Source organism: Sulfitobacter sp. (genome assembly GCF_036961165.1).
GTDB lineage: Bacteria > Pseudomonadota > Alphaproteobacteria > Rhodobacterales > Rhodobacteraceae > Sulfitobacter.
Map to the genome: position 1 here is coordinate 1 of NZ_JBALVJ010000002.1, position 110,839 is coordinate 110,839.

The following is a 110,839-nucleotide window of genomic DNA, read 5'->3' on the forward strand; positions in this document are numbered from 1 at the left end:
ATTCTCAGTGACAATTTATGGGGCTACCGGGTCAGCTCTCAGTGACATTCAACAACCTCGGTGCATTCCGCAGCGAATGACAGCTCTCCGCCCTTTTTGGCACTTTGAAGATTAAAACCAGAGAACCGCAGGTCTCACTTCGAAATCGCCTTTGGTGAACGCTTTTGTAAGATATGGTGTTGAATCCAAAAGCCTATTTACGACGGAGGGGGTTATAAACCACGTCTGCGCTTTCATAGGCAATGGCCACAGACTGACCAAAGGTTGGTTTGAAGGTTCACTCGGGTTTGAAAGGGATTCGCGAAATTGGCGCAGACCCCTAAGTTGGGTATCTTGGGGGGAACCACGTAAGCTATTTTATAAATACGGTTTCAGCTTCCAAAACACTATCGGCGACGCGCAATATTATACGCGCCGCGCAATTTTATGTGCTTCCCTACAAAACCTTAGAAGTCGAGATTTTCGACGTTCAGCGCGTTCTGCTGGATGAATTCGCGACGTGGCTCAACCACATCGCCCATAAGCTTCGTGAACAGGTCGTCTGCTTCGGCCATGTCTTCTACCCGCACTTGCAGCAACGTCCGTGCATCCGGATCGAGAGTGGTTTCCCACAGCTGGTCAGGGTTCATCTCTCCCAAACCTTTGTAGCGCTGAAGGGACAGGCCCTTTTCTCCTTCGGCAAATATCGCGTTGAGTAGGTCCATGGGGCCATGGATCAACTGGTTGCGGTCTTTACGAACTAAAGTCGCCGGCAGGTTATAGACGTCCTGCAAGTGCTCGGTGAAGGTGCCTGATTTGCGGGCTTCACCGCCGCGCAGCATTTTGCCATCCAGCGTGCGTACTTCTTCAACGCCGCGCAGCATACGGGCCAGTTTGATACCGTGGTCCTGCGTAATTCGACCTTGCCAACCACGCTCGTATTCTAGGGCGATCAAGTTCAGGCGCGTAGCGACTTTATCCGCGACGCCTTGCAAATCCTGCTCTACCGCGCCGGGGACGAACGCGCCGGCAATGGCGGCCTGTTCAAGGATGTGACGGGGATAATGTGTCGGGAAAGCTTCCAAGACGCGGCGCATCTGGCGGGCATAATCCACCACGCGCGCCAGATCCTGACCGCCGATTTCCTCGCCATTGCCTTGCCGCAACATCGCACCGTCGATGCCTTGCTGGATCAGGTATTCTTCCATCGCGGCCTGATCCTTTAGGTAGACCTCTGATTTTCCGCGCGACACTTTGTAAAGCGGCGGTTGCGCGATGTAGAGGTGACCGTTTTCGATCAACTGTGGCATCTGACGGTAGAAGAACGTGAGCAAAAGCGTCCGGATGTGCGCACCGTCCACGTCCGCATCCGTCATGATAACGATCTTGTGGTACCGCAGCTTTGCGATGTTGAACTCATCCCGGCCAATGCCAGTGCCAAGCGCCATCACAAGGTTCCCGATCTCCTGAGAACCGAGCATGCGATCAAATCGCGCGCGCTCAACGTTGAGGATCTTACCCTTAAGCGGCAGAATGGCCTGTGTCTGACGATCACGACCCGTTTGGGCGGATCCACCGGCAGAGTCACCCTCCACGAGGAAGACTTCGGTTTTGGACGGGTCTTTTTCTGAGCAATCCTTGAGCTTGCCAGCAAGGAAGTTCACATCCATCGCTGTCTTGCGCCGCGTCAGGTCACGCGCCTTACGCGCCGCTTCACGGGCGTGGGCAGCTTCGATGATTTTACCCACAACGATCTTGGCGATCTGAGGATTCTCTTCAAACCATTCGGCCAGCTTTTCGCTTACCAGGCCTTCTACAGCCGGGCGCACTTCGGAGCTTACCAGCTTGTCCTTGGTCTGGGAGGAGAACTTGGGATCAGGTACTTTGACGGAAAGCACACATGTCAGGCCTTCACGCGCGTCATCGCCAGTGAAGGAGACCTTCTCCCTCTTTGCGATGCCAGAGCTTTGTGCGTAGTTGTTGATCGTCCGTGTTAGCGCGCCACGAAAACCTGCCATATGCGTGCCGCCATCGCGCTGTGGGATGTTGTTGGTGAACGGCAGGACGTTCTCGTGGTAGCTGTCGTTCCACCACATCGCGACCTCAACGCCGATGTCGTCCTTTTCGCCTGTGATAAAGATCGGTTCTGGCAGGATCGAGGATTTGTGGCGGTCGAGGTATTTTACGAACTCCTTAACGCCACCATCGTAACACAGCAGGGATTCCAACGCTTCGGTCGGACGCTCGTCGCGCAGGATGATCTTCACGCCAGAGTTCAGGAATGCCAGTTCACGCAGACGCTTTTCCAGCGTTTCGAAAGAATACTCAAGGTTCGAGAATGTATCAGTGGAAGCAAGGAAGCGAACTTCGGTGCCTGTCCGGTCTGTATCGCCCAAAGTCTCAAGGTGCTTGGTGGTAAAGCCGCCCTCAAACCGTGCGATGTGTTCTTTGCCTTCACGCCAGACCCGCAACTCCAGCCAGTCGCTCAAAGCGTTTACAACGGATACGCCAACGCCGTGTAGGCCACCGGATACCTTGTAGGAGTTGCTGTCGAACTTACCACCCGCGTGCAGCTGGGTCATGATGACCTCGGCTGCTGAAACGCCTTCTCCTTCATGGATGCCTACAGGAATGCCGCGACCGTTATCAGAGACGGAAACCGAGCTGTCCTCGTGGATGGTGACGGCTACGTGGTCCGCATGACCGGCAAGTGCTTCGTCGATACCGTTGTCCACAACTTCATAGACCATATGGTGCAGGCCAGAGCCGTCATCGGTATCACCGATATACATACCCGGACGCTTTCGAACGGCCTCCAAGCCTTTGAGAACCTTGATGGAATTTGCACCGTATTCTTCTGGTTTCTGCTCTGTCTCGGACATGTCGTTGATCCTGTTTTTCAATTCGCTAAATATACGGTTTTCGGGCCGGATTGTCACGCGAATGACACAAGATTTTATGGTGACCTGAGGCGATGATCAGGCGGGCGCTGAAACGGCTGAAATCCCGTCGGTTTCGCTGACCAAAAGGGTCTGCGCGCGGCCGCCCATCGCCTCAAAAAGTCCGTCCTCGGTGCCGGTCATCCACGCCTGCGCGCCAAGCGCTATAATCTCGTCATAAAGGGCTGCGCGACGCCCCGCATCCAAATGTGCTGCGACTTCATCCAACAGCAACAGCGGTGGCGCGCCAAAATCAGCGGCGAGCGCGCGGGCATTGGCGAGAATCAACGAGACAAGCAGTGCCTTCTGCTCACCGGTTGAGCAGTCGCGCGCAGGAACACTTTTTGCTGCGAACACGCCATGCAGATCCGCACGGTGTGGACCGATCAACGTGCGCCCCGCCGACAGGTCCCGCATCCGGTTGCCTGCCAAGGCCGCGCGCATCGCCTCCACATCGTCCGGCATCTCACATTCCAGTGTGAGTGTTGCTGTGGGAAAGGCGGTCTCTGCCGCTTCTTGCGCCTTCTCAAGCGCAGCAAGCGCGTGAAGACGGTTGTGGTGGATCGCCACGGCTGTTTCCGCCATCCGCGCCTCTAGCGCGGCGTACCACGATGGCTCTCGTACCATATCCTTTAGCAATCGGTTGCGTTCACGCATAGATTTCTCAAACCCAAGCGATATTTCAGCGTGGTCTGGCAGAAAGCTGAGCGTCATGCGGTCAAGAAACCGCCGCCGCCCTTCGGCCCCTTCGATCCAAAGCCGGTCCATTGAGGGGATCAGCCAAAGCACACGCGCGATACGACCAAGAGCGGTCTGCGCGGTGGGTTTGCCATCAATGCGCACTTGCCGCGCGGCGCCTTTTTCAGAAATGACCTCAATCTCGCTCACGCCCAATGGGCCGTGCAGTAAAGCGGTGATCTTCCAGCCCAACGCTTCGGGGCGGCGAATCATATCTTCGGCACTTGCACGGCGCAGTCCGCGACCGGGTGAGAGCAGTGAGATTGCTTCAAGTATATTGGTCTTGCCCGCACCATTGTCGCCATGAATGGCCACAGGTCGCGCATCTACTTCGATCACCGCCCTCTTGTGAGAGCGGAAATGCGAAAGCGTCAAATTGGAAAGATAGAGACCAGCCATTTATAAGTGCCGGAATTTTTGGAAATTCCGGAGCGCCTTACACACGCATTGGCATGACAACATAAATCGCCGAGGTGTCATTCCCCTCACGCATCAGGGTTGGGTCACCCGAAGAGTTGAAAAGGAACACGGCGTTCTCGCGATCAACTTGAGATGCAATCTCAAGGAGGTACTTCGCGTTAAAACCAATCTCCAATCGCTCATCGCTATAGGCTACGGCCAGCTCTTCTTCGGCGGCGCCACTGTCAGGCGCGTTGACGGAAAGGATCAGGCGATCCTCGTCTAATTGCAGCTTCACGGCGCGAGAACGCTCTGAGCTTACGGTTGCCACACGGTCAACAGCACGGGCGAAGTCTGCGGCGTCCACCTCAAGCTTGCGGGTGTTCCCTTGCGGGATGACACGTGTGTAGTCGGGGAAGGTGCCGTCAATAACTTTGGATGTAAGCGTGATCTGTGGTGTGGCAAAGCGGACCTTTGTCTCTGATACAGATACGGCGATTTTCATATCGTCGTCTTCTAACAGCTTGCGCAGCTCACCTACGGTTTTACGCGGAACAATTACGCCGGGCATATCAGCGGCACCCTCGGGCATATCCGCATCGATGCGGGCCAGACGGTGACCATCAGTTGCCACGCAGCGCAGCATTTTGCCGCCATCACCGTCAGCGATGTGCATATATACACCGTTTAGGTAATACCGTGTTTCTTCGGTCGAAATTGCGAATTTGGACTTGTCGAATAGGCGCCGCAGCACCGCCGCGTTTGCCGAGAAATTTGAGGCATACTCCGACGACGCCATCACTGGAAAATCTTCCTTGGGCAATGTCGCGAGCGAGAAGTTGGAGCGGCCTGCTTCTACTGTCAGGCGGCCGGCAGCGGTGTCGGCTGTCAGGGACACCATCGCGCCATCAGGCAGCTTGCGGACAATCTCATGCAGCGTTGTCGCGGCTACCGTGGTCGCACCGGAGCGCTCTACAAGAGCGTTGGCTTTGTCGACCACTTCGATGTCCAGATCGGTTGCGCGGAAAGACACTTCGTTGCCTTCGGCCTCGATCAGAACGTTCGCAAGGATCGGTATTGTATTACGCCGCTCAACCACGGATTGCGCCTGCGAGACGGCCTTAAGCAACGCGGCGCGTTCGATGCTGAATTTCATTTGACTATCTCCACTTCACAGGGTCGGGAGGGGCAAACTACCCGCTTCCCGCTCAATCACAAGACTTAACGAACCACAGACCTAAAACGCAGCCCCGTCAAGGGCTACGCTGTGGCATCGCTGCATCTTTAAGGGCTTAACCTTCGAGCGCGCGGCGCAAAAGCTCCAGATCTTCGGCGATTTGACCATCGGAGACTTTGAGCTCTTCAATGCGTTTGACGCCGTGCATGACGGTCGTGTGGTCACGCCCGCCAAACCGGCGACCGATTTCTGGCAGGGACCGGCTGGTCATGTGTTTGCACAGATACATCGCGACCTGACGAGGGCGGGCATAGCTGCGCAAGCGCTTTGGCCCGATCATATCCGACAAACGGATGTTGTAGTGATCCGAAACCTTGCGCTGAATTTCTTCAACGGTGATTTTACGCTCGGAGGCGCGCAGCACATCGGCAAGACAGTCTTGCGTCAATTCCATATCAATGCGCCGACCCACGAGAGATGCAAATGCAAACAGTCGCGTCAATGCGCCTTCAAGTACCCGCACGTTGGTAGAGATGCGATGGGCGAGGAATTCCAAGATGCCGTCTTCCATTTCCAGCTCGGGATAGGAGGCGCGGTGGGTGTCGACCTTGGTTTGCAAGATTCCGAGGCGGAGCTCGTAATCAGTAGGGTGCAAGTCCACGACCAGACCGCATTGCAGGCGCGACTTCACACGATCTTCAAGGTCCTTGATGTCCTGAGGCGCACGGTCGGCAGAGATGATGATCTGTTTATGCTGGTCTACAAGCGCGTTGAAGGTGTGAAAGAACTCTTCTTGCGTGCTGTCTTTGCCGGCGATGAACTGGACATCATCCACCATCAGTACGTCAACTGTGCGGAAAATCTCTTTGAAGTCCATCATCTTGCGGTCACGGAGCGCTTGCACAAAGCGGTACATAAACTGCTCGGCGGACAGGTAAAGAACGTTCAGCTCTGGTTTACGGGCCTGAAGCTCTTGCGCGATCGCGTGCATCAGGTGGGTTTTACCAAGCCCTACGCCGCCATACAAAAACAGCGGATTAAACGTAACCGGACCACCTTCGGCCACGCGGCGCGCGGCAGCGTGGGCCAGTTCGTTCGGTTTCCCGACGACAAAGGTATCAAACGAAAAACGCCTTTCCAGCGGCGCGGTATAGGGAGATGTCGTGCTGGCCGCTTTGGGCGTAGCAGCACGTGGAGCGGTGATGGCATCGGTTTGGCGCGTCGCGGGTTTGGCCGCTATGCCAGCCACTTCGAAATTCAAACGAGACAGCGAACTGTCAAAGGCTTTCATCTCATGCAGAATCAGGTCGGCGAAATTCTGGCTTACGTAGTTACCAAAGAACGTCGTTGGTACATTTACGGTCGCGATGCCAGCCTGCGAAGAGCCAAGCAGCAAGGGATCAATCCAGGTCGTATAGTTGTTCTGCCCAACTGTCTTTAGAAGTCGTTGCTTAACGTTGCCCCATTCGTCGCGTGTCATTCTTTACCCACCGTCATCATTTACGCCGCCGACTGCGACAATACCCCGACCTGATCAACCGAATAGACAAAGCAGGCCTTCCGGTCCCTCGGAAGCCGGCCCAGTCCATCGGACAATAACTAAAGTGCACGCGACACCTAGGCGCGAAAACGCACCAAAATAATCGAACGACACCGTTTTAAATCGTGACAGGCAAATGTGCTGGCAGCAGCATCTGCAACTCTTTCCAATGCCCCGATCGGGTATGGAAAGAGACCTTCTTATCGTTTGGCTACCTCTAGCAAAATAGCTTCAGATGATCGGGTCTGTCCCCCCGCGATGTGACTCGCTCACCCTAACTACCAAGGCCGCGCCTGACGGTTCAACATAACTTATTTGTTGACTCGGACTTTGCTGAAAAAGAATCTCGTGGGCCTGTGAATGGGGGCCCAAAAACAACACAGGCGCCACCAATGGTGACGCCTGAATAAAATAGCTTTGTCGGGGTATTAAACGATTGCTTTGACCCGCGAGGCAAGGCGCGACATTTTGCGCGATGCTGTGTTCTTGTGATAGACGCCTTTGGTCACGCCGCGCATCAGTTCTGGCTGTGCTACGCGAAGTGCCGTAACGGCATCTTCCTTTACGCCCGATGCGATTGCTTCTTCAACTTTGCGCAGGAACGTGCGGATGCGCGAACGACGTGCTTTGTTGACTGTGAAACGCTTTTCATTCTGGCGGGCGCGTTTTTTCGCTTGTGGGGTATTTGCCATGAGGATCATCCTATCAATTAATATCGTGTCAAAGCGTGCAACCGCTCCCGCATGGGAGGACACCGATAGGTGATTCTAGCCTGAGCGGGCTGCACGCGCATGTATGAGGGGGCCTATAGCGGGATTTGGGCGGGTTTGTAAAGGCGACTGTGTTGCATCGCTGCGAACGTGCGGTTCGGGCCGACTTCATGAGAAGTCTGGAATGCAACTCGTGACTGCTTTCTGAGCGTTTGGGTTTCGCGGAAGATGGGCCTGAACCTACCCAGCCGGAAGCATACTGTGACATGTCTCAGAGACGAAGTTGGATAGCCGTGATTGCAACAATGCCTTGAAAAAGTGACCTGATAAAGCTGTGACAGGAATCGCAAAACTTGGTGCCTAGGCCTCAATCCACACGTACCAAGATGGTTCGGATTTCTTTTTCGGCCTTCGCATCATGTATCCGTCTAAATACCAGATCCAGCCCTTCATCCACCAAGGTGCGGTGAAATTCCTGCATCTCATAATCTCCTATATCGTTGATAAACAGAGAAAATACAGAAAGGGTGTCGCCCTCGAATCGAGCCCAGACAAACGGTTCGCCCCGTAGCGGATCAAGCGGAGTCGCCTTCCCGAACAGGTTGTTCTTCATCGCAGACTTATAGATATTATCCCGAGAGCTAGGCACGAACTCAATTGTGTAGGTCTTGGATTTAATGCGGTCATTGCTTTTGTAGCTCACGGACGTCCAGCTCAAGATAAAGCCGTTCTTGGTTGCCGTAATCGTTGTGCTCATGTCCCGGCGTTCAGTCTTGCCCTCAAAAACGAACTCGGCCTCACCTTCGTACGTCCCTTCAAATTGCTCGATCGCTTCTGCCACAGCTATGCTCGGGCACAGAAGGATAAGTATGAGAATTAGTTTGCGGAGTTTGAGCATGAGGTTTTCCATTCCGTAAGCTTACTGCTCATATGACATATTACCAACACCGTTCTCAAACGACTTCGGTAATATCTATAGCTACTGGTGGTTCAGGTTTCTACTTTTGCATATGACGGCTTGACGCATTCAGCAAGAATCCAAAGCTATCTGACTGATGCCTGTGCTTGGAAGCGTTTATCACAGGTCAATTTAGCCAAGTCCCGAAAAGATCGGCCGGTCGCCCTGCGGTTTTTTCGGATTACACTGCTGAAGCCGCTGACCGGGCGGACGAAAAGCACATGTTCGTGCGGGAGAAATAAGCGGCGCTTTTGCCCCTGAAAAATTCCTTGCAGGGCGCGGCCGCCTTCAGCGATCTCTGAACTGCGCTTCGCGCTTCTCAAGAAACGCGCCCATGCCTTCTTCCTGATCTTCGGTGGCAAACAGCGCGTGGAACATGCGGCGTTCAAACAGCAGGCCTTCGCGCAGTGGCACTTCGTAGGCGCGGTTCACGGACTCTTTCACAACCATGACGGAGATCATCGATTTCTCGGCGATCTTCTGCGCGGCGGCCTGTGCTTCATCAATCAGCTTCTTCACGGGCACAACGCGCGAGACAAGGCCGGATCGCTCTGCCTCATCCGCATCCATAAAGCGGCCCGTCAGGTTCATGTCCATCGCCTTGGACTTGCCCACGATCCGCGTCAGACGCTGGGTGCCGCCAATGCCCGCAACAACACCAAGGTTGATTTCAGGCTGGCCGAATTTCGCGGTCTCGGAGCAGATAATAAAGTCACACATCATCGCCAGCTCACAGCCGCCGCCCAGCGCATAACCGGATACTGCCGCGATGATAGGCTTTCGGATCCGCATGATCTGGTCTGTCTCTGCGGTGAAAAGATCGCCAGAGAACGCGTCAACAAAGGATTTTTCCTTCATCATCGCAATGTCGGCACCGGCGGCAAATGCCTTTTCAGAACCGGTAATGATGATGCAGCGCACCTTGTCGTTGTCCTGGCAAGCCTTGAGGCTATCTGCCAGCTCGGTCATCAACTGATCATTCAGCGCGTTCAACGCATCGGGCCGGTTAAGCGTTACCGTTGCCACATGGTTTTCGACGTCGAGGATGATCGTTTCATAAGCCATTTGATGCGGCCCTTTGCTGTTGCTCTGACGTGCTTGCATAACATGCGCGCGATACGGTTCAAGCTATCTTTGACATACTGGACAGTAGAAAGAGGAGCGCCCCGATTGCACGATGCGCGCAATGGTACCTTCACACCCGTCCCGCCGACAGGGAGCGCCTTCCCTTCCGTAAACGTCAAAGGAGTGTTGGAAATATCCAAGCTCTCCATCGGCTTGGCGAAAATCGCGCAAAGACGACCCGCCTGCCTCTATAGCCTCTTTCAGCACGGTGCGAATGATCGGAACCAACGCCGCGACCCGTGGTGTGGCAATATGTCCCGCCTTGCGCTTGGGGCTGATTCCCGCCCTGAAAAGAGTCTCGCAGACATAGATATTGCCCAATCCGGCAACAATATGCTGGTCCAGCAGCGCCGATTTGACGGGTGTATTGCGCCCTTCGAACGCGTTGCAGAGAATCGCCTCGTGAAAATCATTGCCCAAAGGCTCCGGTCCCAGCACGGCCAGCAGCTTATGTTCATGTGCAGTTGCGGTCGTCATCAAATCCATCGCACCAAAGCGGCGCGGGTCGTTGAAGGTGATCCGCGCGCCGTTCTCCATATGAAAGACGACATGGTCGTGCTTTTCCGCCGCTGGGTGTTCGTGAACGAAGTTACCCACGGGATCGCCAGACACCAGCATCCGCCCTGACATCCCCAGATGGACCAATAGCGTTTCACCAGAGCTAAGATCGGCAAGGATGTACTTGGACCGCCGCCGCAGCCGCTCCACCCGTTGACCGGTTAGCCGCTCTGCCATCCGCTCTGGAAAAGGCCAGCGCAAGTCGGGCCGGTTCACATCGGCACGGCTAATCACCACGCCCTCCATCACGGGGGCCAGCCCGCGGCGGACGGTTTCGACTTCGGGTAACTCCGGCATGATGGCTCCTGCGGCAAATGGCGGTTTGTATCTGCTGTTCTGAGGCTATATCCCGTCATAGACAAGATCAGGACCAAGCCCATGACCGACAAGACCACCCATTTTGGTGCTCAAACCATCCGCGAGGACGAGAAAGCGGGCAAGGTCCGCAGCCTCTTCACGGATGTCGCCAACAAATACGACATCATGAATGATGTCATGAGCATGGGCATCCACCGCGTTTGGAAAGAGGCGATGATGGACTGGCTCGCGCCGCGACCCGGTCAAAAGCTGCTCGATGTGGCTGGTGGTACAGGTGATGTGTCCTTTAAGTTTCTTAAGCGCGCAGGCCGTGGTCACGCGACGGTATGTGACCTGACCGAAGGCATGCTGATCGAAGGCCGCAAGCGCGCCGAAGCCGAAGCGATGCAAGACAGCCTTGATTGGGTTGTGGGCGATGCGATGGACCTGCCTTTCGAAGACAACACATTCGACGTCTACACTATTTCATTCGGTATCCGGAACGTGACGCGGCCGCAAGTTGCCCTGAACGAGGCTTACCGCGTTCTTAAGCCGGGCGGTCGCTTGATGGTGTTGGAGTTCTCTCAACTGCCGAATCCGATGATGCAAAAGGCATATGACCTGTACAGCTTCAACGTCATCCCGAGCATGGGGCAGATGATTGCAAATGACCGCGACAGTTATCAGTACCTCGTCGAATCCATCCGTAACTTTCCTGAACAGGATACATTCCTTGGCATGGTGCGCGAAGCTGGATTCGAGAATGCAAAGTACCGGAACCTGACCATGGGTATTGCCGCTCTTCATTCAGGCTGGAAAATCTAAATGCGTGGTCCCCACAATATCTGGCGTCTGATCCGTACTGGCGCCACGCTGGAGCGTACCGGCGCGATGAATTTTGTTCTGGATGCGTTTGAAGCACCCAAGGCTGTCCGATTTGTCGCCCGTGCTCTTGCGGTTCCATTTAAACCTTTAGGCTATAAAGGTGACCCCACTCTACAGCCTGCGACCCGCGCGCTTACGGCCCTAGGCCCTGCCTATATCAAATTTGGCCAGATCCTTTCGACCCGTCCTGACGTGGTTGGGGACGAAATGGCGCTGCAATTGCGTGTTCTTCAGGACCAACTGCCCGCCTTCCCCGTCGAGGTTGCCAAGGCCGAAGTCGAGAAAGAGCTTGGTCAGCCCGTAGACGTCATATTTTCCGAATTTAGCGAACCTGTCGCCGCCGCCTCCATCGCGCAAGTGCACAAAGCTCGTCTGCACAGCACCGGCGAAGAGGTAGCCGTCAAAGTCCTGCGGCCCGGTATCGAAAAAGCCTTCCGCAAGGATGTCGATGCCTTCTATCTCGCCGCTCGTATGGTTGAGATCTTCTCACCCGGCTCCCGCCGTTTGCGCCCGATGGATGTCATTGAGCACTTTGATGGCGTGGTCCGCGGTGAACTGGACTTGCGGCTGGAATCCTCCGCTGCGTCCGAATACGCCGCCAATACCAAAGACGATCCCGGGTTCGAGCTGCCGAAGATCAAATGGGATTACTCGGCGCGCCGCGTGATGACGCTGGGCTGGGCCGAAGGTGTCCCTATGGGTGACAACGCGGCCATTGATGCTGCGGGCCACGACCGCGTTGAACTGTCAGAACGTATTCTAGCCCTCTTTCTCCAGCACGCGTTGCGAGATGGCTATTTCCATGGCGACATGCATCAAGGCAACCTCAAGGTCGCCGCAAACGGCAACATCATCGCATTCGATTTCGGCATCATGGGCCACATCGATGAATACACCCGCCGCGTCTACGCAGAAATTCTCTATGGCTTCATCCGCAAGGATTATAAGCGCGTGGCCGAAGTTCACTTCGAAGCGGGCTATGTGCCGGCGGATAAAGATGTCGACGAATTCGCCCGTGCCTTGCGTGCTGTAGGGGAGCCTATCTTCGGCATGGACGCCGACCGCATTTCCATGGCCCGCCTGCTGGCGTACCTGTTCGAGGTAACGGAACGATTTGGTATGGAAACCCGGACCGAGTTGATCCTATTGCAGCGTACTATGGTTGTGGTCGAAGGCGTTGCCCGCTCGCTCAATCCGCATATGAACATCTGGCAAGTCGCGGCGCCGATCGTAACGGATTACATCACCAAATCCATCGGCCCCAAGGCGGTGATCAATGATCTGACCAAGACTGCGCGCGTGCTTTCACGCTTTGGTCCACGCCTGCCAGCGCTTGTCGAAGCGGCCCTGATCCGTCAGGCGGACGCTTTGCCGCCTGCGCGCAAGCCGTTCAAACGTTATCTTGCCCTTGCTGCCGTTATTGGTGCAGGCGCGGCAACAGGTGTCATTGCTCTGATTGATGCGCTGACCTGATCCATATTTAGGCTGAAAATAGTCTGTGGCAGGGCGATAGGGTTCGATGCCCTGCCACCCTGACGAAATGGTTCGCGCTATCAGATAAGCTCAATCGCCAGCGCAATGCCCTGACCGCCACCAATACACATGGTGATCAATCCGCGCTTGCCGCCTGTACGTTGCAATTCATAAAGCGCTTTGATTGTGATGATCGCGCCCGTTGCGCCCACTGGGTGTCCCAAAGCGATTGCACCACCATTCGGATTGACCCGCGCCGGATCAAAGCCCAGCGCCTTGCTCACTGCCAATGCCTGTGAGGCAAAAGCTTCGTTGCTTTCAATGACGTCGAAATCATCTGCCGTCAGACCAGTTTTTTCAAACAGCTTGGTCACGGCAGGAATGGGGCCAATCCCCATGACCTCAGGCCGAACACCTGCGTGCGCATAGCCGATGATGCGCGCCAAAGGACGAAGTCCGCTGGCAGCGGCCGATGAGGCACGCGCGAGGACAAGTGCAGCCGCGCCGTCATTAATACCGGACGCATTTCCCGCCGTGACAGAGCCGTCTTTCTTGAATACTGGACGCAGACCGCCAAGCTTTTCGAGCGTGGTGGATTTGGGATGCTCGTCCACCGCGAAAGCAACGGTGTCGCGTCCTATGCGCACGTCTACCGGCACGATCTGTTCGGCGAAATGGCCCGCTTCGATAGCCGCCGCTGCGCGCTCTTGCGACAGCATGGCAAAGGCGTCCTGCTCCTCACGGCTCACGTCATGTTCGCCCGCGACGTTTTCAGCGGTGACGCCCATGTGTCCAGTCCCGAACGGGCAGTTCAACGTGCCCAGCAACATATCGAGCGTGGCCACATCGCCCATCTTCTGACCCCAGCGCGCTGCGGGCATGATGTAGGGTGCGCGGCTCATGCTTTCGGCGCCACCAGCCAGCGCAAAATCTGCATCGCCCAGCATAAGCGACTGGACGGCTGACACGATGGCCTGCACACCAGATCCGCACAGACGGTTTACGTTCATGGCAGGAACCGCGTCTGGCACACCCGCTTCCATCGCGGCCACACGGCTAAGGTACATGTCACGCGGCTCGGTGTTGATCACATTACCAAAGACCACATGACCGATCTGTGCTGCGTCTACGCCCGAACGTTTGAGCGCCTCTCGGGCCACTTTCGCGCCCAATGTAGTTGCAGGCGTACCAGCAAGCGCACCACCAAAGGTACCAATGGCAGTGCGTGCACCGCCCAGAATTACGATATCGTCCGACATGATTTCTCTCCCAAGATATTCCGCGCAGATTAGAAAGCCGTCGCGTCCTTGTCAGCTACGACGTTCCGTCATTGACAAGCATGCCCTCACGCGCACAAGTATCCGCTATGACGGATACTGATGACACCATTCTTACCCAGTTACCCGCCCGCCTGAAAGAGACGCGGCGTGTACAGGGATTATCATTGGACGCGGTTGCTAAACTGTCTGGTGTGAGCCGTTCGATGGTTAGCCAGATTGAGCGGGGTGAAAGCAGCCCCACCATCGCGACACTGTGGAATCTCACCCGCGCCTTGCAGGTGGATTTTGCTGGCCTGCTGGACGCCGCCGCTGAACCTGCACGCATCGAAACCCTGCGCAGCGCGGCAGTCCCCACCATCAGCAACCTCGGCACTGGATGCCGTATTCGCATCCTTTCGCCGCCCGAGGAGGCAGGCCGTCATGAGGTTTACGAGCTTTTGATCGCCGAAGGTGGCAAGCTTGATAGTAAACCGCATACCCGCGGCGCACGTGAACACCTAAGCGTGTTTGAAGGAACAGTGGATGTCACAAGCGCGGATGCCGTCAGCCGTTTGCACGCTGGAGATACAGCACGCTACTCCGCCGATGTAGCGCACGCGATCGCTGCCGTGGATGGGCCTGTGCGGGCTTTTCTGGTGGTTCAGGACGCCTGAGGCAAAAATCCGCGATACCGGAAATCCTCTATTTCGGAAGAGCATCCGTTATGATAGATATATCTCCAACATAGGAGATTCTCATGACCAATGCCTACCTTGCCCAAGTGATAGACACCCTTGCGCAAATCGAAGCGGACGGGATGATGAAGCGCGAGCGGATGATCACGTCTCCTCAGGGCGGGGAGGTTCAAGTGGGCGGTCGCACGGTCATTAACCTGTGTGCGAATAACTACCTCGGCCTTGCCGACCATCCTGATCTGATCGCTGCTGCTCAGGGTGCGATGGGGCCAAAGGGCTTTGGCATGGCGTCTGTACGCTTCATCTGCGGCACGCAAGACATTCACCGCGAGCTAGAGCGAAAGCTGGCAGCGTTCTTAGGTAAGGACGATTCGATTCTCTTCGCGGCTTGCTTTGACGCCAACGGCGGCTTGTTTGAGCCCCTGTTCGGGCCAGAGGATGCAATCATCTCGGACTCCCTTAATCATGCGTCGATCATCGATGGCATCCGCTTGTGCAAGGCAAGGCGCTACCGCTACGCAAATAACGACATGACCGACCTTGAAGGTCAGCTAAAGCTTGCGCGGGATGAAGGTGCGCGGTTTGTTCTGATCGCCACTGACGGTGTGTTCAGCATGGATGGCACACTTGCCAATCTGACGGACATCACAGCGCTGGCCAAGAAATATGACGCCATGGTCATGGTGGATGATTGCCACGCGACTGGGTTCATGGGGCCGCAAGGGGCCGGCACGCCCGCCCATGCAGGCGTTGAGGTGGACATTCTGACAGGCACGCTGGGCAAGGCGCTGGGCGGGGCGATTGGTGGCTACATCGCCGGACCGCAGCCCGTGATTGATCTGCTACGCCAGCGCGCGCGGCCCTATCTGTTCAGCAACTCGCTGCCCCCGTCGATCGTGGCGGCTGGGATCAAGGCGCTGGATTTGGTCGTGCAAGGCGACGCTCTGCGCGAACAGCTTTTTGAAAACACCCGCTACTGGCGCGCGGGATTGGAGCGGCTCGGATTCGACTTTCTCCCCGGTGAACACCCGATTGTCCCTGTCATGCTGGGCGAGGCGCAGCTGGCGCAGGATATGGCCGCACGCTTGTTCGAGGAAGGTGTCTACGTCAGCGGCTTCTTCTTTCCGGTCGTCCCCCGCGGTCAGGCGCGAATTCGCACACAGATGAACGCTGCCCTGACCCGCGAAGAGCTGGACCGCGCGTTGGCCGCATTTGAGGTGGCTGGCAAAGCTTGTGGAGTGCTAAAATGACCAACCAGATGAAAGCGCTGTCCAAACTGCACGCCCGCGAAGGGCTGTGGGCCATCACGGCGCCTGTGCCTGAAATCGGGCCAGACGATGTGCTGATCAAGATCAACAAGACCGGCATTTGCGGAACCGACGTGCATATCTGGAACTGGGACGAATGGGCGGCAAGCACCATCCCAGTTCCCATGATTACAGGACATGAATTCGCAGGCGAGATTGTCGAGCTGGGCCGCAATGTCGAAGGCCTGTCGCTGGGGCAGCGCTGCTCCGGCGAGGGCCACTTGATTGGAAAGATCTCGCGGCAAAGCCGTGCTGGCAAGTTCCACCTTGATCCCGCCACACGGGGCATCGGCGTGAACGAACAGGGGGCTTTTGCTCAATACCTGCGGCTGCCTGCTTTCAATGTTGTGCCGCTGCCTGATGAGGTCAGCGATGATATCGGCGCTATCCTTGATCCGTTGGGCAACGCAGTCCACACCGCGCTGAGCTTTGATTTGATAGGCGAGGATGTGTTGATCACCGGTGCCGGACCCATTGGCATCATGGCCGCCGCAGTTGCGCGCCATGTGGGTGCCCGCCACGTGGTGATCACAGATATCAATCCGGATCGTTTGGCGCTTGCGCAGAAGGTGGCGGATGTGGTGCCGGTCGACGTGCGCACAGAAGATTTGCGTGATGTGATCGCGCGGCTCAAGATGAAGCAAGGCTTTGACGTGGGGCTTGAGATGTCGGGCAACCAGCGCGCGCTTGACCAAATGGTCGAGGCGATGACTATGGGTGGACGCATCGCGATGCTGGGTATTCCCCCGGGCAAGAGCCCCGTGGATTGGAGCCGCATCGTCTTTAAGGCCATCACCCTGAAAGGCGTCTATGGCCGCGAAATATTCGAGACGTGGTACAAGATGATCGCCATGCTTGAGAATGGTCTGGATGTTTCTGCCGTCATTACGCACCGCTTTAGTGCAGATGATTTCGAGGCAGGTTTCGCCGCGATGCGGGGCGGTTCATCAGGTAAGGTCGTGCTGGATTGGACGGGCTGTTTAGCGTTGTGATGAACCAAAGCAGCGTTGGGCGCGTTCTGGTCCCATGATCAAAGAGATTTTTCATGGCGCCGCTTGGCGCGTCGAAGCGCTGTTGGATCGTCTGCGCGGACAGCGCGAACCCCGCCGCATTATTGAGCCCTACATCGGCTACGCTGAACCGGATGCGCTGGTGGTGCGTGGCCGCGTTCTCGCGTCCCTGCGCCGCAATAGTGCTGCCCCGCTACAGTCGAAGTGGCTGAACTTCAGGCAGATGCTGTCACTCTTCATGACGGATGAAGTCGCAGGTGTCAACGTTGAGGTAATGGGCGTGAAGGGAGTGACAGATGAGGAGGGGTATTTCACCCTGCGCATTCCTCGGAACCACGGGTCAGGCTGGCCAGAGGTGGCTGTAACGCTCAGCGATCAACAGGTAGAGGCGGATTGCCCTGTCTTGGTGCCGCAGGTCGACGCTAGGTTCGGCGTCATCAGCGATATCGACGACACGATGCTTCATACGGGGGCCTATGCGCTGTGGCGCAACCTGCGGACTTCCCTGACTGGCAACGCCCTGACGCGGCGGGTCTTTCCAGATGCTGTGCATTTTATGAGTGCGCTGGGTGAGGCGGGACGTAATCCGATTTACTAAGTTAGCTCCAGTCCGTGGAATCTACACCATTTCCTGACGCTCGTGTTTGCGCGTGCTGGTTTGCTTCTCGGTCCGATGTTTCTGCGCGATCTGGGCCTCAGCCCATCTCAATTCGTGACTGGTACGCATGGTGATCACGAGGGCGGCGCAATTGATCTGTTGATGTAAGCCAACCCCGCGCTGGAATTCGTGTTGGTTGGTGATACCGGCCAGCACGACGCGTTTGTTTATCGCGATGCGGTGCGTCGCCATCCGGGGCGTGTCGTTGCGGTTGTTCTGCGTGAACCAGGCCACGGACCCGACAGCGAGAGCTGCGCCGCGATGGAGGAGATCCGCAGTTCAGGTGTTAACGTCTACAACGCGCGGGATTGCGTCGCAAATTCTAGAGCAGATCGCGCAGGCTCGCACTTAAGGTAGCAGCGGGACTCGCCCTGCATCTGTCAGCGTCCAACACGACCGGCCTTCGAACACAACTGGCACCAGCGGATTGCCATAGCCTGCACCGCCATCGAGGTTCAACCGATTGCCGTAGTTCGTGACTGACTCAACCGGAGTGTGGCCATGCACCACCACTTTGCCGTGGTCACGAGTGTCGACGTGAAACTCTTTGCGTATCCAGAGCAGATCATGCTCGGTCTGTTCGTCCAGCGGCACGCCGGTTTTGATGCCGGCGTGGGCAAAGAACAGATGCTCTGTCTGATAGCTCAGGGCGAGATTATTCAGAAAGTCTATATGCGCCTGCGGAACGGCAGCCTTGGCCAGCGCATGGACTTCAATCTGACGGTTGGTCTCTTTCATCTCGACGCCGTAAGATGCCATCGTTGTGTCGCCACCCAGACGCGGGTGCAGCCAATAGAGATGGATCGGCAGATACGCGTCATGCTGCGGATAATCGCGCATGAACCAGCTGAACATGCGGTCATGATTGCCTTTGAGGCAGTGCCAATTCTTGCCGGCAGCGATACCCTCAATCAGCAGGTCCAGCACGGCAGCGGAGGCCGGACCACGATCCGTATAGTCGCCGATAAAGACGATCTCCGCATCTGTCCCACCGACTTGTTCAATCAGCTCTAGGGCACCAACAAGTGCGTCAAGTTGGCCGTGGATATCACCGATAGCATAGATGGGTCTGGTCATACTCGCTCCAAATAAAAACGGCGCGACCCTGTCAGAGCCGCGCCTTTGTGGTCATCTATCGATAGCGTTAAGCAACATCGAATTCCAGCAGCTTGATCTGGTTAAACATGCCGGTGTCGTGCAGCTTCTTCACAACTGACGCCGGAACAGGCTCATCCACATACAGGAGCGCGATCGCCTCACCTTTCACGGCGGCGCGGCCAAGAGTAAAGTTGGCGATGTTCACGCCGTTCTCACCCATTGTTTGGCCCAGCGTACCGATGATGCCGGGCACGTCTTCGTTGGTGGTATAGACCATGTGACGCCCCACTTCGGCGTCGATCTGGATGCCCTTGATCTGGATGAACCGTGGCTTGCCATCAGAGAATACGGTGCCCGCGATAGAACGCTCACGCTTTTCGGTCACGACAGTCACTTTGATGTAGCCATCAAAGACGCCGGATTTGTCCTGATTTGTCGTGGAAATCTGGATGCCTTTTTCCTTTGCGACAACAGGGGCAGAAACCATGTTCACGTCTGGATTGGCCCGCTTCATGATGCCCGCAACCACGCCGCAGTTCAGCGCATCAAGGTTCATTTCAGAAACAGCACCGTCATAGAGAATGTTGATCGCCTTGATCGGCTCGTCTGTCAGCTGACCGATGAAAGCACCCAGATGGCCTGACAGCTTCAGCCATGGACCCATGACTTGTGCTTCTTCAGCAGTGACGGACGGCATGTTGAGCGCGTTGCTCACTGCGCCGGTCAGCAGATAATCCGACATCTGTTCGGCCACTTGCAGCGCAACGTTTTCCTGCGCTTCGGTTGTCGCGGCACCAAGGTGCGGTGTGCAGACTACGTTGGGCAGGTTAAACAGCGGGTTCTCTGTCGCTGGCTCAACCTTGAACACGTCGAACGCCGCGCCGGCAACGTGGCCGGATTTAAGCAGATCGGCCAGCGCTTCTTCGTCAACCAGACCACCACGGGCACAATTGATGATGCGCACGCCCTTCTTGGTCTTCTCTAGGTTTTCACGGCTCAGGATGTTTGCAGTCTGCTCGGTGAAGGGGACGTGAAGTGTGATGAAGTCGGCACGCTTGAGCAGTTCGTCCAGCTCAACCTTTTCCACGCCCATCTTGGTGGCCTTCTCTTCACCGAGGAAGGGGTCATAGGCCACGACTTTCATCTTCAGTCCACGTGCACGGTCGCACACGATGCCGCCGATGTTACCCGCGCCGATCACGCCCAGTGTTTTGCCGGTCAGCTCAACACCCATGAATTTGGATTTCTCCCACTTGCCTGCGTGGGTGGACGCAGATGCTTCGGGGATCTGGCGCGCGACAGCGAACATCATCGCGATGGCGTGCTCGGCGGTTGTGATCATGTTGCCGAAAGGCGTGTTCATGACAATCACACCCTGCTTGGAGGCGGCGTCTTTGTCGATGTTGTCTGTACCGATACCGGCGCGGCCGATGACCTTGAGGTTCGGCGCAGCGGCAAGGATTTTCTCGGTTACTTTGGTGGCAGAGCGGATGGCAAGGCCATCGTAGTTGCCAATGATCGTCATCAGCGCGTCTTTGTCTTTGCCAAGGTTGGGCTGGAAGTCCACGTCGATGCCGCGGTCTTTAAAAATTTGAACAGCAGCGTCGCTGAGGCTGTCGGAGATGAGTACTTTGGGAGCCATGTGATCGGTCCTTCGAAGAATTTGAAAATGGGGAACTTCAACCTGCCCCTCGGGCTGTCTTCGCTGTTTGAGGCGAGGACCGTCCTGAAGCGCAGGAGACGTATTATGCGTTGAGTTCAGCGTTGAAGGCGTAGTCGAGCCACGGCAACATCGCTTCGATGTCGCTTGTCTCGACCGTTCCGCCACACCAGATGCGCAGGCCTGCAGGCGCATCGCGGTAGGCGCCGATGTCCAGTGCGATGTTTTCATCCGCCAGACGTTTTGCAACAGCTTTGGCGAATGCGGCACCATCGGTGATCCGCGGGTCGGCGAACTTCAGGCAAACGGACGTGTTCGACCGGGTTGCCGGATCGACTGCAAGAAAATGAATCCAGTCGTGTGCTTCGACGAAAGCGGTAATCGCGGCTGTGTTAGCGTCTGCACGTGCGATCAGACCTTTAAGCCCGCCTACGGACTGCGCCCACTCCAGTGCAAAAAGGTAATCTTCGACACACAGCATGGATGGCGTGTTGATCGTCTCACCTTTGAAGATGCCATCGATCAGCTTGCCGCCTTTGGTCAGGCGGAAAATCTTGGGCAGGGGCCATGCAGGTGTATAGTTTTCCAGCCGCTCAACCGCGCGCGGGCTGAGGATAATCATGCCGTGGGCCGCTTCGCCGCCAAGCACTTTCTGCCAGCTGAAGGTTGTTACATCCAGACGGTCCCAAGGAAGGTCCATTGCAAACGCGGCAGAAGTCGCATCACACAGCGTCAGGCCAGCGCGATCTGCGGGGATGTCGAAAGATGCAGGTACGCGCACACCGGAAGTGGTGCCGTTGTAGGTAAAGCAAACATCGTTGTCGAAGTTCACGCCAGCTAGATCAACGATCTCGCCATAAGGGGCGGTCTTTTCAGTCGCTTCGATCTTGAGTTGCTTAAGCGCATCGGTAACCCAGCCAGAGCCGAAGCTTTCCCATGCGAGCATCTCTACATGGCGTTCACCCAGCAGGTTCCACATCGCCATCTCGTAAGCGCCGGTATCAGAGGCGGGCACGATGCCTATCTTGTAATCGTCTGGCACGCCGAGAATCTCGCGCGTGGTTTCGATCGCTTCCAGCAGTTTTGCCTTGCCAGGAGCAGCACGGTGGCTGCGAGCCAGAGGCGCGCCTGCGAGCTTTGCTAGATCAAATGTAGGGGGTTTGGCACAGGGGCCAGAAGAAAAACGCGGATTAGTCGGCCGCGTTGCCGGTGCAGTAATAGCCATTGATGCTATCCTCTCAGATAATCGCCCTTCGTTGGGGAAGGGTGTCCCAAGGATGGGTTTACGGCCCGTTCAGCTCTGGCACAAGCGGAGATTTGGGGGTAAACCGCCACCCTGTCGGCTTTTTGCGACACCAATGACGCTGATCGGAAACTTACACATGTTCACTGCCGTTCTTCTTGCCGCGCCAACGCGGTGCAATCTTGACCCCGCTTTGGTTGAATCGCTGCGCAATGCGTGGGGTGGCGGTGACGCGATCTGGCTCAGCCCCGACGAGGCGGCGGAGTTCACTTTGACAGTGATGCCAGAGAACTTTTGGGAGGTTTGGGAGACTTGTCAGTCGATGGGCGTTGACCTGGTTATTGTCCCCAGCGAGGGCCGCCGCAAGAAGATACTGCTGGCGGATATGGACAGCACAATGATCCAGCAGGAGTGCATCAATGAGCTGGCCGATGAAGCAGGCGTAGGTGCGCGGGTGAAAGACATCACTGCCCGAGCCATGAACGGAGAACTGGATTTTGACGGCGCACTGCGCGAACGTGTCGGGCTGCTCAAAGGCCTGCCTGAAAGCGTGATTGGCAAAGTTCTGGCCGAGCGGATCACCATGATGCCCGGTGGGAAGACTTTGCTGGCCACGATGAAGGCGCACGGCGCTTATGCGGCGCTGGTGTCAGGCGGGTTCACCGCTTTCACCGCACGAGTCGCGATAGAGCTGGGCTTTGATGAGAATCGTGCAAATACGCTGTTGGTTGTGGATGGTGAGCTTACTGGCGAAGTTGGTTTGCCGATTTTGGGCAAGCAGGCCAAGGTTGACGCGCTGGAAGAGATCACGGCGCGGCTGAATCTCGGTGAGGCAGACGTGATCGCGGTTGGTGATGGCGCTAATGATCTGGGCATGCTGACACGGGCCGGCATGGGCGTTGCCCTCCATGCTAAGACAAGCGTGGCTGCGCAGTGCAATGTGCGGATTAATTTTGGCGATCTCACAGCCCTGCTTTTCGTGCAGGGCTATGCGAAAGCTGATTTCGTTTTCTGATCTTAGGCCAGCAGTCCTGCTGCTGGTTTCAGCACGCCCGTTGTCAGGCCGTCCCAGTTCCTTATCGGGGCATTGATCCGTTTGAGCGTCGCCGGATGGTTCGCATCCAGCACGCCCAAGCGTACCAGAAGCGCGGCAAGTGCGGCCTCTGCGGCGCGGGTGGTGCCACAGGCGGCTTTCAGCGCGATGCCGATCCCGCGCTCTGGAATGATCGCGATAAAGAAGCCCTCAGCGCCGGTTTTTAGGGCTACCTTGCCGTCACACGCACGCATCAACTCGGTGCAGGCGCGGCCTTCACCAGCGACCAGCTCGGGGTGCAGGCGCATGGCCTGATGTAGGCGTGCTTCGGCGCTGCCCTCGGGTGCTGCGGCGTAATGGGCCATGGCGCGGGCAATGCCGTGCAGCGTCGCAGCGTAATTCGGGGCTGAGCATCCATCGATGCCAAAGCCGGGGCTTGTTTCCTGTGTGACATCCTCGAACGCTTCAAGGCATGCCTTTTGAACAAGATGGTCGGGTGCCACATAGTTTGGCCCTGCGCCCAAATGGCGGGTAAGCGTCAGGAAGCCCGCATGCTTGCCCGAGCAGTTGTTGTGGATGCGGCAGGGGCTTTCGTGCGCGCGGATTTGTCCGTCCCGCATCGTACGATCGCGGGATTCTTCGGGGCCGCAGCATAAGTCATCATCGGTCAGGCCCAGTTCTTTGATCCACGCGCCAACATTGTCTACGTGGATGTGCGCGCCCTGATGGGACGCACAGGCCAGCGCCAGTTGTTTCGTGGTCAGCCCGAAGGCATCCGCTGCACCTGAGCGCACCAGCGGCAGAGCTTGGATCATCTTGGACGAACTGCGCGGTAGGACTACTGTAGTTGGGTCGCCCCATGCTTCGATAATCTGGCCCGTGGAATCGCAAATCACAGCGTGACCGGAATGGACGCTTTCAAGAAATGGGCCACGCCAGATTTCGGCGAAGGGTGCAGGAGCGGTCATAGATGGTTCCTTTTGGCGGTAATATGGGCGAAAACCTGCCAATGCGGGGTTTCGCCACTCGCGTCTTTCGCGTTATGATGCTTGTTGTCGAGTAGAACGCAAACCATTGCAATAGAATGGCCCGGAGAAAAGCGGCCACGGCTTGGTTCTGTATAAAGTATTGAGGCAACGAGACGGCTGGAGAGTTGGACAGATGGCATTTTTGAGAACAGGTTTGGCGGCCGCAGTGATGGTGGGCCTTAGCGCGAACGGGGTGTCGGCGCAGAGCCAGAGCACCAACCGCGTTGCAGCGCAGACGGATTGGAGTGTCTTTGTCGAGGATAACCCGACCGAGTGTTGGGGGGTGTCCACGCCCAAGCAATCGGTCAACTCCCGTGATGGGCGGGTTGTTGCGGTCAACCGCGGCCAAACGCTGTTGATGGTGTTCTATCGTCCAAGCGCGGGCGCCAATGGGCAGGTCGCGTTTACCGGCGGTTATCCGTTCGCCAGCGGATCTACAGTAACCTTGGATATTTCCGGCAGCACCCTTGAGCTGTTTACCGAAGGGGAGTGGGCATGGCCTGCGACCACGGCAGATGATACCAAAATTATCGCCGCAATGAAGCGTGGCTCAGATGCAAAGCTGACGGGCCGTTCCGGCCGCGGCACACAGACCGAAGACACCTTCTCGCTGCTGGGTTTCACCGCGGCGGTTGAAGACGCAGCGAAGCGCTGCGGCGGCTAATTTTCTTCACTTCGACTATGCGGCCCTGCCCTTACCGGCGGGGCTGTTTTCATTTTGGGCGACAAGCACCTATATGACGCTCAGCCCCTGTTAGGAATAGATCCCATGTCTGCACCGATCACCCAAGACGTTCACACCATCCCGCGTAAACTGCCAGAAGGTCCGGCGAACCTTGTGGGCATGACCCGTGAGGCGATGCGCGATGCGCTCATCGCCATCGGAACACCGGAAAAGCAGGCCAAGATGCGGGTCGGTCAAATTTGGCAGTGGATCTACAACTGGGGTGTGCGTGACTTTGAGGCGATGACCAACCTTAGCAAAGCCTTCCGCGCCGATTTGGCCGCGCATTTCGTGGTGGAGGTGCCGGAGGTCGTGACTAAGCAGGTCAGCACCGACGGCACGCGCAAGTATCTTATACGGATTGCAGGGGGGCATGAGGTCGAGGTGGTTTATATCCCCGAAGCCGATCGCGGCACGTTGTGTGTCAGTTCTCAGGTGGGTTGCACGCTGACCTGTTCGTTCTGTCACACTGGTACGCAAAAGCTGGTGCGCAACCTGACCGCAGGAGAGATCATCGGCCAAGTGATGATTGCCCGTGACGATCTGGATGAATGGCCCAAGAGCGGCACGCGCACATATGAAGCGCGGTTGCTTAGCAACATCGTCCTGATGGGTATGGGCGAGCCGCTCTATAACTTTGAGAATGTGCGCGATGCGATGAAGATCGCGATGGACCCCGAGGGTATCCAACTGTCGCGCCGCCGCATCACACTCAGTACCTCAGGTGTTGTGCCGGAGATCGCGCGCACCGCACAAGAGATCGGCTGCCAGTTGGCTGTTTCCTTCCACGCCACCACTGATGAAGTACGCGACACGCTTGTCCCGATAAACAAACGCTGGAACATCGAGACGCTGCTGGATGCTCTACGCGAGTACCCCAAGGTCTCCAACTCCGAGCGGATCACCTTTGAATACGTGATGCTGCACGGCATTAACGATAGTGATGAAGACGCGCACCGCCTGATGAAGCTGATTGAGGGCATTCCCGCCAAGATCAACCTGATCCCATTTAACGAATGGCCCGGCGCGCCCTACAAACGCTCGTCCAACAACCGTATCCGCGCGTTCTCTGACATTGTGCACAAGGCTGGCTATGCATCGCCTGTGCGCAAGCCGCGCGGCGAGGATATCATGGCAGCCTGTGGTCAGCTCAAGTCCGAGACAGAGCGCGCGCGCAAATCACGCCGCCAGATCGAGGCTAAAGCAGGCGTGACGCGCAGTTAAGCCGTTGCGCTTTTGACGCCAGAGACAACGCTGTGTCGACAGGCTGGTAGTTCCGACTGTCCTTGCTTTTGCAACATTGGGTCGCTCACGTGAGCGGCACAATGAGGGCAGCCTGGATGATAGACCGCAGCGTTTCGGCGAAATGGTTGAGCTTATGTAGCCCTCAGAGTCATGCGTTGTTTCCATTGTAACGCACGGGCCTATACGCATTTATCCCGTTTAAGGCGAGTAATCAGGCCTGTTCAACCTGTGCGTGCCGAAATACCCCGCTTCTGCCACAATCGAAGCCGAATCCTGACATTGTGACCCAACAGATTGTTTCCTGAGACAACTCAATCAGGAGAACGACCATGTCGATCATTATCAAACAAGACGTCTTTGTTACCGATCCGGTGATTCAGATTGTTGCCCGCGAACGTGCCGTTGCTTTGTCAGCACGCGAATGGAAGCATCGCCTTGCGGGCTATGGTTATTTCATCCGCGATACTGACGATGGCAAGCACATGCTGGAAACACTGCCGCATCACGTGGTTTTGTGTGAGCTACCAGAAGAGCTGTTTCACTGATCAACGCCCGGGAATGTGATCGCGCGCCGAAGGCTCGCCCCACGTTTCGATAAGCTCGATCGCTTCCTGCGCTGTTTCGACAAAGCGGAATAGATTGAGATCCTCGGCAGAGATCGTTCCCGCGTCGGCAAGCGCATCCCAATTGATGATGCTTTCCCAGAACTCGCGGCCAAACAGCAAGAATGGAACACGCTGCATCCGACCTGTCTGGATCAAGGTGAGCGCCTCGAACATTTCATCCATGGTGCCAAAGCCGCCAGGGAACACACAGATTGCTTTCGCGCGCATCAGGAAGTGCATCTTCCGGATCGCAAAATAGTGAAAGTTAAAACACAGATCCGGCGTTACATAAGCATTTGGTGCCTGCTCAAATGGCAGAACAATGTTCAGGCCAATAGATACACCCTCCGCATCCACTGCGCCGCGGTTGCCCGCCTCCATCACACCCGGCCCGCCGCCGGTCACGATGACGTCTTCGCACCCTTTGCTCTCATTGGATTTCAGCGTCATCAGACGTGAGAATTCACGGGCCTCATCGTAAAAGCGTGACAGATCGGCCAGCGTTTTAGTGCGCGCGCCGTCTTTCTTTGCCGGTTCAGGAATGCGCGCGCCTCCGAACAGAACTATCGTCGAGCGTACGCCGTATTCGTCCAACATCATTTCAGGCTTGAGCAGTTCCAATTGTAGTCGCACAGGGCGCAGCTCGTCGCGACACATAAAGTCGAAATCATTGAAAGCCAGCTTATAGGCAGGGGCCTGCGTTTGCGGTGTGACGGGGACACCCGCAGCGGCGGTCCGGTCGGTGTGGGCGTCGCGCAAAGGGTGCTCTTGTTGTCTAGTCATCAGGCTCTCCGGTGGGTCTATTTCTTGTATATTTCAGCCCGCACCATGCAATGCTTTGCCGCAATTGACCACGTTGATATTTTACACCGTTTCGCGTTGAAACAGGGCTTAGGATTGCGCGGAAAGCCTGCGCCGCGTATAGCGCGCTTCAACCCTTCTTTCCAAACGGAGTTCCGATATGTCAAACGCACAGCTTGAAACCGCCATTGAGGCCGCATGGGAAGACCGCGACCGCATCACCCCAGCAACCACAGGCGAGACCTGCGACGCGATCGAAGCAACGCTGGCAGCGCTCGATTCCGGCAAGCTGCGGGTGGCGGAAAAGCAAGACAGCGGTGACTGGCATGTGAACCAGTGGGCCAAAAAGGCCGTGCTGCTTGGCTTCCGCATCAAAGACATGGAAATGCAAAGTGGCGGCCCACAGGGCAGCGGCTGGTGGGATAAGGTCGACAGCAAGTTCATGGGCTGGGGCGATGACGAGTGGAAAGAGGCAGGCTTCCGCGCCGTGCCAAACTGTATCGTTCGCAAGTCTGCCTATATCGCACCCGGCGTGGTGCTGATGCCGTCCTTCGTGAACTTGGGCGCCTATGTCGATACGGGCACCATGGTTGATACGTGGGCCACCGTCGGCTCCTGCGCGCAGATCGGTAAGAACGTTCATCTATCCGGCGGCGTTGGCATCGGTGGCGTGCTTGAACCTATGCAGGCGGGCCCGACCATCATCGAAGACAACTGCTTTATCGGCGCACGCTCCGAAGTGGTCGAGGGCTGTATCGTGCGCGAAGGCTCGGTTCTGGGCATGGGCGTTTTCATCGGCCAGTCGACCAAGATTTTGGACCGTGAAACCGGCGAAGTCATGTACGGCGAAGTTCCCGCAGGCTCTGTTGTTGTCGCTGGCTCTATGCCCTCCAAGAATGGCGTGAACCTCTATTGTGCTGTGATCGTAAAGCGCGTGGATGAGCGGACCCGCTCAAAAACATCCATCAACGAACTGCTGCGCGACTGATGCGGTTTGCCCTGCTCCTGCTTCTTCTGTCCAGCATGACCTCAGAAGCGGGGGCGGGCCCTTATGACGGGCGCTATCGGCCTGACCATCCCTCTGGTGATAGCTGGGATTGTAAGAATATTGGTAAGGAAAAAGGCGCGGTTCTTCTCACCTCTAACATCTTCTTTGCGCTGGGCAGCCGCTGTACCCTGCGCGACCCGGTAGGTGTCAGCGGCATGGATGCCACTCTTTATGATGCAATTTGCCGTGCAGATGGGGAACCATGGCAGCGCCGGATCATGATCATGCGCACAGATACCGGCATTGCAGTGGTCCAGAAGGGTGCGCGCATCAGCTTGTTGCGCAAATGCGGATAGCCACCCTCTGCTGCTGAGGCTTTTCAAACGACGATTGACCGTCTAGGTCTCCCTTATCCTCATCTATTAGGCACTTGCTGACATGTCCGACGAAACCAAACCCAAAAAGCCTTCCCGCCAGCAAGTGTATACCCTGCTGGTTCAGATTGGGCGCAAATCCGGCGATGGCTTGCCCGACAAGGCAACTGGCGCGGCACTGATGTGTTTTGCCTCCGGCATCGACGAGGCTGAGGCCGTGCGTGAAACTGTTGCTATTCTTAAGCAGGCCGAGACCGCGCCGCTGGATGTCACCGGTTACGGTACCCTTGCCGAGCGCGAGGAAGAAGGCCACAAGATCGACGACGAAGAGCGCGAATTGATGCAGCGCGCGCTCGACGAGAATTCGGTTATTATCGCGCAGATGACGCCCTTCTACGACTAAGGGTCAGGCAGCGCGGCGTTTTGCCAGATGGATCGCCTCGTACCATTTGAGAACCTTGTGCGAGGGCGCCTTGTGCTCTGGCAGGTCGTTGCGATCAAAACCAAACATCACGCTTGAAGCCAGTTGGTGGGTGTCGCGGCGAATGCGGCCGATATACATGCTTTCCAACGGTGCTCCACCTGCCAGAATGGTGTCATGGTTGGGTAGGATCAACTGGGTATAGCGGACCAGATGGCTGCAAGGCTCAGTTCGAGCAGCAAAGCCATTCACGAGGTGGCGTGCGGGCGTCAGGACCTTCTCGCATGAAAACAGGTACTCAACCTCTGGCCCGTCAATCACCACATGCTGCTCAGGTGCGATGATGATATCTTCTTGCAAGCCGAAATAGGGCGCGCGCATGCGGATCGGAGCGAAGCTGCCGCGTGCAGGCATAGTGCGTGTGACGGTCTGCAATACAGGCACCACCAGCCCTTCGGCAGTATAAACCGTATCGCCACGTTTCAACGTGCTGGCATTGCGGTAGCCCCAAGGCGTGGCAATTGCTGTGTCGGGTGACATGGTTGGGCTTGTCCCGATCGGCTCTATCTCGTCAGACAGTGCTGCGAAGATCATGTCGGGTGCATAGTCTTGCTGCCCGCGCCCCAGCATCAGATCGCGCAGATCCTCCAATGTAAGCGGGAGCGGGTTCTCAACAGCGACACTCGTCACCGCGCTTTCGCCTTCCTGTTCCATTGTCAGACGGCCCCAGTTATATTTGATGTCCCACGAATAGGTCAGCCGCAGGATTTCGGCGCGGTCGGCGTTCTTATGGGCGATTGCCGCGTGGGCAATTTTGTCCGCCTGCACGTGTACCATCGCCACACCGCCGCCGGGAATAGCCTGAAAAACCAGGCTTCGGTGAGTGGGGTGAGGATTGGTATAGCCGAACAGGACCTGCGGCTTGCTGTCTTCGGCCACTTGGGTTTCAAACATGATACTGCCGCGGCTCAGGGTCTGGCCGGGTACATCAGCGATGATCGGCGTAGCGCGCTTTTCATGGCCAAGCCCGCGCAGGGACAATCGGCGATCAGAATGGTCGGTCAGGGCAAGCCAGGTCATTTAAGCCACCTTTGCGGCGCGCAACAGCTCCGCCTCATATCGTTTCAGGGAGCGGCGCGCGGCTGTCGGATAGCCAGCGCCGGTTTCAGGGTTTAATTCAGGGACAATGCTATAAATCTCTTCGACCACATCCGCCTCGAAGCTTGTGGCGGTCTGCGGTCCAGGCAGGAAACTTTCGGTTTCCAGTCCTTCGGAGAACACAACCTGATGGCGGTCAAACAGCAGGTGCACATAGGTAACCTCGCCGCCCTCGCGCCGTGTGATTGAATGATGGTTCACCAAATCACGCGCGGCGACTAGCACTTCGGATTCACCGAACAGCAGTTCTGCGAGGTTGTCTTTGATCAGCACGCGGTGCAGCGGGGAGACAAGCAGATCACTGTGCTGGCCCAGCGTATTGGCGCGGATGTGGATCGGGGCGAAGTCACCCGTCGCGGCCACACGGCGCGAGCCGATCCAGCGCAAGGGCTGTGCGCCCTCGTCTTTAGTCATCACCAGATCGCCGGGAAGGAGGGCCTCAGCGCAGCGGTCCCCATCAGGAGTGGCAATCAGCGTACCAGCGGCGAAACAGGGGACTGAGGTCGCGTTTACGAAACCAACATCTGTGTCGACGCCGTTCGTAATCGTGTAGGTGAAGTTGAATTCTTCTTCGTCCCCGTCACCGACGACGTTGAATGTGCCGTCAGCATTCAGAGTCACCAACTGGCCCGAGGGCAGTGTTATCGTTGTGCCAACCGTTGCCGCCTGCTCGTTGATGTGTGTGATGGTTAGCGTGCCGGGGCCGTTGTTTATATCGTTATCCAAGATGTTGAGCGTGGTTGTCCCGTCAGGATAGACGTTCACATCATCCGAGATGGCGATCAGCTTCGTCTGCACCGAATTGCCGGCAATCATGACGTTAGAGTCGTAGTTGCTATCCCCGACATCCGCGAGCGCGATCCGCATGGAGTTGGTTTGACCTGCGATCACGTTCATCGTGAGAGTGAGCGTGATCGTAAAGCCGTCCATCTCGGTGTTGTAGTCGTCGGTTGTGTTGTCGACGTACATGTTGATGTTGTTCGTCGTCGAGATGTTGAATGGATCGGTATCCCCGTCGCCGACATCATGCTCGACCAATTGGCCGTTGATCCAGACGCCAAAGAAATCCTGATAGATCGAATTTGCGAACTCCGGATATTCTTCCGAACTGAACACAAACTGCATCGTGAGGATGTTTGAGTCCGGTATGAAATCAATATCCAACGTGGACGCGTCATAGGTCGTGCCGCCAGCAGCGTTGTTGTAAGGGCTATAGTTATTAGTGCCGGAAGTGTTGGTCGAGGTGTTGGTGCTCTGGTTCGATGGCCCTCTCGAATTGGTAAAGTCTTGAACCTCACCTGTGGACATAATGATGCCAGTGTCTCCGGGCGTGACGCCAGGTGATAAGCTGTCGCCATTGTTGTAGATACCGGCACTGTCGTTATCGCCGTAATAGGTGGCACCGGTCACGATTACACCGTTCCCGAATATCTCCTGCGCCATCTGCGTGGCGGTAGTGCCTTCACGCACTGTTGTAATCGGAAGTTCCGACGCTGCTACCATGTTACTGCCTCAAACCTATCAAGATACAGCACACGTCGCAGCCGGACAGGGGTATGCCCCCGCTCCTGTCATGTCCATTTATTGGACTGCCCATCCCTGTTTTCAGGTGATGGACCTGCTCATGCCCTGCCTCGGGTCATTTATTATGTGGATCAAGCTACCACAATTTTGACATAAATGAAGCGGGATTTCGTTCTGTAGGTGGGGGCTGGCACTTTTGCACCACAGGAGAGATAATGAAATCAGACCGTTAAAGGAGCACTGCCGCATGTCACCATCCTCCCCCGTTGATCCCGTCGATCTCACCGCGCGTCTGGTGCGCTGCCCGTCCGTCACGCCCGCAGATGCAGGTGCGTTGGACATCCTGCATGAACTTCTAACCGAGGCCGGTTTTTCGTGTGCTTGGGCCGATCGCGGCGGTATTCGTAACCTGTTTGCGCGCTGGGGCACGCAGGGCAATACCCGCAGTTTCGGGTTCAATGGCCATACAGATGTGGTGCCAATCGGCGATGAGGCAGCTTGGACGATGCCGCCCTTCGGGGCTGATATCAAAGACGGCATCATGTACGGGCGCGGTACCACCGACATGAAATCTGGCGTCGCCGCCTTTGTTGCTGCTGCCATCGACTTTGTGAGCAAGACTCCGCCGGACGGCTCTGTTGTGATCACCATCACCGGCGATGAAGAAGGCGAATCGGTAGACGGCACACTGGCGCTGCTGGAGCATATGGAAAAGCACGGCGAGCGGATGGATGTGTGTCTGGTGGGGGAGCCGACTTGCCCCAATACAATGGGTGAGATGGTCAAGATCGGCCGCCGTGGCTCTATGACGATCAAATTTCGCGTGATTGGAAAACAAGGCCACTCCGCCTATCCGCACCGCGCCAATAATCCGCTTCCCGCGGTGGTCCGGTTGATGGACCGGCTGGCAAGTCATGAGCTGGACACCGGTACGGATCACTTTGATCCTTCCACCCTTGCAGTGGTCACAGTGGATACTGGCAACCCTGCCTCCAACGTCATTCCGGCTGAGTGTTCGGCTACGGTCAACATACGTTTTAACGATACGCACTCCGGTGCGGGGCTAAGCGACTGGATCGAAAGCGAAGTGACTGCCATCCGCGAGGCATTTGGTGTGCAGATCGAGACCCATGTGAAGATTTCGGGAGAGAGCTTTATCACTCCGCCGGGTAATCTGTCGGCCATGGTGTCGCGCGCGGTTGAGGCCGTAACAGGCGTGGCACCAGAGCTGTCCACGACCGGCGGCACATCTGACGCGCGCTTTGTCAAAGCGCATTGTCCTGTGGTTGAGTTCGGCCTTGTGGGTCAGTCCATGCATCAGGTGGACGAACACGTGCGGGTGGATCACATCCATGAGCTTAAAACGATCTACACGCGCATTCTTCAGGATTATTTTGCGTGACTATGATCGCCCCGACCCAAGATACAGAAACCTGCTTCGCCCTGCGTCACAAGGTTTTCGTGGCCGAGCAGGGTTACTCTGCTGAGGGCGAGGTCGACGCGCTGGATACCGAAAGCCATCACTTGTTGGCTTTGGATGGGGAAACTGCCGTTGGAACAGCACGCGTCTTTTTGGACGGTACCACCGCCAAGATTGGCCGTGTCTGCGTGATTGCTGCGCGGCGGGGTACTGGCCTTGGCGCGGACCTGATCAACGCCGCAGTGGCCTTGGCCACAGAGCAGGGCGCAGAAAGTGCTGTGCTGGGCGCACAGGCCCATGCCGTGGGCTTTTACGGCAAGCTGGGGTTCATCCCTTATGGGGAAGTATACTTGGATGAAGGTGAGCCGCATCAGATGATGGTACGCCCCTTATGAGGCGCACGCTGGTCGTGATGCTGAAAGAGCCGCGCGCCGGACGGGTCAAGACCCGGCTGGGGCGCGATATCGGTATGGTTGCAGCGGCATGGTGGTTTCGTCATCAGGTGCGCGGCCTGCTCCGTCAGATCGAAGACCCCCGCTGGGATGTTGTGCTGGCTGTGGCTCCGGACCGTTCAGGGCTGCTGTCGCGTGTCTGGCCCGCGCATATGGCCCGCATCCCGCAGGGGAACGGTGACTTGGGCGACCGGATGGGGCGGGCCCTGCGCGGGGCGCCTCCTGGCGCTGTCTGCGTGATTGGCGGTGATATCCCCGGCATAACGGCACGGCACATCGCCGAAGCTTTTGCGGCGCTGGGCGCACATGATGCGGTCTTCGGTCCTGCGCCGGACGGGGGTTACTGGCTTATTGGGCTGCGGCGGACCCGTGCAATTCCGCCTTGTCTGTTCTCTGGCGTCCGCTGGTCGACGTCTCATGCGCTTGCTGACACTCAGATGAGCCTGCCGGACCACAGTATCGCCCATGTCGCCACGCTTCGTGATGTCGATACGGTTGCTGACTTAAAATAATGTGACGCGCCCCCCAAACGCGTGCTACCTCCATTGCCATGAACAAAATTCCTACCAAGCAAGAGATCCTCGAATGGATCGAACAAAACCCCACTCTGTCGGCCAAGCGCGAGATAGCCAAGGCCTTCGGCATCAAGGGGGCTGCGCGCATTGATCTCAAACGGATCCTGAAAGAACTAGAGGCCGAAGGGCATCTGGAGAAGCGAAAGAAAAGCTACAATGACCCCGAGCGTCTGCCACCGGTTAGTGTCCTTCTGGTCATCGGACCGTACAAGTATGGGGACCTTTACGCAAAGCCCATGGAGTGGACTGGCGAAGGTGTGGAGCCTGTGGTGCTGATGATTCCACGCGCCTCTGATCCCGCGCTGGGCGCGGGCGACCGTATTCTGGCACGCCTCACACTAGTGAAAGGCGAAAGCCATCACTACGAGGGGCGACTGATCCGTCGCATCGGGACAAACCCGAAAAAGATAATCGGTATCTTCCATAAACACGCTGAAGGCGGACGCATCCAGCCGATCGACAAGGGTGCGGACAAAGAATGGGCCGTGCCAGCCGACGCCACGGGTGGTGCCCAAGAAGGCGAACTGGTCGAGGCAGAGCTGGCCGGACCAAAGGGCCGCATGGGTCTGCCGCGCGCCCGCATTGTGGACAGGCTGGGCGACCCGTCAGCACCCAAGGCAGTTTCGCTCATAGCGATCCATCAGCACAACATTCCCGATGACTTCCCAGATGATGTCATCGCCGAAGCTGACGCAGCCAAACCGAAAGGCCTTAAAGGCCGCGAGGACCTGCGTGATCTGCCGCTGATCACCATTGATCCATCTGATGCCCGCGATCACGATGATGCCTGTTTTGCGGAAGCTGATACTGATCCGGCGAATGAAGGTGGTCATATCCTTTGGGTCGCCATCGCCGATGTCTCTGCTTATGTCACACCCGGTTCCGCTTTGGATGGTGAGGCCCGCAAACGGGGGAATTCCACCTATTTCCCCGACCGTGTCGTGCCGATGTTGCCGGATCGCCTGTCGGGTGACTTGTGTTCGCTGCACGAAGGGGTCGAGCGGGCTTGTATCGCCGTTCGCATGGTGCTGGATGCAAAGGGCAACAAGCTGCGTCACGATTTCCAACGTGGCCTGATGAAATCACTTGCCAGCCTGCATTACGAAGAAGTGCAGGCTGCAATGGATGGCACCCCGAATGATCGCACAGAGCCTCTATTAGAGACTGTTATCAAACCTCTTTATGCTACTTATCGTTCGCTGGTCGAGGCACGCAAAGAGCGCCAGCCACTTGATCTAGATCTGCCAGAACGCCGGATAGAGCTGGATGATGACGGCACAGTCCGCTCTGTTAATTTCCGCGATCGGCTGGATGCGCACCGCCTGATCGAAGAATTCATGGTGCTGGCGAATGTCGCCGCAGCCGAAACCCTGATTGCCAAGAAGACCCCGCTTCTGTTCCGTACCCATGAAGAGCCGACACCGGAAAAGCTCGACGCGTTGCGTGAAACGGCGGCGGCGGCGGGCTATACGCTCGCCAAAGGGCAGGTGTTGCAAACGGCGCACCTGAACCGTCTGCTGGATCAAGCGGCGGGCAGCGATGATGCGGAACTGATCAACATCTCTACCCTACGCTCAATGACGCAAGCCTACTACGGACCCGATCACATCGGCCACTTTGGTCTGGCGCTACGGTCTTACGCGCATTTCACTTCGCCGATCCGTCGCTATGCGGATCTGATCGTGCATCGCGCGCTGATCACCGCGCACGGTTGGGGCAATGATGGTCTTTCGCCCCACGACATTGAGGACATGGAAGCCACTGGCGCGCATATCTCGGATACCGAGCGGCGGTCGATGGTTGCAGAGCGCGACACGACCGACCGCTACCTTGCCGCGTTCCTGTCCGAACGTGTGGGCAACGAAATGACGGGCCGCATTAGCGGCATTGCCCGCTTTGGCGCTTTTGTGAAGCTGGATGAGACAGGCGCGGATGGCCTGATCCCCATGCGCAACATCGGGCGCGAATACTTCCACCATGATGCTGAGGCGAGCACCCTGATGGGGGCAGACACCGGCATTACCATCGGGTTGGGTCAGCGCGTTACTGTGCGCCTGGCCGAAGTAACGCCCGTGACTGGTGGTATTTCGCTTGAACTGTTAGAGATCGAGGACCAGAAAATCCCCCAAGGGCGCAAAAGCCCAGGTGGGCAAAGCCCGCGTCGTAAGGGCGCAAAGGCTAAGGGTAAGAAGGCGGCGACCAAGCGTAAGGTGACCCGCAGCCGCGGCTAATCCGTCGCGTCGGCGCAACGTGTGGCATAGGCGCTAAGCACCGGATCATCCGAGATACGCCGTGAAAGTGGAGTCGAAACCGGTCCGGCCATAATCGCGCCAAGGTTCGCACCCACACTAGCATCAGCCACGCTGGGCGTGTCGCCGAATAGAAAGGCACGCGCGTCCAGTTGGTCGCTGATCGCCTGAAAGTCCGGCTTGACCCGTTCCAGCCGTTGTTGAACTGTCATGCGCCCCAAACCCATGCGATGCATTGCGCTCATCGAATCCTTGCGCAGTTTTGCGGTAATGAGACCGCGCAGAGGCGCAGGCAGAAAACCAAAATATTCTTTGCGAATGACTGCCCAGTTGGCCTCGTCGCCCCAGCGGTCCATGACCTGATGGAAATAGATATGCTCTTCGGCCATGCGGATGAATGCCCGCGAGACGGCTTTGTTCCGCGCACTGAGATCGACGTCGAAATCATGACCCTGCTGCTCAAGATAGCTTCGGATATTGTCGCTATCGGGTATGACTTCCCCATCGGGTAAACCGATTGCAGGGAGTTTGCCGAGCGGCATTTTGCGCGGATCATGCATGTCTTTGCGCGCCCAAGGGACACCCGATAGATTTAATAACCAGCCGGCCTTCGTGCAGAAGGGGCTATAGCTGAACTGACCAAATCCGGAAGGGAATGTGTAAAGGGTGATCATGTAATTTCCTTTGGATGATGTGGTGCTTGCCTAACAGGTCATGCTGCCAGAAAATGACAGGAGGCTATGCAAGGCTGAACAGATCAGAAGGAAACTCCCATGACCCGCACGCACCGTCTGTTCCAGCTTATGCAAACGCTACGGCGTTTGCCTGCGCCTGTCACGGGTTCTGCATTGGTCGATGAAACGGGTGTATCTTTGCGTACCATTTACCGCGACATCAATGCCCTGCGCGGCTTGGGCGCGGTGATCGACGGAGAAGCGGGCTTTGGCTACACCTTGATCGAAGACGCTGTCCTGCCGCCGCTGGGTTTCACCGATGACGAGCTTGAAGCGTTGGTGCTGGGCTTGCGCGAAGTGGATGTGATCGGTGATCCGGCGCTGGCTGCCGCCGCGCGAACTGCATTGGCTAAACTAAAGGCACGGCTGCCGGCGCGCCAAACTCACCATTTGCAGCACGCTGTTCTGGACGCGCGGTGTTTCGTGCGGCCTCCGGAGCCGTCGATTGACGTGAAAGCCCTGCGCGTAGCCACGTGGGACGAGGTGACGATTGCGTTCGCGTATGAGGATGCCAAGGGCGCGGTGTCACACAGGCAGGTTGATCCCTTGAGCATCGTGTTCATGCAAAACGCCCATATGCTGATGGGGTGGTGGCATCTACGTCAGGATTTCCGCGCTTTCCGACTTGATCGCATGCAGGACCTTAGCCTCACAGGGGACAGCTTTCGCCCACAGCGCGTGCCGATGCTGCGTGATTTTGTGGCCCGCTTGCGCGCCGAAGCAGTTGAGCGGGCCAAAGACCGCCAACAATCGCGGTGACCGCTTTGCGCCTGGGTTGATTGTGGGTAAGTTGCGGGCAGTTCTATCAGATAGAGGGCCAGCAATGCGCTGCGTTATTCTTGCTCTTACGATGCTTGCGGCCTGTCCTGCCACGGCCCAAACTACGGTGCCAACGGAAGTGCTTAGTGAGTCAGGGCTCCAGGACTGGATCGTAAACTTCAGGCCTAAAGCGCTGGCTGCTGGGATCGAGGCGGACATCTTTGACAAAGCGATGGCGGATGTCACCTACGCGCCAAAGGTCGTGAAGCGGGACCGCAACCAGTCCGAATTCACTAAAACCATCTGGGACTACCTTGGCACCGCAGTCTCTGACCTTCGGATCAGCAACGGCAAGGCCGCACTGAAACGCCAGCAAAAACTGCTGTCGGAGATTGAGGCGCGCTACGGCGTTCCTGCCAGCATCCTCACTGCTATTTGGGGGCTTGAGAGCGCCTATGGCACGTTTCTCGGTAGCGATCCGGTGCTGACCTCGATGGCGTCTCTTGCTTATGACGCACGCCGTGCAGAGTTTTTCGAAGCGCAGGTGATTGCCGCGCTCAGCATTGTGCAAAGCGGCGATACGTCATTGCAGAGCCTCAAAGGAAGCTGGGCAGGGGCGATGGGGCATACGCAGTTTATGCCAGGCTCTTTCATCGATCACGCGGTTGATTGGACCGGTGATGGAAAGCGGGACATCTGGGATGATGATCCCCGCGATGCGCTTGCGTCCTCCGCTGCCTATCTTAAAAGCAACGGTTGGGTGACGGGGCAGCCTTGGGGCATCGAAGTGCGTATTCCGGAAGGCTTTGACTATCTTTTGGCCAACCGCGAGGTGCAGAAATCGCCCGCCGAATGGGCGGAGATCGGGATTTTGGACACAGGTAAAAAGGCCGCACCGGATTATGGTGCGGTCTCTATCCTGCTACCGGCGCGCGCGGAAGGCGTTGCCTTTATGGTATTCAAGAAGTTTGCGGTGTTGGAGACCTACAACACCGCTGACGCCTACGTCATCGCGATTGGCCATCTGGCGGACCGTATCGTCGATGCAGGACCATTACAGGGTGATTGGCCCCGTCAGGACCGCACGCTTAGCTATGCTGAGCGGATCGAACTTCAGACAGAACTGGCGGCACAAGGGTTTGATACACAAAAGATAGATGCGAAGATCGGGCCACTCACAGTCAACGCAGTACGGGCTTGGCAGCTGGCGCAGGGAGAGGTGCCTGACGGCTATGCCTCGCCCCGCTTGTTAGAGCGCCTGCGCTTAAGTCGGTGACATGCCGCGCATCCGCTCAGAGCGGCGGCGCAGCAGTTCGACCACGGTTAGCAGGCAGATCGAGATACCCACAAGGATCGTCGCGACGGCGAGGATCGTTGGGCTAATCTGCTCGCGCAGACCGATGAACATCTGCCACGGCAGCGTCTTTTGCCCGGCCGAGCCAACAAACAGTACGACCACAACTTCGTCGAACGAGGTGATGAAGGCGAACAGGCCGCCCGAGATTACACCCGGCAGGATCAGCGGCATTTGCACGCGGAAGAAGGTGGTCACAGGGTTTGCGCCCATATTTGCCGCCGCACGCGTCAGTGAGTTGTCGAAACCGACCAGCGTGGCTGTAACTGTGATGATCACGAACGGGATGCCCAAGGCGGCGTGCGCCAGAACCACACCGATATACGTTCCCTGTAAACCAACGCGGCTGTAGAAAAAGTACATACCCGCAGCCGAGATGATCAGCGGCACGATCATCGGCGAAATCAGGATCGCCATGATCGCACGGCGGAAAGGCACGTGCGGCTGGCTCAGACCGATGGCAGCCAATGTGCCAAACCCGACAGACAGCAGCGTCGCCACTGGTGCGATGCGGAGCGAGTTCTTCATCGCATCCTGCCAAGCGTCATTGGTAAAGAAGTCACGATAATGCTTGAGTGAGTAGCCCGCAGGATCAAAGCGCAGCATTTCAGGTGTGAAGGTAAAGAAGTTCTCGGCGTTAAAGCTCAGCGGCATGACCACAAGGATGGGCGTAATCAGGAAGACAAAGATCGCGCCGCAGATGGTGCGGAATGCAAAATGCCACAAGACCTGCATAGGTGTCAGATAGGGCGGAATCTTCGCGCGGTAGCGACCCTCATAGAGCCAGAATGTCAGAAACCCGAAGAACCAGCCGAAGAAGATTCCCATGAGAAGGCCGGGAATTCCTGCCAAGGCAAAGCCGCCGACTGCCACAAGGGCTGTCAAAATCCAGCGACCCGGTTTTTCGGTTTTGATGACCTTTGTCAGGACGAATGCAGCAACGGCCATCAGAATGGCACCGCCAAGAACGCCTACGATGACGTTACCATTGCCGGTACCGATAAAGATGCCAAAGAAAGCACCGAAAGCTGCTACGACAGAGACGTAGAACGCAGGCTCAGTGCGCGAGATGGGTGTGAGTGCTACCATGGGTCCGCTCCTTATCCGAGTTTCACGTTATCGATGCCGACGATCTTGTCGTAGGCGTAGTAGAGCAGCAGAACAGCCGCCAAGAGGATCGCACCCAGTGCCGCACCCAAGCCCCAGTTCAACGACTGTGAGATGTGATAGGCGATCCGGTTCGAGATGAACGTACCGGACGTACCACCCACAATCTCGGGCGTGATATAATAGCCGATGGCGAGGATGAACACGAGGATGCTGCCCGCCCCGATGCCCGGAATAGACTGCGGAAAGTAGACGCGCCAGAAAGCGGTCCAGTTGGTAGCTCCAAGGCTTTTTGCGGCGCGCAGATACGTTGGTTGAATAGTCTGCATCACGGAATAGAGCGGCAAAATCATAAACGGCAGCAGAATGTGCGTCATCGCGATGATCGTACCTGTTTGGTTGTTGATCAGTGCCAAACGGTCATCAGTGGCAACAAGGCCAAGCCAGACAAGCGTATCGTTGATCACACCTTGCTGTTGCAGCATCACCTTCCACGCGGATGTACGCACCAGCAAGGAGGTCCAGAAGGGTAACAGCACGAGGATCAGTAACAGGTTGGCCTGCCGTGGTGGCAGGTTCGCCAAGATCCATGCCACGGGATAGCCAAGCATAATGCAGGACACTGTAATCGCCACGGACATCACCATAGTGCGCCAGAACAAGAGGCCGTAAATCTGCTGGTTCTCTGGGCGCATCTCTACGCCGTCTACAGATTTCTGCATATCGATGGCGTTCAAGAAATAGCCGTTGGTGTATTTTGGGCTATAGAACTTGATGGTCTGCCAAACATTCACATCATACCAGTCCTTGTCGATCTTCTTGAAGGCTTCGGAGTAGTTCACAGTCTCGAACGTCGGAGCAGTGGTGGCAGCGGCGGCCAGCTCTGCGGCGGCGGGGCCAGCGTAGGACGCAAGACCGTTCTCACCTGTCAAATCGCTGTGCAGCGATGAATAGATGACGGCCCAAGGATCTTTCTTGTAGAGATTTTCCTCGTCTACGTTTTGAATGTATTTGGCAAACTGCTTATATGCAGCGGCTGTTTTGGGCAGCGCCTTGGCAATACCATCGCGCAGAACGAATGCAGGCTGTTTGCCATCGGCTTCTTTCCAACCCTCCATCGAAGCGAGCCATTTGTCGGTCGCCATGAAGCTGTTCCAGTTCTCACCGGTCTTCCAGAAGGCATCAAGGTCTTCGAACTGGTCCTGATAGACCTCGCCCATATCCTCGACCTTACGGCCCGATTTACGGAACAGAGAGGAAACGCCCGTGAATTCATAGTTCAGGCGGGAGCCAAGGCGTGTGTGCAGCTTGGCTTCCTGCGCAAAGAACATGTCATTGTAGAGGGCCTCGAACACCGGCTCGCCCGGAATGTCGGTGCCTTTCTCATCCCACTCAGCCAGCATGGTTGTGGTGCGTGGCAATGTATCAGAGACGATTTCGTTCTCGACCGACCGGAACAGCATGTCTGCAATGGGCGCGATGAATGTCACGAGGACAAAAATCAACAAAGGAGCGATTAGCGCCAGGGCGCGCATCTTTTGTAGCCTGAGCGCGCGATTAAGCGACTTTTTAAGCGGCGTGCCATCGGCGGCCAACATGGGGCCGGTGTGTGCGGCATCCGCAATTCGCGCTTCGGCGGCAGATGATGATGCTGTCTGGACTGTTGGTGCGTCGCTCATGGTTTCCCCATCGGCTTGGTCGAAATAGGTAAATTGACTAACGAGTAAAGTGCGGAGAGAGCCGCGATGGGCCCTCTCCTTAAGCCGTCAGAGGCTTATTGTACCAGCCACGCCTGGAATTTGGCGTCGATGTCGTCACGGTAGTCAGCCCAGAACTCGTAGTTGTAGAGGAACGTGTTCTTTGCGTTATCTGGATCGGTTGGCATATGTGGTGCCATGTCGATACCTAGTTCTGCGTGCTTGCCAACCAATGGTGCGGAAGACTTACGTGCAGGACCGTAAGAGATGTACTTGGCCTGATCCGCCAGACGCTGTGTGTCTGTCGCGAACATGATGTAATCCAATGCGCGTGCTTTACGCTCATCGGACAGGCCTGTTGGGATGATCCAACCGTCAAGGTCGAATACTTGCGCGTCCCACATCATGGCAACTGGCTGCTCTTGCTCAACAATCAGCGAGAAGAGGCGGCCGTTGTATGTGGAGCCCATGATGATTTCGCCATCAGCCAGCAGCTGTGGAGTGTCGGCACCAGCGGACCACCAGATCACGTCGTCTTTGATCGTCCCAAGCTTATCGAGCGCTTTCTGCTGACCTTCGGCTGTTTCCAGCACGTCATAGATTTCGTCTTTTGCAACGCCGTCGCAAAGCAGAGCCCATTCCATGTTGCCAATCGGGCGCTTCTCAAGCGAGCGTTTGCCTGGATATGCGTCTGTGTCGAAGATCGCGCAGATATCTGTCGGAGGTGTGTCGCCGACCAGATCGGTGCGATAGCCAACAGTCGTGGAGTACACGATCTGCGGGATGAAGCAGTCGCCAACCAACAGGTCGCCAAAGTCTTCGGAAGCTTTTGTGCCATCAGGCGCATCGGCGAGCATTTCGTCCGGATCGATTTCCATCGCCAGACCTTCATCGCACAGGCGCAGGGCGTCGGATGCAACAACGTCAACCACATCCCATGTCACGTTGCCCGCTTCGTTCATCGCACGCAGCTTGGAGACGGCCTCGGCAGAGGATTCATCGTTGATGATCTTTACGCCGGTCTTTTCGGTGTAGGGTGTGTGGTAAGCGTTCTGCTGTGAAGCGGAGTATGCGCCGCCCCATGAAACGATCGTCATCTCGTTGGCCATGTGGCTTTCGGCAAATGACATGCCTGCCGCAACTGTCAGCGCGGTTGATGCCATCAATGTTTTAGTGAGGTTCATTCGTATCTCCCAGTTTTTTCCCGTTGGTGTATTTCAAGGCGGCAACAACGGGTTTGGCCGCCGCCTTTTATAGATCACGGTGCGCGAAACGCGCCGCGATATGACACACGCATGGCGCCTTAGGCGTCCAACGCGCGGCAATCTTCAGGCAGCCAGCCAATTTCGATCTGGGTGCCAGGGGTCAGACGGGCCTGATCGGGGGCGTTACGGGTCTTGATGACGAAGTCATCTTTGCCTGCAACCCGCAGACGCGTCCGGAAAATATCACCCATATAGATGAATTCGAGCACTTCTGCCTTGAGCGTGAAGGCACCGTCGCGCATCCGCTCTTTGTTGTACTCAACGCGCTCTGGGCGGATGGATACGCGGGTGCGGTCGCCTGCCTTATTGACGTTAACCGGCTTGGCTTCGATGATTTCACCGCTGTCCAGTTGGACAAGAGCGACGCCGTCTTTGATCTCTTTAACCACGCCTTCGAGGGTATTATTTTCCCCGATGAACTGCGCAACAAAGCTGTTTTCAGGTTCTTCATACAGCTTGTCCGGCGGCGCAAGCTGCTGGATGCGGCCATCGTCAAACACTGCGACTCTGTCTGACATGGTCAGCGCTTCGGTTTGGTCGTGGGTCACGTAGACCACGGTGATTCCCAAGTTATGCGCCAGTTTGGTGATTTCGAACTGAAGCGATTCGCGCAGCTGCTTGTCCAAAGCGCCCAGCGGTTCGTCCATAAGAACCAGCTCGGGTTCGAATACCAGCGCTCGCGCCAGTGCGATCCGCTGCTGCTGGCCGCCAGAAAGCTGGGCAGGCCGACGGCCCGCAAAATCGTTCATCTGGACCATGCCCAATGCGCGGGTGATCTTTTCCTCGCGCTGGGATTTGCCCATCTTGCGGACTTCCAGTGGAAAGGACAGATTTTCGGCCACTGTCATGTGCGGGAACAGGGCATAGTTCTGAAATACCATGCCAATTCCGCGTTTGTGCGGCGGGATGTTGTTGATCGAAACACCATCAAGACGGATATCGCCATAAGTTGCTGTCTCAAATCCGGCCAGCATCATGAGGCAAGTTGTCTTGCCTGACCCCGAGGGCCCAAGCATTGTCAGAAACTCGCCTTTCGGGAGGCTGAGGTTCAAATCTTTGACGACAAGGTTCTCGCCGTCATAGCTTTTTTGCACACGTTCAAACTCGACGAATGCGTCGCTGTTCTTAGTATTGGCCAAATTTATGGCTCCCCGTAGTCTTTATTATTTTTACGTTGCCATAAACTAAACGCATGGAGGGGCACGTTTGCAACTGGATAAATCAGAATTCGAGGAAAAGTCTGTGATTCAGGGCGGTTTAACTGAAAAAACGGCATTTTCAGTCGATTTTCCTGCCATATAAGTATGCCGGACGTAAAAATTTTACGCCCGGCGCTGCATTATGAAGCTGCTTTTAGCATGTCGCCGTCTTTGAGGGCTTTGTAGGTATCGTCCAATGCAAGCTTGGCGCGCTTGTGGAAAATTCCGATTTCTTCGGGTGTAATCACTAGCGGAGGAGAGATGATCATCCGGTCGCCGACGTGGCGCATGACCAGATTATTGGCAAAGCAGCGCTCGCGACACATGAAACCAGCGGTACCCGCCTCCATCGCGAATTTTGCTCGCGTTTCCTTCTGCGGGGAAAGCGGCAGCGATGCCATCATCCCTTTAACATTCATACCGCCAACCAGCGGATGCTCGGCCAGTTGCACCAGTGCTTCGTGCAGCGCGGGGGCGGCGACATTATTCACGTGGTCCAGAATATTGTCGTCTTGCATGATCCGCAGGTTTTCCAACGCAACCGCAGCACAAACGGGGTGACCCGAATATGTATAGCCGTGGTTGAATTCGACCGCGTTGATCACTTCGGCGACTTCGTCAGACACGATCGAGCCACCAATCGGCATGTAGCCAGAGCTGAGCCCCTTGGCGATTGTCATGATGTGCGGCTTGATCCCCATCGTGGTGGAGCCGAACCAGTTGCCGGTCCGACCAAAGCCGCAGATCACTTCATCTGCGATAATCAGCACGTTGTATTTTTCACAAATACGCTGGATTTCTGGCCAATAGGTGCTGGGGGGAACAATCACACCACCCGCTCCCTGAACCGGCTCTGCGATGAAGGCGGCAACCTTATCAGCGCCGAGCTCAAGGATTTTTGCTTCCAGTTCTTGTGCGCGGGCAAGGCCGAACTCTTCGGGTGTTTGATCCCCGCCCTCTGCCCACCAGTCGGGTTGGCCGATGTGGTGAATTCCGGGAATCGGCATGCCGCCCTGGGCGTGCATATAGCTCATCCCGCCCATTGAGCCAGAGCCAACGGTAGACCCGTGGTAGGCGTTTTTACGGCTAATGATGTGGGATTTTTCCGGTTGCCCTTTTTCGGCCCAGTAAACACGGACCATCCGCAGGTTCGTGTCATTCGCTTCAGAGCCGGAGCCGGCAAAGAACACATGGTTCAAGCCTTCTGGCGCAAGCTTTGCCAGTTCGGCAGCCAAGGCGATGGCAGGTGTATGTGTAGTGTTGAAGAAGGTGTTGTAGAACGGCAGTTCTTGCATCTGGCGGGTGGCAACTTTCACCAGTTCTTCGCGCCCGTAGCCCAAATTCACGCACCACAGGCCCGCCATGGCATCCAGTATCTCATTTCCTTCACTGTCGCGAAGATAGATGCCGTTACCGCTGGTAATCACTCGCGCGCCACTGGCTTTCAGCTCGTCGTTGGTGGTGAAAGGATGCATATGGTGGGCGGCGTCTAAGGCCTGCAATTCGGCGGTTGGAAGGTGGTTTGATATAACTGTCATGAAGGGCCCCTATCAGGCTGGAGGGATGGCTGCGCCTAAAATATGATCAAATTAGATCAGGGTCAATCAGGCAGTGGTAAAAGCCGTCGCGGTGCCCACGAATTTCGCGCAAATCAGCGACGCGTGGATGCCCTTCTAAATGAATCAGCTTGGCAAGGCGGTCAAAATTTGATCACATCTTTGCCAATGCTGGGGCCAACCCGGCTTCACTCAAGGGAGTACCCTAATGATCAAGACACTTTTTACCGGCACAGCCGCTGCCGCATTGATGGCAAGTGCAGCGTTTGCCGAAGAAGTCCGCGTTTATAACTGGTCCGACTATATCGACGAAGATCTTCTGGCAAAATTCGAAGAAGAAACCGGTATCGACCTGATTTATGACGTGTTTGACAGCAACGAAGTCCTGGAAACAAAAATGCTTGCTGGCGGTTCAGGTTATGACGTTGTTGTGCCCTCTGGTACATTCTTGCAGCGCCAGATCACTGCGGGTGCGTTCCAGAAACTGGACACGGCCAAGCTGCCCAACATCGCGAACATGTGGGACGTGGTGACAACCCGCACAGAGCAGTATGACCCTGAAAACGCTTACTCCATCAACTATATGTGGGGCACCACCGGTATCGGTGTGAACCTTGGCAAGGTGAAAGAAATTCTCGGTGACGACGCTCCTGTCGATTCACTTGAGCTGGTTCTGAACCCCGATAACATGTCCAAGCTTGCCGATTGCGGTGTGCACTTCCTTGATGCACCTGCCGAAATGCTGCCGATGACGCTGAAGTACATCGGCGAAGATCCTGACAGCCATGACCCTGAGGTTATCGCGAAGGCTGAAGAAGTGATGATGAAGGTCCGCCCCTACATCCAAAAATTCCACAGCTCCGAGTATATTCAGGCGCTGGCGAACGGCGACATCTGTGTTGCTGTCGGTTGGTCCGGTGACATCCTTCAGGCGCGTGATCGCGCAGCCGAAGCCGATAATGGGGTCGAAATCGCCTACCATGCTGCCAAGGAAGGCGCGCAGATGTGGTTTGACCAAATGGCCATTCCAGTTGATGCCCCCAACCCAGACGCCGCGCACACATTCCTGAACTTTATTATGGACGCGCAAAACATGGCGGCGGCATCAAACTACGTCTACTACGCCAACGGTAACAAAGCCTCGCAAGAGTTCCTGGTCGAAGACGTCATCGGTGATCCAGCGATCTACCCTGACGAGGCGACGCTGAACAATCTGTTCACCACCACACCCTATCCGCCAAAAGTACAGCGTGTGGTTACCCGCAGCTGGACAAAGATCAAATCCGGCACCTAAGCCCGGATCGACACGGGGCAGGGCCGTTTGGCCCTGTCCTTATCTTTATGCTTAACGTGGGATGGTCTTGTGGCAAAACCAAAAGCTGAAACCGGGGACAACGAATTTACACCTTGGGAAAACCCAAACGAAAAACCTCTGATCCGGTTCAGGAACGTCACCAAATGTTTTGGTGACTTTGTTGCGATCGACGATCTAACACTTGATATCTACACGCGTGAATTCTTTGCTCTGCTTGGACCTTCCGGCTGCGGCAAGACAACGATGATGCGGATGCTTGCGGGATTCGAAAGCGTGACTGAAGGCTCGATCGAGCTGGCTGGTCAGGACATTGCGAATGTGCCCCCCAACCAGCGTGCCGTGAACATGATGTTCCAATCCTACGCGCTGTTTCCACACCTGAGCGTTTATGAGAATATTGCGTTCGGTCTGCGCCGTGACAAGCTGTCCAAAGACAAGATTGACGCTCGCGTGGCCGAGATGCTGAAACTCACGCGGCTTGAAAAATTCGCTCGCCGTAAACCTCACCAAATTTCTGGCGGCCAGCGCCAGCGCGTTGCCTTGGCCCGCAGTCTGGCCAAAGGACCCAAACTGTTGCTGCTGGACGAGCCGTTGGGCGCGCTCGACAAAAAGCTGCGGCAGGACACGCAGTTTGAGCTGATGGACATTCAGGAAACCACGGGCACCACATTTGTCATCGTGACCCATGATCAAGAGGAAGCGATGACCGTCGCTTCCCGCGTTGCGGTCATGGATGAGGGGCGGATCATTCAGGTCGCGACCCCCGACGGCATCTATGAAGCACCAAACAGTGTTTATGTGGCGGACTTTATCGGTGATGTGAACATCTTCAAGGGGACGACTAAAGCGTCTGGAAAAGATAAATACTTCATCGATTGGGGCGTCAATCAGGCTCCGATCCTTGCTGTGTCCGAACGGCCCTTCTCCGAAGGTCAGGAATGCTACTTGGCTATCCGGCCCGAAAAGATCAGCATAACAAAGGAAAAGCCCGAAGAGGCCGAAAATACGGTGCAGGGAAAAGTGCTTGATATCGCTTATCTAGGCAACCTGAGCACCTATTATGTGGAGCTTCCGGGCGGACAAATCATCAAGGCGCAAACCGCCAATACCCGCCGCCTTTCGCGCCGGAATATCACTTGGGAAGATCCCGTATGGATTCGCTGGAACGCGACGGCAGGGGTCTTATTGGACGCATGAGTTTCCTTGAAAACCTCTTTCCGAACGATCTGTCCGCGGCCAAGGCGCTGCGCCCCGAAGGTGTGGATTTTTACGACTGCGGGATCGAGAAGCTCAGCTTTTCCGTGACACTCTGTTGGGAGACAAGTTGATGCGCCGTTTTGCCTTGATCGCGGTGCCATATACTTGGCTGCTGGCACTTTTCCTGATCCCGTTTTTGATCGTGTTCAAAATCTCATTGTCTGACATCGATCTGGCGATCCCACCCTATACGCCCACCATGAAGGACGGGTTTAGTGCGCTGATAAAGGGCCTCGATTTCGAGAACTTCGTGTTCCTCACAACCGATGACCTTTACTACAAGGCCTACCTGAGCAGTTTGAAGATTGCCCTGATCTCAACCTTCCTGACACTGCTTGTGGGCTATCCAATGGCCTATTCAATGTCGCGCGCGCCCGAGGAATGGCGCGCTACGCTAATGATGTTGGTGATCTTGCCTTTCTGGACTTCGTTTCTAATCCGCGTCTACGCGTGGATCGGCATTCTCAGTAACGAAGGATTGCTCAACCAACTGCTGCTCTGGCTCGGAGTGATCTCGGACCCGCTTACCATCCTCAACACCAATACAGCCGTATATATCGGGATCGTCTATACCTATCTGCCGTTCATGATTCTGCCGATTTATGCCGCGCTGGACCGGATGGATGACAGCCTGATAGAGGCCGCCGAAGACCTTGGCTGTTCGCGTCTGTCTGCTTTCTGGCTGGTGACAATACCGCTGTCTAAGAATGGCATCATTGCAGGTTGCTTTCTGGTGTTCATCCCCGCACTGGGCGAGTTTGTGATCCCCTCGCTTCTGGGCGGTTCCGGTACGTTGATGATCGGCAAGATTTTGTTTGAAGAGTTCTTCAATAATCGCGACTGGCCCGTTGCCTCTGCGGTGGCGGTAATCTTGTTGTTGATCCTGATCGTTCCGATTGTGCTGTTCCAGCGCAACCAACAAAAACAGGCGGAGGCAGAAACATGAAACATCTCAGCCCATTCAATATCACGGCACTTACTCTCGGGTTTGCCTTCCTATACCTTCCGATGATCCTGTTGGTGATCTACAGCTTCAACGCGTCCAAACTGGTGACCGTCTGGGCCGGCTTCTCTACCAAATGGTATGGTGAATTGCTGCGCGATGAGGCGTTTCTGGATGCGGCCTGGGTTACCATCAAGGTTGCGGTGATGTCTTCCAGCCTCGCGACGGTGCTTGGTACCATGGCAGCATATGTGCTGGTTAACTCGGGGCGCTTCTTTGGCCGCACGCTGTTCTCAGGCATGATCTATGCGCCTTTGGTGATGCCTGAAGTCATCACCGGCCTGTCATTACTGTTGCTGTTCATTGGCATCGGATTGGACCGTGGTGTGCTTACCATCGTGCTTGCGCATACGACCTTTGCGATGTGTTATGTTTCAGTTGTGGTGTCGTCGCGGCTTGTCAGCTTCGACCGATCGTTAGAGGAAGCCGCTCTTGATTTGGGTTGCACCCGGTTGGAGGCCTTCCGGCTCGTGACTTTGCCCATCATAGCGCCTGCGGTAATCTCGGGCTGGCTGCTGGCTTTTACGCTTAGCCTTGATGATCTGGTCATTGCGTCCTTTGTGTCGGGTCCGTCCTCGACCACGTTGCCGATCAAGATCTGGAGCGCCGTGCGCTTGGGCGTGTCTCCCGAGATCAACGCGCTGTCTACGATGATGATTGGTGTTGTCACCATCGGCGTTATCAGTGCGTCACTCGTTTCAAAGCGCAATTCAGTACGCGCGCAAAAAGATGCTCAGGCAGCTGAGCGCACAGCATGAGGCGCCTGTTTGATGACTACGCATACGGCGAAGGGCCGCGTGCAAATTGTTGGTGGGACGCCTCGCACCAGGTTGGACCACGACCCGCTTTCGCCGAAAGCGGACGCACGGATGTTGCCATAATAGGTGCAGGATTTACCGGCCTTTCAGCGGCACTTCACCTTGCGCGCGCGGGCGTAAGCGTCACGGTGTTGGATGCTCAGCGGATCGGTTGGGGGGCATCGGGGCGCAACGGTGGTTTTTGCTGTCTGGGAGGCGGGATGGCAGGCGATAAGACTATTGATCGCCGCTTTGGCCGTGATGGTCGCATAGCGTTTCGCCGCACAGAACGCGCCGCGATTGAATTGGTCGAAGAGATCATTCATCAGAAAGGAATAGAAGTGGATCGCCACTCCAACGGTGAAACGATGTTGGCGCACCGCCCAAAGGACATGGCAGAGTTGGAAGCCCATGCGAAAGCAGTGACGGAAAACTACGGTGTACCTTATCAGTTGCATGAAGCAGATAGCCTTGCCGCACTTGGGATGGCTGGACCATTCCACGGCGGTTTGACGGTAGAAGCCGGGTTCGGGCTTAATCCGCGCAAATATGTCGGCGGTTTGGCGCAGGCTGCCGCAGACTCCAGCGCGCGCATTTATGAGAATAGCGCAGTCACGGACTTACAGTCTCAGGTGGACGGTTGGGTGCTGCAGGTTAATGGCCACAGGTTACGCGCTGATCGCGTTATTATAGCAACCAACGGATATTCGTCCGAGGATTTGCCGGACTGGTTGGCGGCCCGCTATTTGCCGAGTCAGTCAAACGTCATCGTTACAAGGCCGTTGGCCGACGAAGAGTTGGCAGCCGCTGGATGGACCAGCGACCAGATGTGCTATGATACGCGCAATCTGCTCCACTACTTCCGCCTTCTACCAGATCGCCGATTCCTGTTTGGCATGCGCGGTGGGGTGTTCACGGGTGCGGCGGCTGAGGCAAAGGCTGCGCAGCGCATCCGGAGAGATTTCGAAAGAATGTTTCCCGCATGGGCTGATGTTGAAACGACGCACGGTTGGTCCGGCATGGTCTGCCTTGCTCGCGATTTGCTGCCGTTTGTGGGTGAGATTCCGGAGCAATCAGGCCTGTTCGCGGGACTTTGCTATCACGGAAACGGCATCGCCATGGGAACTTATAGCGGCGCCTTGCTGGCACAATTGGTGCAGGGTCAGACGCCGACACTTGACCATCCACAGGCCATGCGGGCGCGTTTGCGCCGCTTCCCGCTAGGGCGATGGCGGCGCGCGCTCCTTCCGTTCGCATATGGCGCTTATGCATTGGCTGACCTCTAGACTGCTTCACGCAATGCAATAATGCTACTTGCAGTTGCTTCAGCCCCTCCCGCAAAGATGACTCGCGCCTCGCTGCCGATGCTTTGGACTTCGGTGATCCGCGCATAGGTAGAGGCGGCGGTTGCCTGTAGGGGATTGCCACCCAAATCGATGGCCTTTATTTCGAATCGGTACTGGCCCGCAGGGACCGGAGCGCCATTCTGCCGGACACCCGCCCAAACAACTGGTTCGGAAGAGACTGGTAGCGCGCCGCGGTCAACCTCGCGGCCCTGTGCATCATAGACCACTAGCTCCATCGACTTGGCCCCGATCGGGGGGCTCGGCAGAACTGTTATGGGCGTGTTGTCGAATGTGACCGGGGCAGTCGTTCGTCCTTCCATGCCGATCCATCCAGCCATCTGGCCCATTGTGCTATTGCCCAACGTAGTGGTCAGCGCGGTGAGCAAATCGTTTGATAATACCTGCTGTTCCACCATGGAAAACTGCGCCAACTGTGCAGCGTATTCAGAACTGTCGAGCGGCTCTAATGGATCTTGATACTTTGCTTGAGTGGTCAGCATTTTGATAAAAGTCTCAAAATCTGAAGACAGAACGGCCTGCGCTTGAGGCGAACCTGCAGCGGCGCCTGCAACACTGACGCTGCTAGAATTGGTAAGAGTGGGGGAAATCATATCGGTTCCTTACAGACGGATATCGACACCGCTCGTCGTGGCGGTGTCCAGGTTGATGATCGCAGGGGACGTTTCAGCGTCAGGCTGCACTGTTCCTGCTGGGGGGGAGGTGGTTTGGCCATGCGGGTCGGCGCCCGCCTGATCCCCGCTCTGAGCGCCCTGCCCAAAGGAAAAAGACACCTGTTCATAGCCTAGGTTGCGAAATGACTGCCCAAGCTGGTCTATGTGTCTGCGCATCAAGTCCAGTGTCTCTGGACGTTCGGCCAGAATGCTAACTGTGATTTTGCCGTCTTCCGTTATTACACCCATACGCACACGGCCCAATTCTTCGGGAGACAGGGTGATTTCTAAGGGGCGACTGCCCGCAGAGGCCAACACTTCAACCAGTTGCCGTCCCACCTGTGCTGCCACTTCCGCACGGTGCGGTGCAACAGACCCTTGGGGTGCCAAGTTGGCTCTGTTGGAAGTCCAGTCTAAGATTTCGGGCGTCCCGGCGTCTACGAGCAGCGAAGTTGGGGTGTTCGTCTGCTCAGCTATATCTGTCTTCAGCGCCGCAGAACCGTTATGCACCAAACGCGATGTCTGAACGCCCGTAACTGTCGGGATTACCGGAGTTGCTGCTTTGGCAGGCTGAGGGGGTATCAACACCCCCCTGGTTGAGGTCTGCAAGGGCGCACGTCCGGTAGGAACAATGTTTCCCTCAATGGCTTTGACTGGCCGAGCGTCTGCCGCGCTTTCAGAGGAGAATTGCAACGTTGCCTCAGTCAATTTCGTTTGTATGGGCGAGCTCGCATCCGGCAAAGGAGTTGGCGCTTGGGGTGACGCGGCCGTACCATCGCGCGACGGCAATATTGTCTCCGTCTGTGGAGGCGGACCAGCTACAGAAATTCTATGGGGAATCTGTTCAACAGGGCTGTAACCTGAGGAAGAATCAGTCCGGTGGGCTTGTCGGCTCAACGCGGCGTCCGCATTGGGTTGGGCAGGGGCAAATGATTGATCCGCCATTTTTGCCGCGGCCAATGGCGGGGTTTGTTCAACGACTGCGTCGCCAAACGGGACACGACCAGTCATTAACTGAGGGACCTTGTCGGCTGCATTTTGCTTTATGTCCTCAGTCGATTGAACGCCTGACATGCTCGACGTTTCTTTCCGAGGGAGGCTGCTGGCATCTGGAAAACGTGCGCTAAACCTCGGTGGGGTCTCAGCCTCAGGCGTTTTGGAAGGGATGTCGGTGGCTTTATTCTGAGCTCCACTCAGATGGCCAGATGCTTCTGACATTACCGGCCTACGCTGCTTTGAAATAGGTAAGTAGGGCTGCCCGTTCGGAACCGGAGTAGATTCCACTGCAAGACCGTAATCAGTTTCGCCTTTAGGTGGTTTCTGGCCACCAAACAGATGCAATTCATCTGCGTTAGATCGCGGCACGGCAGAATTAGTTTCTTGGCGTGGTGTAGTCTCCAAGCCTGGAATGTTCTTTTTGGGCAATGACAAAGGCAGGTCGATACTCAATGCTTCATGCTTTTCTGGCTTGGTAAATTCACCAGATGTAGCGGATTCAATCGCCTCCCCGTCGCCGTCGGTGACTGGCCCAGCTGGGACTTGCATCGGCTCATCATAGACACGTCTGTTGTCCGGCAACGCAGCAAGCAGGCTGGCAAAGTCAGTCTGGCCAGCTGTCTGCTGTCCATCCGTTGGAGTGAGGGCGGCGGTAGCGCTTTGCCGAACCATTTTGATCGGTCCAGTTGGGTTTACGTCTGCAACGGGCATATTCATGTGTGCGCCTTTCGGGGTTCTGCCTCGATCTGGCTGCACTATCCGCCTTCTTCCTTACCAGTTGTTTACCGCTTTGCGCCCATGTTCGGGAAAGTTCATGCAATTTAAGGAGTATTCCAAATGATACTGAATCCCACCTCCCTACCCGCGGCTGGGGACAAGCCGCGCGAACAGGCGTTGATGCAAGCCGCACAAAACCTAGAGGCGTCATTTTTGGCAGAAATGCTCGAATCGGCTGGGCTGGGAAAAACCAGCGAGAGCTTCGGAGGAGGCGCGGGGGAAGACCAGTTCAGTTCATTCCTAATCGAAGAGCAAGCCAAACACATCGTACAGACCGGTGGCATCGGGCTTGCACAGTCCCTTTTTGACATTTTGAAGGAGCGCTCCAATGACGGCTGAAACTGTTGATTTTACCAAGCTTGATGCGCTGCTGGAGCAGGAGCGTGTTTTCTTGCTTGAGGGTGATCTGGAAGGGTTGGGATCTCTTCTCCCGCTCAAAGAGCAGATGGTTGAGCTGCTGCTTAACGACGCGGCGCCCAATGTCGCGATGATCAAGCCGCTTGAGGGTAAATTGCACCGTAATCAGCTGCTTCTGGATGGTGCGCTGAAAGGTATCCAAACGGTGGCGAACCGCCTTGCTGCATTACGACAGGTGCGCAGTACTTTGGAAACGTACGACTCGCTTGGTCGCAAACAAAGCGTGCGGACACCGTCTCAGCCCAAAGTCGAAAAAAGAGCGTAACTAAATAATTATAAACAAAAAAAAGTCCCATTCTCTCTATTTGAGGCCAGTTAAATAAAATGCACAACAGAGCAAACGGGCCGCTTAAGACTTTTGTAAGGAGGAAAACGCCATGTTGGCCATGCATCCGATCCCGGATGGCACATTGCCCCTGAGGGGCTAGTGTAAAGGTCAGAATGGCATTCCTGTCCGACGTATGTGCGGGCTTAAACCGGCGTAAAGCGCCGACACCTAAAGGAACATGCTTCAATGTCGAGCATTCTTACAAACAACAGCGCGATGGTTGCGCTGCAGACTCTGAAAAGCATCAACTCGAGCCTCTCGGATACGCAAGCCGCGATTTCGACAGGTAAGGACATCAACTCCGCAAAGGACAATGCTTCTGTCTGGGCCATTTCAAAGGTGATGGAATCAGACGTGTCCGGCCTGTCCGCTGTCAAAGACAGTCTCGCTGTTGGCCAATCAGCTGTGGCCGTAGCAAGTGCGGGTGCTGAGATGATCGTAGAAACGATCAAAGAGATGCAAGCACTGGCAATCTCCGCGCAATCTGAATCTGCAAACTTCACGCAGATCAATGCGGAAATGACTGCCAAAAAAGAGCAGCTTGATTCCATTGTTGCCGGCTCTCAGTTCAACGGGGTTAACCTGCTGAACACCGATACAGATGGAAACGGTGCGACCGGTCTGGCAGTTGTTGCAGAGATCAACCGCATTGGTGGTGGTGCTGCAACAGCAAGCACGATCGACATCGCTTCAGCCGATCTCGAAGCGTCTGTAACGGACATCACGCTGACAGGTACTGCAGATACAGCCGATGCTGCGACAACCTATACCGAGCTGGAAACGATGCTGACTGCCGCAATTACCGGTGCGGCGGCTCTTGGTACCTCCGCAAAGCGTTTGGATGATCAATCCAACTTCATCTCCAAATTGTCCGACTCGCTAACATCCGGTGTTGGCGCGCTTGTCGATACGGATATGGAGGCGGCGTCTGCTAAGCTTCAGGCTCTGCAGACTCAGCAGCAGCTGGGTGTTCAGGCTCTGTCGATTGCTAACCAGGCACCACAGACCATCCTGTCCCTGTTCCGGTAAATCTGGACCCTAAAAAGGTGGTGGCGCGCGATAGTGCGCCACCAGTATAGTCTTTAATGAGCAGGGACACCCCCGTGAATACAACACAAATTGCCCAGCGCGGCTATTCGCCAGTAACGGCGCCGCTGAAATCAGCGCGCAAGGTCGAATATGACGTCGTCGCCCGTATTACATCGCGCCTCACCTCGGCGATGAAGGCCAAAGATTTTAACAAGCTGATACATGCGTTGCATGAGAATCGCACGCTTTGGCGCAAATTCGCAATGGATGTCTCACATCCGGATAACTTGCTGCCAGACGATCTGCGCGCGCGTCTAATCTACCTGTCGGAGTTTACAGAACAGCACACGCGCAAGGTAATCCGGCGGGAGGCAGCCGCCACCCTGCTCGTTGAAGTAAACACCGCGATTTTACGTGGTCTGAAATAGATTGGAATCCACAATGAGCGGTCTTGTTTTGAAGCTAGGTCCAAAAGAACGGGTGTTGATCAATGGCGCGGTAATCGAAAACGGTGACCGCCGTAGCCGACTGGCCATCATGACACCGGATGCAAAGATCCTGCGGCTTCGGGATGCGATCCATCCCGAAGATGTAAAAACACCCGTCCGGCGCGCACTATTCGCGGTGCAGTTGGTATTGTCCGGCGACAAAGACGTGGAAAGCGCACATATGCCGCTTCTGCGTCAGATCGAAGAGCTTAGCCAGGTGTTTACGGATCCTGATAGCCGTCAGATCCTTGGTGAAGCCAGTCAGTCGATTATTGAAAAGCAGCATTACCGCACACTGAAAGCTTTACGCGCTTTGCTTCCTCGAGAGGAACGGTTACTGGCCGTGCGGTCAAGCTGATGTTTCAACCTGTCATCCCTGTTAGCGGGCTGGGCGGCTGGCGCTTTTTGCAGCAGACTTACGACAGCCAGTTTAAGGCCTTCTCCGAAAGCACGCAGCTTCAGCGCGACACTGACTACTTCCGTGAGAATATTGGCCAGGTTGAAACAGCAGAGCAACTCGTGGGTGACAGGCGATTGCTGACTGTTGCGTTGGGCGCTTTTGGGCTTCAGGACGATATTAATAGTAAGTTTTTCATCCGGAAAATTCTTGAAGAAGGTAGCGTGAATGATGACGCCCTGGCTAACCGCTTTTCCGATCCCAGATACAAAGAAATGTCACAAGCGTTCGGATTTGGACCTGGAGAGTACCTTAAAGTTGGACAGCCGGTTTTTGCAGAAGCGATCATAGATCGGTTTCGGACAATTGAATTTGAAATAGCCGCGGGTGAGCAGAACGAAGCGATGCGCTTTGCCCTTTATGCAGAACGTGAGATGGGCAGTCTGGCAGCGGAAGACATGTCCAATGATGCCAAGTGGTTCACCCTCATGGGCGAACCGCCTTTACGCAGTCTTTTAGAGAAAGCGTTAAATCTGCCGTCAGCGTTTGGGCAAATCGATTTAGACCAACAATTGAGTGTCTTTAAAGATCGGGCTAAGAAGGAGTTCGGATCCGACGATCTGAGTATCTTCAGTGACTCGACGAAGGTCCAGAATTTGATCACTAAGTACATCGTGAGAGATCAAATCTCACAATTCAATACAACCTATTCCTCAAATGCGATCGCGCTGACGCTGCTGCGCGGCGGCTAACTGGCGCCCAATCCTGCGCGTCGCAGGATTAGCTCAAGCTGGCTAAAGCTACGCTGGGCATCGTCCGGCTCCAATCTGGATAAAAACGCTTCGATTTCTGGGTACAGGACGATTGCTTTGTCGATCTCGGGGTCGCTGCCGTGGGTATATAGGCCAGCGCGGATCATCATGGCGTTGGCATCATACAGACTCAGCATTTTTCGGGTCAGCGCCAAAAGTTTGTTTTCGCGCGCGCTGGCAGCTGCAGGAAGACTGCGCGAGACTGATCTCAAAACGTCGACTGCGGGAAAGCGTCCCCGCTCGGCGATGGTGCGATCCAGCACCATATGCCCATCCAGCACACCGCGCAGGATATCGGCGATCGGTTCATCCATATCCGATCCCGCCACCAAGACGCTGAACAGCGCAGTAATGTCTCCCTGTGTCGCTGATCCTGGGCCAGCGCGTTCACATAGCGATGTGATGAGATGGGTTGTGGATGGCGGGTAGCCTCTCAAGACTGGCGCTTCTCCGGCGGCTACTGCAACCTCGCGGTGCGCTTCGGCAAAACGGGTAATTGAGTCAGCAAGGAAGAGCACGGAAAGCCCTGCGTCGCGGAAATGTTCGGCTACGGCCATGGCCGTCCAAGCGCAGCGCCGACGTAACAGGGGTGATTGGTCAGAGGTGGCGGCCACCACCACTGCTCGGGCCAACCCTTCAGCTTCTAACACCTCATCTACAAAGTGGCGCAGCTCACGCCCTCGCTCGCCAATCATAGCGATTACAACTACGTCGGCGGTCATGTGTCGGGCAAACTGGCCGAGCAATGTCGATTTCCCTACACCAGAACCCGCGAACAAACCCATGCGCTGCCCCTTCACCATGGGAAGTATCGTATTTGTCACTGCCAACCCCGTGCTGAGACGCTCACCAAAGGGCCGCCTATTCGCGGCGTCCGGTGGTGGGCACAGCAGTCGCCGCGCATAAGCCCCGCGCAAAAGTGGCTTGCCGTCTAGAGGTTTACCTGCTGGATCAATAATTCTTCCCAGCCATTCGTTGGAAGGTGCAATCACACTAGGTGACAGTAGAGTTACCCTGTCATTCAGACCGATCCCTTCGGGGGGCTCCTCAGCCAGCATGACCAGCGTCTCGCCAATGATCTGCACGACCTCGCCAAGCAGCGGCGCGCCCCGCTTGCGGTAGACTTGCAAACCGTCGCCGATCGAGGCGTCTTGCGCGAGCCCCGTAATGTGAAGCGCTGAGCCGTTGGCGCTACTCACCCGTCCGACGGGTCGCACAGCACGCAGATCGGCAATATGGGCTGAAAGTCCGTCGAGGAGTGAAGCATCTGTCATGGTGTTCCTTTGTCTGCTGCTCACTGTTTCTAAAGGAATCACCATTAAGCCTTCATGAAACCGCAGCAGGGAGAATCCCGATGTTCGAAAATTTAACTGTCTTTCAGACCTCCGCCGCCATGGCTCGCCATGCGGGGCAAGCGCAGGCGCTGATTTCGCAGAATGTGGCTAACGCGGACACGCCAGGGTACGTGGGGCACGAAATGCCACCCTTCGCCGCGCTATATTCACCTGATGAAACTGCGGGCAACCAGCGTGCTACTCGCGCCGGTCACTTAAACGGCAGCGCAAGCGCGCAAGAGATGGCGCCGGTAGAAATGCGCGGCAATGAAAACCTCAACGAAAACACAATTTCACTTGAAGCTGAAATGCTGAAAGCCGCTGACGCCAAAAGTCATCATGACCGTGCGCTCGCGATCTACAAATCCGCGCTCGACGTACTGCGCACCGCTGTCAGCACCAGATAGGAGACCCCAGAATGACCGATTTTTCCTCCGCGCGATCCGTATCTGCAAGTGGCATGCAAGCACAGGCGCAGCGCTTGCGGCACTTGTCAGAAAATATTTCGAATGCCGACACACCCGGTTATCGCCGCAAGCTGATTTCGTTTCAGACAGCGATGGGACAGGGGGATCAGATATCGCCAGTGCAGGTTGGCCGTGTCCGTCTGGACCAAAGTGACCTTTCCATAATCTATGATCCGTCTCACCCGCTAGCGGATGAAACCGGTGAATATAAAGGTTCTAACGTGAATCTTCTGATCGAACTGGCCGACGCCCGCGAAGCGCAGCGCAGCTATGAAGCAAATCTAAAAATGTTCGATCAGGCTCGCAATATGTCGAGCAGCCTCATGCAGTTGTTGCGCCGTTAAAGGCTATTTTAGGCCCATGGGTCAAATTACATAAAGGAGTTCCAGAATGGAATTGAAGTCCCTCTCAGCAGTCCAAAATTATACCTCGGCCAAACCGGCGACATCCCCTGTTGAAGGGGAAGGTGGCCCAGCGGCAATGCTAAAGGGCATTGCAGGTGATTTCGCCTCTACCTTGGCAAAGTCCGAACAGGTCGCACAATCAACCATGATGGGCAACGCAGATCCGCACGCGCTTGTTCAGGCGTTGGCCCAGACGGAGTTGGCTGTGGAAACTGCTGTCAGCGTACGCAACAAAGTCGTTGAGGCGTACCAAGAAATCCTGCGGATGCCTGTCTGATGATGGACGAGTTGGTGTTCTTTGACACCATGCGGCAAGGGCTTTGGGTGGCGTTTATCATCTCTCTGCCAATTCTCGTTGCCGCTTTGGTGACGGGCGTGTCGATCGGATTGGTTCAAGCGTTAACCTCGGTTCAAGAAATGACCCTGACGTTTGTACCGAAACTGGCCGCGATTGCCGTTGTGTTTTGGATGTCCATGCACTTCATGACCAACACGCTTGTCTCCTTCTTTCACGACCAGATCATCCCGCTCATCATCGGAGGATAAAGATGGAAAGCACCGGCTATATTACCCTAAGTCGCCAGTCTGGCTTGCAACGTGAAATGCAGGTCGTGGCTAATAACATCGCCAACGCCGCAACCACGGGCTATCGCGCCGAAGGGGTGATTTTTTCCGAATATGTTAAACCGGTTGAGCGGGGGAACTCTTTGTCCATGGGGCAGGGTAACATTGGTAAAACCTCGTTTGAGCAGGGCGGTCTCACGCAGACCAACGGGACCTTTGATTTCGCGATTGAAGGGGATGGCTATTTTGTTATCCAAACCCCGATGGGTGACAGGCTCACCCGTGCAGGGGCGTTTTCACCCAGTGCCGATGGGCAGTTGGTGACGCCAGACGGGTTTCCGGTGCTGGACGCGGGACGTGCGCCGCTGTTTGTACCGGCTGGTGCAGGCACGCTGGCGGTTTCCTCCGATGGTACGCTCAGCATTAATGGCGCGCCTCTTGGACAAATGGCCATCGTGCGCCCGTTAGAACCGCTGAACATGGTGCGTGAGGACGGGGTTATGTTTCGCGCCGATGCCGGCGACGAGCCCACCGAAGAGGCGCGCGTTCTGCAAGGCTTTGTCGAAAGCTCCAATGTGAACCCGCTTCTTGAGCTGTCGCGCATGATCGAAGTGCAGCGTGCCTATGAGATGGGGCAGAGCTTTTTACAGACTGAGGACGAGCGCATTCGCGCCGCCGTCAAAACCCTCACCGATTCCAAATAAAGGAGAAAGCCGATGCGCGCCCTCAAGATTGCCGCCACCGGAATGAGCGCCCAGCAAATGCGGGTGGAGACGATTTCAAACAACCTCGCGAACATGAGTACCACAGGTTACAATGCCCGCCGTGCCGAGTTCGCCGATTTGCACTATCAACAGATGGCACGAGCGGGGTCCGTAAATGCGTCTGACGGCACTGTTCTGCCTACGGGCGTACAGCTTGGTCTTGGGGTGCGGCCGGCGGCGGTCAGCATGCACCTTCAGCAAGGATCACTTTCGGCGACGCAAAGCGATCTGGATGTTGCGATCGAAGGCTTGGGATATCTAGAAATCACGTTGCCCAGCGGGCAAACTGCCTACACCCGTGACGGCAGTCTGAAGCGGACAGGCGAAGGGTTGATCGTGACGTCCGAAGGATTTCCTGTTGGGCCTGAAATCACAATTCCGGCGGATGCCCGCAGCATCTCCATCAACGCAGATGGAGAAGTTTACGCGTATTTCGATCAAGCCGCCGCAGGGCAACTTCTGGGCCAACTTACGCTGACGGGGTTCACCAACTCCAAAGGTCTTGAGGCGATTGGCAGCAACATGTTCCTCGAAACAGAGGCGTCCGGGCCCGCACTGGTAGCTACGCCTGGAGAGGATGGCTTGGGCACCCTTCGGCAGGGCTATCTTGAAGACAGCTCGGTTGATGCGGTGCGCGAGATCACTGAGCTGATTGAAGCGCAGCGTGGGTATGAAATGAACGCCAAAGTCATCTCGGCAGTAGACCAGATGATGGGCGCAACGACGCAGGTGCGCTGATGAAATCACTCGCTCTAATTTCTGCGTTTTTAATAGCCGCCCCATGCTTCGCCGATACGGTAATTTCAACGCGAACCATCCGGCCAAACCAGATCATCACGGAAAGGGATGTCACCGTTGCTGCTGGCGATTTGTCGACAGGGTTTGCGCGGCTGTCCGACGTCATTGGGCAAGAGGCGCGGGTGGCGCTTTATGCTGGTCGGCCTGTTTTAATGGGTGATATTGGCCCGCCAGCTGTGATCGCTCGCAATCAGATTGTGCCGCTCAGATACAACACCAACGGCATCAGTATTGGCACTGAAGGCCGCGCGTTGGAGCGTGGCGCAGTCGGAGACCGGATTCGTGTCATGAATCTCGACTCTCGTGCCACGCTATTCGGACAGGTTCTGAACGATGGCACCATCGAAGTAAGGAATTGACCCCATGCACACACCACTGAAAATTTGCGGCATGTTTGCCCTCAGTCTTACGGTCGCCTGCGCGCGTGGGGATCATATCGGCAGCCCGCCGAGCTTCACCCCCGCCCAAGAGGCGCCAGAGGCCCGGGCGATGATTGAACCGGGATTGCCTCTGATCGTTCTGGAACGGCGTCCCGTTGATGCGGCGTCCCTATGGTCGCCTTCACGGGTCTCGCTGTTGGGGGACCGGCGTGCGGTAGTGCGGGGCGATATCCTGACCGTTGTGATCGAAATTGACGAACGGGCAGAGATATCCAACTCTTCTGATCGGAGCCGTTCTGGCTCCGAAAATCTTAGCGTACCGGGGTTGTTCGGATTACCGCAGCGCCTCAATAAGAAACTACCCGAAGGTGCATCATCGGATGAGCTGGTCGGCCTGAGTTCGCAAAGCAACTCGTCCGGTGACGGCTCTGTTAAACGCAACGAAAAACTGGAACTGCGGATCGCCGCCACAGTGATTGATGTGTTGCCGAATGGTGTTTTGTCCATTTCGGGCAGTCAGGAGTTGCGCGTCAACTTCGAGCTGCGTGAACTGCTGGTAACCGGTTTTGTCCGGCCCGAAGATGTCTCGCGGCAGAATGAGATCACCTATGACAAAATAGCATCGGCCCGCGTGTCCTATGGCGGGCGTGGTCAGATCAGCGACATGCAGCAACCACGTATCGGCCAGCAGGTTCTTGATGCTGTTCTGCCCTTTTAACCAGGAGCTTCGATGATGAAAAAACTTCTTCCCCTTATCTTGCTGTTGGTTGGTGCAGGCGCCGGTGTTGGTGCAGGTATTATGCTCCGAACCGATGCTGAACCCGAAACCGCACATGTGGCGGACGGTGCCACGTCTGGTGATACGCCTGCCGTTGAAGGCGCGCATGAAGATGCAGGCCATAATGAAAAAGAGGCAGACTCAGAGCACGAAGATGAGATGACCAGCGAATTCGTTAAGCTCAACAACCAGTTCGTGGTTCCTATTGTTTCGGGAGAGAAGGTCACGGCGCTGGTGGTGCTCGCGCTCAGCGTGGAGGTGCCTGAAGGTCAAACTGATACAGTTTATTTACGTGAGCCAAAGCTGAGGGATAGTTTCCTACAGGTGCTCTTTGATCACGCGAACATGGGCGGGTTTGAAGGCAATTTCACGAACGCTCAGGTGTTGGGTCGTTTGCGTACGGCATTGCGTGAAGTGGCACAGAAAGACCTGGGGAAGTCTGTGATCAAAGATGTATTGATCATCGAGATAGCCCGACAAGACTACTGATTACCTTAGAACATCATCGAAGATATGGCGCGGTCCAGCTGGGACTGCGCCTTTTTTTGTTGGGCTGCCTTGCGGGTATCAGCGTAAAGCGCGTTTGTAACCAGCACTTTTCCATAAGCTTTTTTAACCTGCGCGATATGACGCTCCTTTACTGCGAGTACTTGAGCTAGCTGGAGGTTTAATTCGCGTTTCTTGCGGCCGATCCATGACTGCCAAACAACATCAGCCCCGATCGCCTTTTGCGGCGCGTCTGTGCTGCTGCGGCTTTCGGCCAGATGAAGATCCAATTGTTGCAATGAATTCCGTAAACGGTTTTCCTGCTCCATCAATCGAGAGAAGCTTTCCTGTTGCTGGCGGTACTTAACCTCGACCAGTTTTTGCATCACCGCAAGGTCATCTAGCGTGCTCATCTTGAGCCTTTCGCGCGGCGCCGCATGTCTTCGGCAAACCGGATTGCTGCGGCAACAGGCGCATAGTCTTCATGGCGGATTTGGTCACCAATTTCGACCGATGCGTGAAGCGCGCGAGCTGTCGGTGGGTCCGAGTGGATGGGCACGCCTGCTTCCGAACCGATGCGCCTGATGGTGGCTGCAATCTCGTCCACACCTTTGGCCACGCAAACAGGTGCTTCGCCAGGTAGACGGCTCCATTTGAGCGCGATGGCATAATGGGTTGGGTTGACGATGATCACATCGGCCGTCGGCACTTCTTTTATCATTTGGTTTTGCGAGGCGGTCAGTGCGCGTTGGCGACGTTCTTGCTTTAGATGCGGATCGCCTTCGCTTTCTTTGTTCTCATCGGTCACCTCTTCGCGTGACATGCGATTCTTTCGCATGTGGGATGCGTGCTGCCAGAGGGCATCAATGCCGCCAATTACACCTGAGACCACGACAACAACGCTCAGAAACCCTGTGCAAATTTTAGCCAGTAACGCGATGGCTGTTTGTGGGTTGGTTTGTAGCACACCGATCATTTGGGGAAGCCATGCGCGGATGAACAGCGCAAGGCACGCCGAGAAAATCAACAGCTTTACAAAGCTCTTCAGAAATTCGAACAGCCCGTCACGCCCGAATTTGTTCTTGGCGTTTTCAATCATGGAAATGCGGCTGAGCTTTGGCTCAAGCTTGCTGGGGGCAAATACCCAAGCCTGCTGTGCAAATAGTGCCAGAACCACGCCTATCGCTGGAAGGGCAAAGATCGGTGCCATCCCCCAGACCAAGGCTTGCATTAGCCCACCAGCAGGTGCTGCTGCGCGACCGTCAAAGAACAAGGGGGCCAAATTATCAGACTGATCTATCAGGGCCATCATTGCTGTGCCAACGTGCGCCAAACTGTCAGCGCCCATCGTTACGAAGGCAACGAGCAAGCCGAAGTAGGCAGCAGCTGTCAAAAGGTCATTTGACTTGGCGATATCACCTTTCTTGCGCGCCTCAAGCAGCTTTTGTGGAGTAGCGTCAAAACTCTTATCCGAGGGATCTTCGGAATCACTCATGGCACAGGCTCCAGCGGATTTGCGATAAAGCTGTTAAGCGCTTCGAGCCAAGTTGCCAGTAGCAAAGGTGCTGCTAGGCAAAGCAGTAGTAGCCCCCCGGCGGTGATGACCGGTGCACCGACAAAAGCTACCATAAGTTGCGGCATCGCCTTGTTGATTACGCCAAGGGCGACATTGTAGAGGACGGATAAAATCACGAACGGCGCAGCCAGTGTGAAGGCCAAGGAAAAGGCACGGCGAATCTGGTCAACGCCCCATTCTGACACATCCGCCCCACTGGGGAGCCGCCCCATGGGCAGCATATCGTAGGACAAGATCACCATTTCCGCGACGCGTACATGCAAGCCGGTCATTACGGCAAGGGTCAGCCCACCCATGACAAGGATATGACCCATCGCAGGCACAGGCTCTGCCACGGCGCCACCCAAAACCTGAGCGAGGGAAGTAGATTGAGCCGCGATCGAACCGGCGGTCTGAAGTGCTAGTACAAACAGCCTGAGACCGATCCCCAACAATACGCCTGCCGCGATTTCGGTCAGAATAAACCACATGATGGTGTCGAATTGGGCCGCTGTGTCAGGCTGAGGGACAGCGGGCGCAATGATCATCGTGAACGCAAACGCCAGCCCAAGCTTGACCCGTGCAGGAACAGTTTGTTCCCCGAAAGCTGGTAGAAGGCTGACCAATGCGCTGACGCGCAAGAAAACTGCGAACCCCTGCCACAGAAGGGCGTCGGTCAACTCCATCAGCAGTGTGAGGTCTTGCATCATGCCGGCACGACGCCCACCAGAGAGGGCCGCGCGTCCAGTCCGATTTCCTCGAATGAGAGCACAGGCGAGCTGATGCCTTTGGCCCGCATGACCGTGTGCAGAAACCGGCGACGTCGAGTGTTCGTCACCACAGCGGGAAAAATGCCATTGCGATTGGCATCGTTGAGTTTCTGTGACACCCCGTCAGCCAGCTGATTGAATAGGTCTGGCGGCAATGCGATGTCCAACCCTCGGTCAGCATCCACCTGATAGGCACTAAACGTGTCTTCCCATTCTGGGGCTAGTTGAACTAGCGGTAGTGTCCCGTCATCGCGGCGGATCTCTGCGACCAGTTGAAAGCCTAGTCGCTGCCGAACCAATTCACAGATTGCTTCCGGTTGCGAATTCTGACCCCTTGCCTCAGCAGTCGCCTCAAGGATCAGCGGAAGGTTGCGGATCGATACCTGTTCCGCCAACAGCAAGCGCAGAACGGAATGAAGGACGTCTATCGGGACTTTGTCTGGGATCAGCTCATCCAGCAGCTTGCGGTTCGCTTCTGCGCGTATGGGGGAGGAGATATTGACCATTTCCTCCAAAAGCCTGCGCAGGGATTTAAGGCTTAGCAGGCGGGGAAAGTTACGCTTGACCACTTCCAGCAGATGCGTGGCCAATACTTCGGCGGGGGTCACAAGAGTGATGCCGCCGATGGCCGCATCCTCCTGATCTTTTTCATTTATCCAGCGGGCAGGGGCACTATAGACAGGTTCAACAGTGTCTATACCCGCCGGCAATGCGTCCGGATTCTCAGGGGCGAGGGCCAGTATCTGGTGCGGGCGCAGCACGGCGCGCGCTTGCTCAACGCCTTGTATCCGCAACAGATAAGTCCCAACCGGCAACCCTGGGTTATCGGTCAGCCTGATTTCCGGTAGTATGATCCCATAGGTTGAGGCCACATGCGTGCGCATATTCGTTATGCGCGCATCAAGTCCAGTGCCGGGGTCGAGTACCATGCTCACGAGATCGGGCGCGAATTCTACGTGGATATCATCAAGCTCAAGCACATCGCCGAGAGATTTCTCGCGCGGCAGTTGTTCGGTTTCTTCTGGCAGTACTTCAACCGGTTCCAGACTTTGTTTGCGGTACATTCGGTAGGACAAGTATCCCAATGCCAACGCTCCAGTCATGAAGGGGACAAACGGCATGCCGGGCACCAATGCGAATAGCGTCATCAGGCAAGCCACGGTTGCCAAGGCCGCCGGGTGTTTGCTTAACTGGGCAAACATCGCCAGATCGGTTGAACCTTGCGCCCCACCGCGCGCCAAAAGAAGTGCTGACGCGATCGAGATGATGACAGCTGGGATTTGCGATACCAGCCCGTCGCCTACGGTAAGGATGGCATAGGTCTCGAACGCGTCGCCAATTGGCATGTCATGAACCAGCGTACCCATTATCAAACCGGCCACGAGATTGAGCAAAGTGATCAACAATCCGGCAATCGCATCCCCTTTGACGAATTTTGACGCACCATCAAGCGAACCGAAAAACGTAGTCTCTTGCTGTTCACGTGCACGGCGTTCTTTTGCTTCTTCGTGGGTGATCGCGCCGGCAGACATATCGCTATCGATCGCCATTTGTTTGCCAGGCATACCGTCCAACGCGAACCGCGCACCAACCTCAGCCATACGGGTGGCACCCTTGTTAATCACCATAAAGTTTACGATTAGTAGGACGCAAAAAACCACTAATCCCAGGAAAACCGAGCCACCCATGACAAACTGGGCAAATCCCTGAATGACATCGCCGGCAGCATCAGTGCCGGTATGCCCCTCCCCAATGATGAGCTTTGTCGATGACACGTTAAGAGACAAGCGCAACATGAGTGACGCCAGCAAAATGGTCGGGAAAGCGGAGAAATCCAACGGTCTTTCGATAAACAAGGTTACCGTGAAAATCAGGATGGCGAGGGCGAAAGAGGCGGCCAAGCCGGTATCAAGTACCCATGCTGGCATTGGTAGTATCATCATCACGATGACCATCATGAGAGCAACGGCAAGAAGCACCGTAGGCTGATAAATCGCGCGTAACGAGAAATTCATACTAGCCACCGCAGCGTGAGGTTACCTGACTGTAGCAATGCAACCTGACCATAATCGGCCACACAAGAAAACAGAACGAACTGCCTGATAATATGCATTCTGCACCCCTAAATTGCCGCTTCTGCGGATCAAGGTCAGATTATGGGAGGAGAGTTTATTTTCTGTAACCAAAGCTCTGAAAGTTTTCAGGTATCAGGTGTGACCTGGACAATAGGATTACTTAGGAATTGCTCCAATGTGCCCCGTGCTGCGCTGCTTTCTTCCAATACTTTGTTTGCACGGCCCAGCGGACCAAGTTCAGTATCCGCTGCCACAGGCTCGACTTGTGCCAAGGTCACAACCGGACCAAAATCGGGTGTTTGGGCTGGGGTGAGTTCACGCCATTCGTCCGAGAGCCATGCCGCCTGTGCCGCTTGGGCGGTCGCTTCAGAGTTGGTGAAAATCTCTGACGCCTCGCGATATGCCCCCGACATTTCTTTGGCCTTCGCCATCAGTAACTGTGCCTCAGGTCCATCAATGCCGATAAGCGCGGCCTGTGCTTGAAATGGATGGCGCAAAGCAAGAGCCGCTCGTGCTGCAAGAAGCTGTCGGGCGTTATCCCTTGGTGCTTCATTGGTTGTTTCGAGCATTATCTGAACTTCGGATGCAAAACCCAAATCCATCAAGCGCGCCGCCAGTTGAAGTTTCGTGTTACTAGATAGCTTCTCCAACGCTGCTGAATCCTGTGCAAAAAAGTGCTCGAGAAAAACAATGTCTTCGGCCTTTTGTGTCAGCCGGTCTAATGCGGTTTGACGCAACTGAGTGGCGGCACTGGGAGATAAAGAGGGACTCAGAGCGTCAAGGGTGCTAAACGCTTCCTCAAAGTGTTCTGACTGGCTCAGTGCAAGTACTTGGGCGCGGCGCAGCTGATTACCCATCTCGGTCCCGCGCAATTCCTGTGCATATGCTTCTATTAAAGTTGCTGTCTCATAAGACAGTGGTTCGTCCTTGGCGAGCTTTCCTTCAACCAGTTTGACAAGTGCTGCGGGCGATTCACTGCTGTTTGTCCCTATCACGTCTTCCAGTAACGCTTCGGCCGGTTGACCTGCGTTTATGGCAAGTCTGGCTTGAGCCATTATCGCCTCTGGCGCGAGTGGGGTGGGTAAACGCTCTATACTGCGCATCGATGCGGCGGCCGCTTCTGGATCACCGTATTGCAAGAATCGCTCGCTTAACGAAGGGGCCACGACTTGGCGCAGATGTGCTGGAAGTTTGTTCAACGCGCGTAAGGCCGCATTTATATCTATCAGAATGCCCTGTGGAACATGGCGAAAACTCAGTGTTGCCCACAAGGCAACATCGGATTCGCAGTCGGTGTAGGCGCCAAGAGCATTACGGCCATTCACAGAGCCAAACTCTAATATCTTGGCTACATTAGTCAAATGCTGGTTAGCTTCTGCTATAGATGAATCCAACTGAAGCGCATCAAGTGCCTCTGCCCCGAAGCCAAAGTAGAGATACAGCTGGGAAAGAGTTTTGGCGGCTTCTTTATCAAGTCGGTCGCGGGCATCCATAAGTGCAGTCCGTGCGGGGCCCATTTGGGCAGAAAATCCGTCTTCTGTTCCCCATGTTTCAAGCGCTAGTGCGCCCGCCTTAGGGCAAGCCATGCCTGCTGTTGTCGCGTTGACCGAATGGGTTCGGATTCCGTCAGGCAAGTCCATACTGCTGGTTATGTGTAGGTTTTGGGAAGCTGACCGTGCTGCTTTGGGAAGAGCCACCGGTGGAAGTTCGGGAGTATCACCTGCGGCATCTGTCGGTTTTTTGTAGGTCGGAGGGTTTTCATAGCTGTTTTCAAGCAGGCCATTGCTGGCGGCAGAGGCAACACTCTGACTCAGGTTTTGCTGAATTTCTTTCAAAAGAGCGGTGCGGTCCTCAGGGATTGACTTAGAAGCAGATGTTGCACCGGATATTGCTGGAGTGGTGCCGACCGCCATACTGGGCCCATAGGGGGAAGCGCTTCCGATCCATGGTAGCTTTGCAGTACTATTTAATGCGCTAGGAGCCGTCACACGTGACCGTTGCGCGGGAACACGCGCGGAGCCCATTATAGGCGGCCCTGCCAGTTCTGTGCCCTCGTCCGATACATCAATAACCAGCAGGGGTCCGCTGCGAAAAGCGGTGGCGCTACATAAGCAATCAACTAGAAAGGTAAGCGTCTCTTTGGTGGCTGTGATCTGAGTGATCCGGTCGCGTCGCATGCGGAGAAAAACAGCAGAGACATCGAATCCACCGGAGTGACCCGGCAGGCTGAGCTCAATACCCTGTCCCGTCTGGCGCGCTTCCCAACGTTGGGAAGCGGAAAGGGGCAGGGTAATACGACTGAATGTCGGGTGATCGCCCGAACGTACCGCCAGTTGCTGCGCTTGCACTTTAGTCACAGAACAATACAACAGCGCTGCTATCAACAAAAGGATTTTCATGCTGCATTCTGCTTGAGCGCTTTAAGCGCTTCTTCAAGGTCACCATAGCTGGGTCTACAGTGCGATGGTGTATTTTGACGACCGACCTCAATGCATATGTTGGTCGCATGATTATGCAGGTTTGCGATCAGGACTTCGCGAATAAGCTGATAGAAATATGATTCATCCTTCGTGACATCGCTCACCTTAGAGGCGAAAGGACCAACTAGTCCGTAAGCAAGAAACACCCCAAGGAACGTCCCAACCAACGCGCCACCGATCAGCTTTCCTAGGACTTCGGGCGGCTGGTCAATTGATGCCATTGTTTTGATAACACCCAGAACCGCCGCAACAATGCCAAGGGCGGGTAGGCCGTCTGCCACCACCTGAAGCGCATGGCTTGAATGCATAGCGTGATCAAGGTTCGCTTCCATCCTCTTATCAAGCACTTCTTCAACCTGATGCGGATCGTCATAATTCATGGAGGCAGAGCGCATGGTGTCGCAAATCAGCGCTATCGCTTCCTTGTCTTTGAGAATTCGCGGGTATTTGCTGAAAATGGATGACTCATCCGGTCCCTCGATATGCTCTTCCACAGCTACGGGGTTTTGCCTTGCAAGGCGTATCAATTCGAACAGCAAACACAGAAGATCGCGGTAGTCGTCGTGTTTCCATTTGGGCCCTTTGAACACTTTGCCCATGTCTTTCATCGTGTGTTTGATCGCCGGACCGTCATTACTGATCAGGAAAGCCCCTAGCGCGGCCCCGCAGATCATAATCATCTCGAACGGGAGAGATTTCAGGATGATACCCATCTTGCCGCCGGCAAGTAGATAGCCGCCAAAAACCGTGACGAAGATGGTGATAATGCCGATAATGCCAATCATGTCAGCCCCCGATTGCCTGTTGGTGAGAGTGTTGCATATGGTGGTTAAGGAACTGTCAGCGTGTGCTCATTTTTTTGGGACGTTGGCGTTGCGGCCAGCCAGAATTACACTGATCGAATAGGCTACTTGTGGAGAAAGCCCCGACATGATGTCGGCCGCGACATCGGGGCGCATACGGCCTAGAAAACCTGCGGCAAAGCTAGGCTCCATCTGTTCGAACAATATCGCAGCATCTTTGGGTTTCATGTTTTCGTAGACAGACGTAAGGCGCTGAATGTCTTTTTCGGACGCCTCGTCCGCAAGTGACAAGGTAGCCCGCAATGCTGCTTCGGTCTGGGTCAGCGCTTCAATGCGTTTTTCGATTTCCGCATCTGCAACCGATAACGCACGCATCCGCATCTCAATTTTCTTTTCTCGCTCTAACACCTGCACTTCGCGTTCGGACAATGCTGCGATGAGGCCTGACAGCTCAGCTCGGTTGGCGGTGGCCGCTATGGGCATATGTGTCTCAACATGGCTCATATTCTCCTTCTCGGCGGCATCTGTCGTCTTGGAAGACACTGCCGCTGCTAGTGACAGAGGGGTGGTCGGCAGTTGGCCGTCCTGAGCGAAAACGCTACTCGCGCTTGTGATCACCCGAATCGTGGCGGAGCTGATCAACAGTAACGCGATGACAAGCACAGAGCCGCGACCGACAGGCCTGCGCATCCGTTTGAATACGGAAAAAATCATGCGGTGTCTCCTGTTGTTTGATGGGATCGCCGGGCAAACATTGGAGTGCTTGGGTTTGTCGTGTTAGGCGATGTTGTTGCTGTGGGAGCGACTGGCGCCTGCGGTGCCGCCTTCTGCGAAGCGGCTGTGGGAATGTCATGGAGAGCGGCCATCTGCAGCTCCAGCCGACGCGACATATCCTCGGCGCGTTTGGTAAGCTCTGTTAGGGACTGTGCCGAAGCTGCCGCTGTTTGTTGGGCCGCTACGAGGGTGCGATTCAGGTCATCTACCTGCGCCGACAGAATAGCTACAGCCCCACCAACCCCTTTTTCGAGGTCATTGAACCGGTTGAGTCGACGACCCAGAACGAAACAGTACACGCCTGCTCCAATAGCCCCTGCTGCCAGCAGAATATCCGCGATAAGTTCCATCATATGCTCCTTTAAGTCAGTACAAATTCCATAATCAGGAAGTCATTGACGCGGCCCTGACCCGTGACTACCTGGACGCGGCGCAGCATCTGTGCGCGCAGTCGGGTCAGTGCCGTTTGATCTTCCAGATCGGCGACTTCTAATGCGCGGAGATAGCTGTTTAGCACATCCACAACGCGCGGCAGGAGCTTGGTTACATCAGCCTGATAGCTTTGTGGCACTTCCAACTGGGCACGGAAGCGGAGGATTCGCCGCTCCGGTTGAGCGTCCACTGATATGACCATCGGTTCAATTTCTACAAAGGCGATGTCGGCAAAAGGATTTTTGATTTCCTCGTTCTCGGATTTGGCGTGGTTTTCACTGCCTCCGCCAAGAATCATGCCGGAAAAGGTTGCGTAAAACCCCCCACCACAGCCGACTAACGCCAACACAATCCCAATGAATAAGGGCGTTTTTGATTTGGGCGGGGCACCTTCTGGCGTGGCTTCATCTTCTGACATGGTCTCTCCATCCTCTGCTATTCAAAACGGTATAGCCGCGATTGCACTAACGGGTTGTTAAGCCCAATCGGTCATTTCTGTTGGAGAAGCCGGACAGAACGTTCGGTGCGACGGAGGCGATTGTGCAGCAGTACCTGAATGTCTGGATGAAGCTTGGGATCAAGCGGCAACTTATTGTAATTGCGGCGACTGGAGCGATGTTCTTTGCAATTCTTGCGATGGCAAGGATGACCACGGCCCCTAGTATGACCCTATTGTATGCAGGCCTGGAAAGCAGTGCAGCAGGGGACGTTGTCCGCTCTTTGGAGCAGCGCGGTGTTGTGTTTGAAGTGCGCGGTGGATCAATATTTGTGGACAGTAAAGCGCGTGATGAACTGCGCCTGACACTGGCCAGCGAAGGTCTCCCCGCAAACGGGAACCGCGGGTATGAGCTGCTTGATCAGTTGACCGGGTTCGGCACTACAAGCCAGATGTTTGACGCTGCGTACTGGCGCGCAAAAGAGGGTGAACTGGCACGGACGATTGTTGCAAATCCTGCCATAACAATGGCGCGCGTGCACATCGCGAGCACGGGTTCAAATCCATTCCAGCGTGGCGTCACGCCCAAAGCATCTGTTTCCCTGACCCCAAATGGTGGCGCCATCTCTCCGGCGCAGGCAAAGGCCGTCCGGTTTTTGGTTGCCTCGGCCGTGGCGGGGCTCGCCCCCGAGGATGTGGCGGTGATTGATGCCAATGGATCTCTGATCGGGGCGACAGAAGAATCAGCACCTTCCGTCGGAGGCGATGACAAGGCTCAGGTGCTGCGTGACCGGGTTCAGCGGTTGCTTGAAGCACGAGTGGGGTTCGGTAACGCAGTCGTCGAAGTTAGCGTCGATACCGTCACGGAAAGCCAGGCGATCCGCGAGCGTAGTTTTGATCCTGAGGGCAGGGTGGCCATAAGCAGTGATACTGAGGAGCGTACAAATACCGCCGAAGGATCAGGTGGCGGTGATGTTACCGTTGCAAGCAATTTGCCAGACCAAGAAGGTGGTGCGGGAAGTGACAAGTCGTCCTCGAAAAATAGCGAAACCCGAGAGCGTATTAACTATGAGGTATCCGAGACCGAGCGTGAAATCATCCGCGCTCCGGGTGCGGTCAAAAGGCTTTCGGTTGCTGTACTGGTGAATGAAATCACGGCGCTAAATGATGTGGGCGAGCCTGTCTCGCAACCTCGCGATCCAGCTGAAATGGAAGCTTTGCGCGAGCTCGTCTCCTCTGCAGTCGGCTTTGATGCAGAGAGGGGTGATATCATTACGCTGAAGTCTATGGCGCTGCAAAGTGTTGCGCCTTCGGGCACGGCAAATAGTGTATCGCTGATGGATCAGTTCGATCTCGATCTGCTTTCGGCGATCCAGATGCTGGTGCTCGCGGCAGTGACGCTGATTCTGGGGCTCTTTGTGATCCGGCCGGTTATGACCAAGCAATCCGTAGCCGTTCCAGCGCTGGGTGCGCCGCAGGAGCCTGAAAACGCTCCGGCGCTGAATGGTCCTACGGCTGAGCTTGGTGGCCTTCCTGCCGTCATGGACGCTGAAGACATGGGTAACGTCCAGAACCAGGGCAGTTTTGGCGGGGTGACACTCGTGCAGAATGCCGGTCTTGATCGCTTGCCGCCAGAAGATCCCGTTAAACGTCTTCGGAACATGATTGGGGAGCGTCAGGAAGAGACGGTTGAAATATTGCGCGGATGGCTCGAGGATAAGGAGGAAAAAGTATGACCTCTATCGCGCACCGCTACGCTAATTTCAGCACATATGGCCCGGACGGAGAGCCTGCAGAGCCTGTTTCTCTTGAGCATATCGAGGATGAAAATCTCAAGGCCTTCGAAGAAGGATATCAGGCTGGTTGGAGTGACGCTGACAAAAATCATACAACTGAGCAGAAGAATATTGGGGAGGAATTTGTGCACAACCTGCACGATCTCTCGTTCACCTATCAGGAAGCGCTGGCTAGGCTGAACCGTGGACTGAAACCTCTGTTCGAGCATATGCTATCCGCCCTGCTTCCCAGAACCACCAGCGCCGCTTTGCGCGCTCATGTGATAGAGCAACTGGTCCAAATGGCCGGAAAACAGACCGAGGCGCAGATCACGCTAAGGGTCTCTGAGAGCAGCCTGCCGATGATTGAAGGCCTCCTCGAAGACGTTGAATTGAATCTCCCAGTCTCTTTGAGCGCGGATCCAACCTTCAGCAGCCATCAATTGTTCGTCGCGCTCGAAACGCAGGAGCATGAGATCAACTTGGACGCGGTGTGTCTGGAGATCACGACAGCAATGAACGCCTTTAACTTCCATACACAACCGGAGTGCCTTGATGCCTGACCAGACAACACTTGCCACTGATACCTCCAACCCGTTCACTTCTGTGCCGATAGAAATCACCGTTTGTGTCGGGAAAGCACGTCCGCTGCTGAGGGACTTGGTGATGCTTGGTGAAAACGCAGTGCTGACATTGGACCGGCGCGTCGATGATCCGGTGGAACTGTACGTGGGTGACAAACTCATTGCGCGTGGCAATTTGGAAGAGGCCGAGGGTGATGCAGCCGGGCAACTCATTGTGCGGCTAACCGAAGTTGTTGATATGCAGCAGGGGCTTTGATGGTGCGATCTTTCCCAGTCTGGATCGGGATCATTGCGCTGCTGTTCTTGCCGCAGATGGCTGGGGCGCAGGACCTGTCGATAGCCCTTGGGGATGACGGTTCAATCTCAGCTCGCACAATTCAACTATTCGTCCTGGTTACCGTGCTTAGCCTAGCACCGGGGTTGGCCATAATGGTCACGTGTTTCCCGTTTTTGGTCACAGTTTTGTCGATCCTGAGACAGGCGATCGGGCTACAGCAATCTCCCCCGAATATGCTGATTGTTAGCCTCGCGCTCTTTTTGACCTATTTCATTATGGAACCGGTTTTCAACGCGGCGTGGACGAACGGCATCGGCCCTCTTACCCGTGAAGAGATCGGAGTGGAGCAGGCGGTTTCTCTCACGTTAGAACCTTTTCGCAGCTTCATGGCAGCACGGTTGAACCCCGAGACTTTCTTTGCGATGGCAGAGCTGAGACCGGACACTATCAACGCGCAGCCAACGCCGGATGCTCCACTTTCGGTTTTGGTACCCAGCTTTATGTTATCCGAAATTTCGCGAGCGTTTCAGATCGGGTTCCTGATTTATCTCCCCTTCCTGATCATCGATTTAGTGGTCGCAGCGATCCTGATGTCCATGGGCATGATGATGGTTCCGCCTGCGGTTGTGTCCTTGCCGTTCAAATTGGCCTTCTTTGTGGTGGCAGACGGCTGGGCGCTAATTGCAGGCAGTTTGGTGCGCAGCTACTTTTAGCGTAATTTGGCTCTAACAGATAATAAACTACAGATATTCGGGCTGCCAGAATTAAGGTTCTGGCCATCTCTCACTCCTATTGCTTGTCCCTGATGTCAGGGGTGGCATTGTGAATGGAGTGGAATGATGGGCCAGCGAATAAGGCTGTCGTGGCGAAGAATGGCGCGGATGCGTCTTGGTGAATGGGGTGGGTTGTTTCGATTTGTGGCCCGGTACGTCGATCTGTTGATCGTGCCGTGGTTTCTAGAGCCAATTGTTGTATGGATCTATGTGTCGGCGCGCGTTGCATCGTTGTGTATTCCGCTGACACTTTTCCTGTTGGGATCAAGGGTGGCGCGCCAGCTTTCAAAACTTGCCCAAGCACAAGAGCAAAGTGGATTTCAGTCCGCAGCCGCACGCGTGAATTTGAGCTATCTTATGGTTTGTGGCGCCATGGCGCTGTTCGTGATGGTTGGTGCACCCAACCTTGCAGTAATTTTGGGTACCCCAAAAGGTCTTTACAGTGAGATATTGGTATGGCTGGTGGTTGGCCAGTCCGCGCCGGTGTTATTCGGCGCAACCGGTCTGCTGATGCACGCGGTCGAAAGGGGTGCGTTTTATGATATGCTGTTAGGGTTAACTGCACTTCTGTTTTTGGCGGCCACTGTATTATTCGACGTTCGCGATGGTGTTATGGTTGCGCAAGCTCTCGTTGCCGCCCAGATGACACAGGCGGGGTTGTGTGCATTGTTGCTTACACAATGCGGAGTGTGGCCGGGCTTGACCTCCCTACTTCACAAAGAGATCAAGCTTTTCTAAGAAATTGTTATCTAACAATAAACTCGGCATGAAGCGCACCTGCGGCCTTGATGCTTTTAAGTATATCGATCATATCGCGTGGCGACACTCCGAGAGCATTCAAGCCTGCAATCAACTCCGATAACGAAGCGCCAGCTGGGATCTCCGCGAGCCCAATGCCCGGTTCCTCTTCGATCGCGGCGCGGGTTCGTGGCACAACCACAGTTTCACCGTCAGCAAAGGGGTTGGGTTGAGAAACCAGCGGCTCTTCTTGTATCCGCAAGGTCAGATTTCCCTGACTTACGGCCACTCGCGAAATGCGCACGTCCTCGCCCATGACGATAGTTCCTGAACGTTGATCGACGACCACGCGCGCTTTGCGCTCAGGCTCGACCTCAATGTTTTCGATCCGGCCAAGGGCATGGGCAACTGATCTCATGCGGGTTGCAGGTACGTCGAGAAGTACAGTGCCACTGTCCAACATTAACGCAACGCCGCGCCCGAAGTCGCGGTTGATCGCTTGTTCGATTCTCCCGGCGGTAGTAAAGTCTGCTTCGCGTAGAGCAAGGCGTAGATCGCTAAGCGAGCTTAGCTGGAATTCGATTTCTCGCTCTACCCGCGCACCAGAAGGGATCGTGCCGGACGTGGGTACGCCTTGCGTTACCTGCCCGCCATCTCCCTCTGCAGTGGCTCCACCGGCAATGATCGCCCCTTGAGCCACAGCATAGATTTCGCCGTCTGCCGCGTTCATAGGCGTCATGATGAGCGTCCCACCCAAAAGGCTTTTCGCATCGCCGATGGCTGAGACGGTCACGTCAATCTGGCCGCCTGCCCGCGCAAACGGAGGCAACGTTGCCGTGACCAGAACAGCAGCCACGTTTTTCGGACGAAATTGCTCACCTGTCACGTTTACGCCAAGGCGTTCCAGGATATTGGTCATAATGTCTTCGGTGAAAGGCGCGTTGCGCAGCCCGTCGCCTGAACCGTCAAGCCCGACAACAAGCCCGTAGCCTACTAGATCATTGCCGCGCACGCCGTCAAATTCGACCAAATCCTTTATTCTGACGGGAGTGGCATTCGCTGGGCCCAAAAGGCTCAATAACAGAGCCAAACAAAAGAAAATACGCGTCAGGCCTCTCATAGGTAGTTCACCAACGAAAGCTGGGATGAGCGTGCGGTGATGGCGTAAAGGCTTTGCAATTGAAATTGGACTTGCTCCAGTTCTGTGGCGGCTTCAAAGGGATCTACGGACAGCAGATTGTTGCGTGCCATTTCAAGCGCGCTGCGTTCGCTGCTCTGGCGCACGGTGGCTGTCTCTATGTGGGCTTCGGACGTACCGACGGTGGCCCGTAGCTGAATGACGTCGTCAACGTTGGCGAAGACATTTGTCATCGTCTTTTGTAGTAGCTCGCTCTTTTGCGTGTTGTTTAGGCTCAGAGCGGGGTCGTCAGCCATTGCCATTAATGCGAGATTGCGGAGGGTGTCACGCAATACGGTATCATCTCCACGAAGCTTAAATCCGACCGAGTCAGAGTCTGAGAGTGCGACTGGTGCGAGTGCTGTGTCAGAGCCAAGGTAGCCAGTTGTGCCAAAGCCGGCAGGATCATCAAACCACGCCTGCGCGGCGATAAAGATATCATCGACAGTGACCGCGCCAGTCACTGCAGCACGTAGCCCTGTCAGCAAATCGTCGACCGAAGCAATCGGCTGTACGTTTGTCGCAGTACCGGCGAACAGGGTCCGACCGGATACTTGGGTATTCAATGCGCTGATAGTCTGATCCAGCTTATCCCTTGCCGTAGACTGTAGGCCGGTTGTCCCGTCCCCTAAGGCGGAATTGGTTGCAGTAAGCAAGCTATCACGGAAGGAGGCGTTCAGATCACTAATCCTTCCCAATGCGGTCTGAACACCGTCGGCAAACTGCTGCGCTTCCAGCCCAGCCAGCTTGTATCCATCTAGCTTGGTGAGACTCCGATCCAGATCGTTCAGATAGGCGACATTACCAGCCAAAGCGGTGCGAATGTCTGCCACCTGTCCAGTGGAAATCTCAAGCGTGAGGCGCTGCATGTCTTGTTTGAGGGCCGCATTCCGAGATTGCATTGCGTAAGAATGGGCCGTATCGCCCCGTGATCCGATGTTCATTTTTATAACCTCGTCAATGTTTCGAGCATGGCGTCTGCAGCCTGAATAACGCGGGCGTTGGCTGCATAGGCCTGTTCAAGAACAAGCAAATTTTGAAGTTCCTGATCGGTATCAACACCTTGAGACAGCTGAAGGTCTGTCCATTCAGTCAAGCGCGCAGCATTAAACGTCAAATCTCTTTCAGCCCCGGCGCGGGTCGATGACAGCATGCCTGAGAATGAAGAGAACAGGTCTGACATGCTTTGACTGCCAGTACCAAAATCACCTGAAGCTGGTATGCGCATTGTATCCAACGTATCGCGCATTGCATTGAGCAAGGTAGAGTCTCCAGCTGGGCCCGGGGTTGTTGCGCCTAACCCGTCACGAAGGCGCCAGACTTCACCACCTGCGGTGGGATCAACCGCTGCGTTAAGTGCAAGCCGCGTGCTTAAACCTACTTCGTCCAGAGGGTCAAAAGAGGCACCCGCGTCTGTAAACAGTCCGGGATCACCAGCTCCACGCGTTGCATCAACTGCCGGGTCGGCAAATCGCTCAACCAGATCGCGGGCAAGTGCGTCCAGCTGAGTTTGGGCCTGAACGCCATAAGTATCCCGCACAGCAAATTGACCGCCTAAACTGCCTCCCGCCAGCGCGCTCATGCGCAAATCCTGACCGTTGAGCGTCAGTCCAGACAAAGTACCACCATCAAGGGTTTGATATGCGGTAACGGTGTTCTGTCGTTCAAAGCCGATGTTCGCCGCGCTGATGTCCAACAAAACAGCACCACCTTCTGTATAGATCGCAATAGTGCTGTTATCGCGGGGGACTACGTTGATGGGAACAATCGCACCGATTGTGTCCAAAACTGCCTGCCGCTGGTCCGCTAATCCCGACGTGCTTCCGCCGCGCGCCTGCGTTGTGATGATTTGTTTATTCAGCTGTTCGATCTGTTGAAGTGCGGTGTTGAGCGTGACGACCTCTTGGGCAATTTGCCCATCTGCACGGGTGCGAATGGCTTGTACGTCACTTGACGCGCGTGCCAATCCGTCGATCAGACGTTGGGCATCCACGACTGTATCGGTCAAACGCTCCGAAGCGTCCGGTCTGCTCGCCGCTGTGATCAGGCTTTCCTCAAAGGATGCAAGGCGCCCACTCAGACCCTCAGGGTCTCCCGCAATTCCGGTCACGTCTTCTAGTGTCCTAAAGAAACTTACGGCTGTCTGCACGTTCTGGTGTGCAGCGTCTGCGAACCGACGGTCGGCCAGAACACCTTCGTTGACGTGGCGCGTGGTCCCGTCGATCCTCACGCCGCCATTCGCACTGTAGTTCATAGAAGACAGCGCTAGCTCCCGGCGGCCATAACTTTGTGTTAGTGCGTTCGAGATGTTGTTCGAGACAAGCTCGGTCCCTCGCGCGGCGGCGCGCAGGCCCGACATGGCTGCGTTCATGGCTCCGTTTATAGACATGGTGTTCCCCTTGGATCAGGTGGGGAGGCGCACTGAGCCCCTCCCTCGCGCAGTCAACTCAGCGTTTGATATTGGTAGTTTCCTGCAACATTTCATCCACGGTCTGGATGACCTTCGCATTGGATGAATAGGCCCGCTGGGTCTGGATCATCGAGGTGAGCTCGTTCGCAACATCTGTGGTAGATTCTTCCCGGGCAAAAGCCACGATATCGCCTGTTGGCCCGTTACTGGCATCCCACAGAAAGAACGATCCACTGTCGACTGAGGGTTGATAGGTTTGCGAATCGAGCGCGATCATGCCATTGGGATTTGGGAGATCCACTAGGGGTACTTGATAGATTGTGCGCGTTACGCCGGTATCGAACGTCGCATGGACATAGCCGTTACCGTCCACATTTACGCTTGTCATATTTCCAACGGGAGAGCCGTCTTTGGTGATAGAGACTGGCGCGAACGTGTCTGACAGTTGGGTCAGCGCATCGCTTTGCCCGATCACACCGATATCAATCTCGATGGGGCCGCCATCAACATTAACGATCAGCTTTCCTGATGCTGTGTCATAGGCTCCGCCAGAGACAGTAGTCACAGAAGCCAAAGTGCCGCCAGCGGTGCGGTTATCTTCAAATGTCAGAGCATATTCGCCGATAGTAACGCCTGGATTGACGGAGTCTGTCAACGTCATCGTCCATTCATTTGACGCACCTGTCGCAGGGACGGTCGGCGTGAAGGTCACATTCACGCTCTCAGATGTACCGAGGTTGCCATAATACTCCACGGCGAGATGTTGCGGCTCTACCACGCTGCCAGCCATCGTTGCCGTTGCAGGCAGGTTGACGCCCAGCGTCATACGGGTGGTCGGCTCACCGGTGAGCTGGTTGACGTTGATCTGGATCGGTTCCAGTCCTTCGTCAGTATCGCGTGAGAAAGGTGGAATGGAGCCATCAGGCTGTGCGGGCCAGCCTAGCAGGACAAGGCCGGAAGACGTCGTCAGATACCCTTCGGCATCTGTTGTGAAAGAACCAGTGCTGGTGAGCAGCATGTTCGTAGCGCCATTGCCCGCATTCAAATCAGTGACCTTTGCTACCGGCAGCATCCCCCGTCCGCGGACGGCAAGATCGGTTGCGTTAGATGTCGGCACCAGCGATCCTCTGAGATCGATCTGACGATTGGTACTGGCCCGTACGCCACCTGCTGCATATTTGCCGCCGTTGTTTGATATCACCATAGATTCGAAGTCAGTCTGAACCCGCTTGTACCCGAACGTCGACGAGTTCGCGATGTTGTCTGAAATGCTTGCCAGCCGCGTTGCGTTGGCCTGAAGCCCCGCTACACCTGCGTTCAAGGAAGATGAAATTGTCATAGACACGCCTTTCTGCTCTGCCGTTTTCCGTTCTGGAGCAAGCAATAGCCCGACATGCTTTAATGCCGGGCTAACAGATAAAATGCGTTCTATTTCTTTGGGTCAGGATGCGTCGCGCAGCAGCACAATCTTGATTCGATCATTTCGCAGCGCCATCGGGTCACGCACCACCGGCTCCCGGTCTGCATGTCCGGTCACCCGCTGGATGCGCGCGGATTCAATGTTCTGACCTTCCAGCAGTAACCGCATCTGCGTTGCCCGCTGCTGAGAAAGCTCCCAGACAGAGCTTTCTTTCAGGACCAGCGGTTGCGCACGCACATGGCTGCCGATGGCGATATCATTCGTGACTGTCTTGCTCACCTGAGCAATGAGAAGCGCCAGATCATGCATCAAAGCAGTTGGAACTGCGGTCCCGTTTTCAAAGATCTGCAGATCATCCCGAGAGAATATCTCGATCACGAGGCCCTCATCAGTGATGCGGGTAACGATATGCTCAAGCACGTTTTCCATGACCACAGATTCGCCGCCGTGACCTTGCAACATCTCATCTAGGCTTTCGAAAACCTCGTCCTGCGCCGCTATTTCACGGGCGTCTGGATCATTGCCGGAAGCGCCACGCGCCTTGTCTTCGGCCGCGGGACGACTGGCCGAAGCACCTGTCCCGTTCTTCGGCATGGTCATTTCGGAAAATATGCTTTCCCCGCCAAAAGAACCGCTGCCGCCCCCCGATACGCGCACAATGGGGATCGTCGGTGAAAAGTAATCCGCCAACCCTTTGCGTTGTTGTTCCGTTGTCGCGTTCAGCAGCCACATCAACATAAAAAACGCCATCATCGCGGTTACGAAATCCGCATAAGCGACTTTCCATGCACCGCCGTGGTGCCCGCCGCCCCTGATGATCTTTTTGCGTTTAATGATGACTGGCGCGAGGTTTGCCTTCGCACTCATATAAACCACCTTTAATTCACCCAAGGACAGGGATACCGCCGGAGCCGTTAGCAAACTCCTAAGGCGCATAGGGATGGTTAGCAGAAGGTAAAGCTTGCAATTTCCGATCCCGCGCGGCCACATCGCCACATGGATAATCTGATCACTGATAGTCGCTATTCGTGGACCCGCCTTGCGCTAACGCTTTGCGTGGGCACGGTGATCAATGCGGGCATGTGGGCCATCATCGTGATCATGCCTGCGGTAGAGGCGGAGTTCGGCGGAAGCCGTGCCATGGCCTCGCTGCCCTATACGCTTACGATGATCGGTTTTGCGACTGGTAATTATGTGATCGGGCGTGCTGTGGATCGCTTCGGCGTCACGCTGTCGTTGATTGTGGCGGCGGCTGTTACCGCGTTGGGATACGGACTGGCTACTCTGTCTGGGTCGCTGGTTATGCTTTCGTTGGCGCAACTGATTGTTGGTTTTGCCTCAGCGGTAGGGTTTGGGCCGTTGATCGCCGACGTATCGCATTGGTTTGTGCGCCGTCGAGGTATCGCCGTGGCGATCGCTGCTTCGGGTAATTATCTTTCGGGCGCTATTTGGCCGATCCTGCTGGCAGGCGTGCTGCAGGAAAGCGGTTGGCGGTCGGTTTATCTGGTAATGGCAGTGGCGACGCTTGCCCTCGTGATCCCACTGGCATTCACACTGCGTCGGCGTATTCCCGAAGAAGCGCACGCTGCGGCCCAGCATGCTTCTACATTGAACGCGCGCTCGTCTGGTCTGTCGCCGCGTACGTTACAGTACCTGTTGGGATTTGCCGGTATCGGCTGCTGTGTCGCCATGTCGATGCCTCAAGTACATATCGTGGCGCTTTGCGTCGGGCTTGGATTTGGTCCGGCCGTGGGCGCGCAAATGCTGGCGTTGATGTTGTTGGGCGGGGTCGCGTCGCGGATCGTTTCGGGGCTGTTGGCAGATCGCTTGGGCGGCGTGCGTACTTTGCTTATCGGTTCGTGCCTGCAATGCCTTGCGCTATTTCTGTACCTGCCCTCGGGCGGCATGGTTTCGCTCTATCTGGTGAGCCTTGTGTTTGGCCTGAGCCAAGGGGGCATCGTGCCCAGTTACGCGCTGATCGTTAGGGAATACATGCCTGCGAAAGAGGCGGGTGCCCGTGTGGGGTTCGTGATGATGGCAACCATCCTTGGCATGGCGCTGGGCGGCTGGCTGTCTGGGCTGATTTATGATCTGAGCGGATCTTATCATCTGGCGTTCATCAACGGGATCGTCTGGAACGGCGCGAACATTGCAATCATGCTGTGGCTGCTTTCGCGCAGCAGGCCACGTGCGCCAAGGGCAGTGGCGGCCTAACCTACCACTTGCGCCGCTTCGTCAATGCCATCTGCTTTTGCCGCTCGCGAAAGCGCATCTTGTCGTCTTCCGTCGTTTCATTCACGCAGTTGTGGCAGCTCACGCCTGCTTCATATCCGTCCCGTTCTGTGTCTTCAGGCAGGATGGGGCGGCGGCAGCCGTGACACAGCAGATGCGTGCCGGGTTTTAGCCCGTGCTCTACGCTCACGCGATTATCGAAAACGAAACACGACCCATCCCAAGTGCTTTGGGCTTGCGGCACTTCCTCAAGGTATTTCAGAATGCCGCCTTTGAGGTGATAGACATCCTCAACTCCCTGACCTAGCAGGAAGTTGGTTGACTTCTCACAGCGGATGCCACCGGTGCAGAACATCGCGATCTTCTTGTTATGAAAACGATGCTTGTTGGCCTCCCACCATGTGGGAAACTCGCCAAAGCTGGTAGTTTCCGGATCAACAGCGCCTTTGAACGTGCCAATAGCGACTTCGTAGTCGTTGCGCGTATCAATCACAGCCACATCGTCGCGGGTGATTAGATCATTCCAATCCTGCGGCGCTACGTAATGTCCGGTGCCTGCCAACGGGTCCACATCGGGCTGACCCATTGTCACAATTTCGCGCTTGATGCGTACCTTCATCTTGCCGAAGGGCGGCACATCCGCGTGCGAGATATTATGCTCCAACTCCGCGCAACCGGGCAGGGCGCGCAGATGGGCAAGGACCCGATCAACCGCCGTTTGCGACGGCCCGGCGATGGTGCCGTTCACCCCTTCGCGCGCCAACAGCAGCGTGCCGGTGATATTCTCCTCAAGGCATAGCTCGAGCAGGGACGGCTTGAGCGCCTCTGGTGCGTCAAAACGGGCGAAGTGATAAAGGGCGACAATGGTATACATGGGACGCCAAATAGGCCGCACAGGGGCTGTTGCGCAAGAGGTGTGTAGGGTAAAGCCGTCAGCAGATGCAATTTGCCACAGCCGCGAGGACCCACAATGCATGCTCTTCTAGTCATCGACGTACAGAATGATTTTTGCCCGGGTGGCGCGCTTGCTATAACCGGCGGAAACGAGATCGTCGCGGGGATCAATGAGCTGATGGGCCAGTTTGATGCCGTTGTGCTGACGCAGGACTGGCATCCGGCGGGGCACTCCTCCTTTGCCTCCACACATACGGGGGCAGCGCCCTATGATATGATGGAGATGCCTTACGGGCCGCAGGTGCTTTGGCCTGATCACTGTATTCAGGGCACCGACGGCGCGGCGTTTCATCCGCTGCTGAAGACAGATCATGCTGATCTGGTGATCCGCAAAGGCTATATTCCTGCCATCGATAGCTATTCGGCGTTCTTTGAGAATGACCACAAAACGCCCACAGGTCTGGAAGGCTACCTGCGCACGCGCGGGATCAAGGAGGTGACTTTGGTCGGCCTCGCGTTGGATTTCTGCGTCAGCTACTCTGCGGTAGATGCAGCACAAGTGGGCCTCAGGGTCACTGTTCAGACGGAACTGTGTCGCGCGATTGATCTGAACGGTTCGCTGGTTGAAGCGAAAAACGCAATGCGCGGGGCGGGTGTGGCGCTCGACTAAAGGCTTGCTCCTATACATCGCATGCGCCACAAAACACGGGCCTAATGGAGCCTTTACCAATGGTTGATATCGCCACACGCGTCTGGAACCACAAATGGAAGATCGACCCTATCGTGCGGTCGCTCATTGATACAGACTTTTACAAGCTCCTGATGTGTCAGTCTATTTTTCGGAATAAGCCGGACACTCAGGTGACGTTCAGTCTGATTAACCGCTCAACGCACATTCCACTTGCCGAGCTGATCGATGAGGGTGAGTTGCGCGAGCAGCTCGATCATATCCGGACGTTGAGCCTTAGCCGCGGCGAATCCACTTGGCTGCGTGGCAATACTTTCTACGGCAAACGCCAGATGTTCCGCTCTGATTTCATGGAGTGGTTCGAAAACATGCGGCTGCCGCCTTATCATCTTGAACGCAAAGGCGATCAATACGAGCTGACGTTTGAAGGTAAATGGCATGAAGTCATGCTGTGGGAAATCCCTGCGCTGGCGGTGCTGATGGAATTGCGCGGGCGGGCGGTCCTGAACGGGATGGAAAAGTTCGAGCTTCAAGTTCTCTATGCTCGTGCGATGACGCGGGTCTGGGAAAAGGTCGAGGCGCTCCGCGATGTGCCGGACTTGTCGATCGCGGACTTCGGTACGCGTCGGCGGCACAGCTTTCTTTGGCAGGACTGGTGTGTGCAGGCCATGAATGAAGGACTAGGCAGCAAGTTCACTGGCACCTCCAATTGCAAAATTGCCATGAAGCGCGAATTGGAAGCCATCGGCACCAATGCTCACGAGCTGCCCATGGTTTACGCCGCCCTTGCCAAAGATGACGACGCGCTGTTTCAGGCCCCTTACAAAGTGCTTGAGGATTGGCATGATGAGCATGAGGGCAACCTGCGCATCATCCTGCCTGATACCTACGGCTCTCAGGGTTTTCTGGATAATGCGCCGGACTGGCTGGCGGGCTGGACCGGTATCCGTATCGACAGCGGTGATCCCGCTACTGCCGCAATGCAGGCAATTGACTGGTGGAAATCCCGTGGCGAGGACCCGCGCAGCAAGCGGGTCATTTTCAGCGACGGCTTGGACGTTGCCAAGATTAAGGAACTGCACGCACAGTTCGCGGGTAAAACAGCGATTTCATTTGGCTGGGGCACATTGCTTACAAATGACTTCCGCGGGCTGGTTCCAGACGATGCGCTCGCTCCGTTTAGCCTTGTTTGCAAGGCGGTCAGCGCCAATGGCAAACCAACCGTAAAGCTTTCCGACAACCCCAACAAAGCGATGGGTCCGGCAGACCAGATTGAGCGCTACAAGCGGGTGTTCGGTGTCGGTAAGCAAGATGCGCAAAAGGTGGTGGTATGACCACAACCCATGAGGCGGACGAAGACGCACGCAATCAGGACATTCTGATTTACGTGAATGGAGAGTTGAAGCCGCGCGCGGAGGCGACAGTCTCGGTTTACGATAGCGGCTTTTTGCTGGGCGATGGCATGTGGGAAGGGATGCGGCTCTATAATGGGGTTTGGGCATTTTTTGACGAACACATGGACCGGTTTTTCAACTCCTGCAAAGCGGTCTCGTTGGATGTGGGTATGGATAAGGCAGGCATAGCCGAGGCGCTGCGAATGACGGCAGAGGCCAACGGCATGACCACGGATGTGCATTGCCGCCTGATGCTGACACGCGGTGTGAAGGTCAAACCGTTCCAGCATCCATCGCTGTCGCGCTCCGGTCCCACCCTCGTGATCATCATGGAGCACTCCAAACCGGTAGAGACGCTCAGCACGCGCGGCATCCGCCTTGCGACAGTGCCACAGGTACGCGGCTTGCCGATGTCACAGGACGCCAAGTACAACAGCCATTCCAAGCTTAACTGTGTGATCGCCTGCTTGCAGGCCGAACAGGCGGGCGCGGATGAGGCGCTGATGCTGGACCCGCATGGGTTTGTGAACACCACCAACGCCTGTAACTTCTTCATCGTGCGGCGAGGTGAGGTTTGGACCTCGACCGGTGATTATTGCATGAACGGTGTGACGCGACAGAAAGTGATTGACCTGTGCCGCGCCGATGGCATCCCCGTGTTCGAAAAGAACTATTCGCTTTATGAGGCATACGGAGCGGATGAGGCGTTCTTGACGGGAACATTCGGCGCACAAACGCTTGTGTCTGAAATCGATGGAAAGAACATTGGTAATGGCACGCAGCCAGTGACCGAGCGTATCCGGAAGTTGTACAAACAGGCTATTGCAGAAAACACTGGCATGCCGCTCTGAACATTCCTAAGCGGCGGCCGTCATTCAGATCTGGCGCGCAGAGGCGCGGCGGGTCAGGATGTTGGACCGGATAAACGCGATGATAAAGACCAGCGTCAGGATGAGGATGATCGTTGGCGCAGGCGCGCTATCGAGGTAGAAGCTCGCATAGACGCCCAACACAGACGAAAGCATCGTTACAGCCACAGCAATCGGTAGCATCCGCGAGAATTGCTGGGTCAGCAAAAACGCAATCGCACCGGGTGCGATGAGAAGGCCGATCGACAGGATGATGCCTACGGCTGACAATGTCGCGACAATGGTCAGCGAAATCAGCGCCAGCAATCCATAGTGCAGCCAACCCACGCGTAGGCCCACTGCCTGAGCCTGCACTGGATCAAAAGCGTGCAGCATCAGATCGCGGCGCTTTGCGATAATCGCTACCGCCACAAACAGCCCAATCAGCCCTGCGGTCCACAGATCAGCGGCGCTCACCCCCAGCATGTTCCCGAACAGGATGTGATTCAGATGCACGTCAGTCGTGACTTTGGTGTACATCACGATCCCGAACCCGAACATGCCGGAGAAGACGACCCCCATCACGGTGTCCTGCTTTACCCTGCTGTTTTCGGATAGAAAGCCGGTTGCCAGCGCACAAAACATACCCGCGCAAAACGCACCAATGATCAGTGGAATACCAAGCATATAGGCGGCCACTATTCCTGGAAGTACCGCGTGGCTGATGGCATCACCCATCAAAGACCACCCCTTGAGCACCAGATAGCACGACAACAAACTGGTCGGCACAGCGATCATCATCATGATCACAAAGGCGTTCTGCATGAAGGCAAACTGGAACGGCTGTAAAAGTGTCTCGATCATGCGCGTAGCGCCTCCGCCGCTTTACGTCGTGCGGCCAGATAGCCGTGTTTAGGCGCGAAGACGAAAGCCACAAGGAAGATCAGCGTTTGGAGGGTCACAATAATACCGCCCGTGGCGCCATCGACGAAAAAGCTGAGATAGGCACCAAGGAACGATGTGCCCGCTCCGATCAGGACGCTCACGATCAACAGGCGCGGGAAGCGGTCTGTCAGCAGATAGGCTGTAGCCCCCGGAGTCACGACCATCGCAATCACCAGAAACGCACCCACGGTCTGCAAGGCTGCCACGCAAGAGGCCGAGAGCAGCGTAAAGAAAACGACCTTCAGCAGGTCGGGTTTTAGCCCGATGGAGCGTGCGTGATTCTCGTCAAAGAAGGTGACCATGAAGTCCTTCCACTTCGCCAGCAACACCGCCAGCGTGACAAAGCCGATCAAGGCCAGCTGCAGCGTGTCCGAAGGCGTGATGGCAAGGATATTGCCCATCGTGATTGTCTGTACGGAAACGGAAGTGGGCGAGAGCGAAACCATGAACAGCCCCAACCCGAAGAAGGAGGTGAAGATCAGCCCGATGATCGTGTCCTCTTTGAGCCCCGAACGCTGATTGAGAAACAGCATCGCCCCAGCCGCAAGTCCGCCAGCTGCAAAAGCCCCCAACGCAAACGGAAGACCCAGCATATAGGCACCCGCTACGCCGGGCACGATCGAATGGCTCAGCGCATCGCCGATCAGCGACCAGCCTTTGAGCATCAGATAAGCCGAGAGGAAGGCGCAAACACCGCCGACCAACGCGCTTACCCACATGGCGTTGAACATATAGCCGTAGCTAAACGGCAGGAGCAGCGTCTCCATCACTCCGCGTCCTCCTTGGGGGGCTCTTCGCTGTAAACGATGAAGGGGCGTTCATCATCCGTGATCACACGGATCGAGCGCGCATCGTCATCATCGTGGAGGTCAGATCCGCCCAGCACAAAGTGGCGCAGTACGCCGCCAAAGGCGAGTTCTAGGTTATCGTGGGTAAAGGTCTTTTCCGTGGTACCATAAGCAAGCACGGTCTCTTTCACCAGAACGGTGCGGTCACAGAATTCGGGCACGGAGCCAAGGTTGTGAGTAGAGACCAACATAACCCGACCTTCATCCCGCATCTCGCGCAGAAGGTCGATGATCTGGTCTTCGGTCTGCACATCAACACCGGTAAATGGCTCGTCCAGCAGTATCACCTGACCCTCTTGCGCCAGCGCGCGCGCCAGAAAGACCCGCTTGCGCTGGCCGCCGGACAATTCGCCAATCTGGCGATGCCGGTACTCGGTCATGTTGACCCGCTTCAAGGCGTCCGTCACGGCGTCATGATCTGCGGCCTTGGGATGGCGGAAAAACCCCATGTGGCCATAGCGGCCCATCATCACCACATCCTCAACCAGCACCGGAAAGGACCAGTCGACCTCTTCCGATTGGGGCACGTAAGCCACGATGTTTTTCTTCAGCGCTTCTTTGACGGGCATCCCGAGTACGGTGATTTCGCCCTTGGCCGCAGGAACAAAGCCCATGATTGCCTTGAACAGGGTCGATTTCCCTGCTCCGTTCACACCTACCAGAGCTGTGATGGTCCCTCTGGGAATCTCGAAAGTGGCGTTGCGCAGGGCGGTATGCCCGTTGCGATAAGTCACGGTCACATCGTGGGCAGAGATACCGGTGCTCATTCTGTCAGACCTTTCACAATCGTCTCGGAGGTGACGCGCAGCAAATCCAGATAGCTGGGCACCAGTCCGTCTTCTTCGGTCAAGCTGTCAACATAAAGCATGCCGCCATATTTTGCGCCGGTTTCCCGCGCGACCTGCTGGGCTGGCGCCTGACTGACCGTGGATTCGCAGAATACTGCGGGGATGTCATGTTCGCGTACTGTATCGATGACGCGGCGCACCTGTTGTGGCGTGCCTTGCTGGTCAGCATTCATCGGCCAAAGGTAGATTTCCTTCATCCCGAAATCGCGGATCAAGTAGCTGAAGGCACCTTCACAGGTCGCCAGCCAGCGCTGGTTGTCCGGCAGGGCCAGCACTGCATCACGCAGCGGTGCAATCGTTTCGGTGATACGCGCCTTGTAGCTTTCGGCATTGGCTGCATAGGCTTCGGCATTGGCTGGGTCGTGCAGCATGAAAGCGTCACGAATGTTGTCCACATAGATCAGCGCATTGTCTAAGCCCATCCATGCATGCGGATTGGGTTTTCCGTCATACGTCCCTGACGAAACGCTGATTGGATCGATCCCCTCGCTCACGGTGGCAGAGGGTACATCGCGCAAGTTCGACAAGAACTGCTCGAACCAAAGCTCAAGGTTCAGGCCGTTCCATAAGATCAGGTCTGCGCCCTGTGCGCGGATAATGTCACGCGGCGTCGGAGAGTAGCCGTGTATCTCAGCGCCGGGCTTGGTGATGCTCTCCACCACGGCCACATCGCCCGCCACATTCCGCGCCATATCGGCGATGACAGTAAAGGTTGTGACAGCTTTGAATTTTTCTTGCGCCAAGGCGGCAGAGCTGGGCAACGCAAGAGCGCTCACTATTGCGAGTGTTTTGAGTGATTTGGCAAACATAGACGTCTATTCATCCTATGATATCGCTTTTGTGAATGGTTATGAGAACTATTCACAACTGTAAATAAGAATGATAACGATTCTCAAAGATAATCTGTCTATGAGAATGTAGGGCGCAAATTATGAGTGGCGAGAGCGACACGACCGAAAAAATGACAGCTGCTCTGCGTAAGGCAGGCATTCGTGTCACCCGCCAGCGCATCGCGCTGCTTGGCGTGCTGGCAGATGCCGATGATCACCCGGACGCGGTTGAGCTGCATGAGCGTGCAAAACTGATTGAGCCTTCGGTGTCGCTTGCCACAGTTTACCGGACCCTTTCTGTGCTGGAGGAAGGCGGTGTTGTGCATCGCCATGCCTTTCAAGGCGGTGGCGCGCGGTTCGAGACGACCCATGAAGAGCATCATGACCATATTCTGGATGTGGACACGGGCGAGGTGATCGAGTTCCAGTCAGATAAGATCGAACAGCTTCAGGACGAGATCGCGCGCGACCTTGGCTACGAAGTCGTGCATCATCGGCTTGAGCTTTATTGCCGCAAGACGCGCTAGCCTTGCCGACGCTTCTTGAGCTGCCGTTCGCGCCAGACAATCAGCAAGCCGCTCGCCAGAACCAGCAAAGCGCCGGGGTAAAGCTCGTTCCAAGGCGCTTCGTCGAAGAATATCCAGCCCAGCACAAACGCCAGCGGAATGCCGAAGTATTGAAAGGGTGCAAGATTGCTTTGCTCAGTCATGCGGTAAGCCATAATCAGCAGCAAAACAGCAGAGCCGCCAAACCCGCCCATGGCAACGATCAAACCCATATCACTCGCCTGCTGGATCGGGGTGAAGCCGCCCGTGAATAGCGTCAATAGGATTGCCCCCGCCAAAGCTGTCAGGCTTGAATAGAGGTTGATCAGCGGTGTCGGCACCTGAGTGTCCATCATGCGCGCAGTCACCCCGACCAAAGCGTACCCCATTGCAGCCCCTAACGGCAGTAAGGCCGCAGGAGAGAAGGTGTCAGCGCCGGGCCGGACAATCCAGATCACACCGGCAAAACCGATCAGTACAGCGCTCCACCTGATCTTGCCCACATTCTCCCCCAGAATGACCGCAGCAAGGGCCACAGCAAACAGCGAATTCGCGTAGGTGATCGTTGATGCCGTCGCAAAGGTAAGTATGCCCAACGACAGATAGAACGAGAACTGCGCAAACGTTAGAATCGCGCCGCGCGCCAATGCCATTTTCCATTGCCGAATTTTCAAGATGCGGCCGCGGGCGTGCCAATCCCGCGAACTGACCAATACGATCAACGAGGGAATCAGTCCGAATACATTGCGCCACGCGGAAAGTTCTGCCGCGCTGTAGCGAGGCGACAAGTACTTAATGATCAGGCCCATCCCGTCAAAAAGGGTAAGTGCGCAGAGCAGTAAAAGGATGGCTGTGAGGGTGAGATCGGTCTTCATCGGGCGATGATGTGTCGGGAACGGGACAATGACCAGAAAGGAAACGCTCAAAGCGCTCATCTCTCATGAATTGCCTTGCACCAGTCGACGGAATCCGCGTAACTAAAAGTGCTTGGTGTCCTTTTGGGGACCGAAAAAGGGAATTCAGTAGGGTCGCATGGAGTACCATGTTCCGATCTGAAGCCGCCCCCGCGACTGTAAGCGGTGAGCTTTTGTCAAAACGCCACTTGCCCCCAAAAGGGCTGGGAAGGCAGGCAAGGGCCACGACCCGCGAGCCAGGAGACCTGCCGGGCAAGGTGAAATCAACATGTCGTCGGGTGTGACGACGAGGAGAAGACGAAGATGAAAATCGAAGTTAAAGCAGTCGCCGCTAGCCGGACTGCCGCCCTTCCTGCACTGTTCGCTCTGGTACTTGGCGCTGCCATTATCACTATGACAGGTCACCTACAGGCAAGCACTCTGCATGACGCTGCACATGATGTGCGTCACGCGACCGGCTTTCCCTGCCACTAAGCCATGCTTTCTAAATTGCTGACCAGCGCGTTGTTCGCTGGTGCTGCTGCGGGTCTGATTGCCGGCCTACTGCAGCTTTTGTTTGTTCAGCCCGTGCTGTTGCATGCCGAGCTGTATGAAAGCGGCCAACTTGTGCATTTTGGGGCTATAGCAAGCTCTGCTCATCCTGACCTCCCCGGCTTTGACGCTGTTCGCGATCTGCTGAGCCTTGTGTTTAGCATGCTCAATTATACCGGCTATGCACTGATGCTGGTTGCGTTGATGTTGCTTGCCGAAGAGCGCGGCGCGCATGTGACTGCCCACACGGGCATGGTCTGGGGCGTTGCAGGTTTTGTGGCCGCACATTTCGCGCCAGGTTTCTCGCTTGCGCCAGAACTGCCTGGTTCGGCGGCTGCGGATATTGGCACGCGCCAGATCTGGTGGTTCGCAACCGTGATCAGTGCAGGCATCGCGATGTGGTTGCTGGCCTTCGGACAGAACTGGGCGATGTGGGGAAGCGCGATTATTCTGATGGCTGCACCACACGTAATTGGCGCTCCAATGCCCGACACTCTCACCGGCCCCGTCCCTACAGAGATCGCCAGCCTGTTCGCTGCCCGTGCCTATGGCGTTGGCTTAGCCGCTTGGGTCATGTTGGGCTGTTTCGCAGCCTATTTTCTGGATAAAGAGCAAAGACGATAGGGAGGTCGGGCGATGCGGACATTCATTCTTTTCATCATCGGGATGACCTTTGGCGCGGCAGGTGGCTTTTTGGTGGCTGCCGGAAACGGCATCACCTTCGACGGACATGATCACGCTGATTCAGCGCAGCATGGATTCGAAATGGATCATGGCGGCACGGATCATGCGAAAATGCATGGCACACCGATCGAGGTCGATTCTGCCAATGCGCCATCGGTAGGTATTGTGGTCACAAAAGATCCGATGGCAGGTTACAACCTGCATGTGATGCCCGTTCGCTTTGCCTTCATTCCTGATGCAGCAAGCACAGCGCATGTGGCTGGCGAAGGCCACGCGCATGTCTACGCGAATGGCGTCAAACTGGCGCGTCTTTACGGCCCTTGGATGCACCTGGATAATCTGCCCAAAGGCGAGGTGGAGATTACAGTCTCTCTTAACAGCAACGATCATCATCCCTATGTTCTCAACGGTGTGCCGATCGAAGCGAAGCAAACGATCACCGTGGAGTAAGACGGCAGCGCTGCCTGCGCCGTTCTGATTGAAACCCGTATTAAAGGAGCGGACCATGACAGCTACTCTTTATGTCTGCACCACGTGCAAAGTCGGCGAAGTGCATGAAGATGACAGCCAGCGCCCAGGCGCACGCCTGCATCGCGCGCTGGAAGCCCAAGGCGCACCTGATGGTGTGCAGATCGTCGGTGTCGAATGTCTATCTGCCTGCAAAACCGGCGCGGCCATTGCCCTTTCACAGCCGGGCAAATGGACCTATGTTTATGGTCAAATGACCGTTGAAGACGCACCTCATATTATCGCCGGTGCTGCCGCATACGCCGCGACGCCAGACGGCCTTGTGCCATGGCGTGAACGCCCCGTAATCTTCCGCAAGCAAAGCGTTGCGCGGATTCCTGCATTTACCCTTCCACTGGAGGCTGCCGAATGAGCGACCTGTCAAAAATTCCCGTAACCGTTATCACCGGCTTTCTCGGCTCTGGAAAAACTACGCTGATCCGCCACCTGATCAGCAACTCCAAAGGCCGCCGCCTTGCTGTATTGGTCAACGAATTCGGCACAGTTGGCGTAGACGGGGACATCCTGCGGTCTTGTGCAATCCCCGATTGCCCTGCCGAGAACATTGTCGAACTGGCGAACGGCTGCATTTGCTGCACCGTGGCCGATGATTTTATTCCCACGATTGAGGCGCTGATGGCAATGCCGGTCCGCCCAGATCACATCCTGATCGAAACATCCGGTCTGGCATTGCCAAAGCCGCTGCTTAAAGCGTTCGACTGGCCTGCCATCCGCTCCAAGATCACTGTTGATGGTGTGATCGCGCTGGCTGATGCCGAAGCTGTCGCTGCGGGCACTTTTGCCTCTGACGTGCATGCCGTGGACGCGCAGCGCAAAGCTGACGAAAGCATTGACCATGACACGCCTCTTTCGGAGGTTTTCGAAGACCAGATCAGCTGCGCCGACATCATTCTGCTTTCTAAGGCAGACCTTGCCGGTCCGGAGGGGCTCGCTAAGGCCCGTGCCGTGATTGAGGCTGAAAGCTCTCGAAAGATTCCGATGTTGGAAATGACCGAAGGCGTCATTGATCCCAATGTGATTTTGGGCCTGAACGCCAAAGCCGAAGACGATCTGGCCGCGCGCCCCTCACATCACGATGGCCATGACGATCACGAACATGATGATTTCGAAACGATCGTTGTTCCCATGCCCGAAATTGAAGATGCCGCTACGCTGGTGGCTGCCATCGAAAAACTGGCGAACGAACAGCATATCCTGCGCGTCAAAGGCTATGTGGCCGTCAAAGGCAAACCTATGCGTTTGTTGGTTCAGGCTGTGGGTGCACGTGTGCGCCACCAGTTTGACCGTCCATGGGGCAGCGACCCGCGCAATGGCGCGTTGGTCGTGATCGCCGAACATGACCACGTGGATCCCGCAGCGATCCAGGCTGTATTGGGCGCATAGACCATGCATGTCGTCTTCCGCGAAAGTCATGGGCTGGAGGATGCCGAAACCCCCTATGATCCCGGGCAAACGCCCGCCGATCTGGTGGTGCTTTCGTTCTCTGACAGTGACCTTGGCGCTTTCGCGGCGGGCTGGCATCGCGCGGGCGGAGCAGAAGGCAATCTGCCTTCGCTTCGCTTGTGCAACCTTACAGCTTTGCGCCACCCTGCGTCTGTCGACAATTATGTTGAACAGACACTAACAGGGGCAAAAGGTATTCTGATCCGCTTGATTGGCGGCGAAAACTATTGGCCCTATGGCATCATGCAAGTGCAGGATTTTGCCCGCCGCCATGACATTGCGTTGGCAGTTCTGCCCGCCGATGGTCGCGGAGACCCCGCACTTGATGCCCACTCAACTTTGCCTGTATCGACCCTACGGCGTTTGCAGCATTTGTGTGATGCAGGCGGCGCTGTGGCAGCGCAAGCGGCGCTTGCGCAGCTTGCTTTAGCGGCGGGGCTTTATGCTGGACCCGTTTTGGGCGCGAAAACTGTGCCAGATTGCGGATTCTATGACCCTGACAAAGGGGTTTTGCCCTTTGTTGATACGCAAGGCGACACAATCGCGGTCACATTCTACCGCAGCTATCTGACGGCCGCAGATACCGCGCCAGTGGATGCGCTGATCCGCAGCCTGCGCGCGCGTGGTTTAAACGCCATCGGGCTCTTTGCCCCCTCGCTCAAGGCCCCGATTGCGCGTGACTTCCTGCCTTCTGCGCTGGCGCAACTTGATCCGTTGGCCATCATCAACGCGACTGCCTTCTCAGGGCGGGGCGCCGATGGTACCTCGCCACTCGATGCGCAGGGTTGCCCGGTGTTTCAGGTGGCGCTTTCCACCGCGCGGAAAAAGGAATGGGCCGGGTCCGAGCGAGGCCTCTCGCCTGCCGATTTGGCGATGCATGTGGTTTTGCCCGAGGTCGATGGCCGCCTTTTTGCCGGAGTTGTCAGCTTTAAGGCGCCCGAGAAAAAAGACCCTGATCTGCAGTTTTCACGCTTTTCCCACCGTGCCCACGATATGCGGATTGAAGCGGTGGTGAACCGGATTAGTGGCTGGTTGAAGCTAGCAAAAAAAGAGCCTAATCAGCGCAAAATTGCCCTTGTTCTGTCTACCTATCCCGGTCGTGAGGATCAGATCGCCCATGCTGTGGGTCTTGATGCGCTTGCCAGCGCCGAAGACCTGCTGATGACGCTGGCGACAGCCGGCTACACGGTCACGCCAACGATTGGCTTTGGCAAATCCCTTATGCAAAGGCATATCGCTTGGCCGCTGACTGACTACCTTGCTGCGCTTCATGATCTGCCAGAAACGCTGCGTGAAAATTTGGACACCGCATGGGGTTCGCCGGATACCGATCCGTTGTTCAAGAACGGAGCGTTCCACTTCCCCGCGCAATCATGTGGTAATGCGCTTGTCGCGCTCCAACCCGAGCGGGGTGTAATTGCCGCGCGCGATACTGATTACCACGATCTCGCGCGGGTGCCGTGCCATTCCTATGTAGCCTTCTATCTTTGGTTGCGCGCGCAGGGGCATCATGCGCTGATACACATGGGCGCACATGGCACGCTGGAGTGGCTGCCGGGCAAAGCCGTCGCGCTGTCGGATGATTGTTGGCCCGAAGTATTGACCGGCGATCTGCCCGTAATTTACCCCTTCATCGTCAACGATCCGGGCGAGGCCGCGCAGGCGAAACGGCGTATCGGCGCTGTGACCCTTGGCCATGTGCCTCCGCCTATTAAAGACAGTGAGACACCTGACGCCCTGCTGCGACTCGAGCGTTTGTTGGATGAATACTCCACCGCCGACGGGCTTGACCCTGCGCGCCGTGACCGTCTGGTAAGCACCATTAGAGAGGAAGCACAGGCCGCGGGTGTTGAGCAAGACCTCGGCCTGTCAGACGATGCCTCCGAGGCTGAAGCGATCACGCGGATTGACCGTTTTGTTTGCGATATTAAGGAGAGCCAGTATGGCGATGGCCTGCATGTCTTCGGCACAGCAGAAGGCGAGAACGATGGCTTACTCACAGCGCTGAACGGCCGACGAGTGCCGTCTGGCCCCTCTGGTTCTCCGTATCGCGGGCGGTCGGACGTACTGCCGACAGGGCGTAATCTGTATTCGGTTGACCCGCGAGCGGTGCCCTCCCGCGCGGCCTATACACAAGGTGTTAAGCTGGCCGAAGAATTACTGCGCCGTCACCTACAGGATAATGGTGACTGGCCCCGCGGGCTTGTGATCGATCTTTGGGGCTCTGCAACTATGCGCACAGCTGGTGAGGAAGTCGCGATGGCGATGCACCTCGCGGGGCTCGCGCCGAAATGGGATGAGGGGTCTGACCGCGTATCAGGCTACGAGATTTTGCCTCTCACGATGCTGGATCGTCCGCGCATTGATGTGACGCTGCGTATTTCGGGCCTGTTCCGCGATATCTTCCCCGGCCTTGCGGGTCTGTTCGAGGCCGGAACCACCGCCTTGGCCGCGCGTGAAGAAGCGGATGACATGAACCCGTACAAACAAAAGGCTCCCCGCGTGTTCGGCCCTAAACCGGGGCTATACGGCATGAACATGGAAAACGCCTTGCAGGACTATTCTCCCGAAGGTCGTTCAGCAGCGGGTGAGGCGTGGTTGAAGGGTTCCGAGTGGGCGCTGGACGCCAAGGGCGATGCCTACCAAGATCGAGAAGGCCTTGAGGCGCGCCTGCGCGCGGCAGACGGATTTGCCCATGTTCAGGACCTGACCGAGACCGACGTCCTGTTGTCGTCAGATTATGCCACGCACGAGGGCGGATTTGCAGCCGCTATGGCGCATCTAGGCGCGCCCGAACCCGCGCTCTATCATGTGGACAGCACGCGTATCGGAACGCCGCGCGCGCGCACCATGCCCGAAGAGATCGCGTGTGTGGTCCGCGCCCGCGCTGCCAACCCTGATTGGGCAAATGGCATGATGCGCCACGGATTTCGCGGGGGTGCCGAAATCGCGGCAACTCTCGACAATCTTGCCGCTTTCGCCCATCTCACACGAAATGTTCCTGCGCATCTGTTTGACCTCTATTATGACGCTACGTTAAGCCGCGACGACTTGGTCGCATTCCTACAGGCAGAGAACCCGAAGGCCTTGGAGCAAATGCGCAGCCGGTTCGCAGCGCTGCGCGATGCAGGTCTATGGATCACACGGCGTAATTCAATCTCTGCAGCAATGGAGGCAGCGGAATGAACGGCCAAGAAACCAACGGCCACGAAGTCAAAGGATGGTGCCCCGGTGCCTTGCGCCCGATGATGTCGGGCGACGGTCTGGTGGTGCGGGTGCGCCCCTTTGGTGGGCGGCTACGCCGCGCGCAAGCTGACGGCATAGCATCGCTGGCGGCAGCGCACGGTAACGGGTTTCTCGATGTCTCAAGCCGTGGCAATATCCAGATACGTGGCGTCACGCAGGAAAAGCATGGCGCACTGATCGAAGGGTTGCGCGGGATGGGCCTTATCGACCCCACGCCTGAAATCGAAAGCCGCCGGAATATCTTGGTCGCTCCTTTCTGGCAGCCGGGCGACGAAACTGAATTGCTTACGGCCGAGCTGACCGAGCAACTGGCGTCAGCTGAAGCGCCGGATCTTCCCGGTAAATTCGGATTTGCCATTGATTGCGGACGCGCGCCTGTGCTGCAAGATGCTTCTGCTGATATCCGTCTGGAGCTGGATGCGGGCGGTGGCCTCATTCTGGTGGCCGACGGGATGACAACGGGCAAGCCTGTGACACAAGACAACGCCACCCAAGAGGTGATAACGCTGGCGCATTGGTTTGTTGATCATGCTGGTGAAGCCACCCGCATGAAGGCGTTGGTGGCGCAAGGGAGCACACCCGAAGGGGCCTTTGTCCCACGACAGAAGGGCAGCTATATTCCCGCACCCGGTTATACGCCCAATGGCGCGATTGCGGGCTTGGCATTTGGCCAGTTGCGGGTAGAAACACTCTCTACTCTTGCCAAACACGGTGGTTTGCGCCTGACGCCTTGGCGTCTGATCCTTGTGGAAAGCGCACGTCAATTGCCCAAGATTGAAGGGGTGATCACCAATCCTGCCAATCCGCTGCTACGCATCACTGCATGTACCGGGGCGCCGGGTTGTACGCAGGCTTTTGGCAAGACCCGCAGCCTTGGAAAAGCTCTTGCGCCCCATCTGGGTGACACCGGAATGCTGCACATCTCGGGCTGTACAAAAGGTTGCGCGCATCCGCGCCCTGCTCCACTCACCCTGACCGCACAAGCGGATGGATACGCTCTTATTAGAGACGGAAAAGCAGGGGATACGCCCTCCTTGTCCGGCCTCTCTCCCGATGATCTGAAAGACCACCTATAATATGCCTCATACCTACATCACCGACGGTGCCGAAATCTATCGGCAGTCCTTTGCTACCATCCGCGCGGAGGCTTCCCTTGGCCGCTTTACACCGGAAGAAGAGATTGTGGCTGTCCGTATGATCCACGCCGCCGGTATGGTGGGGCTGGAGGAATTCGTGCACTTCACACCAGACATGGCGATCACCGCACGTGCGGCCCTTGAAGATGGCGCGCCGATCCTCTGCGACGCCTATATGGTCAGCGAAGGCATCACCCGCAAACGCCTGCCGCGTGAAAACGAAGTGATCTGCACCCTACGTGATCCGCGCGTGCCTGAGATGGCCAAAGAGATGGCCAACACCCGCTCCGCCACCGCGCTTGAACTATGGCGCCCGCATCTGGCAGGTGCGATCGTGGCAATAGGCAACGCACCAACTGCGCTGTTCCATTTGCTGAACATGCTTGAGGACCCCGACTGCCCCCGCCCCGCCGCCATTATAGGTTGCCCCGTCGGCTTCATCGGCGCGGCAGAAAGCAAGGACGCCCTTATGGCTGCGCCGCCGGTCCCGTCGATGATTGTCAAAGGTCGGCTTGGTGGCTCTGCGATCACCGTGGCAGCCATTAACGCCCTCGCCAGCAGGGTGGAGTAGACTATGGGAAGAGTTATTTGCGCAGGACTTGGCCCCGGCAATCCGGACTTGATGAGCGTCAAATCCGACCGCACCATTCGTGGCGCCCAGCATGTTGCCTATTTTCGCAAAAAGGGTCGTCCCGGTCAGGCGCGGATGATCGTGCAGGGTATGCTGCGTGAGGACGTGATTGAGTACCCGATGGAATACCCCGTCACGACAGAACTGCACTTCGGCTCGGACGGCTATAAAAAATTTATGGTCGATTTCTACGCGGAATGGGCGGATAAGCTTGAGGTGCTGGCCAAAGAGCATGACGTTGTCGTGCTGTGCGAAGGCGATCCGTTCTTTTACGGCTCCTTCATGCACTTGCACACGCGCCTTCAAGGTCGCGCAGAGGTTGAGGTACTTCCCGCGATCCCCGGAATGGTCGGTTGCTGGAACAGCCTTGATATGCCCTTCACGTGGGGGGACGACGTGCTCAGCGTTCTGATGGGAACGCTGCCCCAGCAGGATCTGATCGACCATATGAAGCGCGCAGATGCGTTGGTAATCATGAAGACGGGCCGCAACTTGCCACGTGTGCGCGCAGCCTTGGCTGAGACTGGCCGCTTGGATGATGCTTGGTTGGTGGAAAAAGGCACGATGCCCCAGCAGCGCATCGCAAAACTGGCGGATGTGGCCGAGGGCGATTGCCCTTATTTCGCAATCGTTCTGGTGCATGGACAGGGCCGCCGCCCTGAAGCCGAAGAATGAACGGCTGGGTTTCCATCGTGGGCCTTGGACCGGGACGGGAGTCGCTGGTCACACCCGAAGTTCGCGATGTGATCGCGCAAGCGACCGACATCATCGGCTATATCCCATACGTCAAACGTATCGCGCCCCGCGATGGGCTAACCCTGCATGCCACAGACAACCGCGTCGAGATTGACCGCGCCACCCATGCGCTGACTCTCGCCCAACAAGGCGCGCGCGTGGTTGTCGTATCTTCCGGTGATCCGGGGGTATTTGCCATGGCATCTGCCGTGTTCGAGGCGCTGGAGGCTCAGCCGCAATTCGAAGGCGTCGATATTTCTGTGCAGCCCGGCATCACCGCCATGCTTGCCGCAGCAGCAGCAGCGGGTGCCCCCTTGGGTCATGATTTCTGCGCGATCAATCTCAGCGACAATCTCAAACCGTGGAGCGTAATTGAGCATCGCTTGCGTATGGCCTCGCGCGCTGATTTTGCGATGGCATTCTACAACCCCCGCTCCAAATCTCGACCGCACCAATTCGGCGAGGCTTTGGCGATTTTGCGCGAGGAATGCGGTCCTGACCGCCTTATTACGTTCGCCCGCAACGTCACCCACGAGGACCAGCGTTTAAAAACCGTCACACTCGGCGAGGCGACCGAGGATATGGCTGATATGCGCACGGTTGTGTTGGTGGGCAATTCAGCAACCCGTCGGGTGGGTCCCTACGTCTATACCCCGCGTTCAGTGCTATGAGTGAGCCACGCCAATACAGCCCCTATATTAGCATATTCGGCCACATCCGGCCGCAGCGGCCGGTCAATCATGATGATCCGCAACCCCAACGCACGCGCCGCCTCAATCTTGGCGGCGGCACCACTGCCGCCTGCGTTCTTGGCGACTACATGGGTGATCCTGTGCTCCTGCATCAACGCCACGTCCCCGCTTACGTCAAAGGGACCCCGTGCAAGAGTGACATGGTAATCGGGCAGGGCGATTGGCTCCTCCGGTGCATCGACAAGCCTCAGCAGATAGTGGTGTTCGGGCCGCGCAGCGAACTGGTCCACATGCATTCGGCCAATCGCCAGAAAGATGCGGGTAGCGGGTTTGGGCAAAGCAACGCACGCGTTGGCGATGTCAGGCACATGGGTCCAGTGATCCCCCGCCTGCGCGCGCCACGCAGGCCGCGCCAGCCGCATCAGGGGCAAGCCACTTTTTCTGCACGCTTGGTATGCGTTTTGCCCCATTGTGTTGGCGAATGGATGGGTGGCATCGACCACGTGGCTGATCCCCTCATTCTTCAAATAGGTTGCCAGACCATCGGCCCCGCCAAAGCCGCCCACACGCACCGTAACAGGCTGCGACACCGGCGCATTTGTACGGCCGGCGTAAGAAAAAATAGTCTCTATTCGGGCGGAATGCAGGGCCTGCGCCAATTGGCTGGCCTCTGTGGTTCCGCCCAGCAGAAGGACGCGCATCATGGGTGATCCCTGGCTCAGCATTATCGGTTTAAACGAGGATAGCCTCGACGGCCTGTCGCCCGCAAGTCGTGCAGCGCTCGACGCAGCAGATATCGTCTTTGGCGGGCCACGACATCTTGATTTGGCGCAGGTCGGTTCGCGAGGGCGGGCTTGGCCCGTGCCATTTTCGACCACGCCAGTTCTTGACCTACGTGGGCAACGTGTTGCAGTGCTCGCCTCAGGTGATCCGTTTTGGCATGGGGCGGGTGGAAGCCTTGTACGTGACCTCAAGCGCGACGAATGGCGGGCTTATCCTGCCCCTTCGACCTTCACCCTTGCCGCTTCTGCGCTGGGCTGGCGGATGGAAGAGATCACCTGCCACGGACTTCACGCGGCTCCGCTTGCTCGGCTCCGAGGTGTGCTTGCACCCTTTGGACGGATGATCTGCCTGATGCGAGACGCGGATGCTCCTGCCGAACTGGCCGCTTGGCTGACTGCACAGGGTGCGGGCAAGGCCACACTAACGTTGATGGAGCGGTTGGGTGGCCCACATGAACGGCTGCGCGATGTGACAGCGGATGCCTTTGATCTCAAAGACATTATAGCACCTGTCGCAGTGGCAGTTGCCTTGCCTGCAAATGTTGGGCTCTCGCGGGCTTCCGGCCTGCCGGATGACAGCTTTGCCCATGATGGGCAACTTACCAAACAGCCAGTGCGTGCTTTGACGCTTAGCGCTCTTGCGCCGCGTAAGGGCGCTTTGTTGTGGGACATTGGGGCCGGCTCAGGCTCTATCTCGGTGGAGTGGTGTCTTGCAGGTGGGCGCGCGATTGCGTTCGAACAGCACGTTGCGCGGACCACAAATATCAGGCGCAATATTGATGCCTTTGGCCTGTCTCATAGAATGAAAGCCGTCGAAGGTCGTGCCGCTGATTGCGTGGTCAAAGAGCCCCTACCGGACGTTGTGTTTATTGGAGGAGGGGCGCGAAAACCTTTATTAGAGACACTTTATGCGTTGCTTCCTGCTGGTACACGCCTTGTTTCTAATGGTGTCACGCTTGAGACTGAGGCCCTGCTGGCAGAGGCCCATGCAGTTAGGGGCGGCACACTTATGCGGTTTGATATCGCGCAGGCTACACCCCTAGGCCCCATGCGGGGATGGACTGCATCTCGACCCATTGTGCAGTGGAGCGTAAACCTGTGAGGGTCGCAGGGATCGGATTTCGTAGCGGCGCTGCCATGGCATCGCTACAGGACGCACTGCTGCGCGCGATCGAGGCTTCGGGAGGTGCCCCGGTACAGGCGCTTGCGACTGAAAGCGCGAAGTCCCGCGCGCCCGTATTTCGCGAGTTGGCACAGGCTCTGGCTTTGCCCGGACTTGGTGTGAGAACAGATGATATGGCCCAGATGATCACACCAACGCAGTCACAACGAATTATCGACGCCTTCGGAACAGGTAGCCTTTGCGAGGCAGCGGCACTTGTAGCGTCGGGCCCGGATGCAGGACTGGTTGCGGTGCGGGTCGTCTCAGGCGATGGTATGGCAACAGCGGCAATTGCCGATGACGTAAAGGAAAACGAGTGACCGTACATTTCATAGGTGCTGGCCCAGGTGCTGCCGATTTGATCACCTTGCGGGGCCGCGACCTGATCGCAGCCTGTCCGGTGTGTCTTTATGCAGGGTCGCTGGTGCCGGAAGGTATTCTCGATCACTGCCCCGAAGGCGCGCATATCGTGAACACCGCGCGCTTGTCGCTAGACGAGATCATGGAAGAAATTAGCGCTGCCCATGCGCGGGGTCAGGATGTTGCGCGCATCCACTCTGGTGATTTGTCAATTTGGTCGGCGATGGGAGAGCAACTACGCCGCCTGCGTGCGTTGGACATCCCCTATGATGTGACGCCAGGAGTTCCCAGCTTTGCCGCCGCTGCCGCCACTTTGGCGACTGAGCTGACCCTGCCGGGCGTTGTGCAGTCGGTTGTGCTAACCCGCACGTCCGGTCGCGCAACAGCGATGCCGGAAGGGGAGTCGCTGGCCAATTTTGCGGCCACAGGCGCTACGCTCGCCATCCATCTGTCCGTCCATGTATTGGACCGTGTTGTGGAGGAGCTGACACCCCATTACGGTCCTGATTGCCCCGTTGCAGTTGTCTGGCGCGCCAGTTGGCCGGATGAGCGCGTTGTGCGCGCGACACTCGCCACGTTGAAAACCGAGATCGGGGAAGAAATGGCGCGCACAGCTCTTATCCTCGTTGGTCACGCCTTGGGATCTGAGGATTTCGGCGAAAGCAGGCTCTACGCGGGCGATTATGACCGCCGCTTCCGCGCTGTTGGCACGGCCCCTCGTTTTCCGGAGGCCGAATGATACCCCCCGGCCTGATGATTTCCGCGCCGGCTTCCGGCACTGGTAAAACGACGCTGATGTTAGGTCTGCTCGCGGCCTTTCGCGCGCATGGCGTGGAGGTGCAGCCGTTCAAAAGCGGACCGGACTACATTGACCCAGCCTTTCATACTGCCGCATCCGGTCGCGCGTCTTACAACATTGATAGTTGGTCGATGGAGACAGCGCGCATCGAAGGGTTGATGGGGAATGCCCAAGGCGCCGACCTGATCCTTGCTGAAGGTTCAATGGGATTGTTCGACGGTGTCGCAATAGAGGGCGCTTCCGGCAACGGAGCCAGCGCCGACATCGCCGCGCACATGGGCTGGCCCGTGGTTCTGGTGCTGGACGTGTCCGGTGCTGCGCAATCGGTCGCGGCGACAGCGCTTGGCTTTAAGATGATGCGCCCCGATGTGACCCTCGCGGGTGTTGTTCTCAATCGAGTTGCCTCTCCTCGCCATGAGGCACTTGTGCGGGTAGGGATGGAACAGGCAGGCATCACTGTGCTGGGTGTTCTGCCACGCCGATCCGAGATGGAACTGCCTGAAAGGCATTTGGGCCTTGTTCAGGCAGGTGAGCAAGAGAACCTTGCCGAAGTCCTTGCAGATGCAGCTGCGTTTGTGGCCGAGCATGTGGATCTGGGCGCTCTGCGCGCCGCCGCATTAGGTGCACGCGCCGACATATCCCCTGCTTTTAAAATCACCCCACCGGGCCAGCGTATTGCGCTCGCACAAGATAACGCTTTTGCATTCGTATATCCCCACCTGCTCGCCGGTTGGCGCGCTGCTGGTGCCGAGGTGCTGCCCTTTTCGCCCCTGCGGAACGAGGCACCGGATAACACTGCCGATATCTGCTGGTTGCCGGGGGGGTATCCTGAACTTCACGCTGGTACGCTCGCCGCAGCCGAGACATTTCTCAAGGGCCTGCGCAGCTTTGCTGAAACCCGCCCCGTGCATGGTGAATGCGGGGGGTACATGGCGTTGGGTGCTGGGTTGGTCGACAAGGAGGGTGTCCGGCATGAAATGGCAGGATTGCTCGGATTAGAGACTTCTTTCGCCAAGCGTAAGTTCCATTTGGGTTATCGCCGTGCCACCCTGAACGCCGCAATTCCGGGTGCCTCCGCAGGCGCGCAGCTGCGTGGTCATGAATTCCACTATGCCACCATTGTGCAGGAACCGGATACGCCTTTGGCACAGATCACAGATAGCAACGGCCTCAGTGTCTCCGAAACGGGTACTTACCGCAGGACGGGCGGTGGTGGGCAGGTTTCGGGCACGTTCTTCCATTTGATTGCGGAGGGCGCATGAGCGGCTTCGTTTCCTTTGTCTCCTCCGGCCCCGGTGATCCGGAGCTGCTGACTGTTCGCGCGGTCAAGCGGCTTGAGGCGGCTGATGTGGTGTTGTTCGATGATCTGTCCTCTGGCCCGATCCTGAGCCTCGCGCGCGCCGACGCTGATTTGATCGGTGTGGGCAAGCGCGCTGGCCGTCCTTCGCCCAAGCAAGACCATGTGAGCCGTGTGCTTGTGGAATATGCAGAATCAGGCCTTCAGGTTGTGCGGCTTAAATCAGGTGACAGCGGCATGTTCGGCAGGTTGGAAGAAGAGATAACCGCCCTGCGCGCCGCTGGCATCCCGTTCGAGATTGTCCCTGGCGTAACCAGCGCCTCCGCCGCCGCTGCCACCGCAGGGATTCCTCTGACCCGAAGGCTGACGGCGCGGCGGGTGCAATTCATTACTGGCGCGGATGTATCGGGTGATCTGCCGCCCGACGTGAACATAGCCGCATTGGCTGATCCATTGGCCACCACTGTTGTCTATATGGGTAAACGTACCTTTGCTGGCCTCGCTGCTCGGCTGATTGAGCACGGCCTGCCTGCGGATACACCCGCCATGCTTGCCGAAGCTGTATCGACCCCGGCAGAACGGCTAGAGCGTTTCACCATCGCCACGCTCGCCGCGCATCTGGAGGAAACCAAGACCAGCACGCCGGCGCTAATCTTTTACGGCCCGCTTGCGGAGCCAGAGTGATGAACATGTACGTCTGTACAACCTGCACGGCGCAAAGCGCAGAATTCGTGGATGAGGCCCGCGCAGCCTTGCCACATCTGACCGTCTCAGCAGTCGATTGCATGTCCGGATGTGCCCGTGCACAAACTGTGGCTTTCCGTGCAAAGGGTAAGGTTGCCTATCTGTTCGGAGAGATCACGTCGGCGGATTTACCAGTGTTAGAGACGTTTTCAAAGCTCTATGATGCGTCGAATGATGGCACCTTCAGTGATGCGCGTGTGCTTGGAGCACTGCGCACTAAAGCCATCGCACGGATACCCGCATGAGCCTTCAACTGACCCTCATCGGTATCGGTACGGGCAACCCCGAGCATCTGACACTGCAAGCCATTCGCGCGATGAATGCTCAGGATCTCATCCTGATTCCGCGCAAAGGCACAGGAAAAGATGATCTGGCCCAACTGCGCCGCGACATTTGTGCCGAGGTTCTCATCAACACGGCCACTCGTATTGCCGAATTTGAGCTCCCGGTCCGTAATGAGGCGACGCTGGATTACCGCCAGCGGGTGGATGACTGGCACGACGCCATTGCTGCTGTGTGGCAAGATGCTATCATAGTACATGGCGGCGCGAAAAAGGTCGCGCTTCTAGTCTGGGGTGATCCTTCGCTTTATGACAGCACATTGCGCATCGCGGCACGGTTAGACCCCGCGCCGGAGATCACGGTTATACCCGGCATCACATCCCTACAGGCTCTAACAGCCGCTCATGCGACTGTCCTGAACGAGATCGGGGCGCCCTTCATCGTCACAACAGGTCGTCGTTTGCGCGACGAAGGTTGGCCGCAAGGCGTCGACGCGGTTGCTGTGATGCTAGATTCAGGCAGCGCCTTTGGGACGATCGCACCCGACGGTATCCATATCTGGTGGGGTGCTTATGTGGGCATGACGGAGCAGATCATCGTCGAAGGGCTTTTGTCAAAAGTCGCCGACGAGATCACGCAAACCCGCGCCCGTGCGCGCGCTGATCACGGCTGGATTATGGATATCTACCTGCTCAAAAAAATCTGATGGGGCAAAGGAACGCTAGTCCGGATCCACCTTGCCGCGCATGGCCTTCACCTCACCACGCACTTTCTTCGCCTTTAGCCGCCGCTTTTTAGACCCTAAAGTGGGCCGCGTGGCAATTCTGCGTTTGGGCGGGGTGATTGCTTTTTCAATCAGTTCTTTGAGCCGTGCACGCACGATCTCACGGTTGCGCGCTTGACTGCGTGTTTCATCACATTGCAGAACCAGCGCGCCTTCGCCTGTCCACCGGCGACCAGCAAGCCGTCTCAGACGGTTTTTCACCGGCAAGGGCAGGGAGGGCGAAGTGGCGGCCTCGAACCGCAGCTCCACAGCAGAAGATACCTTGTTCACATTCTGCCCGCCCGGACCGGACGCGCGCATGAAGCTCTCGGTCAACTCCCAGTCCTGAATGATGATGGCATCTGTTATATGAAGCATGGTCAGGATCATAGCGCGGATCTGGAGGAGGTGAAGGGGCACTGGTCCAACATGCGAAATGGGCCGCCCTTTTCAGAGCGGCCCAATCGAATTGTATAGGAGGCGAGATCGGTTGGACCGGTGACCCGCTCTGGATTTCAGACTGCCAAGGGCTGCCCTAGCAATTGACCTCCAAAGCTGTTCCGACACCTCGCTCCAGTACCTTTCTTGACACTAGATCACCTCCTTTACATTTTGTTAAACCTGTCATCAGCGTCCCATAGGTTTTCAAATTCGCAAAGCTTTTTTTGTTGGTGATCCGGATTTTTCTTCAACAGTGCCTGTTCAGGCGGCACGCAGCCGCGCGGTGATCATCCTGAACGGCACCAACGCAATCAGCGCCAACGTCAGTTTTACCACCCAGTCCGCTACGGCAAGGGAAACCCACAGCGGCGTTTCTGGGCCTACACCCAGCATCGGGATCACTTCAGATGCCCAAGACACATCTGTTGCAGGATGCACGAAGGACAGCGCGCCAGAGAAGGCGACAGAAAAGAAGATGATCGTATCAACGGAGCTGCCAACTATGGTCGAGACAAGCGGCGCTTTCCACCAGCGACCTTCGCGCAAGGCGGCGAAGATGCCCACGTCCAACATCTGCGCTACAAGGAAGGCCAGGCCAGAGCCGATAGCGATGCGCACGGTGACCAGTGGTCCGAACTCACCCATGATCTGAGTGCCGATCAGCGAACAGATGATGCCCACCACAAAGCCAGCAAGCACAACGCGGCGCGCGGCGGCGGTACCGTAAACGCGGTTCATCACATCGGTGACGAGGAAAGCGAGAGGGTAGGTGAACGCCCCCCATGTGAGCCAGTTTCCATAAAGGAACTGAACAAGAATATTGGAGGCCACAACGATGGCGGCCATGGCAATAATGCCAAGAAGATGGGTGCGTGTCATAATATTAACCGTTTTATGCAAGGGTGCGGCGACTTGGCCTGCGGGGATCGCAGACAGAGGCTGCTTTAGGTGTCTTCGTTGATTTTCGCAACCCTATTCCCTGACGCGGTACTCTACGATCTGGGTCCGGAGGATACGGAGAAAGTTATCGTCCGAGATCATGGTCACATGCATTTGACCACTGGCATCGCTCCAGACGCTGATGCCTTCGAGATTATCATATTGGGTGGGTACCGTCGTCAACAGCGTGTATTCACGGGGTGCACGTGGGTCGATCACAAACAGGCGGATACGGCTACGAAAACCCAAGGGTGTTACAGACCGCTCCAGAAGCCACAGCCGACCTTTCGCGTCAATATCCGCCCCCACCGGAACGAAAGAGTCGCGTTGCGGGATGCGCGCGCTAATCCGCCATTGTCCGTTCGAATAGGCATACAGCGGAAATGGAGCGCCGCCTTCAGGTGCGGTCTCCGCAATTGCATAAAGCGTCCCGTCCGGTGCAACGGCCAGTGCTTCGACACCTCCATTTGGTTCCATCTTGTTCTGAAACGGCAGCACGATGCGTTTGAACGTGCGCCCGCTAGAGAGATCGACCTGCATGATCCTGTGCCGGTGCTCGAACGAGACGAAGGCGGTGCCGTCATCCGCAATGGCA

General features: G+C 56.3%; 118 protein-coding genes and 1 riboswitch (1 of these 119 cut by a window edge). Of the genes, 68 read left to right on the forward strand and 50 right to left on the reverse strand.

Annotated elements, in window-relative coordinates; genetic code table 11:
- Positions 1–446: 446 nt before the first annotated feature.
- From gyrB to mutM, 8 genes are all read right to left on the reverse strand, one after another.
- Positions 447–2,861, reverse strand: coding sequence for a DNA topoisomerase (ATP-hydrolyzing) subunit B (gene gyrB / locus V7730_RS01210; protein WP_335745753.1), 2,415 nt, complete (start codon positions 2,859–2,861; stop codon positions 447–449).
- Between the two features lie 96 nt (positions 2,862–2,957).
- Entirely contained in the window at positions 2,958–4,055 is a 1,098-nt protein-coding gene (recF, locus tag V7730_RS01215) for a DNA replication/repair protein RecF (protein ID WP_335745754.1), read from the reverse strand.
- Positions 4,056–4,092: 37 nt separating this feature from the next.
- Entirely contained in the window at positions 4,093–5,211 is a 1,119-nt protein-coding gene (gene dnaN, locus V7730_RS01220; protein WP_335745755.1) for a DNA polymerase III subunit beta, read from the reverse strand.
- 136 nt (positions 5,212–5,347) lie between these two features.
- Complete coding sequence (dnaA, locus tag V7730_RS01225; protein WP_335745756.1) at positions 5,348–6,712, reverse strand: chromosomal replication initiator protein DnaA; 1,365 nt, start codon at positions 6,710–6,712, stop codon at positions 5,348–5,350.
- A 488-nt stretch (positions 6,713–7,200) separates the two neighbouring features.
- Entirely contained in the window at positions 7,201–7,464 is a 264-nt protein-coding gene (gene rpsT / locus V7730_RS01230) for a 30S ribosomal protein S20 (protein ID WP_335745757.1), read from the reverse strand.
- A 385-nt stretch (positions 7,465–7,849) separates the two neighbouring features.
- The gene (locus tag V7730_RS01235) at positions 7,850–8,380 is read right to left on the reverse strand and encodes a hypothetical protein (protein WP_335745758.1); all 531 of its coding nucleotides are present in this window, start codon (positions 8,378–8,380) and stop codon (positions 7,850–7,852) included.
- 348 nt (positions 8,381–8,728) lie between these two features.
- Positions 8,729–9,505: an enoyl-CoA hydratase gene (locus tag V7730_RS01240; protein WP_335745759.1), complete on the reverse strand. Its 777-nt coding sequence runs from the start codon at positions 9,503–9,505 to the stop codon at positions 8,729–8,731.
- Positions 9,506–9,568: 63 nt separating this feature from the next.
- Positions 9,569–10,420, reverse strand: a complete 852-nt coding sequence (gene mutM, locus V7730_RS01245) for a bifunctional DNA-formamidopyrimidine glycosylase/DNA-(apurinic or apyrimidinic site) lyase (RefSeq protein ID WP_335745760.1) — start codon at positions 10,418–10,420, stop codon at positions 9,569–9,571.
- A gap of 81 nt (positions 10,421–10,501) precedes the next feature.
- Here mutM and ubiE point away from each other — a divergent pair, with 81 nt between their 5' ends.
- On the forward strand, positions 10,502–11,245 hold the full coding sequence (gene ubiE, locus V7730_RS01250) for a bifunctional demethylmenaquinone methyltransferase/2-methoxy-6-polyprenyl-1,4-benzoquinol methylase UbiE (protein ID WP_335745761.1): 744 nt from the start codon (positions 10,502–10,504) through the stop codon (positions 11,243–11,245).
- Positions 11,246–12,778 (forward strand): 2-polyprenylphenol 6-hydroxylase, encoded by a 1,533-nt coding sequence (ubiB, locus tag V7730_RS01255; RefSeq protein ID WP_335745762.1) that lies wholly within the window; start codon positions 11,246–11,248, stop codon positions 12,776–12,778.
- A gap of 80 nt (positions 12,779–12,858) precedes the next feature.
- Here the strand turns inward: ubiB and V7730_RS01260 are convergent, their stop codons facing one another.
- Positions 12,859–14,037 carry an acetyl-CoA C-acyltransferase family protein gene (locus V7730_RS01260; RefSeq protein WP_335745763.1) on the reverse strand — a complete coding sequence of 393 codons (1,179 nt, stop codon included), beginning with the start codon at positions 14,035–14,037 and terminating at the stop codon, positions 12,859–12,861.
- Positions 14,038–14,144: 107 nt separating this feature from the next.
- On the opposite strand from V7730_RS01260, the gene V7730_RS01265 reads away from it, so the two are divergent.
- The 4 genes from V7730_RS01265 to V7730_RS01280 all read left to right on the forward strand — a co-directional run bounded on the left by V7730_RS01265 (position 14,145) and on the right by V7730_RS01280 (position 17,647).
- Positions 14,145–14,711 (forward strand): helix-turn-helix domain-containing protein, encoded by a 567-nt coding sequence (locus tag V7730_RS01265; RefSeq protein ID WP_335745764.1) that lies wholly within the window; start codon positions 14,145–14,147, stop codon positions 14,709–14,711.
- An 83-nt stretch (positions 14,712–14,794) separates the two neighbouring features.
- A complete protein-coding gene (locus V7730_RS01270) occupies positions 14,795–15,982 on the forward strand; it encodes a glycine C-acetyltransferase (RefSeq protein ID WP_335745765.1) in 1,188 nt (395 codons plus the stop codon).
- On the forward strand, positions 15,979–17,031 hold the full coding sequence (gene tdh / locus V7730_RS01275) for an L-threonine 3-dehydrogenase (RefSeq protein ID WP_335745766.1): 1,053 nt from the start codon (positions 15,979–15,981) through the stop codon (positions 17,029–17,031). The genes V7730_RS01270 and tdh overlap by 4 nt, the downstream gene beginning before the upstream one ends.
- Before the next feature lie 34 nt (positions 17,032–17,065).
- On the forward strand, positions 17,066–17,647 hold the full coding sequence (locus V7730_RS01280) for a phosphatase domain-containing protein (protein ID WP_335745767.1): 582 nt from the start codon (positions 17,066–17,068) through the stop codon (positions 17,645–17,647).
- A 21-nt stretch (positions 17,648–17,668) separates the two neighbouring features.
- On the opposite strand, the gene V7730_RS01285 is transcribed toward V7730_RS01280, so the two are convergent.
- Entirely contained in the window at positions 17,669–17,941 is a 273-nt protein-coding gene (locus V7730_RS01285; RefSeq protein WP_335745768.1) for a hypothetical protein, read from the reverse strand.
- On the opposite strand from V7730_RS01285, the gene V7730_RS22590 reads away from it, so the two are divergent.
- On the forward strand, positions 17,837–18,064 hold the full coding sequence (locus V7730_RS22590; RefSeq protein ID WP_443070171.1) for a phosphatase domain-containing protein: 228 nt from the start codon (positions 17,837–17,839) through the stop codon (positions 18,062–18,064). The two genes, V7730_RS01285 and V7730_RS22590, sit on opposite strands and share 105 nt — an antisense overlap.
- On the opposite strand, the gene V7730_RS01290 is transcribed toward V7730_RS22590, so the two are convergent.
- The 3 genes from V7730_RS01290 to V7730_RS01300 form a co-directional block, all read right to left on the reverse strand.
- On the reverse strand, positions 18,056–18,784 hold the full coding sequence (locus V7730_RS01290; protein WP_335745769.1) for a metallophosphoesterase: 729 nt from the start codon (positions 18,782–18,784) through the stop codon (positions 18,056–18,058). The genes V7730_RS22590 and V7730_RS01290 overlap by 9 nt on opposite strands.
- Positions 18,785–18,851: 67 nt before the next feature.
- Positions 18,852–20,447 carry a phosphoglycerate dehydrogenase gene (gene serA / locus V7730_RS01295; RefSeq protein WP_335745770.1) on the reverse strand — a complete coding sequence of 532 codons (1,596 nt, stop codon included), beginning with the start codon at positions 20,445–20,447 and terminating at the stop codon, positions 18,852–18,854.
- Positions 20,448–20,550: 103 nt separating this feature from the next.
- A complete protein-coding gene (locus tag V7730_RS01300; RefSeq protein ID WP_335745771.1) occupies positions 20,551–21,690 on the reverse strand; it encodes a phosphoserine transaminase in 1,140 nt (379 codons plus the stop codon).
- Between the two features lie 157 nt (positions 21,691–21,847).
- Between V7730_RS01300 and serB the strand changes: the two genes are divergently transcribed.
- Positions 21,848–22,723: a phosphoserine phosphatase SerB gene (gene serB, locus V7730_RS01305; RefSeq protein WP_335745772.1), complete on the forward strand. Its 876-nt coding sequence runs from the start codon at positions 21,848–21,850 to the stop codon at positions 22,721–22,723.
- A gap of 2 nt (positions 22,724–22,725) precedes the next feature.
- On the opposite strand, the gene V7730_RS01310 is transcribed toward serB, so the two are convergent.
- Positions 22,726–23,709 carry an asparaginase gene (locus V7730_RS01310; protein WP_335745773.1) on the reverse strand — a complete coding sequence of 328 codons (984 nt, stop codon included), beginning with the start codon at positions 23,707–23,709 and terminating at the stop codon, positions 22,726–22,728.
- Between the two features lie 229 nt (positions 23,710–23,938).
- Between V7730_RS01310 and V7730_RS01315 the strand changes: the two genes are divergently transcribed.
- The 3 genes from V7730_RS01315 to V7730_RS01325 all read left to right on the forward strand — a co-directional run bounded on the left by V7730_RS01315 (position 23,939) and on the right by V7730_RS01325 (position 26,283).
- Positions 23,939–24,433 (forward strand): invasion associated locus B family protein, encoded by a 495-nt coding sequence (locus V7730_RS01315; protein ID WP_443070176.1) that lies wholly within the window; start codon positions 23,939–23,941, stop codon positions 24,431–24,433.
- 105 nt (positions 24,434–24,538) lie between these two features.
- The gene (rlmN, locus tag V7730_RS01320) at positions 24,539–25,717 is read left to right on the forward strand and encodes a 23S rRNA (adenine(2503)-C(2))-methyltransferase RlmN (RefSeq protein WP_335745775.1); all 1,179 of its coding nucleotides are present in this window, start codon (positions 24,539–24,541) and stop codon (positions 25,715–25,717) included.
- Positions 25,718–26,067: 350 nt separating this feature from the next.
- Positions 26,068–26,283: a hypothetical protein gene (locus V7730_RS01325; RefSeq protein ID WP_335745776.1), complete on the forward strand. Its 216-nt coding sequence runs from the start codon at positions 26,068–26,070 to the stop codon at positions 26,281–26,283.
- On the opposite strand, the gene V7730_RS01330 is transcribed toward V7730_RS01325, so the two are convergent.
- Positions 26,284–27,126, reverse strand: a complete 843-nt coding sequence (locus V7730_RS01330) for an LOG family protein (protein ID WP_335745777.1) — start codon at positions 27,124–27,126, stop codon at positions 26,284–26,286.
- 178 nt (positions 27,127–27,304) lie between these two features.
- Here V7730_RS01330 and dapD point away from each other — a divergent pair, with 178 nt between their 5' ends.
- From dapD to V7730_RS01345, 3 genes are all read left to right on the forward strand, one after another.
- Positions 27,305–28,132, forward strand: a complete 828-nt coding sequence (gene dapD / locus V7730_RS01335) for a 2,3,4,5-tetrahydropyridine-2,6-dicarboxylate N-succinyltransferase (protein ID WP_335745778.1) — start codon at positions 27,305–27,307, stop codon at positions 28,130–28,132.
- A complete protein-coding gene (locus tag V7730_RS01340; protein ID WP_335745779.1) occupies positions 28,132–28,488 on the forward strand; it encodes a hypothetical protein in 357 nt (118 codons plus the stop codon). Before dapD ends, V7730_RS01340 begins: the two co-directional genes overlap by 1 nt.
- Positions 28,489–28,570: 82 nt before the next feature.
- Positions 28,571–28,909, forward strand: coding sequence for a hypothetical protein (locus V7730_RS01345; RefSeq protein WP_335745780.1), 339 nt, complete (start codon positions 28,571–28,573; stop codon positions 28,907–28,909).
- Between the two features lie 3 nt (positions 28,910–28,912).
- Here V7730_RS01345 and V7730_RS01350 read toward each other — a convergent pair whose 3' ends face one another.
- Positions 28,913–30,007, reverse strand: a complete 1,095-nt coding sequence (locus V7730_RS01350; protein ID WP_335745781.1) for a Hint domain-containing protein — start codon at positions 30,005–30,007, stop codon at positions 28,913–28,915.
- Positions 30,008–31,588, reverse strand: coding sequence for a Hint domain-containing protein (locus V7730_RS01355; protein WP_335745782.1), 1,581 nt, complete (start codon positions 31,586–31,588; stop codon positions 30,008–30,010). It lies immediately after the preceding gene.
- 268 nt (positions 31,589–31,856) lie between these two features.
- On the opposite strand from V7730_RS01355, the gene dapE reads away from it, so the two are divergent.
- From dapE to rnr, 4 genes are read left to right on the forward strand one after another with little or no spacing between them, the layout of a single operon-like run.
- Positions 31,857–33,011, forward strand: a complete 1,155-nt coding sequence (gene dapE / locus V7730_RS01360; RefSeq protein ID WP_335745783.1) for a succinyl-diaminopimelate desuccinylase — start codon at positions 31,857–31,859, stop codon at positions 33,009–33,011.
- Positions 33,012–33,013: 2 nt separating this feature from the next.
- Positions 33,014–33,424, forward strand: a complete 411-nt coding sequence (locus V7730_RS01365; protein WP_335745985.1) for a GNAT family N-acetyltransferase — start codon at positions 33,014–33,016, stop codon at positions 33,422–33,424.
- Complete coding sequence (locus V7730_RS01370; protein WP_335745784.1) at positions 33,421–33,993, forward strand: TIGR04282 family arsenosugar biosynthesis glycosyltransferase; 573 nt, start codon at positions 33,421–33,423, stop codon at positions 33,991–33,993. Before V7730_RS01365 ends, V7730_RS01370 begins: the two co-directional genes overlap by 4 nt.
- A gap of 38 nt (positions 33,994–34,031) precedes the next feature.
- Positions 34,032–36,287, forward strand: coding sequence for a ribonuclease R (gene rnr / locus V7730_RS01375; protein WP_335745785.1), 2,256 nt, complete (start codon positions 34,032–34,034; stop codon positions 36,285–36,287).
- On the opposite strand, the gene V7730_RS01380 is transcribed toward rnr, so the two are convergent.
- On the reverse strand, positions 36,284–36,979 hold the full coding sequence (locus tag V7730_RS01380; protein WP_335745786.1) for a glutathione S-transferase family protein: 696 nt from the start codon (positions 36,977–36,979) through the stop codon (positions 36,284–36,286). The two genes, rnr and V7730_RS01380, sit on opposite strands and share 4 nt — an antisense overlap.
- Before the next feature lie 99 nt (positions 36,980–37,078).
- On the opposite strand from V7730_RS01380, the gene V7730_RS01385 reads away from it, so the two are divergent.
- On the forward strand, positions 37,079–37,798 hold the full coding sequence (locus V7730_RS01385; protein WP_335745787.1) for a helix-turn-helix transcriptional regulator: 720 nt from the start codon (positions 37,079–37,081) through the stop codon (positions 37,796–37,798).
- Positions 37,799–37,862: 64 nt separating this feature from the next.
- Positions 37,863–39,074, forward strand: coding sequence for a lytic murein transglycosylase (locus V7730_RS01390; RefSeq protein ID WP_335745788.1), 1,212 nt, complete (start codon positions 37,863–37,865; stop codon positions 39,072–39,074).
- Here V7730_RS01390 and V7730_RS01395 read toward each other — a convergent pair.
- From V7730_RS01395 to V7730_RS01415, 5 genes are all read right to left on the reverse strand, one after another.
- A complete protein-coding gene (locus tag V7730_RS01395; RefSeq protein ID WP_335745789.1) occupies positions 39,063–40,241 on the reverse strand; it encodes an ABC transporter permease in 1,179 nt (392 codons plus the stop codon). The genes V7730_RS01390 and V7730_RS01395 overlap by 12 nt on opposite strands.
- 11 nt (positions 40,242–40,252) lie before the next feature.
- Positions 40,253–41,938: an ABC transporter permease gene (locus V7730_RS01400; protein WP_443070172.1), complete on the reverse strand. Its 1,686-nt coding sequence runs from the start codon at positions 41,936–41,938 to the stop codon at positions 40,253–40,255.
- A gap of 95 nt (positions 41,939–42,033) precedes the next feature.
- The gene (locus V7730_RS01405; RefSeq protein ID WP_335745790.1) at positions 42,034–43,140 is read right to left on the reverse strand and encodes an extracellular solute-binding protein; all 1,107 of its coding nucleotides are present in this window, start codon (positions 43,138–43,140) and stop codon (positions 42,034–42,036) included.
- Between the two features lie 119 nt (positions 43,141–43,259).
- Positions 43,260–44,360, reverse strand: coding sequence for an ABC transporter ATP-binding protein (locus tag V7730_RS01410; protein WP_335745791.1), 1,101 nt, complete (start codon positions 44,358–44,360; stop codon positions 43,260–43,262).
- Between the two features lie 200 nt (positions 44,361–44,560).
- The gene (locus V7730_RS01415; protein ID WP_335745792.1) at positions 44,561–45,958 is read right to left on the reverse strand and encodes an aspartate aminotransferase family protein; all 1,398 of its coding nucleotides are present in this window, start codon (positions 45,956–45,958) and stop codon (positions 44,561–44,563) included.
- 226 nt (positions 45,959–46,184) lie between these two features.
- Here V7730_RS01415 and V7730_RS01420 point away from each other — a divergent pair, with 226 nt between their 5' ends.
- The 6 genes from V7730_RS01420 to V7730_RS01445 all read left to right on the forward strand — a co-directional run bounded on the left by V7730_RS01420 (position 46,185) and on the right by V7730_RS01445 (position 51,634).
- On the forward strand, positions 46,185–47,270 hold the full coding sequence (locus V7730_RS01420; protein WP_335745793.1) for a polyamine ABC transporter substrate-binding protein: 1,086 nt from the start codon (positions 46,185–46,187) through the stop codon (positions 47,268–47,270).
- A gap of 69 nt (positions 47,271–47,339) precedes the next feature.
- The gene (locus V7730_RS01425) at positions 47,340–48,488 is read left to right on the forward strand and encodes an ABC transporter ATP-binding protein (protein ID WP_335745794.1); all 1,149 of its coding nucleotides are present in this window, start codon (positions 47,340–47,342) and stop codon (positions 48,486–48,488) included.
- Positions 48,485–48,619: a hypothetical protein gene (locus tag V7730_RS01430; RefSeq protein ID WP_335745795.1), complete on the forward strand. Its 135-nt coding sequence runs from the start codon at positions 48,485–48,487 to the stop codon at positions 48,617–48,619. Before V7730_RS01425 ends, V7730_RS01430 begins: the two co-directional genes overlap by 4 nt.
- A complete protein-coding gene (locus V7730_RS01435) occupies positions 48,619–49,494 on the forward strand; it encodes an ABC transporter permease subunit (protein ID WP_335745796.1) in 876 nt (291 codons plus the stop codon). Before V7730_RS01430 ends, V7730_RS01435 begins: the two co-directional genes overlap by 1 nt.
- On the forward strand, positions 49,491–50,309 hold the full coding sequence (locus tag V7730_RS01440; RefSeq protein ID WP_335745797.1) for an ABC transporter permease: 819 nt from the start codon (positions 49,491–49,493) through the stop codon (positions 50,307–50,309). Before V7730_RS01435 ends, V7730_RS01440 begins: the two co-directional genes overlap by 4 nt.
- Positions 50,306–51,634: an NAD(P)/FAD-dependent oxidoreductase gene (locus V7730_RS01445; protein WP_335745798.1), complete on the forward strand. Its 1,329-nt coding sequence runs from the start codon at positions 50,306–50,308 to the stop codon at positions 51,632–51,634. The genes V7730_RS01440 and V7730_RS01445 overlap by 4 nt, the downstream gene beginning before the upstream one ends.
- Here V7730_RS01445 and V7730_RS01450 read toward each other — a convergent pair.
- Complete coding sequence (locus V7730_RS01450) at positions 51,631–52,305, reverse strand: flagellar hook capping FlgD N-terminal domain-containing protein (RefSeq protein ID WP_335745799.1); 675 nt, start codon at positions 52,303–52,305, stop codon at positions 51,631–51,633. The two genes, V7730_RS01445 and V7730_RS01450, sit on opposite strands and share 4 nt — an antisense overlap.
- Before the next feature lie 9 nt (positions 52,306–52,314).
- A complete protein-coding gene (locus tag V7730_RS01455) occupies positions 52,315–52,755 on the reverse strand; it encodes a flagellar hook-length control protein FliK (protein ID WP_335745800.1) in 441 nt (146 codons plus the stop codon).
- Between the two features lie 1,443 nt (positions 52,756–54,198).
- On the opposite strand from V7730_RS01455, the gene V7730_RS01460 reads away from it, so the two are divergent.
- From V7730_RS01460 to V7730_RS01485, 6 genes are all read left to right on the forward strand, one after another.
- Positions 54,199–54,477 carry a rod-binding protein gene (locus tag V7730_RS01460; protein WP_335745801.1) on the forward strand — a complete coding sequence of 93 codons (279 nt, stop codon included), beginning with the start codon at positions 54,199–54,201 and terminating at the stop codon, positions 54,475–54,477.
- Positions 54,467–54,820 carry a hypothetical protein gene (locus V7730_RS01465; RefSeq protein ID WP_335745802.1) on the forward strand — a complete coding sequence of 118 codons (354 nt, stop codon included), beginning with the start codon at positions 54,467–54,469 and terminating at the stop codon, positions 54,818–54,820. The genes V7730_RS01460 and V7730_RS01465 overlap by 11 nt, the downstream gene beginning before the upstream one ends.
- A 249-nt stretch (positions 54,821–55,069) precedes the next feature.
- The gene (locus V7730_RS01470; RefSeq protein WP_335745803.1) at positions 55,070–55,912 is read left to right on the forward strand and encodes a flagellin N-terminal helical domain-containing protein; all 843 of its coding nucleotides are present in this window, start codon (positions 55,070–55,072) and stop codon (positions 55,910–55,912) included.
- A 74-nt stretch (positions 55,913–55,986) separates the two neighbouring features.
- Positions 55,987–56,340 carry a flagellar biosynthesis regulator FlaF gene (flaF, locus tag V7730_RS01475; RefSeq protein ID WP_335745804.1) on the forward strand — a complete coding sequence of 118 codons (354 nt, stop codon included), beginning with the start codon at positions 55,987–55,989 and terminating at the stop codon, positions 56,338–56,340.
- Positions 56,341–56,353: 13 nt separating this feature from the next.
- Positions 56,354–56,758 carry a flagellar biosynthesis repressor FlbT gene (gene flbT, locus V7730_RS01480; protein WP_335745805.1) on the forward strand — a complete coding sequence of 135 codons (405 nt, stop codon included), beginning with the start codon at positions 56,354–56,356 and terminating at the stop codon, positions 56,756–56,758.
- Positions 56,758–57,549, forward strand: coding sequence for a DUF1217 domain-containing protein (locus tag V7730_RS01485; protein ID WP_335745806.1), 792 nt, complete (start codon positions 56,758–56,760; stop codon positions 57,547–57,549). The genes flbT and V7730_RS01485 overlap by 1 nt, the downstream gene beginning before the upstream one ends.
- On the opposite strand, the gene V7730_RS01490 is transcribed toward V7730_RS01485, so the two are convergent.
- A complete protein-coding gene (locus V7730_RS01490; RefSeq protein ID WP_335745807.1) occupies positions 57,546–58,883 on the reverse strand; it encodes a FliI/YscN family ATPase in 1,338 nt (445 codons plus the stop codon). The genes V7730_RS01485 and V7730_RS01490 overlap by 4 nt on opposite strands.
- Positions 58,884–58,963: 80 nt before the next feature.
- On the opposite strand from V7730_RS01490, the gene V7730_RS01495 reads away from it, so the two are divergent.
- From V7730_RS01495 to V7730_RS01535, 9 genes are read left to right on the forward strand one after another with little or no spacing between them, the layout of a single operon-like run.
- The gene (locus V7730_RS01495) at positions 58,964–59,350 is read left to right on the forward strand and encodes a FlgB family protein (RefSeq protein ID WP_335745808.1); all 387 of its coding nucleotides are present in this window, start codon (positions 58,964–58,966) and stop codon (positions 59,348–59,350) included.
- Between the two features lie 11 nt (positions 59,351–59,361).
- Positions 59,362–59,754, forward strand: coding sequence for a flagellar basal body rod protein FlgC (gene flgC, locus V7730_RS01500; RefSeq protein WP_335745809.1), 393 nt, complete (start codon positions 59,362–59,364; stop codon positions 59,752–59,754).
- 46 nt (positions 59,755–59,800) lie between these two features.
- Complete coding sequence (fliE, locus tag V7730_RS01505) at positions 59,801–60,091, forward strand: flagellar hook-basal body complex protein FliE (RefSeq protein WP_335745810.1); 291 nt, start codon at positions 59,801–59,803, stop codon at positions 60,089–60,091.
- Complete coding sequence (locus V7730_RS01510; protein WP_335745811.1) at positions 60,091–60,360, forward strand: flagellar biosynthetic protein FliQ; 270 nt, start codon at positions 60,091–60,093, stop codon at positions 60,358–60,360. The genes fliE and V7730_RS01510 overlap by 1 nt, the downstream gene beginning before the upstream one ends.
- Positions 60,361–60,362: 2 nt before the next feature.
- On the forward strand, positions 60,363–61,082 hold the full coding sequence (locus tag V7730_RS01515) for a flagellar hook-basal body complex protein (RefSeq protein WP_335745812.1): 720 nt from the start codon (positions 60,363–60,365) through the stop codon (positions 61,080–61,082).
- 12 nt (positions 61,083–61,094) lie between these two features.
- Entirely contained in the window at positions 61,095–61,880 is a 786-nt protein-coding gene (gene flgG / locus V7730_RS01520) for a flagellar basal-body rod protein FlgG (protein WP_335745813.1), read from the forward strand.
- The gene (gene flgA / locus V7730_RS01525; protein WP_335745814.1) at positions 61,880–62,299 is read left to right on the forward strand and encodes a flagellar basal body P-ring formation chaperone FlgA; all 420 of its coding nucleotides are present in this window, start codon (positions 61,880–61,882) and stop codon (positions 62,297–62,299) included. Before flgG ends, flgA begins: the two co-directional genes overlap by 1 nt.
- 4 nt (positions 62,300–62,303) lie before the next feature.
- Positions 62,304–63,038 carry a flagellar basal body L-ring protein FlgH gene (gene flgH, locus V7730_RS01530; RefSeq protein ID WP_335745815.1) on the forward strand — a complete coding sequence of 245 codons (735 nt, stop codon included), beginning with the start codon at positions 62,304–62,306 and terminating at the stop codon, positions 63,036–63,038.
- Between the two features lie 12 nt (positions 63,039–63,050).
- Positions 63,051–63,587, forward strand: a complete 537-nt coding sequence (locus tag V7730_RS01535) for a flagellar basal body-associated FliL family protein (protein WP_335745816.1) — start codon at positions 63,051–63,053, stop codon at positions 63,585–63,587.
- Positions 63,588–63,592: 5 nt separating this feature from the next.
- Here the strand turns inward: V7730_RS01535 and V7730_RS01540 are convergent, their stop codons facing one another.
- From V7730_RS01540 to V7730_RS01580, 9 genes are all read right to left on the reverse strand, one after another.
- Positions 63,593–63,970: a hypothetical protein gene (locus V7730_RS01540; protein ID WP_335745817.1), complete on the reverse strand. Its 378-nt coding sequence runs from the start codon at positions 63,968–63,970 to the stop codon at positions 63,593–63,595.
- A 23-nt stretch (positions 63,971–63,993) separates the two neighbouring features.
- The gene (gene flhB / locus V7730_RS01545; RefSeq protein WP_335745818.1) at positions 63,994–65,079 is read right to left on the reverse strand and encodes a flagellar type III secretion system protein FlhB; all 1,086 of its coding nucleotides are present in this window, start codon (positions 65,077–65,079) and stop codon (positions 63,994–63,996) included.
- Positions 65,076–65,849, reverse strand: a complete 774-nt coding sequence (locus V7730_RS01550; RefSeq protein WP_443070173.1) for a flagellar biosynthetic protein FliR — start codon at positions 65,847–65,849, stop codon at positions 65,076–65,078. Before V7730_RS01550 ends, flhB begins: the two co-directional genes overlap by 4 nt.
- Positions 65,846–67,924 carry a flagellar biosynthesis protein FlhA gene (gene flhA / locus V7730_RS01555; RefSeq protein ID WP_335745819.1) on the reverse strand — a complete coding sequence of 693 codons (2,079 nt, stop codon included), beginning with the start codon at positions 67,922–67,924 and terminating at the stop codon, positions 65,846–65,848. The genes V7730_RS01550 and flhA overlap by 4 nt, the downstream gene beginning before the upstream one ends.
- A gap of 185 nt (positions 67,925–68,109) precedes the next feature.
- Entirely contained in the window at positions 68,110–69,897 is a 1,788-nt protein-coding gene (locus V7730_RS01560) for a hypothetical protein (protein WP_335745820.1), read from the reverse strand.
- Positions 69,898–70,379: 482 nt separating this feature from the next.
- Positions 70,380–71,249 carry a flagellar motor stator protein MotA gene (motA, locus tag V7730_RS01565; RefSeq protein WP_335745821.1) on the reverse strand — a complete coding sequence of 290 codons (870 nt, stop codon included), beginning with the start codon at positions 71,247–71,249 and terminating at the stop codon, positions 70,380–70,382.
- 66 nt (positions 71,250–71,315) lie between these two features.
- The gene (locus V7730_RS01570) at positions 71,316–71,981 is read right to left on the reverse strand and encodes a MotE family protein (protein ID WP_335745822.1); all 666 of its coding nucleotides are present in this window, start codon (positions 71,979–71,981) and stop codon (positions 71,316–71,318) included.
- Entirely contained in the window at positions 71,978–72,391 is a 414-nt protein-coding gene (locus tag V7730_RS01575; protein ID WP_335745988.1) for a hypothetical protein, read from the reverse strand. The genes V7730_RS01570 and V7730_RS01575 overlap by 4 nt, the downstream gene beginning before the upstream one ends.
- An 11-nt stretch (positions 72,392–72,402) precedes the next feature.
- Positions 72,403–72,891 (reverse strand): flagellar basal body-associated FliL family protein, encoded by a 489-nt coding sequence (locus V7730_RS01580; protein ID WP_335745823.1) that lies wholly within the window; start codon positions 72,889–72,891, stop codon positions 72,403–72,405.
- A gap of 122 nt (positions 72,892–73,013) precedes the next feature.
- On the opposite strand from V7730_RS01580, the gene fliF reads away from it, so the two are divergent.
- The 5 genes from fliF (at position 73,014) to V7730_RS01605 (ending at position 77,056) form a co-directional block, all read left to right on the forward strand.
- Complete coding sequence (gene fliF / locus V7730_RS01585; RefSeq protein WP_335745824.1) at positions 73,014–74,645, forward strand: flagellar basal-body MS-ring/collar protein FliF; 1,632 nt, start codon at positions 73,014–73,016, stop codon at positions 74,643–74,645.
- A complete protein-coding gene (locus tag V7730_RS01590) occupies positions 74,642–75,247 on the forward strand; it encodes a hypothetical protein (protein ID WP_335745825.1) in 606 nt (201 codons plus the stop codon). The genes fliF and V7730_RS01590 overlap by 4 nt, the downstream gene beginning before the upstream one ends.
- Positions 75,240–75,524: a FliM/FliN family flagellar motor C-terminal domain-containing protein gene (locus V7730_RS01595; RefSeq protein ID WP_335745826.1), complete on the forward strand. Its 285-nt coding sequence runs from the start codon at positions 75,240–75,242 to the stop codon at positions 75,522–75,524. Before V7730_RS01590 ends, V7730_RS01595 begins: the two co-directional genes overlap by 8 nt.
- Positions 75,524–76,258 (forward strand): flagellar type III secretion system pore protein FliP, encoded by a 735-nt coding sequence (gene fliP / locus V7730_RS01600; protein WP_335745827.1) that lies wholly within the window; start codon positions 75,524–75,526, stop codon positions 76,256–76,258. Before V7730_RS01595 ends, fliP begins: the two co-directional genes overlap by 1 nt.
- Positions 76,259–76,381: 123 nt before the next feature.
- Entirely contained in the window at positions 76,382–77,056 is a 675-nt protein-coding gene (locus V7730_RS01605) for a hypothetical protein (protein WP_335745828.1), read from the forward strand.
- 7 nt (positions 77,057–77,063) lie between these two features.
- Here the strand turns inward: V7730_RS01605 and V7730_RS01610 are convergent, their stop codons facing one another.
- The 5 genes from V7730_RS01610 to V7730_RS01630 all read right to left on the reverse strand — a co-directional run bounded on the left by V7730_RS01610 (position 77,064) and on the right by V7730_RS01630 (position 82,930).
- The gene (locus V7730_RS01610) at positions 77,064–78,176 is read right to left on the reverse strand and encodes a flagellar basal body P-ring protein FlgI (RefSeq protein WP_335745829.1); all 1,113 of its coding nucleotides are present in this window, start codon (positions 78,174–78,176) and stop codon (positions 77,064–77,066) included.
- Positions 78,173–79,177, reverse strand: coding sequence for a flagellin (locus V7730_RS01615; RefSeq protein ID WP_335745830.1), 1,005 nt, complete (start codon positions 79,175–79,177; stop codon positions 78,173–78,175). Before V7730_RS01615 ends, V7730_RS01610 begins: the two co-directional genes overlap by 4 nt.
- Positions 79,178–79,179: 2 nt before the next feature.
- Entirely contained in the window at positions 79,180–80,622 is a 1,443-nt protein-coding gene (gene flgK, locus V7730_RS01620) for a flagellar hook-associated protein FlgK (protein WP_335745831.1), read from the reverse strand.
- A gap of 58 nt (positions 80,623–80,680) precedes the next feature.
- A complete protein-coding gene (locus V7730_RS01625) occupies positions 80,681–81,982 on the reverse strand; it encodes a flagellar hook protein FlgE (protein WP_335745832.1) in 1,302 nt (433 codons plus the stop codon).
- A gap of 102 nt (positions 81,983–82,084) precedes the next feature.
- Positions 82,085–82,930 (reverse strand): flagellar motor protein MotB, encoded by an 846-nt coding sequence (locus tag V7730_RS01630; RefSeq protein ID WP_335745833.1) that lies wholly within the window; start codon positions 82,928–82,930, stop codon positions 82,085–82,087.
- A 129-nt stretch (positions 82,931–83,059) separates the two neighbouring features.
- Here V7730_RS01630 and V7730_RS01635 point away from each other — a divergent pair, with 129 nt between their 5' ends.
- Positions 83,060–84,277 (forward strand): MFS transporter, encoded by a 1,218-nt coding sequence (locus V7730_RS01635; RefSeq protein ID WP_335745834.1) that lies wholly within the window; start codon positions 83,060–83,062, stop codon positions 84,275–84,277.
- A gap of 1 nt (position 84,278) precedes the next feature.
- Here V7730_RS01635 and trhO read toward each other — a convergent pair whose 3' ends face one another.
- Positions 84,279–85,169 carry an oxygen-dependent tRNA uridine(34) hydroxylase TrhO gene (trhO, locus tag V7730_RS01640; RefSeq protein WP_335745835.1) on the reverse strand — a complete coding sequence of 297 codons (891 nt, stop codon included), beginning with the start codon at positions 85,167–85,169 and terminating at the stop codon, positions 84,279–84,281.
- Between the two features lie 96 nt (positions 85,170–85,265).
- On the opposite strand from trhO, the gene pncA reads away from it, so the two are divergent.
- The 3 genes from pncA to V7730_RS01655 are packed head-to-tail and all read left to right on the forward strand — an operon-like array spanning position 85,266 to position 88,122.
- Complete coding sequence (pncA, locus tag V7730_RS01645; RefSeq protein WP_335745836.1) at positions 85,266–85,859, forward strand: bifunctional nicotinamidase/pyrazinamidase; 594 nt, start codon at positions 85,266–85,268, stop codon at positions 85,857–85,859.
- 59 nt (positions 85,860–85,918) lie between these two features.
- The gene (gene pncB, locus V7730_RS01650) at positions 85,919–87,211 is read left to right on the forward strand and encodes a nicotinate phosphoribosyltransferase (protein WP_335745837.1); all 1,293 of its coding nucleotides are present in this window, start codon (positions 85,919–85,921) and stop codon (positions 87,209–87,211) included.
- Positions 87,208–88,122 (forward strand): aminotransferase class IV, encoded by a 915-nt coding sequence (locus tag V7730_RS01655; protein WP_335745838.1) that lies wholly within the window; start codon positions 87,208–87,210, stop codon positions 88,120–88,122. Before pncB ends, V7730_RS01655 begins: the two co-directional genes overlap by 4 nt.
- Positions 88,123–88,146: 24 nt before the next feature.
- Here V7730_RS01655 and V7730_RS01660 read toward each other — a convergent pair whose 3' ends face one another.
- From V7730_RS01660 to V7730_RS01675, 4 genes are read right to left on the reverse strand one after another with little or no spacing between them, the layout of a single operon-like run.
- The gene (locus V7730_RS01660; RefSeq protein ID WP_335745839.1) at positions 88,147–88,983 is read right to left on the reverse strand and encodes a metal ABC transporter permease; all 837 of its coding nucleotides are present in this window, start codon (positions 88,981–88,983) and stop codon (positions 88,147–88,149) included.
- Positions 88,980–89,831, reverse strand: a complete 852-nt coding sequence (locus V7730_RS01665; RefSeq protein ID WP_443070174.1) for a metal ABC transporter permease — start codon at positions 89,829–89,831, stop codon at positions 88,980–88,982. Before V7730_RS01665 ends, V7730_RS01660 begins: the two co-directional genes overlap by 4 nt.
- Positions 89,831–90,679, reverse strand: coding sequence for a manganese/iron ABC transporter ATP-binding protein (locus V7730_RS01670; RefSeq protein WP_335745841.1), 849 nt, complete (start codon positions 90,677–90,679; stop codon positions 89,831–89,833). Before V7730_RS01670 ends, V7730_RS01665 begins: the two co-directional genes overlap by 1 nt.
- Complete coding sequence (locus tag V7730_RS01675) at positions 90,676–91,569, reverse strand: metal ABC transporter substrate-binding protein (RefSeq protein ID WP_335745842.1); 894 nt, start codon at positions 91,567–91,569, stop codon at positions 90,676–90,678. Before V7730_RS01675 ends, V7730_RS01670 begins: the two co-directional genes overlap by 4 nt.
- A 122-nt stretch (positions 91,570–91,691) precedes the next feature.
- On the opposite strand from V7730_RS01675, the gene V7730_RS01680 reads away from it, so the two are divergent.
- Positions 91,692–92,117 carry a Fur family transcriptional regulator gene (locus tag V7730_RS01680; RefSeq protein WP_335745843.1) on the forward strand — a complete coding sequence of 142 codons (426 nt, stop codon included), beginning with the start codon at positions 91,692–91,694 and terminating at the stop codon, positions 92,115–92,117.
- On the opposite strand, the gene V7730_RS01685 is transcribed toward V7730_RS01680, so the two are convergent.
- On the reverse strand, positions 92,114–93,061 hold the full coding sequence (locus tag V7730_RS01685) for a DMT family transporter (RefSeq protein ID WP_335745844.1): 948 nt from the start codon (positions 93,059–93,061) through the stop codon (positions 92,114–92,116). The two genes, V7730_RS01680 and V7730_RS01685, sit on opposite strands and share 4 nt — an antisense overlap.
- 45 nt (positions 93,062–93,106) lie before the next feature.
- Positions 93,107–93,316, forward strand: a riboswitch (cobalamin riboswitch).
- 36 nt (positions 93,317–93,352) lie between these two features.
- Here V7730_RS01685 and V7730_RS01690 point away from each other — a divergent pair.
- Genes V7730_RS01690 through cobJ form a run of 10 tightly spaced genes read left to right on the forward strand, consistent with a single transcriptional unit; the run spans position 93,353 to position 102,654 of the window.
- The gene (locus V7730_RS01690) at positions 93,353–93,523 is read left to right on the forward strand and encodes a CbtB domain-containing protein (protein WP_335745845.1); all 171 of its coding nucleotides are present in this window, start codon (positions 93,353–93,355) and stop codon (positions 93,521–93,523) included.
- Positions 93,524–93,526: 3 nt separating this feature from the next.
- Positions 93,527–94,204, forward strand: coding sequence for a CbtA family protein (locus tag V7730_RS01695; protein ID WP_335745846.1), 678 nt, complete (start codon positions 93,527–93,529; stop codon positions 94,202–94,204).
- Positions 94,205–94,216: 12 nt separating this feature from the next.
- A complete protein-coding gene (locus V7730_RS01700; RefSeq protein ID WP_335745847.1) occupies positions 94,217–94,714 on the forward strand; it encodes a hypothetical protein in 498 nt (165 codons plus the stop codon).
- Between the two features lie 55 nt (positions 94,715–94,769).
- Positions 94,770–95,144, forward strand: coding sequence for a DUF1636 domain-containing protein (locus tag V7730_RS01705; protein WP_335745848.1), 375 nt, complete (start codon positions 94,770–94,772; stop codon positions 95,142–95,144).
- Entirely contained in the window at positions 95,141–96,175 is a 1,035-nt protein-coding gene (gene cobW, locus V7730_RS01710) for a cobalamin biosynthesis protein CobW (protein WP_335745849.1), read from the forward strand. The genes V7730_RS01705 and cobW overlap by 4 nt, the downstream gene beginning before the upstream one ends.
- 3 nt (positions 96,176–96,178) lie before the next feature.
- A complete protein-coding gene (gene cobN, locus V7730_RS01715) occupies positions 96,179–99,421 on the forward strand; it encodes a cobaltochelatase subunit CobN (protein WP_335745850.1) in 3,243 nt (1,080 codons plus the stop codon).
- Positions 99,418–100,557, forward strand: coding sequence for a precorrin-3B synthase (gene cobG / locus V7730_RS01720; protein ID WP_335745851.1), 1,140 nt, complete (start codon positions 99,418–99,420; stop codon positions 100,555–100,557). Before cobN ends, cobG begins: the two co-directional genes overlap by 4 nt.
- Position 100,558: 1 nt before the next feature.
- Positions 100,559–101,188: a precorrin-8X methylmutase gene (locus V7730_RS01725; protein ID WP_335745852.1), complete on the forward strand. Its 630-nt coding sequence runs from the start codon at positions 100,559–100,561 to the stop codon at positions 101,186–101,188.
- A 3-nt stretch (positions 101,189–101,191) separates the two neighbouring features.
- A complete protein-coding gene (gene cobI / locus V7730_RS01730; RefSeq protein WP_335745853.1) occupies positions 101,192–101,923 on the forward strand; it encodes a precorrin-2 C(20)-methyltransferase in 732 nt (243 codons plus the stop codon).
- Positions 101,920–102,654: a precorrin-3B C(17)-methyltransferase gene (gene cobJ / locus V7730_RS01735; RefSeq protein ID WP_335745854.1), complete on the forward strand. Its 735-nt coding sequence runs from the start codon at positions 101,920–101,922 to the stop codon at positions 102,652–102,654. The genes cobI and cobJ overlap by 4 nt, the downstream gene beginning before the upstream one ends.
- Here the strand turns inward: cobJ and V7730_RS01740 are convergent.
- Positions 102,630–103,379 (reverse strand): cobalt-precorrin-6A reductase, encoded by a 750-nt coding sequence (locus V7730_RS01740; protein ID WP_335745855.1) that lies wholly within the window; start codon positions 103,377–103,379, stop codon positions 102,630–102,632. The genes cobJ and V7730_RS01740 overlap by 25 nt on opposite strands.
- On the opposite strand from V7730_RS01740, the gene cbiE reads away from it, so the two are divergent.
- Genes cbiE through cobF form a run of 7 tightly spaced genes read left to right on the forward strand, consistent with a single transcriptional unit; the run spans position 103,378 to position 108,807 of the window.
- Positions 103,378–104,559 carry a precorrin-6y C5,15-methyltransferase (decarboxylating) subunit CbiE gene (gene cbiE / locus V7730_RS01745; protein ID WP_335745856.1) on the forward strand — a complete coding sequence of 394 codons (1,182 nt, stop codon included), beginning with the start codon at positions 103,378–103,380 and terminating at the stop codon, positions 104,557–104,559. The genes V7730_RS01740 and cbiE overlap by 2 nt on opposite strands.
- The gene (locus V7730_RS01750; protein ID WP_335745857.1) at positions 104,514–104,939 is read left to right on the forward strand and encodes a cobalamin biosynthesis protein; all 426 of its coding nucleotides are present in this window, start codon (positions 104,514–104,516) and stop codon (positions 104,937–104,939) included. The genes cbiE and V7730_RS01750 overlap by 46 nt, the downstream gene beginning before the upstream one ends.
- Complete coding sequence (cobM, locus tag V7730_RS01755; protein ID WP_335745858.1) at positions 104,936–105,718, forward strand: precorrin-4 C(11)-methyltransferase; 783 nt, start codon at positions 104,936–104,938, stop codon at positions 105,716–105,718. Before V7730_RS01750 ends, cobM begins: the two co-directional genes overlap by 4 nt.
- Complete coding sequence (locus tag V7730_RS01760; RefSeq protein ID WP_335745859.1) at positions 105,715–107,040, forward strand: cobyrinate a,c-diamide synthase; 1,326 nt, start codon at positions 105,715–105,717, stop codon at positions 107,038–107,040. The genes cobM and V7730_RS01760 overlap by 4 nt, the downstream gene beginning before the upstream one ends.
- Positions 107,037–107,759, forward strand: coding sequence for a uroporphyrinogen-III C-methyltransferase (gene cobA, locus V7730_RS01765; RefSeq protein ID WP_335745860.1), 723 nt, complete (start codon positions 107,037–107,039; stop codon positions 107,757–107,759). Before V7730_RS01760 ends, cobA begins: the two co-directional genes overlap by 4 nt.
- Positions 107,759–108,064, forward strand: a complete 306-nt coding sequence (locus V7730_RS01770; protein WP_335745861.1) for a DUF1636 family protein — start codon at positions 107,759–107,761, stop codon at positions 108,062–108,064. The genes cobA and V7730_RS01770 overlap by 1 nt, the downstream gene beginning before the upstream one ends.
- Positions 108,061–108,807: a precorrin-6A synthase (deacetylating) gene (cobF, locus tag V7730_RS01775; protein WP_335745862.1), complete on the forward strand. Its 747-nt coding sequence runs from the start codon at positions 108,061–108,063 to the stop codon at positions 108,805–108,807. Before V7730_RS01770 ends, cobF begins: the two co-directional genes overlap by 4 nt.
- A gap of 15 nt (positions 108,808–108,822) precedes the next feature.
- Here the strand turns inward: cobF and arfB are convergent, their stop codons facing one another.
- The 3 genes from arfB to V7730_RS01790 all read right to left on the reverse strand — a co-directional run.
- Positions 108,823–109,242 (reverse strand): alternative ribosome rescue aminoacyl-tRNA hydrolase ArfB, encoded by a 420-nt coding sequence (arfB, locus tag V7730_RS01780; RefSeq protein WP_335745863.1) that lies wholly within the window; start codon positions 109,240–109,242, stop codon positions 108,823–108,825.
- Positions 109,243–109,566: 324 nt separating this feature from the next.
- Entirely contained in the window at positions 109,567–110,184 is a 618-nt protein-coding gene (locus tag V7730_RS01785; RefSeq protein WP_335745864.1) for a queuosine precursor transporter, read from the reverse strand.
- A gap of 93 nt (positions 110,185–110,277) precedes the next feature.
- Positions 110,278–110,839, reverse strand: the 3' portion of a protein-coding gene (locus V7730_RS01790) for an esterase-like activity of phytase family protein (RefSeq protein WP_335745865.1). The gene runs 302 nt beyond the window's last position; only the last 562 of its 864 coding nucleotides appear in the window; its start codon lies beyond the right edge, outside the window; the stop codon is at positions 110,278–110,280.

Bases quoted from the DNA above. Each gene is read 5' to 3' on its own strand.
- gyrB (WP_335745753.1), bottom strand. From the start codon at position 2,861: ATGTCCGAGACAGAGCAGAAACCAGAAGAATACGGTGCAAATTCCATC.
- recF (WP_335745754.1), bottom strand. From the start codon at position 4,055: ATGGCTGGTCTCTATCTTTCCAATTTGACGCTTTCGCATTTCCGCTCT.
- dnaN (WP_335745755.1), bottom strand. From the start codon at position 5,211: ATGAAATTCAGCATCGAACGCGCCGCGTTGCTTAAGGCCGTCTCGCAG.
- dnaA (WP_335745756.1), bottom strand. From the start codon at position 6,712: ATGACACGCGACGAATGGGGCAACGTTAAGCAACGACTTCTAAAGACA.
- rpsT (WP_335745757.1), bottom strand. From the start codon at position 7,464: ATGGCAAATACCCCACAAGCGAAAAAACGCGCCCGCCAGAATGAAAAG.
- V7730_RS01235 (WP_335745758.1), bottom strand. From the start codon at position 8,380: ATGCTCAAACTCCGCAAACTAATTCTCATACTTATCCTTCTGTGCCCG.
- V7730_RS01240 (WP_335745759.1), bottom strand. From the start codon at position 9,505: ATGGCTTATGAAACGATCATCCTCGACGTCGAAAACCATGTGGCAACG.
- mutM (WP_335745760.1), bottom strand. From the start codon at position 10,420: ATGCCGGAGTTACCCGAAGTCGAAACCGTCCGCCGCGGGCTGGCCCCC.
- ubiE (WP_335745761.1), top strand. From the start codon at position 10,502: ATGACCGACAAGACCACCCATTTTGGTGCTCAAACCATCCGCGAGGAC.
- ubiB (WP_335745762.1), top strand. From the start codon at position 11,246: ATGCGTGGTCCCCACAATATCTGGCGTCTGATCCGTACTGGCGCCACG.
- V7730_RS01260 (WP_335745763.1), bottom strand. From the start codon at position 14,037: ATGTCGGACGATATCGTAATTCTGGGCGGTGCACGCACTGCCATTGGT.
- V7730_RS01265 (WP_335745764.1), top strand. From the start codon at position 14,145: ATGACGGATACTGATGACACCATTCTTACCCAGTTACCCGCCCGCCTG.
- V7730_RS01270 (WP_335745765.1), top strand. From the start codon at position 14,795: ATGACCAATGCCTACCTTGCCCAAGTGATAGACACCCTTGCGCAAATC.
- tdh (WP_335745766.1), top strand. From the start codon at position 15,979: ATGACCAACCAGATGAAAGCGCTGTCCAAACTGCACGCCCGCGAAGGG.
- V7730_RS01280 (WP_335745767.1), top strand. From the start codon at position 17,066: ATGATCAAAGAGATTTTTCATGGCGCCGCTTGGCGCGTCGAAGCGCTG.
- V7730_RS01290 (WP_335745769.1), bottom strand. From the start codon at position 18,784: ATGACCAGACCCATCTATGCTATCGGTGATATCCACGGCCAACTTGAC.
- serA (WP_335745770.1), bottom strand. From the start codon at position 20,447: ATGGCTCCCAAAGTACTCATCTCCGACAGCCTCAGCGACGCTGCTGTT.
- V7730_RS01300 (WP_335745771.1), bottom strand. From the start codon at position 21,690: ATGGCTATTACTGCACCGGCAACGCGGCCGACTAATCCGCGTTTTTCT.
- serB (WP_335745772.1), top strand. From the start codon at position 21,848: ATGTTCACTGCCGTTCTTCTTGCCGCGCCAACGCGGTGCAATCTTGAC.
- V7730_RS01310 (WP_335745773.1), bottom strand. From the start codon at position 23,709: ATGACCGCTCCTGCACCCTTCGCCGAAATCTGGCGTGGCCCATTTCTT.
- V7730_RS01315 (WP_443070176.1), top strand. From the start codon at position 23,939: ATGGTGGGCCTTAGCGCGAACGGGGTGTCGGCGCAGAGCCAGAGCACC.
- rlmN (WP_335745775.1), top strand. From the start codon at position 24,539: ATGTCTGCACCGATCACCCAAGACGTTCACACCATCCCGCGTAAACTG.
- V7730_RS01325 (WP_335745776.1), top strand. From the start codon at position 26,068: ATGTCGATCATTATCAAACAAGACGTCTTTGTTACCGATCCGGTGATT.
- V7730_RS01330 (WP_335745777.1), bottom strand. From the start codon at position 27,126: ATGACTAGACAACAAGAGCACCCTTTGCGCGACGCCCACACCGACCGG.
- dapD (WP_335745778.1), top strand. From the start codon at position 27,305: ATGTCAAACGCACAGCTTGAAACCGCCATTGAGGCCGCATGGGAAGAC.
- V7730_RS01340 (WP_335745779.1), top strand. From the start codon at position 28,132: ATGCGGTTTGCCCTGCTCCTGCTTCTTCTGTCCAGCATGACCTCAGAA.
- V7730_RS01345 (WP_335745780.1), top strand. From the start codon at position 28,571: ATGTCCGACGAAACCAAACCCAAAAAGCCTTCCCGCCAGCAAGTGTAT.
- V7730_RS01350 (WP_335745781.1), bottom strand. From the start codon at position 30,007: ATGACCTGGCTTGCCCTGACCGACCATTCTGATCGCCGATTGTCCCTG.
- V7730_RS01355 (WP_335745782.1), bottom strand. From the start codon at position 31,588: ATGGTAGCAGCGTCGGAACTTCCGATTACAACAGTGCGTGAAGGCACT.
- dapE (WP_335745783.1), top strand. From the start codon at position 31,857: ATGTCACCATCCTCCCCCGTTGATCCCGTCGATCTCACCGCGCGTCTG.
- V7730_RS01365 (WP_335745985.1), top strand. From the start codon at position 33,014: ATGATCGCCCCGACCCAAGATACAGAAACCTGCTTCGCCCTGCGTCAC.
- V7730_RS01370 (WP_335745784.1), top strand. From the start codon at position 33,421: ATGAGGCGCACGCTGGTCGTGATGCTGAAAGAGCCGCGCGCCGGACGG.
- rnr (WP_335745785.1), top strand. From the start codon at position 34,032: ATGAACAAAATTCCTACCAAGCAAGAGATCCTCGAATGGATCGAACAA.
- V7730_RS01380 (WP_335745786.1), bottom strand. From the start codon at position 36,979: ATGATCACCCTTTACACATTCCCTTCCGGATTTGGTCAGTTCAGCTAT.
- V7730_RS01385 (WP_335745787.1), top strand. From the start codon at position 37,079: ATGACCCGCACGCACCGTCTGTTCCAGCTTATGCAAACGCTACGGCGT.
- V7730_RS01390 (WP_335745788.1), top strand. From the start codon at position 37,863: ATGCGCTGCGTTATTCTTGCTCTTACGATGCTTGCGGCCTGTCCTGCC.
- V7730_RS01395 (WP_335745789.1), bottom strand. From the start codon at position 40,241: ATGGTAGCACTCACACCCATCTCGCGCACTGAGCCTGCGTTCTACGTC.
- V7730_RS01400 (WP_443070172.1), bottom strand. From the start codon at position 41,938: ATGAGCGACGCACCAACAGTCCAGACAGCATCATCATCTGCCGCCGAA.
- V7730_RS01405 (WP_335745790.1), bottom strand. From the start codon at position 43,140: ATGAACCTCACTAAAACATTGATGGCATCAACCGCGCTGACAGTTGCG.
- V7730_RS01415 (WP_335745792.1), bottom strand. From the start codon at position 45,958: ATGACAGTTATATCAAACCACCTTCCAACCGCCGAATTGCAGGCCTTA.
- V7730_RS01420 (WP_335745793.1), top strand. From the start codon at position 46,185: ATGATCAAGACACTTTTTACCGGCACAGCCGCTGCCGCATTGATGGCA.
- V7730_RS01430 (WP_335745795.1), top strand. From the start codon at position 48,485: ATGAGTTTCCTTGAAAACCTCTTTCCGAACGATCTGTCCGCGGCCAAG.
- V7730_RS01435 (WP_335745796.1), top strand. From the start codon at position 48,619: ATGCGCCGTTTTGCCTTGATCGCGGTGCCATATACTTGGCTGCTGGCA.
- V7730_RS01440 (WP_335745797.1), top strand. From the start codon at position 49,491: ATGAAACATCTCAGCCCATTCAATATCACGGCACTTACTCTCGGGTTT.
- V7730_RS01445 (WP_335745798.1), top strand. From the start codon at position 50,306: ATGAGGCGCCTGTTTGATGACTACGCATACGGCGAAGGGCCGCGTGCA.
- V7730_RS01450 (WP_335745799.1), bottom strand. From the start codon at position 52,305: ATGATTTCCCCCACTCTTACCAATTCTAGCAGCGTCAGTGTTGCAGGC.
- V7730_RS01460 (WP_335745801.1), top strand. From the start codon at position 54,199: ATGATACTGAATCCCACCTCCCTACCCGCGGCTGGGGACAAGCCGCGC.
- V7730_RS01465 (WP_335745802.1), top strand. From the start codon at position 54,467: ATGACGGCTGAAACTGTTGATTTTACCAAGCTTGATGCGCTGCTGGAG.
- V7730_RS01470 (WP_335745803.1), top strand. From the start codon at position 55,070: ATGTCGAGCATTCTTACAAACAACAGCGCGATGGTTGCGCTGCAGACT.
- flbT (WP_335745805.1), top strand. From the start codon at position 56,354: ATGAGCGGTCTTGTTTTGAAGCTAGGTCCAAAAGAACGGGTGTTGATC.
- V7730_RS01485 (WP_335745806.1), top strand. From the start codon at position 56,758: ATGTTTCAACCTGTCATCCCTGTTAGCGGGCTGGGCGGCTGGCGCTTT.
- V7730_RS01490 (WP_335745807.1), bottom strand. From the start codon at position 58,883: ATGACAGATGCTTCACTCCTCGACGGACTTTCAGCCCATATTGCCGAT.
- V7730_RS01495 (WP_335745808.1), top strand. From the start codon at position 58,964: ATGTTCGAAAATTTAACTGTCTTTCAGACCTCCGCCGCCATGGCTCGC.
- flgC (WP_335745809.1), top strand. From the start codon at position 59,362: ATGACCGATTTTTCCTCCGCGCGATCCGTATCTGCAAGTGGCATGCAA.
- fliE (WP_335745810.1), top strand. From the start codon at position 59,801: ATGGAATTGAAGTCCCTCTCAGCAGTCCAAAATTATACCTCGGCCAAA.
- V7730_RS01510 (WP_335745811.1), top strand. From the start codon at position 60,091: ATGATGGACGAGTTGGTGTTCTTTGACACCATGCGGCAAGGGCTTTGG.
- V7730_RS01515 (WP_335745812.1), top strand. From the start codon at position 60,363: ATGGAAAGCACCGGCTATATTACCCTAAGTCGCCAGTCTGGCTTGCAA.
- flgG (WP_335745813.1), top strand. From the start codon at position 61,095: ATGCGCGCCCTCAAGATTGCCGCCACCGGAATGAGCGCCCAGCAAATG.
- flgA (WP_335745814.1), top strand. From the start codon at position 61,880: ATGAAATCACTCGCTCTAATTTCTGCGTTTTTAATAGCCGCCCCATGC.
- flgH (WP_335745815.1), top strand. From the start codon at position 62,304: ATGCACACACCACTGAAAATTTGCGGCATGTTTGCCCTCAGTCTTACG.
- V7730_RS01535 (WP_335745816.1), top strand. From the start codon at position 63,051: ATGATGAAAAAACTTCTTCCCCTTATCTTGCTGTTGGTTGGTGCAGGC.
- V7730_RS01540 (WP_335745817.1), bottom strand. From the start codon at position 63,970: ATGCAAAAACTGGTCGAGGTTAAGTACCGCCAGCAACAGGAAAGCTTC.
- flhB (WP_335745818.1), bottom strand. From the start codon at position 65,079: ATGAGTGATTCCGAAGATCCCTCGGATAAGAGTTTTGACGCTACTCCA.
- V7730_RS01550 (WP_443070173.1), bottom strand. From the start codon at position 65,849: ATGATGCAAGACCTCACACTGCTGATGGAGTTGACCGACGCCCTTCTG.
- flhA (WP_335745819.1), bottom strand. From the start codon at position 67,924: ATGAATTTCTCGTTACGCGCGATTTATCAGCCTACGGTGCTTCTTGCC.
- V7730_RS01560 (WP_335745820.1), bottom strand. From the start codon at position 69,897: ATGGCGGTCGGCACCACTCCAGCAATATCCGGTGCAACATCTGCTTCT.
- motA (WP_335745821.1), bottom strand. From the start codon at position 71,249: ATGATTGGCATTATCGGCATTATCACCATCTTCGTCACGGTTTTTGGC.
- V7730_RS01570 (WP_335745822.1), bottom strand. From the start codon at position 71,981: ATGATTTTTTCCGTATTCAAACGGATGCGCAGGCCTGTCGGTCGCGGC.
- V7730_RS01575 (WP_335745988.1), bottom strand. From the start codon at position 72,391: ATGGAACTTATCGCGGATATTCTGCTGGCAGCAGGGGCTATTGGAGCA.
- V7730_RS01580 (WP_335745823.1), bottom strand. From the start codon at position 72,891: ATGTCAGAAGATGAAGCCACGCCAGAAGGTGCCCCGCCCAAATCAAAA.
- V7730_RS01590 (WP_335745825.1), top strand. From the start codon at position 74,642: ATGACCTCTATCGCGCACCGCTACGCTAATTTCAGCACATATGGCCCG.
- V7730_RS01595 (WP_335745826.1), top strand. From the start codon at position 75,240: ATGCCTGACCAGACAACACTTGCCACTGATACCTCCAACCCGTTCACT.
- fliP (WP_335745827.1), top strand. From the start codon at position 75,524: ATGGTGCGATCTTTCCCAGTCTGGATCGGGATCATTGCGCTGCTGTTC.
- V7730_RS01605 (WP_335745828.1), top strand. From the start codon at position 76,382: ATGATGGGCCAGCGAATAAGGCTGTCGTGGCGAAGAATGGCGCGGATG.
- V7730_RS01610 (WP_335745829.1), bottom strand. From the start codon at position 78,176: ATGAGAGGCCTGACGCGTATTTTCTTTTGTTTGGCTCTGTTATTGAGC.
- V7730_RS01615 (WP_335745830.1), bottom strand. From the start codon at position 79,177: ATGAACATCGGATCACGGGGCGATACGGCCCATTCTTACGCAATGCAA.
- flgK (WP_335745831.1), bottom strand. From the start codon at position 80,622: ATGTCTATAAACGGAGCCATGAACGCAGCCATGTCGGGCCTGCGCGCC.
- V7730_RS01625 (WP_335745832.1), bottom strand. From the start codon at position 81,982: ATGACAATTTCATCTTCCTTGAACGCAGGTGTAGCGGGGCTTCAGGCC.
- V7730_RS01630 (WP_335745833.1), bottom strand. From the start codon at position 82,930: ATGAGTGCGAAGGCAAACCTCGCGCCAGTCATCATTAAACGCAAAAAG.
- V7730_RS01635 (WP_335745834.1), top strand. From the start codon at position 83,060: ATGGATAATCTGATCACTGATAGTCGCTATTCGTGGACCCGCCTTGCG.
- trhO (WP_335745835.1), bottom strand. From the start codon at position 85,169: ATGTATACCATTGTCGCCCTTTATCACTTCGCCCGTTTTGACGCACCA.
- pncA (WP_335745836.1), top strand. From the start codon at position 85,266: ATGCATGCTCTTCTAGTCATCGACGTACAGAATGATTTTTGCCCGGGT.
- pncB (WP_335745837.1), top strand. From the start codon at position 85,919: ATGGTTGATATCGCCACACGCGTCTGGAACCACAAATGGAAGATCGAC.
- V7730_RS01655 (WP_335745838.1), top strand. From the start codon at position 87,208: ATGACCACAACCCATGAGGCGGACGAAGACGCACGCAATCAGGACATT.
- V7730_RS01660 (WP_335745839.1), bottom strand. From the start codon at position 88,983: ATGATCGAGACACTTTTACAGCCGTTCCAGTTTGCCTTCATGCAGAAC.
- V7730_RS01665 (WP_443070174.1), bottom strand. From the start codon at position 89,831: ATGGAGACGCTGCTCCTGCCGTTTAGCTACGGCTATATGTTCAACGCC.
- V7730_RS01670 (WP_335745841.1), bottom strand. From the start codon at position 90,679: ATGAGCACCGGTATCTCTGCCCACGATGTGACCGTGACTTATCGCAAC.
- V7730_RS01675 (WP_335745842.1), bottom strand. From the start codon at position 91,569: ATGTTTGCCAAATCACTCAAAACACTCGCAATAGTGAGCGCTCTTGCG.
- V7730_RS01680 (WP_335745843.1), top strand. From the start codon at position 91,692: ATGAGTGGCGAGAGCGACACGACCGAAAAAATGACAGCTGCTCTGCGT.
- V7730_RS01690 (WP_335745845.1), top strand. From the start codon at position 93,353: ATGAAAATCGAAGTTAAAGCAGTCGCCGCTAGCCGGACTGCCGCCCTT.
- V7730_RS01695 (WP_335745846.1), top strand. From the start codon at position 93,527: ATGCTTTCTAAATTGCTGACCAGCGCGTTGTTCGCTGGTGCTGCTGCG.
- V7730_RS01700 (WP_335745847.1), top strand. From the start codon at position 94,217: ATGCGGACATTCATTCTTTTCATCATCGGGATGACCTTTGGCGCGGCA.
- V7730_RS01705 (WP_335745848.1), top strand. From the start codon at position 94,770: ATGACAGCTACTCTTTATGTCTGCACCACGTGCAAAGTCGGCGAAGTG.
- cobW (WP_335745849.1), top strand. From the start codon at position 95,141: ATGAGCGACCTGTCAAAAATTCCCGTAACCGTTATCACCGGCTTTCTC.
- cobN (WP_335745850.1), top strand. From the start codon at position 96,179: ATGCATGTCGTCTTCCGCGAAAGTCATGGGCTGGAGGATGCCGAAACC.
- cobG (WP_335745851.1), top strand. From the start codon at position 99,418: ATGAACGGCCAAGAAACCAACGGCCACGAAGTCAAAGGATGGTGCCCC.
- V7730_RS01725 (WP_335745852.1), top strand. From the start codon at position 100,559: ATGCCTCATACCTACATCACCGACGGTGCCGAAATCTATCGGCAGTCC.
- cobI (WP_335745853.1), top strand. From the start codon at position 101,192: ATGGGAAGAGTTATTTGCGCAGGACTTGGCCCCGGCAATCCGGACTTG.
- cobJ (WP_335745854.1), top strand. From the start codon at position 101,920: ATGAACGGCTGGGTTTCCATCGTGGGCCTTGGACCGGGACGGGAGTCG.
- cbiE (WP_335745856.1), top strand. From the start codon at position 103,378: ATGGGTGATCCCTGGCTCAGCATTATCGGTTTAAACGAGGATAGCCTC.
- V7730_RS01740 (WP_335745855.1), bottom strand. From the start codon at position 103,379: ATGATGCGCGTCCTTCTGCTGGGCGGAACCACAGAGGCCAGCCAATTG.
- V7730_RS01750 (WP_335745857.1), top strand. From the start codon at position 104,514: ATGGACTGCATCTCGACCCATTGTGCAGTGGAGCGTAAACCTGTGAGG.
- V7730_RS01760 (WP_335745859.1), top strand. From the start codon at position 105,715: ATGATACCCCCCGGCCTGATGATTTCCGCGCCGGCTTCCGGCACTGGT.
- cobA (WP_335745860.1), top strand. From the start codon at position 107,037: ATGAGCGGCTTCGTTTCCTTTGTCTCCTCCGGCCCCGGTGATCCGGAG.
- V7730_RS01770 (WP_335745861.1), top strand. From the start codon at position 107,759: ATGAACATGTACGTCTGTACAACCTGCACGGCGCAAAGCGCAGAATTC.
- cobF (WP_335745862.1), top strand. From the start codon at position 108,061: ATGAGCCTTCAACTGACCCTCATCGGTATCGGTACGGGCAACCCCGAG.
- arfB (WP_335745863.1), bottom strand. From the start codon at position 109,242: ATGCTTCATATAACAGATGCCATCATCATTCAGGACTGGGAGTTGACC.
- V7730_RS01785 (WP_335745864.1), bottom strand. From the start codon at position 110,184: ATGACACGCACCCATCTTCTTGGCATTATTGCCATGGCCGCCATCGTT.